Origin of the sequence: Shewanella sp. MBTL60-007, assembly GCF_019654915.1 — a bacterium.
Taxonomy (GTDB): Bacteria; Pseudomonadota; Gammaproteobacteria; order Enterobacterales; family Shewanellaceae; genus Shewanella.
The window spans coordinates 1-104,515 of sequence record NZ_BPET01000010.1 but is presented as its reverse complement, the minus strand read 5'-3'; the positions used below and the strand labels follow the sequence as shown (position 1 = coordinate 104,515).

Annotated in this window: 90 protein-coding genes, 2 tRNA genes, 1 rRNA gene and 1 riboswitch; of the genes, 48 read left to right on the top strand and 45 right to left on the bottom strand. The window is 46.7% G+C overall.

The annotated features are described in order from the left end of the window. Nucleotides 1-6: 6 nt before the first annotated feature. The 5 genes from rrf (at nucleotide 7) to K5Q92_RS05395 (ending at nucleotide 1,820) form a co-directional block, all read left to right on the top strand. Nucleotides 7-122: ribosomal RNA gene (gene rrf, locus K5Q92_RS05415) — 5S ribosomal RNA — on the top strand. Nucleotides 123-222: 100 nt separating this feature from the next. Next, nucleotides 223-299 (top strand) — tRNA-Asp (locus K5Q92_RS05410). 96 nt (nucleotides 300-395) lie between these two features. Then, nucleotides 396-540 (top strand) — tRNA-Asp (locus tag K5Q92_RS05405). 525 nt (nucleotides 541-1,065) lie between these two features. Next, nucleotides 1,066-1,320 (top strand): YkgJ family cysteine cluster protein, encoded by a 255-nt coding sequence (locus K5Q92_RS05400; protein WP_220768029.1) that lies wholly within the window; start codon nucleotides 1,066-1,068, stop codon nucleotides 1,318-1,320. A 50-nt stretch (nucleotides 1,321-1,370) separates the two neighbouring features. After that, nucleotides 1,371-1,820 carry an Rrf2 family transcriptional regulator gene (locus tag K5Q92_RS05395; RefSeq protein WP_220768028.1) on the top strand — a complete coding sequence of 150 codons (450 nt, stop codon included), beginning with the start codon at nucleotides 1,371-1,373 and terminating at the stop codon, nucleotides 1,818-1,820. Here the strand turns inward: K5Q92_RS05395 and K5Q92_RS05390 are convergent. From K5Q92_RS05390 to gpmM, 4 genes are read right to left on the bottom strand one after another with little or no spacing between them, the layout of a single operon-like run. After that, nucleotides 1,806-2,561 carry a divergent polysaccharide deacetylase family protein gene (locus K5Q92_RS05390; RefSeq protein WP_220768027.1) on the bottom strand — a complete coding sequence of 252 codons (756 nt, stop codon included), beginning with the start codon at nucleotides 2,559-2,561 and terminating at the stop codon, nucleotides 1,806-1,808. The two genes, K5Q92_RS05395 and K5Q92_RS05390, sit on opposite strands and share 15 nt — an antisense overlap. A 6-nt stretch (nucleotides 2,562-2,567) precedes the next feature. Beyond that, nucleotides 2,568-3,773 carry a S41 family peptidase gene (locus K5Q92_RS05385; RefSeq protein WP_220768026.1) on the bottom strand — a complete coding sequence of 402 codons (1,206 nt, stop codon included), beginning with the start codon at nucleotides 3,771-3,773 and terminating at the stop codon, nucleotides 2,568-2,570. 34 nt (nucleotides 3,774-3,807) lie between these two features. Continuing rightward, nucleotides 3,808-4,941 carry a murein hydrolase activator EnvC gene (locus K5Q92_RS05380; RefSeq protein WP_220768025.1) on the bottom strand — a complete coding sequence of 378 codons (1,134 nt, stop codon included), beginning with the start codon at nucleotides 4,939-4,941 and terminating at the stop codon, nucleotides 3,808-3,810. A 10-nt stretch (nucleotides 4,942-4,951) separates the two neighbouring features. Continuing rightward, nucleotides 4,952-6,496: a 2,3-bisphosphoglycerate-independent phosphoglycerate mutase gene (gpmM, locus tag K5Q92_RS05375; protein WP_220768024.1), complete on the bottom strand. Its 1,545-nt coding sequence runs from the start codon at nucleotides 6,494-6,496 to the stop codon at nucleotides 4,952-4,954. 238 nt (nucleotides 6,497-6,734) lie between these two features. Between gpmM and K5Q92_RS05370 the strand changes: the two genes are divergently transcribed. The 4 genes from K5Q92_RS05370 to K5Q92_RS05355 all read left to right on the top strand — a co-directional run bounded on the left by K5Q92_RS05370 (nucleotide 6,735) and on the right by K5Q92_RS05355 (nucleotide 10,254). Continuing rightward, complete coding sequence (locus K5Q92_RS05370; RefSeq protein ID WP_220768023.1) at nucleotides 6,735-7,169, top strand: rhodanese-like domain-containing protein; 435 nt, start codon at nucleotides 6,735-6,737, stop codon at nucleotides 7,167-7,169. A gap of 245 nt (nucleotides 7,170-7,414) precedes the next feature. Next, on the top strand, nucleotides 7,415-7,900 hold the full coding sequence (gene secB / locus K5Q92_RS05365) for a protein-export chaperone SecB (protein WP_202723677.1): 486 nt from the start codon (nucleotides 7,415-7,417) through the stop codon (nucleotides 7,898-7,900). Between the two features lie 4 nt (nucleotides 7,901-7,904). Beyond that, entirely contained in the window at nucleotides 7,905-8,924 is a 1,020-nt protein-coding gene (gene gpsA / locus K5Q92_RS05360; protein ID WP_220768022.1) for an NAD(P)H-dependent glycerol-3-phosphate dehydrogenase, read from the top strand. A 145-nt stretch (nucleotides 8,925-9,069) separates the two neighbouring features. Then, nucleotides 9,070-10,254 (top strand): NAD(P)/FAD-dependent oxidoreductase, encoded by a 1,185-nt coding sequence (locus K5Q92_RS05355; protein WP_220768021.1) that lies wholly within the window; start codon nucleotides 9,070-9,072, stop codon nucleotides 10,252-10,254. A gap of 353 nt (nucleotides 10,255-10,607) precedes the next feature. On the opposite strand, the gene K5Q92_RS05350 is transcribed toward K5Q92_RS05355, so the two are convergent. Then, nucleotides 10,608-11,930, bottom strand: a complete 1,323-nt coding sequence (locus K5Q92_RS05350) for a hypothetical protein (RefSeq protein ID WP_220768020.1) — start codon at nucleotides 11,928-11,930, stop codon at nucleotides 10,608-10,610. Between the two features lie 373 nt (nucleotides 11,931-12,303). Between K5Q92_RS05350 and K5Q92_RS05345 the strand changes: the two genes are divergently transcribed. The 3 genes from K5Q92_RS05345 to K5Q92_RS05335 are packed head-to-tail and all read left to right on the top strand — an operon-like array spanning nucleotide 12,304 to nucleotide 15,337. After that, complete coding sequence (locus K5Q92_RS05345; RefSeq protein WP_220768019.1) at nucleotides 12,304-13,254, top strand: HlyD family secretion protein; 951 nt, start codon at nucleotides 12,304-12,306, stop codon at nucleotides 13,252-13,254. Next, a complete protein-coding gene (locus K5Q92_RS05340) occupies nucleotides 13,251-14,195 on the top strand; it encodes an ABC transporter ATP-binding protein (RefSeq protein ID WP_220768018.1) in 945 nt (314 codons plus the stop codon). The genes K5Q92_RS05345 and K5Q92_RS05340 overlap by 4 nt, the downstream gene beginning before the upstream one ends. Further along, on the top strand, nucleotides 14,192-15,337 hold the full coding sequence (locus K5Q92_RS05335; protein WP_220768017.1) for an ABC transporter permease: 1,146 nt from the start codon (nucleotides 14,192-14,194) through the stop codon (nucleotides 15,335-15,337). The genes K5Q92_RS05340 and K5Q92_RS05335 overlap by 4 nt, the downstream gene beginning before the upstream one ends. Nucleotides 15,338-15,476: 139 nt before the next feature. On the opposite strand, the gene K5Q92_RS05330 is transcribed toward K5Q92_RS05335, so the two are convergent. After that, complete coding sequence (locus K5Q92_RS05330) at nucleotides 15,477-15,623, bottom strand: hypothetical protein (RefSeq protein WP_220768016.1); 147 nt, start codon at nucleotides 15,621-15,623, stop codon at nucleotides 15,477-15,479. A 161-nt stretch (nucleotides 15,624-15,784) separates the two neighbouring features. Between K5Q92_RS05330 and K5Q92_RS05325 the strand changes: the two genes are divergently transcribed. Beyond that, complete coding sequence (locus K5Q92_RS05325) at nucleotides 15,785-16,255, top strand: NlpC/P60 family protein (protein ID WP_220768015.1); 471 nt, start codon at nucleotides 15,785-15,787, stop codon at nucleotides 16,253-16,255. 50 nt (nucleotides 16,256-16,305) lie between these two features. On the opposite strand, the gene K5Q92_RS05320 is transcribed toward K5Q92_RS05325, so the two are convergent. Both K5Q92_RS05320 and K5Q92_RS05315 read right to left on the bottom strand, forming a co-directional pair. Then, nucleotides 16,306-17,238 carry a hypothetical protein gene (locus tag K5Q92_RS05320; RefSeq protein ID WP_220768014.1) on the bottom strand — a complete coding sequence of 311 codons (933 nt, stop codon included), beginning with the start codon at nucleotides 17,236-17,238 and terminating at the stop codon, nucleotides 16,306-16,308. A gap of 24 nt (nucleotides 17,239-17,262) precedes the next feature. Further along, nucleotides 17,263-18,540, bottom strand: a complete 1,278-nt coding sequence (locus tag K5Q92_RS05315) for a BamA/TamA family outer membrane protein (RefSeq protein ID WP_220768038.1) — start codon at nucleotides 18,538-18,540, stop codon at nucleotides 17,263-17,265. Nucleotides 18,541-18,939: 399 nt separating this feature from the next. Here K5Q92_RS05315 and mog point away from each other — a divergent pair, with 399 nt between their 5' ends. After that, nucleotides 18,940-19,473, top strand: a complete 534-nt coding sequence (mog, locus tag K5Q92_RS05310) for a molybdopterin adenylyltransferase (protein WP_220768013.1) — start codon at nucleotides 18,940-18,942, stop codon at nucleotides 19,471-19,473. A 143-nt stretch (nucleotides 19,474-19,616) separates the two neighbouring features. On the opposite strand, the gene K5Q92_RS05305 is transcribed toward mog, so the two are convergent. Then, a complete protein-coding gene (locus K5Q92_RS05305; RefSeq protein WP_308443573.1) occupies nucleotides 19,617-19,862 on the bottom strand; it encodes a hypothetical protein in 246 nt (81 codons plus the stop codon). A gap of 127 nt (nucleotides 19,863-19,989) precedes the next feature. Here K5Q92_RS05305 and K5Q92_RS05300 point away from each other — a divergent pair, with 127 nt between their 5' ends. Beyond that, nucleotides 19,990-20,997 carry a GlxA family transcriptional regulator gene (locus K5Q92_RS05300; protein ID WP_220768012.1) on the top strand — a complete coding sequence of 336 codons (1,008 nt, stop codon included), beginning with the start codon at nucleotides 19,990-19,992 and terminating at the stop codon, nucleotides 20,995-20,997. A gap of 63 nt (nucleotides 20,998-21,060) precedes the next feature. Here the strand turns inward: K5Q92_RS05300 and K5Q92_RS05295 are convergent, their stop codons facing one another. The 5 genes from K5Q92_RS05295 to K5Q92_RS05275 form a co-directional block, all read right to left on the bottom strand. After that, nucleotides 21,061-21,291: a hypothetical protein gene (locus K5Q92_RS05295; RefSeq protein WP_220768011.1), complete on the bottom strand. Its 231-nt coding sequence runs from the start codon at nucleotides 21,289-21,291 to the stop codon at nucleotides 21,061-21,063. A 32-nt stretch (nucleotides 21,292-21,323) separates the two neighbouring features. Next, complete coding sequence (locus K5Q92_RS05290) at nucleotides 21,324-21,581, bottom strand: superinfection immunity protein (protein WP_259649502.1); 258 nt, start codon at nucleotides 21,579-21,581, stop codon at nucleotides 21,324-21,326. A 76-nt stretch (nucleotides 21,582-21,657) separates the two neighbouring features. After that, complete coding sequence (locus tag K5Q92_RS05285; RefSeq protein ID WP_220768010.1) at nucleotides 21,658-22,794, bottom strand: ABC transporter permease; 1,137 nt, start codon at nucleotides 22,792-22,794, stop codon at nucleotides 21,658-21,660. A gap of 25 nt (nucleotides 22,795-22,819) precedes the next feature. After that, on the bottom strand, nucleotides 22,820-23,554 hold the full coding sequence (locus tag K5Q92_RS05280; RefSeq protein ID WP_220768009.1) for an ATP-binding cassette domain-containing protein: 735 nt from the start codon (nucleotides 23,552-23,554) through the stop codon (nucleotides 22,820-22,822). A gap of 10 nt (nucleotides 23,555-23,564) precedes the next feature. Continuing rightward, complete coding sequence (locus K5Q92_RS05275; RefSeq protein ID WP_220768008.1) at nucleotides 23,565-25,136, bottom strand: alpha/beta hydrolase; 1,572 nt, start codon at nucleotides 25,134-25,136, stop codon at nucleotides 23,565-23,567. A gap of 90 nt (nucleotides 25,137-25,226) precedes the next feature. On the opposite strand from K5Q92_RS05275, the gene K5Q92_RS05270 reads away from it, so the two are divergent. The 5 genes from K5Q92_RS05270 to K5Q92_RS05250 all read left to right on the top strand — a co-directional run bounded on the left by K5Q92_RS05270 (nucleotide 25,227) and on the right by K5Q92_RS05250 (nucleotide 30,531). Beyond that, nucleotides 25,227-25,601: a GntR family transcriptional regulator gene (locus K5Q92_RS05270; protein ID WP_220768007.1), complete on the top strand. Its 375-nt coding sequence runs from the start codon at nucleotides 25,227-25,229 to the stop codon at nucleotides 25,599-25,601. A 46-nt stretch (nucleotides 25,602-25,647) separates the two neighbouring features. Next, nucleotides 25,648-26,490 carry an ABC transporter ATP-binding protein gene (locus K5Q92_RS05265; RefSeq protein ID WP_220768006.1) on the top strand — a complete coding sequence of 281 codons (843 nt, stop codon included), beginning with the start codon at nucleotides 25,648-25,650 and terminating at the stop codon, nucleotides 26,488-26,490. After that, nucleotides 26,487-27,791 (top strand): hypothetical protein, encoded by a 1,305-nt coding sequence (locus tag K5Q92_RS05260; protein ID WP_220768005.1) that lies wholly within the window; start codon nucleotides 26,487-26,489, stop codon nucleotides 27,789-27,791. The genes K5Q92_RS05265 and K5Q92_RS05260 overlap by 4 nt, the downstream gene beginning before the upstream one ends. Nucleotides 27,792-28,082: 291 nt before the next feature. After that, nucleotides 28,083-29,879 carry a long-chain fatty acid--CoA ligase gene (locus K5Q92_RS05255; protein ID WP_220768004.1) on the top strand — a complete coding sequence of 599 codons (1,797 nt, stop codon included), beginning with the start codon at nucleotides 28,083-28,085 and terminating at the stop codon, nucleotides 29,877-29,879. A gap of 247 nt (nucleotides 29,880-30,126) precedes the next feature. After that, nucleotides 30,127-30,531, top strand: coding sequence for a thioesterase family protein (locus K5Q92_RS05250; RefSeq protein ID WP_220768003.1), 405 nt, complete (start codon nucleotides 30,127-30,129; stop codon nucleotides 30,529-30,531). A gap of 37 nt (nucleotides 30,532-30,568) precedes the next feature. Here K5Q92_RS05250 and K5Q92_RS05245 read toward each other — a convergent pair whose 3' ends face one another. From K5Q92_RS05245 to mtnC, 3 genes are all read right to left on the bottom strand, one after another. Then, nucleotides 30,569-30,844 (bottom strand): GNAT family N-acetyltransferase, encoded by a 276-nt coding sequence (locus tag K5Q92_RS05245; protein ID WP_220768002.1) that lies wholly within the window; start codon nucleotides 30,842-30,844, stop codon nucleotides 30,569-30,571. Nucleotides 30,845-30,865: 21 nt separating this feature from the next. Beyond that, nucleotides 30,866-31,294 (bottom strand): thioesterase family protein, encoded by a 429-nt coding sequence (locus K5Q92_RS05240; RefSeq protein WP_220768001.1) that lies wholly within the window; start codon nucleotides 31,292-31,294, stop codon nucleotides 30,866-30,868. Between the two features lie 182 nt (nucleotides 31,295-31,476). After that, nucleotides 31,477-32,154 (bottom strand): acireductone synthase, encoded by a 678-nt coding sequence (gene mtnC, locus K5Q92_RS05235; RefSeq protein WP_220768000.1) that lies wholly within the window; start codon nucleotides 32,152-32,154, stop codon nucleotides 31,477-31,479. 326 nt (nucleotides 32,155-32,480) lie between these two features. On the opposite strand from mtnC, the gene K5Q92_RS05230 reads away from it, so the two are divergent. After that, entirely contained in the window at nucleotides 32,481-33,689 is a 1,209-nt protein-coding gene (locus K5Q92_RS05230) for an alpha/beta hydrolase-fold protein (RefSeq protein WP_220767999.1), read from the top strand. Between the two features lie 81 nt (nucleotides 33,690-33,770). Here K5Q92_RS05230 and K5Q92_RS05225 read toward each other — a convergent pair whose 3' ends face one another. Next, nucleotides 33,771-34,820, bottom strand: a complete 1,050-nt coding sequence (locus tag K5Q92_RS05225) for a murein transglycosylase domain-containing protein (protein ID WP_220767998.1) — start codon at nucleotides 34,818-34,820, stop codon at nucleotides 33,771-33,773. A 374-nt stretch (nucleotides 34,821-35,194) separates the two neighbouring features. Beyond that, a complete protein-coding gene (locus K5Q92_RS05220; protein WP_220767997.1) occupies nucleotides 35,195-36,985 on the bottom strand; it encodes a flavocytochrome c in 1,791 nt (596 codons plus the stop codon). A 431-nt stretch (nucleotides 36,986-37,416) separates the two neighbouring features. Here K5Q92_RS05220 and K5Q92_RS05215 point away from each other — a divergent pair, with 431 nt between their 5' ends. Both K5Q92_RS05215 and K5Q92_RS05210 read left to right on the top strand, forming a co-directional pair. Continuing rightward, nucleotides 37,417-39,444: an ATP-binding protein gene (locus K5Q92_RS05215; RefSeq protein WP_220767996.1), complete on the top strand. Its 2,028-nt coding sequence runs from the start codon at nucleotides 37,417-37,419 to the stop codon at nucleotides 39,442-39,444. A gap of 104 nt (nucleotides 39,445-39,548) precedes the next feature. Beyond that, nucleotides 39,549-40,931, top strand: a complete 1,383-nt coding sequence (locus K5Q92_RS05210) for a sigma-54 dependent transcriptional regulator (RefSeq protein ID WP_220767995.1) — start codon at nucleotides 39,549-39,551, stop codon at nucleotides 40,929-40,931. Between the two features lie 91 nt (nucleotides 40,932-41,022). On the opposite strand, the gene K5Q92_RS05205 is transcribed toward K5Q92_RS05210, so the two are convergent. The 6 genes from K5Q92_RS05205 to K5Q92_RS05180 form a co-directional block, all read right to left on the bottom strand. Further along, nucleotides 41,023-42,297 (bottom strand): dicarboxylate/amino acid:cation symporter, encoded by a 1,275-nt coding sequence (locus K5Q92_RS05205; RefSeq protein ID WP_220767994.1) that lies wholly within the window; start codon nucleotides 42,295-42,297, stop codon nucleotides 41,023-41,025. A gap of 447 nt (nucleotides 42,298-42,744) precedes the next feature. After that, entirely contained in the window at nucleotides 42,745-43,965 is a 1,221-nt protein-coding gene (locus K5Q92_RS05200) for a phosphoenolpyruvate carboxylase (RefSeq protein WP_220767993.1), read from the bottom strand. A 1-nt stretch (nucleotide 43,966) separates the two neighbouring features. Next, nucleotides 43,967-44,620: a hypothetical protein gene (locus K5Q92_RS05195; RefSeq protein WP_220767992.1), complete on the bottom strand. Its 654-nt coding sequence runs from the start codon at nucleotides 44,618-44,620 to the stop codon at nucleotides 43,967-43,969. Next, entirely contained in the window at nucleotides 44,620-48,294 is a 3,675-nt protein-coding gene (locus K5Q92_RS05190) for an ATP-binding protein (protein ID WP_220767991.1), read from the bottom strand. The genes K5Q92_RS05195 and K5Q92_RS05190 overlap by 1 nt, the downstream gene beginning before the upstream one ends. A 437-nt stretch (nucleotides 48,295-48,731) precedes the next feature. Continuing rightward, nucleotides 48,732-50,102: a sodium:alanine symporter family protein gene (locus K5Q92_RS05185; protein WP_220767990.1), complete on the bottom strand. Its 1,371-nt coding sequence runs from the start codon at nucleotides 50,100-50,102 to the stop codon at nucleotides 48,732-48,734. A gap of 216 nt (nucleotides 50,103-50,318) precedes the next feature. Then, nucleotides 50,319-50,464: riboswitch (glycine riboswitch) on the bottom strand. A gap of 366 nt (nucleotides 50,465-50,830) precedes the next feature. Next, entirely contained in the window at nucleotides 50,831-51,535 is a 705-nt protein-coding gene (locus tag K5Q92_RS05180) for a DUF3581 domain-containing protein (protein WP_220768035.1), read from the bottom strand. Nucleotides 51,536-51,770: 235 nt separating this feature from the next. Here K5Q92_RS05180 and K5Q92_RS05175 point away from each other — a divergent pair, with 235 nt between their 5' ends. The 6 genes from K5Q92_RS05175 (at nucleotide 51,771) to K5Q92_RS05150 (ending at nucleotide 59,981) form a co-directional block, all read left to right on the top strand. Continuing rightward, entirely contained in the window at nucleotides 51,771-53,960 is a 2,190-nt protein-coding gene (locus tag K5Q92_RS05175; protein ID WP_220767989.1) for a TonB-dependent receptor domain-containing protein, read from the top strand. 288 nt (nucleotides 53,961-54,248) lie between these two features. Beyond that, entirely contained in the window at nucleotides 54,249-55,427 is a 1,179-nt protein-coding gene (locus K5Q92_RS05170; RefSeq protein ID WP_220767988.1) for a porin, read from the top strand. Between the two features lie 119 nt (nucleotides 55,428-55,546). Next, nucleotides 55,547-56,071, top strand: coding sequence for an FMN-binding protein (locus K5Q92_RS05165; RefSeq protein WP_220767987.1), 525 nt, complete (start codon nucleotides 55,547-55,549; stop codon nucleotides 56,069-56,071). A gap of 222 nt (nucleotides 56,072-56,293) precedes the next feature. Then, on the top strand, nucleotides 56,294-57,046 hold the full coding sequence (locus tag K5Q92_RS05160) for a hypothetical protein (RefSeq protein ID WP_220767986.1): 753 nt from the start codon (nucleotides 56,294-56,296) through the stop codon (nucleotides 57,044-57,046). A 315-nt stretch (nucleotides 57,047-57,361) separates the two neighbouring features. Further along, nucleotides 57,362-58,159 (top strand): PepSY-associated TM helix domain-containing protein, encoded by a 798-nt coding sequence (locus K5Q92_RS05155; RefSeq protein ID WP_220767985.1) that lies wholly within the window; start codon nucleotides 57,362-57,364, stop codon nucleotides 58,157-58,159. Between the two features lie 646 nt (nucleotides 58,160-58,805). Further along, nucleotides 58,806-59,981 carry a sugar transporter gene (locus K5Q92_RS05150; RefSeq protein WP_220767984.1) on the top strand — a complete coding sequence of 392 codons (1,176 nt, stop codon included), beginning with the start codon at nucleotides 58,806-58,808 and terminating at the stop codon, nucleotides 59,979-59,981. Nucleotides 59,982-60,114: 133 nt separating this feature from the next. Here the strand turns inward: K5Q92_RS05150 and mrcB are convergent, their stop codons facing one another. Continuing rightward, entirely contained in the window at nucleotides 60,115-62,481 is a 2,367-nt protein-coding gene (gene mrcB / locus K5Q92_RS05145) for a penicillin-binding protein 1B (RefSeq protein WP_220767983.1), read from the bottom strand. 24 nt (nucleotides 62,482-62,505) lie between these two features. Continuing rightward, nucleotides 62,506-65,043 (bottom strand): ATP-dependent helicase HrpB, encoded by a 2,538-nt coding sequence (hrpB, locus tag K5Q92_RS05140; protein ID WP_220767982.1) that lies wholly within the window; start codon nucleotides 65,041-65,043, stop codon nucleotides 62,506-62,508. 193 nt (nucleotides 65,044-65,236) lie between these two features. Here hrpB and thpR point away from each other — a divergent pair, with 193 nt between their 5' ends. Together thpR and K5Q92_RS05130 are read left to right on the top strand one after the other, a co-directional pair. Continuing rightward, entirely contained in the window at nucleotides 65,237-65,770 is a 534-nt protein-coding gene (gene thpR, locus K5Q92_RS05135) for an RNA 2',3'-cyclic phosphodiesterase (protein WP_220767981.1), read from the top strand. Between the two features lie 333 nt (nucleotides 65,771-66,103). Continuing rightward, nucleotides 66,104-66,415: a hypothetical protein gene (locus tag K5Q92_RS05130; protein WP_220767980.1), complete on the top strand. Its 312-nt coding sequence runs from the start codon at nucleotides 66,104-66,106 to the stop codon at nucleotides 66,413-66,415. A gap of 249 nt (nucleotides 66,416-66,664) precedes the next feature. On the opposite strand, the gene K5Q92_RS05125 is transcribed toward K5Q92_RS05130, so the two are convergent. Further along, nucleotides 66,665-67,615: a winged helix-turn-helix domain-containing protein gene (locus K5Q92_RS05125; RefSeq protein ID WP_220767979.1), complete on the bottom strand. Its 951-nt coding sequence runs from the start codon at nucleotides 67,613-67,615 to the stop codon at nucleotides 66,665-66,667. Nucleotides 67,616-67,782: 167 nt separating this feature from the next. Then, nucleotides 67,783-69,060 (bottom strand): aminopeptidase PepB, encoded by a 1,278-nt coding sequence (gene pepB, locus K5Q92_RS05120; RefSeq protein WP_220767978.1) that lies wholly within the window; start codon nucleotides 69,058-69,060, stop codon nucleotides 67,783-67,785. Nucleotides 69,061-69,343: 283 nt separating this feature from the next. Here pepB and sfsA point away from each other — a divergent pair, with 283 nt between their 5' ends. The 9 genes from sfsA to K5Q92_RS05075 all read left to right on the top strand — a co-directional run bounded on the left by sfsA (nucleotide 69,344) and on the right by K5Q92_RS05075 (nucleotide 76,682). After that, entirely contained in the window at nucleotides 69,344-70,048 is a 705-nt protein-coding gene (gene sfsA, locus K5Q92_RS05115) for a DNA/RNA nuclease SfsA (RefSeq protein ID WP_220767977.1), read from the top strand. Between the two features lie 159 nt (nucleotides 70,049-70,207). Further along, nucleotides 70,208-70,651, top strand: a complete 444-nt coding sequence (dksA, locus tag K5Q92_RS05110) for an RNA polymerase-binding protein DksA (RefSeq protein ID WP_220767976.1) — start codon at nucleotides 70,208-70,210, stop codon at nucleotides 70,649-70,651. 56 nt (nucleotides 70,652-70,707) lie between these two features. After that, nucleotides 70,708-71,586, top strand: coding sequence for a tRNA glutamyl-Q(34) synthetase GluQRS (gluQRS, locus tag K5Q92_RS05105; RefSeq protein WP_220767975.1), 879 nt, complete (start codon nucleotides 70,708-70,710; stop codon nucleotides 71,584-71,586). A gap of 180 nt (nucleotides 71,587-71,766) precedes the next feature. Then, entirely contained in the window at nucleotides 71,767-73,071 is a 1,305-nt protein-coding gene (gene pcnB, locus K5Q92_RS05100; protein WP_259649501.1) for a polynucleotide adenylyltransferase PcnB, read from the top strand. Next, on the top strand, nucleotides 73,071-73,565 hold the full coding sequence (gene folK / locus K5Q92_RS05095) for a 2-amino-4-hydroxy-6-hydroxymethyldihydropteridine diphosphokinase (RefSeq protein WP_220767974.1): 495 nt from the start codon (nucleotides 73,071-73,073) through the stop codon (nucleotides 73,563-73,565). The genes pcnB and folK overlap by 1 nt, the downstream gene beginning before the upstream one ends. A 134-nt stretch (nucleotides 73,566-73,699) precedes the next feature. Then, nucleotides 73,700-74,494, top strand: coding sequence for a 3-methyl-2-oxobutanoate hydroxymethyltransferase (gene panB, locus K5Q92_RS05090; RefSeq protein ID WP_220767973.1), 795 nt, complete (start codon nucleotides 73,700-73,702; stop codon nucleotides 74,492-74,494). Nucleotides 74,495-74,567: 73 nt separating this feature from the next. After that, the gene (panC, locus tag K5Q92_RS05085; protein WP_220767972.1) at nucleotides 74,568-75,416 is read left to right on the top strand and encodes a pantoate--beta-alanine ligase; all 849 of its coding nucleotides are present in this window, start codon (nucleotides 74,568-74,570) and stop codon (nucleotides 75,414-75,416) included. A gap of 355 nt (nucleotides 75,417-75,771) precedes the next feature. Next, entirely contained in the window at nucleotides 75,772-76,278 is a 507-nt protein-coding gene (locus tag K5Q92_RS05080; protein ID WP_220767971.1) for a DUF4124 domain-containing protein, read from the top strand. Nucleotides 76,279-76,340: 62 nt separating this feature from the next. Beyond that, entirely contained in the window at nucleotides 76,341-76,682 is a 342-nt protein-coding gene (locus tag K5Q92_RS05075; RefSeq protein WP_220767970.1) for a DUF4144 domain-containing protein, read from the top strand. A gap of 106 nt (nucleotides 76,683-76,788) precedes the next feature. On the opposite strand, the gene K5Q92_RS05070 is transcribed toward K5Q92_RS05075, so the two are convergent. The 5 genes from K5Q92_RS05070 to mpl form a co-directional block, all read right to left on the bottom strand. Beyond that, entirely contained in the window at nucleotides 76,789-77,559 is a 771-nt protein-coding gene (locus tag K5Q92_RS05070; RefSeq protein WP_220768033.1) for an ABC transporter permease, read from the bottom strand. Between the two features lie 2 nt (nucleotides 77,560-77,561). Next, on the bottom strand, nucleotides 77,562-78,506 hold the full coding sequence (locus K5Q92_RS05065) for an ABC transporter ATP-binding protein (RefSeq protein WP_220767969.1): 945 nt from the start codon (nucleotides 78,504-78,506) through the stop codon (nucleotides 77,562-77,564). Nucleotides 78,507-78,631: 125 nt separating this feature from the next. Next, nucleotides 78,632-79,165 carry a hypoxanthine phosphoribosyltransferase gene (gene hpt / locus K5Q92_RS05060; protein ID WP_220767968.1) on the bottom strand — a complete coding sequence of 178 codons (534 nt, stop codon included), beginning with the start codon at nucleotides 79,163-79,165 and terminating at the stop codon, nucleotides 78,632-78,634. Between the two features lie 7 nt (nucleotides 79,166-79,172). Next, a complete protein-coding gene (locus K5Q92_RS05055) occupies nucleotides 79,173-79,826 on the bottom strand; it encodes a flavin prenyltransferase UbiX (RefSeq protein ID WP_220767967.1) in 654 nt (217 codons plus the stop codon). A gap of 6 nt (nucleotides 79,827-79,832) precedes the next feature. Further along, complete coding sequence (mpl, locus tag K5Q92_RS05050; RefSeq protein ID WP_220767966.1) at nucleotides 79,833-81,218, bottom strand: UDP-N-acetylmuramate:L-alanyl-gamma-D-glutamyl-meso-diaminopimelate ligase; 1,386 nt, start codon at nucleotides 81,216-81,218, stop codon at nucleotides 79,833-79,835. A 348-nt stretch (nucleotides 81,219-81,566) separates the two neighbouring features. On the opposite strand from mpl, the gene K5Q92_RS05045 reads away from it, so the two are divergent. Then, entirely contained in the window at nucleotides 81,567-82,883 is a 1,317-nt protein-coding gene (locus K5Q92_RS05045) for an anaerobic C4-dicarboxylate transporter (protein ID WP_220767965.1), read from the top strand. Nucleotides 82,884-83,067: 184 nt separating this feature from the next. Next, complete coding sequence (locus K5Q92_RS05040) at nucleotides 83,068-83,778, top strand: oxidative stress defense protein (protein ID WP_220767964.1); 711 nt, start codon at nucleotides 83,068-83,070, stop codon at nucleotides 83,776-83,778. A gap of 80 nt (nucleotides 83,779-83,858) precedes the next feature. Here the strand turns inward: K5Q92_RS05040 and K5Q92_RS05035 are convergent, their stop codons facing one another. The 4 genes from K5Q92_RS05035 to K5Q92_RS05020 form a co-directional block, all read right to left on the bottom strand. After that, nucleotides 83,859-85,025, bottom strand: coding sequence for a porin (locus tag K5Q92_RS05035; RefSeq protein ID WP_220767963.1), 1,167 nt, complete (start codon nucleotides 85,023-85,025; stop codon nucleotides 83,859-83,861). A 245-nt stretch (nucleotides 85,026-85,270) separates the two neighbouring features. After that, nucleotides 85,271-87,160 (bottom strand): GGDEF domain-containing protein, encoded by a 1,890-nt coding sequence (locus K5Q92_RS05030; protein ID WP_259649500.1) that lies wholly within the window; start codon nucleotides 87,158-87,160, stop codon nucleotides 85,271-85,273. Nucleotides 87,161-88,206: 1,046 nt separating this feature from the next. Then, entirely contained in the window at nucleotides 88,207-89,487 is a 1,281-nt protein-coding gene (locus K5Q92_RS05025) for an O-acetylhomoserine aminocarboxypropyltransferase/cysteine synthase family protein (protein WP_220767962.1), read from the bottom strand. Nucleotides 89,488-89,598: 111 nt separating this feature from the next. Next, nucleotides 89,599-90,123 (bottom strand): DUF3087 domain-containing protein, encoded by a 525-nt coding sequence (locus tag K5Q92_RS05020; RefSeq protein WP_220767961.1) that lies wholly within the window; start codon nucleotides 90,121-90,123, stop codon nucleotides 89,599-89,601. Nucleotides 90,124-90,627: 504 nt separating this feature from the next. On the opposite strand from K5Q92_RS05020, the gene K5Q92_RS05015 reads away from it, so the two are divergent. From K5Q92_RS05015 to K5Q92_RS05005, 3 genes are all read left to right on the top strand, one after another. Then, complete coding sequence (locus K5Q92_RS05015) at nucleotides 90,628-91,977, top strand: Na+/H+ antiporter NhaC family protein (protein ID WP_220768031.1); 1,350 nt, start codon at nucleotides 90,628-90,630, stop codon at nucleotides 91,975-91,977. A gap of 116 nt (nucleotides 91,978-92,093) precedes the next feature. Next, nucleotides 92,094-92,807, top strand: coding sequence for a DUF998 domain-containing protein (locus tag K5Q92_RS05010; protein WP_220767960.1), 714 nt, complete (start codon nucleotides 92,094-92,096; stop codon nucleotides 92,805-92,807). A gap of 11 nt (nucleotides 92,808-92,818) precedes the next feature. After that, the gene (locus K5Q92_RS05005) at nucleotides 92,819-93,553 is read left to right on the top strand and encodes an RNA pseudouridine synthase (RefSeq protein WP_220767959.1); all 735 of its coding nucleotides are present in this window, start codon (nucleotides 92,819-92,821) and stop codon (nucleotides 93,551-93,553) included. A gap of 186 nt (nucleotides 93,554-93,739) precedes the next feature. On the opposite strand, the gene K5Q92_RS05000 is transcribed toward K5Q92_RS05005, so the two are convergent. Together K5Q92_RS05000 and K5Q92_RS04995 are read right to left on the bottom strand one after the other, a co-directional pair. Beyond that, entirely contained in the window at nucleotides 93,740-95,896 is a 2,157-nt protein-coding gene (locus K5Q92_RS05000) for a S46 family peptidase (protein ID WP_220767958.1), read from the bottom strand. Between the two features lie 305 nt (nucleotides 95,897-96,201). Beyond that, entirely contained in the window at nucleotides 96,202-97,401 is a 1,200-nt protein-coding gene (locus K5Q92_RS04995) for an aromatic amino acid transport family protein (protein WP_220767957.1), read from the bottom strand. 268 nt (nucleotides 97,402-97,669) lie between these two features. Here K5Q92_RS04995 and K5Q92_RS04990 point away from each other — a divergent pair, with 268 nt between their 5' ends. Beyond that, nucleotides 97,670-97,840, top strand: coding sequence for a hypothetical protein (locus tag K5Q92_RS04990; RefSeq protein ID WP_220767956.1), 171 nt, complete (start codon nucleotides 97,670-97,672; stop codon nucleotides 97,838-97,840). A 236-nt stretch (nucleotides 97,841-98,076) separates the two neighbouring features. Then, nucleotides 98,077-98,631, top strand: coding sequence for a TMEM165/GDT1 family protein (locus K5Q92_RS04985; RefSeq protein WP_202720748.1), 555 nt, complete (start codon nucleotides 98,077-98,079; stop codon nucleotides 98,629-98,631). 156 nt (nucleotides 98,632-98,787) lie between these two features. On the opposite strand, the gene katB is transcribed toward K5Q92_RS04985, so the two are convergent. The 5 genes from katB to K5Q92_RS04960 all read right to left on the bottom strand — a co-directional run bounded on the left by katB (nucleotide 98,788) and on the right by K5Q92_RS04960 (nucleotide 103,853). Continuing rightward, on the bottom strand, nucleotides 98,788-100,251 hold the full coding sequence (gene katB, locus K5Q92_RS04980; RefSeq protein ID WP_220767955.1) for a catalase KatB: 1,464 nt from the start codon (nucleotides 100,249-100,251) through the stop codon (nucleotides 98,788-98,790). Nucleotides 100,252-100,563: 312 nt separating this feature from the next. After that, entirely contained in the window at nucleotides 100,564-100,812 is a 249-nt protein-coding gene (locus K5Q92_RS04975) for a YgjV family protein (RefSeq protein ID WP_220767954.1), read from the bottom strand. A 218-nt stretch (nucleotides 100,813-101,030) separates the two neighbouring features. Further along, a complete protein-coding gene (locus tag K5Q92_RS04970) occupies nucleotides 101,031-101,468 on the bottom strand; it encodes a PaaI family thioesterase (protein ID WP_220767953.1) in 438 nt (145 codons plus the stop codon). Nucleotides 101,469-101,834: 366 nt separating this feature from the next. Further along, nucleotides 101,835-102,548, bottom strand: coding sequence for a purine-nucleoside phosphorylase (gene deoD, locus K5Q92_RS04965; protein WP_220768030.1), 714 nt, complete (start codon nucleotides 102,546-102,548; stop codon nucleotides 101,835-101,837). Nucleotides 102,549-102,626: 78 nt separating this feature from the next. Further along, entirely contained in the window at nucleotides 102,627-103,853 is a 1,227-nt protein-coding gene (locus tag K5Q92_RS04960; protein ID WP_220767952.1) for a NupC/NupG family nucleoside CNT transporter, read from the bottom strand. Here K5Q92_RS04960 and K5Q92_RS04955 point away from each other — a divergent pair. After that, nucleotides 103,825-104,106 (top strand): hypothetical protein, encoded by a 282-nt coding sequence (locus K5Q92_RS04955; protein WP_220767951.1) that lies wholly within the window; start codon nucleotides 103,825-103,827, stop codon nucleotides 104,104-104,106. The genes K5Q92_RS04960 and K5Q92_RS04955 overlap by 29 nt on opposite strands. The last annotated feature ends 409 nt before the right edge of the window (nucleotides 104,107-104,515 follow it).

The following is a 104,515-nucleotide window of genomic DNA, read 5'->3' as shown; positions in this document are numbered from 1 at the left end:
AATTTGTCTGGAAACCATAGAGCTGTGGTCCCACCTGAATCCATTCCGAACTCAGAAGTGAAACACAGTATCGCCGATGGTAGTGTGGGGTCTCCCCATGTGAGAGTAGGTCATTTCCAGGCGCTAAATATTGCTTTACTCATAGAGAAAAGCGAGTCTCCTAGCCCTGACAAGCTAGCGACTTAAAAAGAATTTAGCATTATGCGTAAGCACTTTGCTAAAGGAGCGGTAGTTCAGTTGGTTAGAATACCGGCCTGTCACGCCGGGGGTCGCGGGTTCGAGTCCCGTCCGCTCCGCCAACATTAAGACGAAAGCCTCTGCAGCAATGCAGAGGCTTTTTTCGTATGCGTATTTCAAAGAAAAATCAAAGCGAAATGCGCACGCAGTTTACTAAAGGAGCGGTAGTTCAGTTGGACCGAGATTGTTCCAGACAATCTTCGGCATTCGCTCCATCCATGGAGCTTTTAGACTCTTTTAAAAAGAAAGCGGCCTGTCACGCGTGCCGAAGGCACATGGGTTCGAGTCCCGTCCGCTCCGCCAACATTAAGACGAAAGCCTCTGCAGCAATGCAGAGGCTTTTTTCGTATTCATATTTCAAAGAAAAATCAAAGCGAAATGCGCACGCAGTTTACTAAAGGAGCGGTAGTTCAGTTGGACCGAGATTGTTCCAGACAACCTTCGGCATTCGCTCCATCCATGGAGCTTTTAGACTCTTTTAAAAAGAAAGCGGCCTGTCACGCCGGGGGGGCGCGGGTTCGTCTGTTGATAAGAGTAAGTCCGCCCCAGCTACGCTTCGCTTCGCGCTCGTAAGATCACGGCTATCGCTGTACTCACCCACAAACATTAAGATGAAAGCCTCCGCACCTTTTATTGAAGAGAGTGCAGAGGCTTTTTTCGTTTTGACGGACGTTAGGTCTAGTTTTTGTAAAAAGTTCAATAGAAAGTGGATACACTGATCACGGATCAACAAACTAACTATCAGCTTGCTGTATAGTATGTGATGTTGCACAACCCTCTATGAGCTGATAGAGATATAATGTGCGTTGTACAAATTAAGGTAAGAACATGAATTGTCGTTTAGGCTGTGGTGCTTGTTGTATTGCGCCATCTATCACCACTAGCATCCCCGGGATGCCCGATGGAAAGCCAGCTGGGGTTAGATGTATACAGCTAGATGATAACAACTTGTGTAAACTGTTCGGGCAAGCTGAGCGCCCCGCCGTATGCGGTTTATTTGCGGCTACAGAGGATGTTTGTGGTAAGACTGATACTGAGGCTTTGTGGTTAATTAGCTCTCTAGAAACGGCTACCAGCGCTTGATAATACCTTTAGAGATCTCTTTATATACTTATTTTACGGATTGTTAATCAATGCAGTTAACTCGTTATACAGATTATGGTTTAAGAACGCTAATGTATTTGGCATTGCATTCTGAGCGTGAGTCGCTTTTCCGTATTTCAGAGATCACGGAAGTGTTTGATCTGTCGGCAAACCATATCTCTAAGGTTGTTCATCACTTAGGTAAACTTGGGTATTTGCAAACGATTCGTGGTAAGAGTGGCGGCTTTAGACTCGCGAAGCCTGCAGCTGAAATAAACATTGGCCAAGTCGTGCGTGCTCTAGAAAACTCTTTAGCGCCAATCGATTGTAGTAAGCCTTACTGTTTATTTACACCTGCTTGTAAGCTTAAAGGCGTATTAGGTGATGCAGTTAATGCCTATTTAGCGGTATTAGATGGTTATACCTTAGATATGATCGTGACTAACAAACAAGAGCTTAAGTCGCTGTTGCCTGATCTGTCTATCTCAATCCTGCAGTAACCCCCGCTTAGCCGATATTTTTGCGTTCACGCGTTGCGGTAGCAATTGCGACGTGTGCACCAGTTCAATCTCCTCGTTTGCCAACCTGTGTAAGTTTGCTGTCAGGAAGCTAATTGTTTCAGGATAGGGATGAGCGATCACCACGATATTACTTTTTTCATGTGCTAATGAAATAGCATGTTGAAATTGTTTCTCTAATCCAGCTTGTGAGCGGTCGTTATCTAAAAATATCTCTCTTCTGAGTAATGGTATCCCGACAGTTTCAGCCATGGTGCCCGCTCGGGTGTATTTGGTGGTCATACTATCGATAAAGTAAATATTGTGTTGCTGCAGCGATTCCATTACCCAACGCATCGGATCATCTAACTGCGTCAGTAAACTGCCCATATGATTATTAGCCCCGCTTGCATAGGGAACACTGGTAATGGAGTCGTTTAGCTGCGACTTGAACTCCGCTTCTTCCATTGCATTTGTTAAGGCGCCAGGACCAATAGCTTTACCATTTAGCGCTTGCATCGGCAGATGAACCAATATTTCATTGCCTTGATGATAAGCTTCGGAAGCTAGGCTCTTACCTAAAGGGGTATGTGGTAATATTGAAAGAGTGATATTCGAAGGTAGGCTCAGCACTGCCTTATCAGATTGACGATATCCAATATCGTCAATGATGATGGCTATTTTGCTGGCGAATACACTAGCGCTCGGTAACAGTAGAAAGAGTAGTAATAGGGAATAGCGCACTTGTTATTAGTTTTCAGCCTTAATCCATGCAATCGCTGAGTTGACTAATTTGTCTTGAGCAACCGACTCACGGAGTGAATTTGTTTCGATTATAGGCATACTTTTGCTATCTGATACAGCCTCTAATTCAATTTTTATATCTGGTTCAATACCTTTTGAGTGAATATCGTTACCATTAGGTGTGGTGTATTTGGCGATAGTGAGTTTTATCGCGTTACCATCCATCAGGGTCGGGATAAGACTTTGTATGGTTCCCTTACCAAAGCTGGTTTGCCCAATTAATTGGGCACGGCCATTATCTTGCAATGCTGCAGCAAGGACTTCAGAGGCAGAAGCTGAGCCCTTATTGATTAATACGGTCATGGGGATATTGGTTGCCATGGTTTGTGGCGAGGCGTAATAATCTGAATTTGCGTCGAAGAAGCGTCCTTCTGTCGCCACGATGCGACCTTTATCTAGGAACAGATCGGCGATAGTTATAGCTTGATCCAGCAATCCGCCAGGGTTATTCCTTAAATCGAGTATGATCCCATTCAGTTTTTTGGGTTGCCATCGTGAAAGCTGTTTCACTAGTTCTTGAGTGGAGTTTTCTTGAAAGCTAGAGAGACGGATATAGCCTATGTTGTTATCTAGAATCTCCGCTTCTATAGGGTTGATAGCGATAAGGCTTGGCTTGAGAGTAACGGAGTAATGAATGTCAGAGTTGGCTCTCACCATTTCAAGCTCTATCGGTAGGTTATTTAAACTATGCTGCTTAATCTCATCGAGAATGCTCTCTAGTTTATCTGCTTTAACCCATTGCTTGTTGAGTTTGATGACGCGATCGCCAGGTTTAATGCCAGCCGCCTCTGCTGGTGATTCGGCAAAGGGCGTTACTATGGTTATTTGGTCATTATCGGTAGCGATTTCGACACCAAAACCAAAATACTCGCCATTGTTAATCTCCTGCATGCTGGCGAAGGTTTGTTTATCAAGGAAGCTTGAGTAGGGATCGAGCTTATTGAAGATGCCTTCGATAGCAGCTTCTATAAGCTCATCTTCGGTGAGTTTTTGTACGTAGTAGGTCTCGATGGTGTCGATGATATCGAGAAGCACAGGGTAGCTTAAGTGAGACTTGTACTCTTGGGTATGCTCTTGCCCAGATAGAGTAACCGATAACCCTAATGCTAACCCGGCTGCAAGACAGCAAAAATAGCGAATGCACTGTGACATATTAACCCCTTATATCTTAAAGGGGTTATGGAGTCTAACGTTTGCAATACCTTGCTGGATCGACAGCTTGCCCCTTGTGCCTTACCTCAAAGTATAGGCCAGGCTCTGTCTGTCCACCCGAACGTCCGACCAATGCCACTGGCTCGCCTTTACTCACAGAGTCACCAGCACTCTTAAGTAATGCTTGTGCGTGGCCATATAGGCTCATATATCCTTTACCGTGATCGACGACTAAAACCATACCAAAGCCACGTAGCCAGTCGGCATAAATAACCTTGCCGCCTGCAATTGCGTTAACATTTTGACCTTCTGCGGCTGAAATGATGACACCTTTCCATTTCACCTGCCCTGAACGCTTGCTGCCAAAGGCTGATCTTATGCGTCCGTTAGCTGGCCATTTGAGTTTGTTGCGACTCGATAAACCCTCATATGATGGGTTATTCTTCATTGCCGTCAGCGCTTGTTCGACTACTCGTTTTAGGCTGGCCTCTTCAATTTGAAGCTGCTCTAGCTTAGCACCGCTACTGTTTAATGTTCTTTGTAACTGAGTAAGTGTATTCTGTCTCTGGGACTGTTCTTGGGTTAGCTTTTTAGCTTGCTGCTGCTGTTCAAGCACCAGTTTATTGAGTTGTCTTTGCTGTTCTTGCTGCTTAGCTTGAACTTCATCCAGCTCCTTGAGGGTGGTTTGTAACTGATTAATAGACTCCATGCGGGCGTTATTAAGATACTGGTAATAGGCCAGTAGTCGCTCGATACTGGCAGGAGACTGTTGGTTTAACAGCATCTTGGTGTAATCGTGATTACCTGCCAAATAGGCACTCGCGAGTTGATTCGAGAGAGACTTCTGCTGCGCCGTTTTTAACTTATTTAATTGGACCTGTTTGGCGTCTAACTCAGCAATCAGTTTGTCGGTTTGTGTTAAGTCCTGCCTAGTGCGATTGACTTTTTTTGCGGCTCGAGCAATCGCTTTTTCATCATCTTTCAATAGAGAGATCAATCGCTCCCTCTGTTTATTGGTATTTTTTACAGCCGACTGCTGCTTATTGATTTGAGCCTGAATAGATTTCAGCTCAGACTGGCGACGTTCAAGATCGGTCGCATGTACCAGTAAAGGAAGCGATAGAAAGCCAGCAATAATGCTGGCTTTGATAAAAAATCGAATGTTCAATTGTTTACTATTACTCTTTGAGTTTGATTATCGAGCGACCTGTCATCTCTGCAGGTACGTCTTGTCCCATCAAGGTTAACATAGTTGGCGCTAAATCACTCAAACGTCCACCAGTTTCGATCTCTGCGTCACGTCCAACATAGATTAACGGTACTAGCTCGCTAGTATGAGCAGTATGAGCTTGCCCCGTTTTCTCATCAGTCATCTGCTCGGCATTACCGTGGTCGGCGGTAATCAAGCATTCGCCCCCGACTTTCTCTAGTGCTTCAACGACTCGGCCAATACAGCTATCGACTGCTTCACAGGCTTTAACTGCAGCGTCGAAATTACCGGTATGACCTACCATGTCACCATTAGGATAATTACAGATGATCACGTCATATTCTGTAGACTCAATGGCTGCAACGAGTTTGTCGGTAAGCTCTGTTGAGCTCATCTCAGGCTGAAGGTCGTAGGTTGCTACCTTCGGAGATTGAATCAGAATGCGATCTTCGCCCTTGAATGGCTCTTCTTTGCCGCCGTTGAAAAAGAAAGTTACATGAGCATACTTTTCTGTTTCAGAGATACGTAGCTGTGTCAGATCGCGATTCTGTAAGGTCTCGCCTAAGGTATTAACTAAGTCGCTCGACGGATAAGCAATTGCGGCGTTAATATCGGCAGCATATTCAGTCAACATCACGAAGTTAATCTTTGGTGTTACCGCACGTTCAAAACCATCAAAATCAGCATCGACAAAGCTACGGGTAATTTGACGGGCGCGATCGGCACGGAAGTTCATGAAGATAAGTGCATCGTTATCTTTAAGTTTAGCGATCTGGCCCTGTGCATCAGGAATCGCTGTGCTAGCAACAAACTCATCGTTTTCATCGCGAGCATAAGCGGCTTCGATTGCTTCAACCGCATTGGCTGCTTGGTGTAGGCTCTTACCTTCGGTGATCAGCTCGTAAGCTTGAGAGACGCGATCCCAGCGATTATCGCGATCCATTGCATAGTAACGGCCAATTAACGATGCAATTTGACCAGTACCTAAAGTGTTAAATAGCGCTTCAAAATGAGCCAGTTCAGGCTTTGCACTGCGAGGCGGTGTGTCGCGACCATCTAAAAAGGCATGTAGATACACTTTTTTAGCACCACGCTTTACCGCAAGGCGGCACATGGCTTCGATATGATCTTGGTGACTGTGAACGCCACCTGGTGACAAGAGACCCATGATGTGTACTGCACCATCGGCTTTGATTGCGGCGTCTACCGCAGCGGTCAATGCAGGGTTGTTATCAAACTCTCCGTCGTCGATAGACTTACTGATGCGAGTGAGTTCTTGGTAGACGATACGGCCAGAGCCAATATTGATATGTCCAACCTCAGAGTTACCCATCTGACCATCGGGTAGGCCAACATCGATACCTGAACCTGAAATTAAACTGTTTGGATATGTCGCATTTAACTGATCTAGAACGGGCGTATTGGCATGAAAAACAGCATTTTTCTGAGTGTTTTCACGGTAACCCCAGCCATCGAGGATCAGCAATGCCAACGGGCGTTTGCGTGTCGTCATGGTAGTACCTTTAAGTTTAAAAAAATAAGATTTAAATCGAAATTGGTTAAATATTACTACCAATTATGGTCGGGTATAAAGTTATTTACCCAGATTGCCGTTATCGAATTGCTTGATCGAAGCGCTTTCAAGGCTGCTCTATCTCTCCAAGCGTGACTAACACTCTGTATTCTGCCTGAAGCAATGGTATACTCTGTGCCCTCATTATATTTGGCCCTAAAAATAGTAGGCAGTAACGATGCAAGAATATATGGAATTTTTTAAAGCTAACCCAATGTTAAGCATTGCTTGGGTTGGTTTGTTTATCGGTGTTATCGTCGTAACGATTAAGACAAGCGTTTCTAAAGTGAAAAATGTCAATCATCAAGAAGCGACAATGATGATCAACAAGCAAGACGCTAAAGTAGTCGATGTGCGCGGCAAAGAAGAGTTTAAGAAGGGTCATATCGTTGGCGCTATCAACGTTCCGCTAGCCGATATAAAAAATAATCAGCTTAAAGCCCTTGAAAACTCAAAAGCCAGTCCCATTATAATGGTATGCAACGCTGGCATGACTTCGTCTCAAGCTGCTCAGTTGATGGTTAAGCACGGTTTTGAAAACGTGAGCAACCTGAAAGGTGGTATGGGTGAATGGCAGTCAAATAACTTGCCTGTTTCAAAAAGCAAAAGATAGAAGTGAAAGATTGAAGTGTTAGTGTAGCCATTGCTTTTTTGTTGAGTAATTGATTAGAGTGTTAGCTCTCAACTTATTGTGGTTACCAGCATTGAACTGAGGGCGAGTTCCCTCCTAAAAAGCGTCTGTTGACTAAATAAATTAAAAACCGGGATAGCAAACTAGGTTTCCGTATCAAGCTTGCAAAGCCCTGAGACTGGCTCTTTTGAAGTAGCCTCATTAACATTTTTTTAAGGTAGGATAGTATGTCTGAAGTAGCAAACAACGAACAACAAGGTCCACAATTCAACATTCAACGTGTTTACACAAAAGATATCTCTTTTGAAACACCAAACAGCCCAGCTGTTTTCCAGAAAGAGTGGAACCCAGAAGTTAAGCTTGATCTAGATACTCGCAGCAACAAACTATCTGATGACGTATATGAAGTTGTACTGTCTTTGACTGTTACAGCTAAAAACGGTGAAGAAACTGCTTTCCTATGTGAAGTTCAGCAAGCGGGTATCTTCGCCATTGCTGGTTTAACTGAACAGCAGCTAGCTCACTCTCTAGGTGCATACTGCCCTAACGTTCTTTTCCCATATGCTCGCGAAGCAATTGGCAGCCTAGTAAGCCGTGGTACTTTCCCACAGCTAAACCTAGCGCCAGTTAACTTTGACGCATTATTTGCTCAGTATGTTCAACAGCGTCAAGCTGCAGCAGCTGAAGCTCCAGCAGAAGAAGCTAACGCTTAATAGCATGAAAAACACTGCCGACATTACGGTACTGGGGGCGGGCTCTTACGGGACCGCCCTTGCCATTTCTTTAGCAAGCAATGGCCACAGAACCATGCTTTGGGGCCACGAACCCGAGCACATAGAAAACCTGATAAACGACAAGTCTAACGAAGCGTTTTTACCGGGCATTCCATTACCAGACCTATTAATTCCAGAGGCTGACTTAGCGACGGCATTAGCTGCATCTAACAATGTGCTAGTAGTTGTGCCTAGTCATGTTTTTGGTTTAGTGCTGAACCAAGCCAAACCGTTGCTGCGTAAAGACTCTCGTATTGTTTGGGCGACTAAAGGCTTAGAGCCAGAGACCGGCCGTTTAATACAAGATGTCGCTCGTGAAGTGTTAGGCGATGAGTACCCATTAGCTGTTCTATCGGGGCCCACTTTCGCTAAAGAGCTTGCTGCTGGCATGCCTACAGCGATTTCGATTGCGGGTACCGACCCACAGTTCACTAAAGACCTAGTCGAGTTACTACATAGTCCTAAGCGTTTGCGCGTTTATGCTAACGATGACTTTATTGGTCTGCAACTTGGTGGTGCGGTTAAAAACGTCATTGCGATTGGCGCAGGTCTCTCTGATGGTATCGGTTTTGGTGCTAATGCACGAACTGCACTTATTACCCGTGGTTTGGTTGAATTGACTCGACTCGGTGAAGCTCTTGGTGCTCAAGGCTCAACCTTTATGGGCATGGCCGGTCTTGGCGACTTGGTACTCACTTGTACCGATAACCAGTCGCGTAACCGTCGCTTCGGTTTAGCATTAGGCAAAGGCTGTGATGTTGAAACCGCGCAAGAAGAGATTGGTCAAGTGGTAGAAGGTTATCGCAATACTAAAGAGGTCTACACGCTGGCTAAGCGTTTAGGCGTCGAGATGCCGATCACCGAGCAGGTTTACCAAGTCTTGTATAAAGGCAAGTCACCGGTTGATGCAGCTAAAGAGCTACTTAGCCGTGAGCAGAAGTCTGAGACATCGTCGGCAGAATAGTGTTTTGTGCAAGAATACCACTTCATGCCATCCATGGCGAAGCTGGCATAAGTACTTCCATGTACAAAAAAGGGTGCTAAAATAGCGCCCTTTTTTATGCCTAGCGTTTACTAACGATAGGCACCGTTTATTTAGGGGTTATCGAGTGAAACATCATGACGTCATCATTATTGGTGCTGGAGCCGCTGGGCTGATGTGCGCAGCGACTGCGGGTTACCGTGGCCGTGATGTATTGGTGCTCGATAATGCTAAGCAAGCGGGGCGAAAAATTCTAATCAGTGGCGGCGGCCGCTGTAACTTCACCAATCAGAAAGTTGAGCCGAATAACTTTATCTGTAGCAATAGCCACTTTGTAAAATCGGCGTTGGCACGTTACCGCTCCAGTGACTTTATCGAATTGGTTGAACGTCATGGCATCGAATATCACGAACGCGACCACGGCCAACTGTTCTGCAATGACTCCGCCAAAGAGATCGTCACCATGTTGCTTACCGAATGTGAGTGGGCTGGCGCGCAGATTAAGCTACGCACTGAAATCAGTGAGATCAGTAAAAATGCAGATGGCTTGTTTGAATTGATAACCGACAAAGAACACTACTCTTGTGAGTCTTTAGTGATTGCCACTGGTGGCTTGTCTATGCCAAAGCTGGGGGCATCGCCTTACGGCTACCATATTGCTCAGCAGTTTGGTTTAAAGGTGCTGCCAACCCATGCTGGACTCGTACCATTCACTTGGCACAGCGATCAAAAGCAACGCTTTGAAACCCTATCAGGCATTGCGGTGCCAAGTACTATCACCGCTAAAGATGGCACTCAATTTAGTGAGGCATTGCTATTTACCCATCGTGGTCTTTCAGGGCCTGCTATTTTGCAGATCTCAAATTACTGGAACCCTGGCGAAGCCATTAGCATTAACTTGTTACCGGGTGAGGATGTGCGTGCCAAGTTACAGCAAGCGCTTGAGGCGAGTCCTAAGCAAAGCCTGCGCAATGCGCTATCGCAATGGTTACCTAAGCGTTTAGTCGAAGTGCTATTTGACGAGATGTTGCTCAATAAGGCTTTAAATCAACTGGTACATGCCGAGCGTGAACAACTCGCTGTCGAACTTGAGTCATGGACATTAGTGATGAACGGCACCGAAGGTTACCGCACCGCTGAGGTGACCTTAGGTGGTGTCGATACTGATGAGTTATCGTCTAAGACCATGGAGGCTAAATCTGTTCCAGGCTTATTTTTTGCTGGCGAAGTGATGGATGTTAGCGGTTGGCTGGGAGGCTTTAACTTTCAGTGGGCATGGAGCTCTGGTGTGGCCGCTGGACAAGCTGTATAGGTATATCTATAGCAACAAAAAAGAGCACTTAGGTGCTCTTTTTGCTATCTGCAGTCGCCTAAAGATGGAATCAATAACAGCGAGTACCAGACTTGGTTAGTCGCGAATTAGGCGTACCTTGAGTACTGATTGTTATAAACAGCGCGTTTGCTACACGTAATTAAGGATGGCTATTGTGTGGATCCTGATAATGATTTCTCTGCTGTTTTCGCTTGGTGCATGTGATAGCAGTTCAAAGCATGTGGCGCTGAGAAGCTTAGAGTGAAATAAGTCAGGCATTGGAGCTGAAGTAGTATTGATAATGCAACAAGGCGGCTAAACCACCTTGTTGTTTTATTTAAACTAACTTTTGTTTAAGGTCGGGTGAAGAAGAGGGTTTCATCGACTTTATTATCACCATTCTCATCTACACCTAAGCTTAAAACGTCATCGCTAACCGATAAGAATAGCCCCAGTGTTGGATCAAGTGTGAAATCTGTCAGCCCTGTATCACCGTTTGCATCAAAGGTGATATCTACAGAAACTTTATTGCTAGCAGAATCAATACTGTACTCGCCCCATTCCATACCCGACTTTTCATCTTGGTCACTGAAATCCACTTCTGCGTGGACATAAGTTCCATCGTCATAGAATACAAACATAAGCAGATCGTTTTCATCTGGCTCGCCATCGATATCTCTTATTAACCAAGGCCCTAGTTCTGTGGTGGTTGCTAAGGCTGTAAAGGTAAGAACTTCATCAATGTTGCCGTCAGCATCTTCATCGACATCTAATATCAAATTGCCATCAACTAACTTGGCGAATAACTGTGGGTCTCCCGTTTCTACCCCAAAGTCATTGAGTCCGACACTACCGTTTTTATCGAAGTTTTGCGTGGTAAAAACACGGTTATCGTTATCACGTTGATAAGTTCCCCATTCCATACCTGACTCTTCAGTTGAGTCATCACTATCGACTTCAAATAATACGTAAGTGCCGTCATTAAAAAAGGTGATACTGAGCAGGTCGTTTTCATCGACACTTGCCAGCCAACTGCCAACAATTCCGACTTGAATATTGTTTTTTGTTAACTCATCGGTCAGGTGCGAAAGCGCCGCTTCTTCAGAAATTAGCTCCGAAACGCTGGTATCTTGTCCACCATTTGCAACTGTTGACAGCACTGCGCTGCTTGCTGCGAATTCGCTAACAGCTAAATCAAAGTTTACAGGTTCAGCGCTGTCTATTGCGGTTTGAGTTATCGTGATGCCATTACTTGGATTACTATCTTGATCTAAGGTTTGTAGTAGTCTAGCCATGTTGACGACAGAATCTGTTGTCACGTCCTCTGTGTTAGCAATATCAAGTGGCGTGACTATACCCGACGCTTCAGTGGCTGGAAACTCTAAGTCGCCGATATGAAAAGTAACGGTCTCTCCCTCAATATAATCATATCTACCTTCAGTATCCGTTATTCCTTCAAGGGTTTGGGTATGATAACCGATGCCAATTACAGGACTATCAAGGAACAGACCTGATATTGGGGTAGGGGCCACAACCGTTGGGGGCTCTTGTGGCACAGGTGTATTGTCCTCGTCATCACCGCCGCTACAGGCCGTTAGGGTGTAGGTGAGTAATAGTGTTGGAAGCAGTGAGAAATATTGATGTTTATTGGCTGCTCTAAGTGGATTTTTACGCATGTTAAGCTCCATGTTATTTGTTTCCTTGTTTATCGATTTATTTGCTTATAACTCATTTTTTTTAGCTAAATTTTTGCTCCGTTTAAAACCGTTGAATGTCTAAAAACAAAATAAACACAAAGAAGCGTTAACAGCTGTGAATTGTTATTAATTCTATTTATTTCAACAATTCAAAGGATTTCAAAAAAATTCAAAATACTCTTAAACCCGCAGGGAAATAGTCAATGACTTAACTATTATTTATACCTATCAGTATGAGAGGTTGGTCTACTCCGAACTGCGCAAATTTTGCTGAGCGATTCGCCCTTTATACTGATTAATATTAAGAGTATGGTGAGTGAAGAAAACGTAGGCTTGCTACCAGTAATTAAGGATGGTTATTGTGCGCATACTGTTAATTATATCTCTGCTCTTAACGCTTATTGGCTGTGATAGCGGCTCAAAACCTATGGCATTGGGTAGCCTTGAGCGTCAACGTATTGCGCTGACGGCAACTACCAATGAGGTGGTGGTCGCCTTGCCTGTGGCACAAGGGAGTATCGTCACCAAAGGCACAGTGCTGGTGCAACTCGATGATACCCAGCAAAGAGCACATGTTGCTAAGGCGTTAGCCGATGTGGCTCAAGCCACGGCTAATTATGAAAAGTTACTCAAGGGGGCTCGCGAAGAGGAGATAGCCTCTGCCAGAGCAACGGTCGCCGGAGCCCAAGCACGGCTGCAAGAAAGTGAAGCAAATTACCGTCGAATTGCCAGTATGGCCAAGGACAATCTTGCCAGTAAAGCCGATCTCGACCGAGCCTTAGCAAGTCGAGACGCCGATAGCGCCAGCCTTGAGAGTGCGCGGGAAAACCTAAGGGAGCTTGTCAGTGGCTCCCGTGAAGAGGACATTCGTTTCGCCTTGGCAAACCTGCAGGCCAGTGAGGCTGTGTTATTGGGAGAGCAGAAGAAACTCGACGACTTAACTATTCGCGCTACTCGCGACGGCATTCTCGATAATTTGCCCTGGAACTTAGGTGAACGCGTGACTCAAGGAAGCCCGTTGGCGGTGTTGTTGGCGGGGAAGGCGCCTTTTGCGCGAATCTATGTACCTGAGCCATATCGAGTGAGGATAAGCATTGGTGATGCGCTATTAGTGCATGTGGATGGTATCGACAACCCCATAGAAGGCAAGGTCAGCTGGATAGCCAATGAGCCAGCTTTCACGCCCTATTATGCGCTAAATCAAGAGGAGCGATCGCGACTGATGTATCTCGCCGAAGTGCAACTTCCCGATAGTTCCGCTTCACTGCCCAGTGGCGTACCCGCTCAGGTAGAGATGCCATGACGTCATCGGTCATCAAAAGTAGCCAATCGGTCATCAAAACTAAGCTTCTATGCCGAGACTTTGGTAGTTTAAAGGCAATTCAGAACCTCGACTTTGAGGTTGAGAAGGGGCAGATCTATGGTTTTTTAGGCCCTAATGGTTGCGGTAAGACTACAGCGATTCGCATGTTAACTGGCCTATTGCTGCCGACTTCCGGTGAGATAGAAGTATTAGGGCTCACCTTACCAAGAGATGCCGAAAAGCTACGCCTTAAAATCGGCTACATGACGCAAAAGTTTTCCCTATATGACGACTTAACCGTTAAAGAAAACCTGAAGTTTATTGCCAAAATCTACGGTTTGTCTCGTAAAGAGCAAACTGCGCGCATAGAAGAGTTGCTGTATACCTACGGATTAGACCAAAAGGCCGATCAGCTTGCAGGTAGTATGAGTGGTGGTCAGAAGCAACGCCTAGGCTTGGCGGCTGCGACCATGCATAAGCCTGAGTTACTGTTTTTAGATGAGCCAACTTCAGCGGTGGACCCTGAGAATCGCCGCGATTTTTGGGAAAAATTATTCGATCTATGCGAACAGGGCACCACTATCTTGGTGTCGACTCACTATATGGATGAGGCAGAGCGCTGCCATAAGCTGGCCATATTAGAGGCTGGGGTTAAGCGAGCAGATGGCTCGCCCGATGAGCTGATGCAAAACATGGGAGCGCAGGTGGTTGAGGTCGAATCCACAAACTTAAGACGCCTTAAGCAAGAGTTGCTGGTGCTTCCAGAGGTGATAAGCGCCGCACAGCTAGGTTCTAGGTTACGGGTCTTAGTCAAAAGTCATTGCATTGATCCAGTTGGTTTTTTAAGTGAAAAGCAATCCTTGCCGCTGGATGGGTTAACATTGGTGAGGCCGAGCCTTGAGGATGTATTCGTCACTTGTACGGGGAAGGGGCGTCAATGAAAACGCTTTATCGGTTACAGGCGATAGTGGTTAAGGAGTTGACTCAGCTTAAGCGCGATCGAATGACCTTTGGTATGGTGATAATGATCCCGCTGATCCAGCTGATGTTATTTGGCTTTGCGATTAACACCAATATTCGAGATATCCCTGTCGGTGTGGTGGATCAGAGCCAAACGGGCCTAAGTCGAGTATTAATCCAAACTGTAAGAGCTACTCAGGTGGTGGCGTTCACCGAGCATTTTGTTGATGTCGAATCGGCTCATGCAGCGATAGTAAGAGGTGAAGTGCGCGCAGTGTTAGTGATCCCCAAAGATGTCAGTCAACGTTTAGTGCGCCACAAAACGGTGGGGCTAGGTACACCGCCCTCCAGTGATGAGGAGACTAGCCGCCCTGTGGCTCAGTGGATTGTGGATGGCTCCGATACTATGGTGGCCGCTGCCATCAAAGGCCTGCGTGCCATGCCCTTAACTGAGTTACTCGGAATGCCAGCTAATCGAACCACCCCCACATTTGAGGTGGCGTTATTTTATAATCCTGAGCAGCGTACAGCGGTGAATATCGTACCTGGGCTGGTGGGGGTTATTCTCACCATGACCATGATTATGTTCACCTCGGCGGCCATTGTGCGTGAACGTGAGCGCGGTAACTTAGAGATGCTGATCACCACCCCGATCCGCTCTATTGAGCTGATGTTAGGCAAGATCATCCCCTACATGTTTATTGGTATCGTGCAGGTGAGCATCATTCTTGGTTTGGGTTATAGCGTCTTTAATGTGCCGATAAACGGCAGTTTATTGCAACTGGCGGGGGCGACCTTACTGTTTATTATGGCGAGCTTAACCTTGGGCTTAGTGATCTCGACTATAGCCAAAAGCCAGCTACAGTCGATGCAGATGACCATTTTCGTGCTGCTACCTTCTATATTGTTATCGGGATTTATGTTTCCCTACGAAGGCATGCCACTAGAGGCGCAGTACATTGCCGAGGCGCTGCCTGCGACTCATTTTATGCGGCTTATCCGTGGTGTGGTGCTGCGAGATGTTGAAATTATCGATATGACCTATGATGTGACTTGGTTGGCGGTATTTACGGTGATCGGGCTGGTTGTGGCATCGATGCGTTTTAAAAAGAATTTAGGCTAGCTGAGTTAATAGCAGATGCAGCTTCATCATTCGCTATCGTTAATAAACTCGCTCTAAGTTGAGAGGTCGTGCTGATAAAAAATAAGCCGCGCCAATGGGGAGAGCATTAGTCGCGGCTGAATATTTATATCATCAGCCATTAGTTATAACCTCGGATGTAGCTAGGCGTTTCATCCTCTCGCTCTTCTGCCTGAGCATGTTTCTCTTTTAGCTCAGACTCATTATCTGGGACTTTACATAGAGCGAAGTCGCTCTGGTTATAGACACTAAAAAAGTAGTTTTCCATATAAGCATTCCATTGATTAGCTAGTCTGTTTAATTATGTATAGTTTAAAAAATAGCTTTGATCGCATAATGGGAAAATTTATTTACTGTTTGCTGTTATTTAATCTTATTTTTAGCTCTGAACGGTAAGTTTTAAATACATGTTTTAATATTTGGGTGAAAATGAGAGTCCTCATCGTTTTAATTTTTGTCGCGCTATTAAGTGCTTGCTCTAGCGCGCCATCTCAGAGTCTTTCCTCGGGGAAAAGTCCCTCTTTGTCGGATACTTCAGAGACAAAAAAACAGTTATTACAGATGCACCGTGAATGGAAGGGAGTGCCTTATCGCTTAGGCGGTATGAGTAAAAAGGGGATAGATTGCTCAGGGTTTGTGTTGCTGACCTTTCAAAGCCGCTTTGGTCGGCAACTACCTAGAACCACGGCGCAGCAAAGAGAGTTGGGCAAGAGTGTTAGTAAGAGTCAGCTACGCGCCGGCGATCTGGTGTTTTTCAAAACTGGCTGGAGCACCCGTCATGTGGGAATTTATATCTCTGACTCGCAATTCTTGCATGCCTCGACTAGCCAAGGGGTAATGATCTCTAGCTTAAATAATAGCTATTGGAAGCAAAAATACTGGTTATCGAGAAGGCTGTAAGCGTCAAGGTGCGAGCATTAGCTTGCACCCTGAGACTATAATCGTGGCTGTTAGAAACGGCGTCCCACAGAGAGTAGCAGCTGATCCCAGTTTAAGAAGCCGTATTCGAGAAACACGTTCCATTCATTCTTAGGGCCGAAATCATACACCATACTCACAGACATATTGTGGCTCTCAGAGCTAACTAGGTGGACGTCATAGTCGATGGCTATCCCGCCAGGTCTTCCGAGTAGTGGAATGTTGAAGTCATAACTACCACCAATTTTCTGATTGATCATCTGGTAGTTATAACCCAACAAGAAGGCCAGTTTATCACCGCCAACATCATATCTTTGCCCCATACGGATTGAGCCAATATAGGTTTGAATCGTGCTGTCAGTTGTGGTGGTCCATGAGTTAGTAAATGCCGCGACACCAGTAAAAATGAACGGATGCATCCCCGGAATAACTTCTGCTTGACCAGCAAGTACCGCACCCAAACCTAAGTTGTACGCTGTGTACTCGATAGGGATAGGTAGCACCATATTGATGCCATTAGGGCCTAAGCCTTCAGCATTACTAAGGTCTGCCAGAATATCTTTATGGCCTTTGGTATAGCCTGCAAGGCCATAGATATTCAGGAAGGGCAGCACCCAAGCATCGGCTCTTAGCTGAATACTTTCATCTTCACCGGTAATGATCACGTCATCAGCAGGGATCACCACATTGGCATTAATATTATTTAGCCAACCGCTACCGGTTAATCCTAGATTGAAGTTATCTTTTGCATCATAAGCTACAGACTGTTTGTTGTAGTAAATATTAAGACCAACAGGGATAGGTAGCTCATAGCCAAGCTCGCGAGCCTTATCGCCCCAAATAGGCAGGTGACTCCAGTGGGCAGGTTGTTGGCGCTCAATATCTACCGTGTCGCTATTGTCGTTGGCCCACACATTAAAAGTGATAGTACTCAGTAGCATCACAATAACTAGGTGTTTGTTCATTTATCTCGATCTCTGGATTTAAATTTAAAATGCTTCGGTAAAGGTGAGGTAGAAACCGCTGTCGCCGTCACTAAAGCCAAGATCAACGCGTACGTTCATCCTAGGTTGTAACTCATAGCGGTAGCCTAAGCCGTAGCTGTATAGCAGTGTTTGGTAAAGGCTTGTGTCAGTGCCCGCAATAGAGCCGACACCAGCCCACACGGTTGCTCCGTGAGCCGATAGTTCACCGTTATCACGCAAGAAGGTGTGACGATATTCCAAGGTGTGTTCAATCGCTTCATTATCGCGGTAACGACCCTGATAGAGGCCGCGCAGTGATGACTGGCCGCCTAGGGTTGGCAGATCGTAATAAGGGACTTCGCCTTCACTCCACTGATAAGCGTTATAGAACGCAAGTACGCGGCCTAAAGCTAACGTGAGGTAATAGCGATGGTCGACAAGGGCTTTTTGGTAACGGTTATCACTGCCAAAGCTTGGGTTATAGTTGATGTACTCGAAGTTCAGGTATTGCCCTTGCCAAGCGTTAACCGTGACGTCGCGACTGTCGTAATTGATAGAGAACCCCAAGCCCACTGATAGCGGCTTATCTTTAAACTGCTGAAAGTTCTCGTCCTCAATTGCTGTCGGTGGCAGGCTGGTTTGGTCAGGTTTGAAGTAGTTTAGGCGCAATGCCGGACCAAAATAGAAACCATAGTCGCTCTTAAAGTCTAAGTTAGCGTGATAAGTCAGCGAGGTCTTATTCAGTAAGGTGTCGTCAGATGCAGGTTGCTTTTTACCCGCGTCATAACCCACACCCCAGAAGTTTTCACTCTGATCGGCTAATACAAACAAGCCGCTATAGCGGATATCATCATTATCAAAAAATAAATTCTGCCTCGAACGCAGGCTGTAACCCACATCCCCCTCGCCTTTATTGACTATGCCAAACAGAGACACGCTTGAACGTTGCAGTTCAGTTTGTTCGCGCTCTGTTTTAAAGGAATACAGGCCGCCTAGTGCCATCATCAGGCCGTTTTCCGGTGTGAACGCTGGGCCACCTAGAATATCGAACATGGCTAGACCATTTTTGTCGATATGGTTGCGCTTGGCGTACTCAAGATCCGTGATTGCTTTACTTAGCTCATCACAGGCTTGCTCTGTGCTGCAGTCGTCTTCTTGGTTGTCGAGAGTATCGATAGCATCATCGTAAGCTTGGCTACGCTCTTCGGCTTGCTGTTGGCTGCTGAAGAATGGCTGTTCGCTACTCTTTGTCGGCAAAGTTTGCTGGATTTGCTCGGCATAGAGAAGGTGAGAAAAAAGCATAGTTGCTAACGCTAAACTAACGCGCAATAAGCCCTGAGTGCTGTTCAAAGATTGTCCCTCGACATGGTATGAATTCGGCTGAATTCGAGTAGGCGCAAGAGTACGGTAGAATTTGTCGAAAACAAGTGTTGCCAGAGGCTGGGATATCAAAAATTGTGCGAGCTATATCTCGTTTGCGGTAAATGTATTCAATTGTGGTTGTATTTTGAGCGGGTGTGGCCTGTTGAACAGCGAATAACCAATAAATCATTGGGGGCAGTTTTTAATATTTAATGCCAGATTTATTGGGTCTAATTCGTTAACTTTGTGCTACTTTAACGCCACACTATAGAGACGCTAACGTTCACGATAAACTTTCAAATAAGCAGTTTATCCATGAGCAGATTGAAGGAATAGACAATGAGCAAAGCTAGAATCGGTATTGTGACAGTAAGTGATAGAGCCAGTGCGGGTATTTATGAAGATATCTCAGGTAAGGCGATTATCGATGTACTGAATGAATACCTGACGTCTGAGTGGGAGCCTATCTATGAGGTGATCCCTGATGAGCAGGATGTGATTTCTGCAACCTTGATTAAGATGGCCGATGAGCAAAACTGTAGCCTTATCGTGACCACTGGTGGTACAGGCCCAGCTAAGCGTGATGTGACGCCTGAAGCGACTGAAGCGGTATGTGACCGCATGATGCCAGGTTTTGGCGAGCTGATGCGCGCCGAATCGTTGAAGTTTGTACCAACGGCCATTCTGTCGCGCCAAACTGCGGGCCTACGTGGCGACTCTCTCATCGTTAACCTTCCGGGCAAGCCAAAGTCTATTCGTGAGTGTCTTGATGCTGTGTTCCCAGCAATCCCTTACTGTATCGACCTAATGGACGGTCCATTCTTGGAATGTGATGAGTCGGTTATCAAGCCATTCAGACCTAAGGCCAAGTAAGTCTTTTGGATTGATAGAATACGTTTTTACTAATAGATGTATTCTCAATTTAAGCCCAGCATATGCTGGGCTTTTTCATAAAGCTTGCAAAGCTTTAAGTGAGTGCACTTGAGTATAGGAACTGACCCTATTAAGTTGTTTGTTCAACCACCTTTTCGAGCAATCAGATGAGCACTGTAGCCAGTTAATAGCAGTAGGTTAGGGATAGCGATAAAGTGAGCAAACAGCTGCGGCTCTATGTTGAAATTGAGCCACAATAACAAGCCCCAGCATGGGAGCAGATAGCTAAGGCTTAGTAGTTTATAGCGTGCTCTGATGTTGAGCGCCTTACCTATGCTGCGACCAGATTTCTGCTCAATATCCATACTCATGCTTTTGTTCATATTCATGCCCATAGCTGGACTCCTATACCTAAACCTTCAATAACCATCAGTATAAAAACTAGACAAACGGCTTTTAAGTGTCATTATTGACAAAATAAAGGCGATAAGTGACAACAGAAAAGGGCGGTTAATTATGAAGCGAATCGTAGTTCTAGCGGCCGATAACGCAGTGGCTGGTGGCATTCTTAGCTTTATGGATGTATTTAGCTTCAGTAATACTTACTGGAAAGAGACTCATCCCGATGCCGATGAGGCGCTATTTGAGTGTGCGATTATTTCGCCTCATGGAGAGCCGATCAAGAGTGACCATAATGTCCAGCTTCCTGTTATTGCCCATGATAAAGCTGAGCATTATCTTAGCCATGCAGATGCCTTAGTCGTTGCCTCGGCGACCATTACTAATCGAGCACAATTTAATGCCTACCTAGATGATTTTAAACCGCATATAGCAAGCTTGCGCCAATTTGCTAGTACGGGAAAACCGATAGCGGCTTATTGTTCGGGTACCTTAATGCTAGCGGCAACAGGGCTACTCGATCACAAGAAAGCTACCTGTGTGTGGTGGTTAGCCGAATTGTTTAGGCTGAGCTTTCCTCTGGTTAACCTGTGTAGTGAGCATGTGGTGATGAATGACGGTCAGTACTATACGGCAGGGGCTACTAGCGCTAACTTGAGTTTGGCGTTGCAGCTGGTGCAGAAACTTGCGGGGGAGCAGATTGCGATGCAGATGGCCAAGGTGCTGCTTATCGATCCGAATCGTACCTCACAACAAGCCTTTATGACTTTAGATGCTGAACCGCGGCACAAGGATGAACTGGTGGCTCGCATTCAAGACTGGATGCAATTGCACCTAAATAGAAGTCTACAGTTAGATGATATTGCCGATAAATTTGCCCTAGGTAAGCGTACCTTGATCCGTCGCTTTAAGAAGGCAATAAATGAAACGCCAGCTAGTTATATACAGCGGATTAGGGTCGATGAGGCTAAGCGATTACTAGAAACGACGGAACTGGCTATAGAGCAGATAGTTGAGAAGGTCGGCTATGAGGATGTGAGTTCATTTAGAAAGTTGTTCATTCAAACCACGAGCTTGTCGCCGCGGGCTTATCGGCAAAAATTTAATACCCATGACTGCTGTTAATGTTTTCTACGTTAGTTGTCGAAGTCATTAATCTATGGGTAAAAACAGCCTCTTTACTGTGGCTTACAGTGCGTTGATCTTAGATTTTAAATCATAACTGCTATCAGTAACGATTTTTTCAAGCACTTCCACCCGTTGCTCTAAATGTCGATTTTGCTTACGCAGTAGTTCAAGCTCGTTGTTAGTGAGCTCTGAGCTAGTGATCTTTCGCGACTTAAGGTAGTGCTTAAACGCCTCTCCTGCGGTGGCAATTGCAACGATAGCGACAATTAATACGATCATGGGGATATCCATAGTGGTACTCCTTATTCAGTTATCTATGTCTTTTAGCTTTGAGCATTAGCTCGACTTGCATACTTATCAACGGCCTTACCTGTGATAGCCCAAACCATCACGCCACCCCATGCAATCAGTGAAAAACCAGCAGGGATACAGGCGAGTAAAATCAGTTTGAAGTGTTTGCGATTAAACACTAGTGCCAACATGGCAGGTAGAAACCAGATAACTACTACCGCTACGGCAAGTATTGCCATAAAAGCATAGTTATCACTTGCTAAGATTTTATCGAAAAATTCCATTTCCATATTCCTAATCCTTTAAAGGGCTATCAAATGAATGGCGTTATCGAGGGAGTATTTCCCCCGATAGCCCACTCTCTTTTTACAGGCCAAACACAATCTTCTCGCTCTTCAGCGACTTTTGCATGCCAATGGCAAGACCAAGTGCAATTGCCAGTGTTGCTGCCGATGATACGGTTAACTGCATCATGGGGATTTCGCGACCCTTAATAAACTCAATCAAGGCTTGAAGTTGTCCCGATACTGGCAACCACTGAATGGTTTCTGGCGCGATGTTGTAGCTAGCGGCCATGGCGAGCATCATAGGCACCATTAACACGATAGTGATGTATGACTGTGCCTCCTTAAAGCTCTTGGCCATAAAGGAGACAAACAGTTGCAAACAGGCGGCCATAATCGCCACAGGGGCACCGACAATCAGCATCATCAACATAAAATTAGTGTTAACGCTGACGGCAAATCCAAGCTCCTGCCAAGGGACAAAGGCGTAGGCGAATTTGGAGACGATGAGTGTCAGCACGAGTCCCACCATGGCAAAAATGGTGACCGCAGTAATCTTAGCGATAACAATTTCCCAGGTAGAAACCGGATGGCTCAACAGTAGTGCCAGTGAGTTACGCTCGCGCTCACCTGCACTGGTATCGATGGCCAAGTTCATGCCTGAGATAAACACTGCGTAGATCATGGTCATGGTTGCTAAGCCCAAGATCATGCCAGCCTTAGAATCTGGGGTGGCCTTATCTTCGACATTGAGCTTAATCGCTTGCATCACTCGTGGGTCGATACCGCGAGCGATTAGGCGCAGGCTGCCCATCTCGCCACTGTATTCCTGCAGGCTCTTTTCGAGACGACGAATCGAGATCTGTAGCTTCTCATCTGAGGCATCGGCAATCACAGTGACCTCGGCGCTAAGACCCTTTGCCATATTGGCTGCGTAGTCATCGCTGATCACTAACTGAATGTCTTTTGTGTCTTCACCATCGCCTTGGGATATGCCGCGGCTAGAGAGAAACTTCACCAGATCCGGTGCGCCTTTGGCGTTATCTATCTCAATATTGAGATCTTCAGGGCTGGTTAGCTGGCCGATTAGCAGAAAGAACATGCCGCACATCAGCAGTGGTGCGCCGACTGCGTAGTAGAGGCCCGCCATTACCGAGCGTTTATCACGAGCGGCGTCGATCAGCTCTTTGCGGATCATAGAAATTATTTTATTACTCATTTTGAAATCCTTTTAACGCCACGTATTAGGCTGCAATGCCTTCGTCGGTACCAATTAGTTGGATAAAGGCATCTTCGAGAGAGGCTTTACCCGTCTGCTGACAGAGTGCGTCAGGGCTACCTACCGCAACGACTCGGCCCTCGGCCATTACGATCACCTGATCACACAGAGCGGCAACCTCTTGCATCACATGGCTAGAGAACAACACACAGTGGCCCTGACTCTTTAGATCTCGCAAGATGTCTCGTAGGACGCGGGTGCTCATTACATCAAGGCCACGGGTAGGCTCATCGAGAATGATATTGGTGGGCTGGTGGACAATCGCCTGCGCTAGCGCCGTCTTCATTCTTTGTCCCTGTGAGAAGCCTTTACACTGTCTATCGGCGATATCGGCGAGATGCAGTTTGTCGATCACCTTACTGGTTGCCAGCTTCGCTTCTTTGCGGGATAGACCATTTAACTCGGCGAAGTAGCTGATGTACTCCCGCGGCGTTAGGCGCTCGTATAGTCCGAATGGGTCGGGAAACAAGCCTAACTGCTGCTTGGCGGCAACGGGGGATTTGGCGATATCGATACCATCGATCTCGGCTATACCATTATCGGGCTTAAGCAGGCCAAACACAGTGCGTAAGCAGGTGGTCTTGCCTGCGCCATTGGGCCCGAGCAGACCGGTGATCTGGCCATCGAGGGCTGAAAAACTTAAATCGTTCAGCGCCTGCACATCTCCGATGCGTTTCGATAAATTTGATACTTGTATCATGGCTGTGTCCTTACTTGTTCAGGGCTGTCTGTTCGTTTAATTTTACGGGAGTATCGCTTGGAATTGCTTCAACTGTGCTGGCGTTAAGATAGAAGTTACGGCGAATGTCCTCATTGAGGCACTCGGCATCAAGTTCGGCTACCGACCCTTGCTCTACCAGCTGTGCGATTAAATCATTCCCGCAGGACTGATAAGCCACCCCATGAGTCGCATAAGGGGCGATAAAGTGTTTGGCATTGCTAAGCTTTTCCATGGCCAATTCGCCCCAGCTTGGTGGGGTGGCAGGATCAAGCTCGCCTGATAACAAGAGTGTCGGAATATCGCTGCTAATTGGCTCGCTAAAGCTGGCATCGACCGCAGGCATGTTCCACACCGCACAGGACTCGGCAAAAGTTTTTAGCATCTCTTTGCCAAAGTAGCTCTCGCTGGTTTTCGCACGAAGTTCGGGTGTCAGCCGCTGCCAATCTTCACCACACACCACAGAGGCGTGCATCCCCATGGCGATACCTGCGTTGTCGATCCCCATTGCATAGAGGCCCGTGATAGGTTGATAGTTGCCCTTGGCAGCTTGGTGAATCGCATGGGGCATAAGCGAACGCGTACTTGGAGAATACAGCGCCATGCGTAGTGCACCCTTAAACTTGCTGCGGGTCAGAGTCAGTTGGGTCATTTCACCGGTAAGCGGGTCGGGCACTTGGCTAATCTTTGGCCCTTGAGTCAGCTCGGCATCGACCTTTTCTAGATCGGATCTAAGCTGCGGAAATTGACCATGACAAAGGCGGTTATTGGTGCAATCTTCAATGAGTAGATCGAATGCGCGGGCGATGGCATTACCTATGGCTAGCACGCTCTGCTGCATAGGTACCACGCCATCTAAGGTGACGGTTACTAGGCTTTGTGGATAGTGACGCATATACAGCTGCGCCATGCGTGTGCCATAGGATACACCGTAGAGGTGTAGCTTCTGGTAGCCTAAATGCTGTCTTACCGTCTCGAAATCTTTAAGGGCGCTGAGGCTGCCGTATTGGGTGACGTCTGCATCGAGTGTGTCGAGGCATTTTTGAGTCTCCAACCGGGTATCAAAATCACTTTCATTAACCGCCAGCGCACTGTCGAAACCATCACCGATACATTGTAATTGGTTTGATTGACCTGTACCTCGCTGGTCGATAAGAATCACATCTTGGGTTTGGCGAACTTTAGAGAGCATGCGATCGAAGCCTTGAGCATTTTCGATGGCTGATTGCCCTGGGCCACCCGCAATGGCGAGTAGGGCTTCAACTTTGTCGCTAGGTTTAATCGCGGGCATCACCACATAGTGGATCTCAATCTGCTTGCCGTCTGGCTTGGCATAATTTTCAGGAACCAAGATAAAGCCACACTGCATCTGCTCTGATAGACCGTCGACATAACAGGCTTGCTGATTGTTGGGTTTAGCGTGAGTCGGATTGGCAGAAGTGTCCGCTTGAGCAGAAGGAATGAGTAGCCCAGCGCTGAGTATGAACGCCGTGGCTAGCGGTTTTTTACGCCATAGCGCAGGGGCCACTCGAGCGCGTAATTGAGAGTACATTCCATGAAGCATGATACTGATTCCTTATTGCAATTTAGCGTATCTATGTTAACTTTGTACTGTATCGGTGTATCAATGTATTAATACAGTAACCAAAGGCTAATGTTAGAACAACTAAATGTCAACCCCAGTAGTGGTGAACCCATTTATCGACAATTGAGCGAGCAGATCGTGCGCTTGATTGTGGGTGGCCAACTGCAGAGTGAGCAGGTCTTGCCGTCTGTACGTCAAATGGCCGAACACCTTACCGTTAACCCCATGACGGTATCCCGTGCGATTCAGCAACTTGTCGAACAAGGCTGGTTGGAGCGTCGCCGTGGTCAGCCCACTCGTGTGGCTCAAAGAGAGCAAAATGAAGCCAATAACAGCGATAAACTCATCTTTCCTCAAGTCGATGCACTCATTAAGCAAGCGCAGCAGTTGGGGATCGAGCTAGAAGGATTACAAACCTTGCTGGGAGAACGCTGGCAAAAATAGCACCGAGCTATATAAATGATTTAGCAGGACTTAAGGACTATTTTCGATGGAAATGAAGCAAACGCCGACTTTAGCATTTACGCAGGTAAATAAAGACTTCGACGGACAGAGTGCCTTGAAGTCATTGAGTTTAAAGCTCTACCCAGGCATGGTCGTTGGACTGCTTGGGCAAAATGGCGCGGGTAAGTCGACCTTGATGCGTTGTGCATTAGGGATTATGGAACCTTGCTCAGGCGAGGTAAGCGTCCTCGGTGCCTCAGTAGCAGAGCTCAGCTCTGAGCTAAAAATGCAAATTGGCTATGTACCGCAGCAGCCTTTTGGCTACGAAGGCTTTAGTGTGGCAAAAGCACTCGATCTACACCGCAGCTTCTATCCCGATTGGGATATGGCATTAGAGGCTGAGTGGCTCAAACGCTTCGATCTCGATCCTAAACAGCAAGTTCAGCGCCTGTCTGTGGGGCAACGCCAATCCTTGGCTTTGATTATGGCCATGTCTTATCGCCCCAAACTACTTATCTTAGATGAACCTGTTGCGAGTTTAGACCCGATTGCACGACGCAAATTTATGGCCGATTTGTTCGAACTTGCCATCGAATCAGGCTCCTGTGTGTTGTTTTCCTCCCATATCACCTCTGATCTCGAGCGTGTCGCCAGCCATCTAGCATTGATTAAAAGAGGCGAACTGGTGCTGTTTAAAGAGATCGATGAACTGCGTGAACAGGTAAAGTTGTTGAGCCTTGAGGATAAAGCGGAGTTACCTGCAGAGCTTACGGTGTTGAATCGCCGAGGTTGCAAGGTGCTGGTGGATAACTATCAACACAGTTTTGAAGGGCTGGTAACTGCTGACACCCTTAACCTTGAGCAACTATTTATGGAGTTGCACTCATGAACTGGGCGTTGATCCGCTCAGGAAGGTGGGTAAAGGGATGGACGCGCTTATGGCTGTTTGATTTAGGCTGTGCCAGTTTTCTAGGGGTCGCGATGCTCGGGTTGGTCATGGCGTTGGGTTTACCGCTTTTATTGCCCGATAACGCAGAGCGCAAAGTTGATACGCTAGTCCTATTGATGAATATGTTTGTCGCTTCGACTTGTGTGGCGATTGCTTGGCAGCTTAACCGTTTATCGGCAACCGAGTGGGCAACATTAGTCCCTCAATATCGTCAAAATGTGTTACTACAGGCCTTGAGCTTATTGCTGACCACCATTATTACTGCGGTAGTTTTTTTGTTGGCCCACGATGCGTTAGATAAAACAGCAGAGTTGCTGCTGACCTTGCTATTCAGCTTCGGTTTTCTCTATCTGAGTTTGACAACGAGTAATGCTTTTTACCTATCGTTTTTACTCTATATCTCGCTACCTATATATCCCTATTTGGTTGGCTTATTACCCCAAGGTGCTAGCTTGCTATTACTGTTTGCGGTCTTAGTCTTAGCGGTAATCCTGTGGCAAAAACTGACGCGGTTAGGCTGGAATAGTAGGGCGCGCAGCGTTTACTTAAATGGACTCGAGATGGGCTGGTTCTGGTTACCGTCACCACAATCATTTAAGTTATTGAACAGACTCGAACTTAGCCTACACCCGGCTAATTATTTTATCGGCCCGGTATTTAGCATCATGTTGTTTGCCATGCCGTTATTTACCCTGAGCTTAGCCCTCATCGCTCACTATATGGGTTACCAAGTGCCTGTATTGAGTTTACTGGTGCAGTTTAATTGTATCTTGTGTGGCATGTTGCACTGGAGCCGTATTCAGCGTTGGCGCGCGGTTGAGAGCCTATTCGTTCTGCCAGGATTTGATGGTAAGCAGGGGATGATAGAAGCCTTTATGAAGGCGCAGTATCGCCTGTTGGCCATATTAACCATCAGCATGGTGATCACTGCTAGCCTAGTTAGTCTGCTCAATCCAGCCATTAACCTCTCTATCTGGTTACATATCGTATTAACTACGCTGTTCGGTTGTGGGATAACTCTTGGCTTGGGATCCATGTGCCGCACGTCGCTGCAGATCTCTGGGTTGATTTTCCTCATTGGCATATTGTCTGGCTGGGTATCAGCGGGGCTAGCTAGTGTTGAAAGCGGTGAACAAGTCTGGCACATGGTTAGATGGGATCTGCTATTTACATTACTCTCTTTTGTGGCGCTTTGGTTTGCGAAACGGCGTTTGTGGCGAGGAGATCTGCTGCGCCTATAGCAGTAAAATTGCAATTAGTTAGTGTAAACCTCGGCAGATGGTTAAAGTTTAATCTTTATTTTGTCGCAGAAATCGCAGGAAATACGTACACATGTTAACGAAATATTTCTGTTTTAATTAAGATACTTAGCTTAAGATAGTTCTTGTTAAATAAAGGCTGTTCCCTAATCAGAGCAGTCTTTTTTTGTGTCTGAGTTAACAGAAATAGAGCAAAAACTCTTAGTGTTTAGAGTATCTTCGAGTAAACTTGCGTCAAAGCGGAACACTTGTAAGCTAAAAGGTAGCTATTTTATGTCGCTCGAGCAATATCACGTAGTACGATTAATACAGCAACAGAGCCAAGCACTTGGCGATGCGACTGCACTCGAAGGCTTCGAAACTGCAGCGCCTTGGCATCAAGTGAGCTGGACTCAATTTGACACCATCACCTCAAACATTGCACGAGTGTTGATTCAGTTTGGTATTGAGTCACAAGACCGCGCAATCATTTTGTCGCAGAACTGTCCGCAGTGGACCTGTGCCGATTTAGGCCTATTGAAGGCAAAAGCCGTTGTTGTGCCTATCTATCCGACTAGCACAATTGAACAAGCTGCTTACATAGTTAACGATGCTGAAGCAAAGTTGATCTTCGTTGGCGATAAAGAGCAATACACGATGGCGTGTGAGCTCGTCGCCCAGTGTGACAGCCTGACGCGTATCGTAGTATTCGACAAGTCTGTTGAACTGCAAGATCTAGAAAACCACTTTTATCTAGACGACCTGTTAGCGCGTGAAGTCGATAGTGCGGCAGATTCTGAGCTTGAGAAGCGCTTAAACGATAAGGATCTTGATGATCTGCTTACGCTTATCTACACCTCGGGCACCACAGGTGATCCTAAAGGTGTAATGTTGGATTATCGCAACATTGCGTCTATGGTGCGTCAGCACGACAACTTCTTACCTTTCACGCCGGGTGATGTGTCATTGGCATTCTTGCCTTTGAGTCACGTATTTGAGCGTGGTTGGAGCTTCTACGTTTTATCCCGTGGTGGCCATAACGTTTACTTGTCTAACCCAATGGCGGTTAAAGAGGCGATTGTTCAGGTTCGTCCTCATACGTTGTGTGTTGTGCCACGCTTCCTAGAGAAGGTATATAGTGCAGTACAAGACAAGGTGATCAAGGCGCCAGAGATGCGCCAAAAGATGTTTACCTGGGCGATGTCTGTCGGCCACAAGCAGTCTGAAGTGGGTCAAGGTCGTCATAAGGCGTCTTTGGGCCTAAGCTTACAGTGGAAATTAGCCGACAAGCTGGTTTTTAGTAAGTTAAAGCAGGTTCTAGGTGGACGTCTTAAATTTATGCCTTGTGGTGGCGCAGCACTCGATCCCAATGTAAGTGCGTTCTTCCAAAGCATCGACGTGCCAGTACTGTGTGGTTACGGCATGACTGAAACCACGGCGACTGCGACCTGTAACACCTTAGCTAACCGTGTACCAGGCTCTAATGGTCAGGCGATCCCAGAAGTGGAGATCAAGTTAGGTAAAGACAACGAAATTATGGTTCGCGGCGATACCGTGATGCGCGGTTACTTCAATCGTCCAGAAGAAACGGCTGAAACTTTCGAAGATGGTTGGTTGAAGACTGGCGATGCTGGCCGTATCGATGAAAATGGTAACCTGTTTATTACCGACCGTATTAAAGAGCTGATGAAGACCTCAAACGGTAAGTATATCGCGCCGCAACGTGTCGAAGGTAAAGTGGGTTGTTGCCCGTTCATCGAGCAGGTAGCGATTATTGCCGATGCACGTAATTATGTGACGGCTTTGATTGTACCGGCTTTCGAATCATTAGAAGCTTGGGCAAAAGAGAAGGGCGTACACTACGAAACACAGCTGGATTTATTGCGTCACACTCACGTAGTAGAGCACTTTGAGCAACGTCTTAAGACCTTACAAAGCGAGCTCGCAGGCTTTGAGAAGATTAAGAAGTTTACCTTGTTACCGGATGCGTTCTCGATGGAGGCGGGTCTAATCACCCCGACGATGAAGTTGCGTCGTAAGGTGATTTACAACAAGTACGCTCGTGAAATCGATAAAATGTACAGCCGCTAAGCGAGCTTCAAATCGATATTATAAAGGCACGCATTAGCGTGCCTTTTTTGTTTTTCTGCCTTAAACCACCTTCTTCATATGGTGGATTCTATATTTATTGGTATTCCCATCATCACTGGCGGTCAGAAAAGTTATGCCGGCAGCGTTAGTATCAATTGTATTGCAGCTCTTCTAAGCCTGCTATTTATCGGTACAATGGTGCCGATAAACTCCCATAACGAAAGCAATAACAATAAGGAAGTCTAGCGTGCAAGAGACTGCATTTAGCTTAACCCTACAGCCACGATTTTGTGAAACCGACGCCCTAGGTCATATCAATAATACGGTGATCCCAGTATGGTTCGAGGCGGCCCGTGAGCCGATTTTTAAGATTTTTAACCCCACGCAAGATCTCTCTAAGTGGAACCTGATTGTGGCGGGTTTCACTATCGCCTTTAATGCGCCAACCTATTTTGCCAGCGATATCACGGTCAAGACTTGGGTTAGTCGTATTGGTAATAGTAGCTTTGAGTTAACCCAAAGCTGCTGGCAGAACGGCAAGAAGACCGCCGAAGCGCAGACGACTATGGTGCATTATGATTACGCTACCGAAAAGAGTCAGCCATTGAGCGAGAGTATTCGAGCGCAATTGGCACTGCTTACTGGTGAGTAGCTACTGGTGAATAACCAATATGCCATCGTATGAGCTGTTAGGTGTTGCTTAAAAACTTCTGCACATACCAGCAGCTCGCTTCAATTTCAAAGCCCTCAGTTTTGGCCCATTTGAGGCCATGACGGACTAACTGTTCTGCTAACCCTTTTCCCCGAAGCTTAGGTGGCACATAGGTGTTATTAAAGTTACAGCGCCGATTCGATGAGGTCGCGATAGCCTGTTCGTCATAAAGCTCATAGGACAGAACAGCTTGGGTGTCATCCAGATTAATTACAAAACGGCATTCATCGCTTAGATGAATCACTTCATTCATAAACCTCCGCTCCATTGTTACTTAGGCCTGCTCATAAGTTTTTAGTGCGTCGATTAACGCTGGTGTTAGCTTAGCTTTTTGCCCTGTTTTAAAGTTAAACATCACCACTTGCGACGAGCCTAAAGTGGTCACCGCCTGCTGAGCTTGGCTATAGACGCTGTAATGCATCATAAACCGGTCATCTTTAATGTCACTAATGCTGACGCCTACCGTTAGGGTGTCGGGAAAGGTAACGGGGCGCTTATAGCGCGCTTGGTTTTCGCTTATAACCGGGCCAACAGCCGTGGTTTGCAGCTCGTCGAGTAAGTTAATTTGATTGAAAAAATCGATACGGGCGGTTTCAAAGTAACGGAAATAAACCACATTGTTGACGTGTTGTAGGGCATCCATTTCGCCCCAAGCCACGACTATTTGGGTGTTGATGGGGTATTGCTCGAGAAACTTGTCCATAATGATCTCTACTTGATTGATGTGGTTATTTAAACGAGTGTTTAACTTTTGCTCAGCATAACAGCATGCCGTAGCAGCAACAAGTGAGAGTATTATGGTGAGGAGGTTGCTATGCCTATTGCAGCGGCGATGGATACAAAAAAGGCATTCAAATGAATGCCTTTTTTACCCTCAGCAGCAGCTTAAATACTTAATTCTGCGAAGCTGCTGATGGTCTTAAAGTCGCCTGTACGCTGGTTGTTATCACGAACCATCTGTACCACGTTTAAGCCTGCCTCACTGGCCGCCTTCAACTCTTCTAGCACGTCAGAAACGAACAGGATTTGCTTAGGGCTTAAGCTGATGGTGTTAACGATATTGCAGTAAGCTTGCTTGAAAAGCTTGTTGCCAGTGCGAGTATCAAAGTGGCCATTAAACTTATCATTTAAATCGCCTGCATCACTGTGGCTAAACAATAGCTTTTGCGCTTCTACTGAACCTGATGAGAAGCTATAAACTCGTAAGCCTTGCTGCTTGTAACCATCTAATGCTTCGATAAAGTCAGGGAAGATATGCCCCTTAAACTCACCGTTAGCGTAACCCTGCTTCCAGATCAAACCTTGAATGGTTTTCAGTGGCGTGGCTTTACGATCTTCTTTAATCCACTGCAGTAAAATTTCAGTGACACGAGCAAGATCGGCATCAGGCTCGAGTGCGATATCTTGCACATCGCAAATACAGTTCTCTACGAGTACATTATGTTGATTTTCTTCTAGAAAAGCGGGTAAGGCCTTAGCTGAATAAGGAAAGAGAATATCCTCAATAAAGTTAAGGTCGGTAGTCGTACCGGCTGTATCAACGACGATGGCTCTGATACCCATAATGTTTAGTTACTCCGCAATGTGTATAACATGTAGTCGAGATCGGTTTATTGCTCAGATCCTAAGCTGAATTGGCTGCTTTGGCTAGTCTAATCGCGCTAGTGTTCGTACTAAATTTTCAGTTTTATCGTTTTTTGGATGCTTTGGCCTCGATAATAACTCGTTGATTAACTGCAGTACCTAGTTAAAGGCAGCGTTGAGCGCCTATAAAGTTGTTCTATTTATACTCAGCTGTTAAGTTCATCACTCACTTAACTAATCGATGCCTATATCTAGGGACATGGATTGGCTCAAGGGTTAAAAGGATAACGTTCAGGGAGAGACAGATGATTAGAATACTCGCGATGGCTTGCTTGCTCTTAAGCGTGAACTTAGGCTTGGCTAGCGGTTATGTCAACGCAAAAGAGACCGATAAGCTCGATGCCAAAACAGATGCCAAGGCAAATGTTATGGGCTTAACGTTAGAGTCATTAACCGTCACCTCAGATTCGATAGCGCCTGCTGAGTTTAAGGTGACACTGCCAGCCAGCTACGGCAAAAAACCAAATAAACAATATGTGGTTCTTGTTGGGTTACACCCAAGAAGCCAAGCCTTGCTGGCAGGTATGCATGACTGGATGAGCCATAACGGTGAATGGCCCTGGTTAGAAACCATTATTGTCACTGCGCCAGATGGGCACCAAGGCTTAGGTGAACTAAAAACCTTGGCCATTGAGCAGCGGGGCAATCAAAAGCTGCTAGATTATTTTGAACAAGATCTGCTGCCTGCTATCGATAAAAAGTATCGCACTAATGGCTTTCGCATCTTAAACGGCTTCGTGGGAGATGCTGGCCTTGGGCTCTATACCCTGATTAATCGCCCCAGCCTGTTCAACGCTTACTTTGTGGCAAGCCCTGTACTCAGCAAAGACTTTGCTTATGTCATAAAAGACGCCCCCAAAAAGCTTGCTGCTATGCAGGGCAAACAGCGATTCTTGTTTATGAGTACCAGTGACAGCGGCTATGAGCAACGCCAACTCGAATCCTTTTCACAGATGGAGGCCATAATCAAAGCCAACGCCAACGAGACGTTAGACTATCGAATTAAGCGTTTTGACGGTAGCTACTATATGACCCAACCCCTGCTTGCCGCGGCTTATGGTATTGAAGCGCTGTTTGATGATTACCATCAGGTGTTAGCGGCAGACTCGGAGATTTCAAAGCAAGGACCCGAGGCGATTTTGGCCCATTATCAGTTTTTATCTGAGCAAAAATATGGTTTTAAAGTGCCTGCGACCAGCTCATTGCTAAAGCTAGGCGATTCTTATCTTGAAACTGAGCCAAGTAAGGCTGTCGAGGTTTATAAGGTGGCGATTAGCGACGATCCCAAAGCTTATATAGCCTATGACGCAGTTGCTAACGCTTATGCCAAGCTGGGGGAAATAGAGTTAGCAATAAAATATCAGGCTTTGGCGCTAGATATTACCGATCACCCTTTTTATCAAAATAAGTACACTAACAAGTTGGCCAAGTATAAAGAGCAGAGCAAGCTTTAACGGCTTACTTGCTGACGCTATAGAAATTACTAACAAAAACGATAGCCTTGTGGCTATCGTTTTACATTAAGTTAAGCCGGGTTACAGATACTTCTTCTGTCGACTACTGACTTTTTTCAAGTAGTTACGGGTTTCTTCCCGGTTATGGCGATTAGTTAGAAACCAATAAAACTCGCTCACCGTCATCTTATTAATTCGCGCTAAGGCCTTGGTGCGATTGCCTCGTGGGTCTAGGCTTTTCCAGAGATTCCCCGCGCCGCCGTTATAGCTTGAGATCACTGCATACTCACGTTTCTTAGGGTGGGTGATCCCCTTAAGGTAGCGGCTTGAAAGGATCTTTAAGTAACCGGTACCTACCTCAATATTTTTAGCCGGATCATAAAGATATGCCGATGAAGGTGTGTGTTTATAGCCCTGAATGATACTGAAATAATCGCGGCCAGCGGTATTTGCCTTAATTTGCATTAACCCAAGCGCATTAGAGCGCGAGCGCGCCAATGGGTTAAATGAGCTTTCTGTCTCGATAATCGCCATGATCAAATCAGTGCTAATACCATGTTTACGACTCGCATTGCGGGCGTAATTAATATACTTATTACCAGCAATGGTGGTGTGCTCTTTCACCATGTGGATCGCCACTTGAAAGCGCGAGTTGCTGCGTTTGCTCTTACTGACTAAGTAATCGGCATAGCGTGATGCGCGCCATTCAAATTCAATCGCTTTACCGTCTCTATCGAGTACTTGTCCCCAGAAGAACGGCTTTTTCTTTTTGCTGATTAAGCCAAAGTCCTCAGCGGTTTGCGCGTCGATAACCGTAGGGTCGATCTGGGTTAACAGCACTTGCACCACAGCCTCTTTAAGCTGCGCTTTAGTGCGGGTTTCTACTAAGATCAAACCTCGTTTAAAGTCGACATAAGTGGAGGCTTGTTCAGTGTCTTTATACACCAAAACCGATGGCACGATTGGTCTTGAGTAAGAGTCTTGCCCCTGATATTCCAGTAGCAATGCCGCGACATCGGCATCGTAGTCACTCAGGTCTAATTCACTACTGTTAGCTTTGGCGCCGCTCGCAAGTGTTATTGCGATTACGCTGCAGAAAATGATAACGAGTTGGCAGAGGTATTTAGACATTTATCAGTGGGTTAGGTTTGGTATGTTTTGATTATACAATGGTAATTGCTTGCGTGTTAGCTGATGGCTAAATTTTCATTTTAATGATCAAACTTTGTTTGATCATAATTTATGGGCTTCGCCCACCTGTAAGCAATCAAGCTCCGCTTGATTGCTTAGCCCTCGAGTGTGGACGAAGCGCCACGACTTTTCTCGGTCGATAGACCGTAGCTGTATGAGCTGGAAGCTCACAACTTTAGTTATTAGACGAAGTCTAACTAAACACAAAAGTTGCAGATACAAAAAAGCCTTTATCCGAAGATAAAGGCTTTTGCTTTTTTTTAGTCTGAGGCTGAAACTTAACTCAAATCCCAACCCCAACTAACAATCTAAGATTAATGCTTCTTAGCGTATTCAGCTGCGTTCTCACCAGCCATTCTACCGAAGGTGACGATATCAGAGATAGCGTTACCACCTAGACGGTTAGCACCGTGAACACCACCAGTCACTTCACCCGCGCCGTATAGACCTGGGATAACCTGCTGCTTCGCGTTCATGATTTCAGCTTTAGAGTCAATCTTCACGCCGCCCATAGTGTGGTGAACACCTGGAGTCACTTCGATTGCGTAGTAATTACCTTCGTTAAGGGCACGAGGTAGGTTTGGACGACCAAAGTCAGTGTCCTTACCGCTCTTAAGTTGGCTGTTGTAGCGCGCAACAGCTTCAGTTAAGTTCTTACCATCAATACCAGTCTTCTCACCTAGTTTAACTAGCGAGTCAGCACTTGGAACAACACCTAGACCGATGTACTTATCAATCTTGCTTAGAGACTTACGTACAGAGTCATCAAAGATTAGGAACGCAGACTTACCTGTTTGCTTCAGAATCGCTGCAGAAGCCTTATCACGTGTCGTGATTTCGTTGACGAAGCGCTTACCTTCACGGTTAACCAAGATTGCACCGTTACCACGTACCGCTTCAGTTACCATCACACCACCTTTAACAGATAGCGTTGGGTGAGCCTGGATGTACTGTAGATCTGTCATCGCTGCACCAGCATTACCTGCTACGTCGATACCATCACCCGTTGCACCTGGTTGGTTAGTAGAAATAAAGCCTTTTAGCTTAGGATCAAGCTTAGAAACACGTTCATTGTTCTTAGCAAAACCACCTGTTGCTAGGATAACTGCGTCAGCTTTAATCCAGTAGTAACCCTTGTACATGCCTTTAACGAGTAGGCCTTTAACGTTGCCTTTGTCGTCTTTAAGGATTTCGATACCACGAGTGTTCATGCGCATATCGATATCGCGCTTAACTGCGTTATCGTAAAGAACTTGAATTACATGAGCACCTACACCCGCACCACCTGTTGGACGGTGTGAACGGTTAGCAGAAGCACCACCCATACGACCTACGTCGTTAAGGTCTGCGCCCATTGCAGTTAACCAATCTACCGAACCTTTAGAGTGAGAAGTCAATACTTCTACTAGCTCTGGCTCGTTTAAGTCACGACCACCTTTCATGGTGTCTTTGTACATAGACTCAACGCTGTCTTTGATACCTTTGGCTTTTTGCTGATCGGTCCAAGCTGCGTTCATACCACCTGCTGCTAACTTAGCGTTACCACCAATAACAGGCTCTTTCTCAATTAGAATCACTTTAGCGCCGTGATCAAAAGCAGATACCGCAGCAGAGAAACCTGCACCACCAGAACCAACAACCACTACGTCAACAGTGTCGCGTGGCTCTGCAGCTAGTGCCGCTTGGCGGTCTGACTTGTCTTTTAGTAACTCATCGATGCTTGGCTCATGACGTTCCCACTTCTTAGTGTAAGGCATGTCAAAGTCGAAGCTGTGGCAAGAGTCACAGTAAACCATAGATTTTTCGTGAGCGCTGTGACAAGAAGTACAAGCCACATCGCCAGGGAAATGAGATTCATGGGCATTGTAGTGCTCATGCTTAGTTTCTTCTGCAACTTCAGCAAGTGTGCCGTGGCAAGATACGCACTGAGCGTTCTCGTAAGTTAGGCTGTCGTTAGATAGCTCACCGTCTGGCATATGGCAGCTATCACACTCTTGGTTTTCACCATGGAATTCTGCCAAGTTATCAGCAGCAATTGCGTTAGACATAAAGCCTGCTGAGCCAAGAAGTGTTGCGATACACACTGCTTTTTTAAAGTTTTTCATCTCATTTCCTCACTTTTTTATGGCTGCCTCGGCAGCGGCAAAAAGCTATCACGGTTAGATTTGACGGTCATTAACGCCGTCTTAAATACTCAATTCGAGGTAATTTTCTGCCTGAAAACGTACTTGTTCAACAACATCACTGGAATGAGCCAAGAAACTGAACACTCGATCACAGCTTGCAAACTGCGTCATGCAAAGATGCATAACCTCATTGGCCGTTATGCAAAAATGCATAGCCCTGAGTTAACAAGATCACATATCTTAATAACAGCCCACAGCGGGCCACATAGCGGTGCTTAATAGTGACACTAAGCACTGCTAGAGCAATGGCTTAACCACTTTTCCCGCACTGCTCATGAGCTCACTAATTCCTTGGTAAATCGAGAAATCCCGCACAGTTATCTTGTATAAGCTCATGCTAAGATTCCGTTATGAAAATATTTGTTAACTTAGTTTGCGCGATCTGTACTCTTTTTGGGGCTGCCCTAGCGGGGTTATCTGCGCCCTCTTATGCAGCCGAGGACTATGAAAGTCATAGTATAATCTTCGGCGTTCACTCTAAAACAGCTCCCCTTGAATGGCGTAACAACGGTGTCGACCAAGGCTTTAATCTTGAGTTGATGGACCGCATCGGCCAGCTTATGGGCAAGCGCATCGTTATCCGCCGTAAAAGCTTTCAGCAACTTTTAAAAGACGTGCATGACCGCGACTCACTTATTGATGTCATCGCCGTGGTCAGCCCGATTACTATCGATAGAGAGTTGAGCCAATCGGATCCCATCTACGCAACCCATGCCAAGGCCTATACCTTACAAGGTAAGTCCTTTATCAACGGCTGGAACGATCTGGCTGGCAAACGCGTGGCCATCAAGAAAGGCGCCTTTGTTGATGTCTATATTTCAGGTAAAGAGCAAGATTTCACCCGTGTAGATGTCGACTTGTATGAGACTGGCTTTCAACTGCTTATAAAAGGTGAAGTTGATGTGGTGATCGCCGAAAACTTCGTTGCCAGACGACTCATGCCCTTATATCCATCGATTCGTAGCTCCAGCGACCCGCTGATTTACGGGGCATTTAACTTTGTCAGCAACTATAAGAATGCTGAAATGATGGCGCAGATCAACGATGCCCTAAGACAACTGAAGCTCTCGGGTGAATATGACCGTCTGGTCAATAAGTGGTTTGGTACTGGCCGCGAAAAAGTCGACCTGAACTCGGCGCAGAAGAAGATGCTATCGCTAGCCATTTTTGTCAGCCTGCTCTCTGCTGTGGGCATGCTGCTAACCGGCTTTATCAGCCTCAGTCTACGTAAGCGCTCTAAAGCGCTAAAAATTGAGTTAGCCCAGCGTAAGAAAGCAGAATTGGCGATATCTAGCCTATCTCAACAGTTCCAGTCAGTACTCGATGGTATTCCCCACGGTGTCACCCTATTTAATCAGGAGGGTGAGTGCCTTTGGAGCAACGACAATAATAATGACTTACTCATTGATCCCGACTTTCACTATATTGATGGCGAAACCTTTAACTTAAGTAATGCGCTCAATGATGCGCTAGTCAAGCAAAAGTCACAAACCGCCGATATGCAGATCAATAACCAATATTGGCAGCTCCAGCTACACCCAATTAGTAAGCAGCAGGTGGTCATTTTGCTTGAGGAAGCCACCGAGCAGCATAGGTTACGTCAAGCCAACGACGAAGCCAGCCGCCTTGCGTCACTAGGTGAACTGTCGGCTGGCATTGCTCACGAGATCAATAATCCCACTGGGATCATCATTCACTCGATAGCCTTTATTAGCGATGCTCTTAGGGATCTGTCGGAAGCAGGCAATCAGTACCAGAAGCAGAACCCATTTTGGACAGTGGCAGGGCTACCACCAAACCAAGCCATGGAAGAGTTGGATTTAAGTAGCCACTCCATTGAAGAGGGGGCTCAGCGTATTGGTCGCATCGTCAACGACCTTAAACGCTATGCCCTGCCAACATTAGCCAATGAGTATCAAGCGATTAGTCTCAATGAAGTGGTTGAAGTGTCGCTGCGCCTCACAGCCAACCAAACTAAGATATTTAATGTCACAACTGATCTACTAACCCCAAGCCCTGTTGTGATGGGCGATGCCCAGCAATTGCATCAGGTACTGATTAATCTCATCCAAAACGCCTGTCATGCCATCAGACAAGATGCCGACTGCTATGAGTGCAATGAACACATCAATATCAAGACCTGCGTGGAAGATAAACATATCTGCCTTATCGTGAGCGATAAAGGTTCAGGAATGGATAGCACCACACTGCAGCGCATTACCGAGCCATTCTTTACCACCCGCCGCTCAAGCGGTGGCAGTGGTTTAGGGCTTTCCGTGTGTAGCCGCATCATTAAAGAGCACAAGGCTGATATGCAGATCACCTCACGCCTAGGCAAAGGCACTGTGATAAAAATTCGCTTTCCGTTGGAGTACTAATTCCGTGGCTAAAAAGCGAATTAACATTGACTCACCATTGTGCCTTGAGATGAACAGCCTGAGAGGCTCTGAACAGAACAGATATTTTATAGGACTGGTATCACATGAAACTTGCTAGAAATATTCTCCTAGTTGACGATGAAGCGTCATGGCTTAGAACGCTTTCAATTACGCTTAATCGCCTTGTGCCTGAAGCGACTATTGATACCTGTGTCGACAGTCGCCAAGTGATGAGCCGGCTACAGACTGGGGATTACGCTTTAGTACTACTGGATCTCACTATGCCGTTTCACTCCGGTGAAGACTTACTTGAGATGATCCGTAAAGAGTTCCCTAAGACTCGCGTCATCATAGTTACCGGCGTCAATGAGGTTGATACTGCGGTGCGCTGCATCAAAAATGGCGCCTATGACTACTTTATTAAAACAGACAACGTTGACGATCTAGCCCGTACCGTTCGTAGAGCATTGGAAGTAGTCGGTCTCGAACGCAACTATCTGCGCATTAAAGAGAGCTTCTTAAGCCGCACCCTAAATCGCCCTGATGTGTTTAATAATATCCTCACCTGCGAGCCTGCACTACTGGATCAATTTCGCTATTTAGAAGCCGTAGCCTTAAGCCCCGAGCCCATTCTTATTCAAGGTGAAAGCGGCACGGGTAAAGATGAGTTTGCCAAATCTTGCCATCAGCTTATCTGCGCCGATGCGCCCTTTATTAACGTCAACCTAGCGGGGATCAGCACCTCCGCATTCGAGCTACAGCTTTTTGGGCAACTGCACACAGGTGAAGACGGCCAGATCAGCGCTCAGGCTGGCGTGCTGCATCAAGTCCAATCGGGGCTACTCTATCTCAATGAAATTGGCGACCTGCCAATTGAAGCCCAAGCCAAGCTTGTGGATGTAATTGAGCATAAGCAGTACTACCCAATTGGTAGCGATAGAGCTTACCCCGTGCTGTGCAAGATCATCACCTCGACTCAACACGACTTACTAGCACTTAACCAAGCGGGCAAGTTCAGAAGCGATCTACTTTACCGTTTACGCTCACACACCATCAAGCTACCACCGCTACGACAGCGTAAACTGGATTTGGCTATGCTGATCAACCACTTCATTAGCTTAGCCGCGAAAGAGATGGGACTGAGTGAGCCACAGCAACCGACCTCTCTTGCCCAGCAATTAGCAGAATATGACTTCCCCGGCAATTTGCACGAACTGAAGGGGATGGTGTTTGACGCCGTGAGTCGCAGTGACGGTATTGCGCTCAATATCACCCCTTTTATGGAGGCGATTAACTTAAGTAAACCTGCCAATCATATAGAGAGTGATCAGCTGATTTTTCCTAAAGTGTTACCAACTCTTGCGCAGATGAGTGACGCTCTTATTCAGGAAGCGATGAACCGCACCGCCAATAACCAAACGGCAGCGGCGCAGATGCTAGGCATAAGCCAGAGTGCCTTGAGCCGACGAATCACTAAAGAAAAATAATACCAAGGTAAGAAACAACAAATAGAAAACAAAAATGCCAGCAAGTTGCTGGCATTTTTATCTTCGGACAGTCAGTGCTAGTCTGCTGGTGTTAAGCCTGAGCTTGTGCTTGCACTTGTGTTTGAGCTGGTGCCAACTTAGCGTCAGCATCCTTTTCGGTTTCATTCACTATGGTCAACACTGCAGTATCGCCCACTACGTTACAAGAGGTCAGCACCATATCGATTAGACGGTCTAGGGCTGCAACAATTGCGAATGCCTCTACAGGTAAACCCATCTGATGGATAAGCACACCAATCATCACCATGCCGCCGCCTGGTACACCACCTGCGCCAACTGACAATAGGAAGATACTAAATAGCAATGCGGGTAGCTGCTCCATCGAAATTGGCGCGCCAAATGCGTTAGCAACGAAGAAGATAGCGATAGTGATATAAATTGATACGCCGCCCATGTTCATGGTCGCGCCGAGCGGTACACCAAAGCCAGCTACTGAGCGATTAACCCCAAGCTTTTCGGTTAGGGTACGCATAGTCACCGGAATAGTCGCATTGGAACTCGCCGTCGACAGTGAAAATAAAATCTGTTCGCGGGTCTTAGCGCGGAACTCTTTTGCCGAAACCTGAGTAAATAGACCAACCGCAAACGGATAGACTACAAAAATCCATAACAGTAATAGGCCGACGATCAGCGCTAGGTATTCGACCACACTGCCAAAGATAGCCGCTTCCAATGTTGCACCTAGCTTTAGCATCAAGGCAAACACACCGATAGGCGCTAACTGCATCACCACGCTAATCAGCTTCATCATGATCTTATTTGCCACTTGGAAGCCATTTACCGCGCTTTGCGCCGCTTCACCAAGAGACTTAATCACGCCACCAAGCAGCAGCGCCATAAAGATAACTTGTAACATGTTACCCGAACCAAAGGCGGTTATCGGGTTGCTCGGTACGATACTGACAATCAAATCGACTAGGTTAGGTAGCTCTGTTGCCACAATATCAACGCCGCCACCGCTAGACATATCCACGCCCTTGCCTGGAGCAAGCAGCAGTGCCACGCCTAATGCTGCGAAGATAGCCACTAAGGTGTTGATGATATAGAAGCCGAATGTCTTGCCGCCTAATCGGCCGAAACTATTGAGATCTTTAAGCTCGCACACGCCACAAACGATACTAACGAAGACCAGCGGTACCACTAACATCATGATCATATTAACGAACATGGTGCCAGCGCCTGAGGCTAGCTCGACGATTGTGCCAGAGAAGAAGCTGATATCAGCGAGAAAGTATTGGATGATAGAGCCAAAAATGAGCCCTGAAAACAGACCAATAAAGATCCGGGTCGAAAGTGATTTAGTCATTTGCTTGCCTTATTGGGACATGTCTTAGCGCATGCCTTCTATTGCCTTCAATCTTGATGAAAACTTGATTTCCATCTCATTGTGCAGGGATAGTGAAACATGCTGGCAAGAATTTCAATCTAAAAGGGCAAAATAGTTTTTGAAACAGCTTGGTAACCCCACCAAAAACAACCGCATAACCACTTGATATAAAACAACTTAATATAGATACAAATACAAACCACCTAGACGCAACTTTTACACCAGCAACATTTTTGCATCATTTTAAGCACGAAAACTTAAAAACAGCACAGTTTAAAGCACTACCGCGACGGCGCGTGACAGAATTAAAAACCATGCAGGGCACCGCAAAAAGTACATATCGTTACGCATCAGCAAATACACCGATTAATGCTCATAAAAAAAGCACCTTTAAAAGGTGCTTTTTGTTAAGCGATTATCGCCCGTTTACGCCAGCCACAACTCGACATCTTTAATGATGAAATTACCGCTATAAACTGGGTCTGGTTCGCCGATATGTTCAAGCTCGAAGTAACTACGATGCTCTTCTGGCAAACCTTCATAGCCGCAAATAACCTGATACAGCCAGGATTCTCTGTCCCAAGGGAGCTGCTGTTCGTCAAGATATTCCAGCGCTGACTGGCTCTTACCTGAGTCGATAACTGCACAGAAATAGCCATCAACTGCTAGCTTAAGCGGATTATCGGGAATATCAAAGTCTTCCGCTTGGGTAAGATCAACCGAGACATCTTGCTCGCGCACTGCGCCCACATCATTTAAGCGATCGATACGCTTAATGTTAGAGACAATCTCAAGTAGCTCTGGCTCTAAGCTATGGTTATGCACATCAACAGATGCTGGTGCCAGCAGCGGCTCAGCAATATTAAACAGTGCCGGGAGTTGCTTATGACTCACATGATCGGCAGGTTTGTAGTCTGGGTGCAGATCGGTATACAGCAACCAACCTTTTAGCAAACGAGTACGACCGCGAATTTGACGGAATCGACCCAGTAGCTCAAGCAGACGTGCCTGCACCACACTTAGCTCCTGAGTACAGTCACTCAAGGTCTCCTGCAAAGTGGTCACCAGCAGTTTTCGCAGCTCGCGAATATCGCCGGCTATCTCACCGAGTTCGCTAAACTGGAACATCTCAAGGCCATTCAGCAACTCGGAGACTTGGCTCTGTGCCAACTCATTTTCACGGATTTTTGCGTTGATACTGCCCACATAACCAAACTCGTTGTTAATACGGCTCCACAACACACGAATCGAGTAACGCAGACCATCGGCGAAGCTATAAACATGCTCACTTAAATCGGCAAGGTAAGCCTCAGAGGCACTGAAATCCACATTATGGCGTGCCTCTTTATAGTGGTCGGCCAAGGTTTTGATGGTGGCCAGTGACGAGCCCACATTAGAGTCGATTTGACGATTACGCTCATCACTCAAGGCTTCCTCAAGCAAAGCTCGAACCGAACGCTTAAGGCGCAGTTCTTGCTCAGGCTCTGGTCGCCACAGAATGTCGCTCTTTTGCAGTTTATCGATGGCTTGAGCGTTACTCTCATCGACCGAGACAGAGCCAGATAAGTAAACGTCCATCACCAGCTCTGCATGGCGTCCAAGCTGTTTTAGCAGCTTAACACCGGCTTGGTGTAAGTTACTGCTCATATTAGATTAGATCCCTTTGAGTGGCAGTTTCAGCTTGGGCTTCAAGGCTTAAGCCTTCTGTCTCATCGATAAAGCGGATCACCTCATAAAGGTAATCGAGCTTACCCGTGGCGATATAGATCTGCTTTTCACTATTCGGGCGAGTCAGGTAGCCAAGCTCTACCAAGCGCTTAAACACCAGCTTGATTTGCGCATCAACATTGGTACTGGTTGAGCCAAATAGGCGGTAATGACTGATCTTAGCTAACTGCTCACGAAACGCTGGCGTGTCTTCGATACGGGTCTGCAGCTCGGTTAAGCGTACCGCGACCCCTTCAGATAGCGGCGCATCTTGGCCACTGCCCTCTTGCACCAGTACCAGCCACTCCACCAGCGGAATAAGCGCATTACAGATATCTTTAAACTGCGATGAAATGACCTTACGCTCACCATCACCTAGCTGCTGATAGCCACAGAAGAACACCTCTCCTTCACCAGCCGATCCTATAGTGCGATTGATTTGATTCAGATACTGCTCAACATAGTCACGAGTCGATGGGCTTTTCAATGCGCGCCAGCCGTCTTCATCGGTAGTACGACAGATAAACTGACCTTTAAGTAAACGTTCAATAAGGGCGCTAGTGCCAACGATGGTGGTTTCGGTTGCTTGGCTCATTACACGGCCTCCTGAGTACGTCGCTGATTGAGTTTCTCGGCGATCGGATTAACTTGAGGCTTAACCACCTGCAGTTTCTTGGTTTGTTTGTTGATGATGTAACGGTTCGAGAACAGGTTCAGTACCTCAGACTCAGGGTTCGGGAACGCCCCCAATACTGAGATATTGTTATTCTCACAGGCATCGAAGATCTTCTTCACGTTACCGTGGTGCAAGGTACCTAATTCATCGATTGGCCAGTGAATGGTCACTTCAGCTCGGCCACGTAGTAGACGGGTAAAGGCAAGCAGGAACTTACATAAGATCAGGTAAGCCATACCGTGACTAGATGACTCATTTAGCTGTCTGTCGGTGCGGATAACTAAGTCGCTATTGCCCTCTTTCAGGCGCAGCTCAATCTCAAGCAGCTTAGCGATACCACCAGACAGTGCAGCGCGGCCGATAATGTCTAACGCGCGGCGCATGCTATTGGTGTAATCCTCACCCGGCAAGTCGTTAAAGCCATCGGCCTTCCAGCGTTTAAATGCCTTAACAAATAGCTCTAGCTCAGGCCAGAACTCTAGTTCACTAATGCGCGAACGAATTTTAACCGCAGATTCTGATACGCCATCGAGGAACAGCTCTTCACCCACTTCACGGGTAATACGTGCGCTTTGGGAGGCAATGCGGCGGTCAATATCAGCCAGTACATCGTAGAAAGCTGTTAAATCGACACCAAAAATACGCCCTTGCTCACGTAGCGCCATAATCGACTGTGGCACCATGACGTTAAGTAACTGCTCAAGCTGTGGCACTAACTTGCGGTAATCAAGAATACGGATGCCTTTGTCGTTAACAAAGCTTGATTCTTCACGGGCACGTTCCCAGGTCTCAGATAGACCTGAGCCTGATTTGCTAGCTATCACTGAGTCGAAGTGCTCAACATATTGCTTAACCGAGCCCATTAATGAGTCGCGTTTCAGTAACTGCTCTTCACCTTGACGTAGGCGTTCTGACAAGCTGCCCTGAGCATCATCATTGCTCCCTGGTAGCTTAAGCTCACTGAGTTTACGCATCACGCTGCGCAGCTTAGTTAAGTTTTCTGAGGCTTCAATTTGCACCGCATCGGATTGCTTACGCTCGCCATCTAGCTCGTTACGCTTAGCCTTAACTTCGTTAGCCTTGCTCTTAAGTTGCTGCTCAAGGTCGAGACTCGCGTGCTTCACCTTGCTTAGCTCAGACTGCAGCTTAGGCTTACGCTTAAGCCAAGTGTGCTGATACCAGTCGTCATAACGTAGCACTTCGCTGCGGCGCTGCTCCGCCTTACTGATATTGCTCTCAAGGGTACGAATTTCTGCCTTAAGGGCGACAATTTTCGCTTCGTCGACACCACGAGACTTAAGCTCATTTTTGTACCACTGCTCACAAGCCTTCTGCTCACTTGCTGCGTGCTCACGGCGGCTTTGAATATTGCTCTTAACTTGATTTAGCTGAGTCTCTAACGCGCCAACTACTTCTTGCCAGTAGGCATTCTTTTCCATGCGCGCTTCAAGTGCCTGCTCTTTTTGCTCTTCGAGCCACTCTTGTTGCTGAGCCTGAAGCTGTTTAATGTCACTGTCGATGCGAGCTAGCTGCTTCTGTGATGCGGCCTTACGCTCGTTTAGTGCAAGATTTATCTTCTCCTGCTCTGCGCGCTTGTCATCAAACAGGCGACGTAGATCGTCACGACTATTCTTATAAGCCGTACGAGCAAAAGTCAGCTCACGCAGTAACTTATCTAGCTCGGTATTGCTGGCAACTAAGATATCTTCCGCTTCGGCTTGCAGTTCTTTGGCGCTAGATAACGCCTCTTCTGCGGCGGCATGCTTCACTCTTAACTCTTGCTCTGAGGCGGCATATTCTGGCGCGTCGATCGCTTTTAAGTCCAGCGCGATACCATATAGCGATTCAAGGTTTTCACTGCTAATGCTTGGGTGCAGATCGCTGCGGTGCAGCAGTTCTGAATTAATCACCTTACCGAGCGTGTTTTCCCAGCCAGCCGCCTCTTTACGTAAAAACTCCAGCAAAGTATGCGACTGTGGGAACAGCATATGAGTCAGCTCTTCCAGCTCACTCTGGCGTTCTGTTACGCGAATACCGGCCACACGTAGACTCTCGTTGGCCTGATCACGCTTGGCTCGAAGCTTGCGCTCTTCACTCGATAGACGGTCCACTTTGGCATTACAAGCTTCTTGCTCTTCATCGGCGCGAGAGATGCGCTCATCGAATACCGCAAGGGCAAGCTTTTCCTCTTCGGAGTAGGTCACGCTGTCGACACGTACTTTTAGCTCTGCTGCATTGACCTTTAACTGATAGGCTTGCTCGCTAAATTGCGCCTGACCTTTCTCTGTGGACTCGCGCCACTGCGCCTCTAGCTCAGCAAGCTCGCTACGGCCAATCTCTCTTTGTTTGTCACGGGATTCACGCAGGCTATCTTGTTCTTGATGTAGGTTTTCTAACTCGCGGTTAAGACCTTCACCAATCTTGCTGCGGCGGGCATTGTAGGCCGCTTCAATATCTTGATGCTTCTCGGTTTGCAGCTTATGACGCTCGCTTAGGTTCTCTAAGCTGCCGCGCCAACTTGGAAGCTGCTCTAAATCTGATTTAGCCTGTTCAATATCAGCATCTTGAAAACTTGCATGCTGATCTTCAATGGAGTCCAGCTCATGCTCGCACTTAGCCACATCGCCTTTGGCGGCAGATAGATCAAGGTTTAACTCATCGCGCTGCTCTTTCCACTCGTCATCAAGCTGACGCAACTGAGCGTTTAACGCCTTAGACAAGTCTTGATGATGCTCTTGGCGCTCGATTTCGGTGGTTTCATCTTTACTGTAACCACGACGCAGACTGGCAAGACGCTGCTCAGTGCTAAGCAGTTGGTCAAACTCCTGCTCGAGTTTTTCAAACTCTGGGCGAATTTGCTCGAAGCCTTGGATTAGCTGACTCTCACGGATCCACGCCTCAACACGTTGTGGATTTAAGCGCGAGCTTGGCGGGTTAACCCCGTCCTCTTCCAAGATGGCGGCAATCATCGACTTGATTGTTTCCATCTTGCCCTCTTTCGAGTGCACCGCTTTAGCCAGTTTTTCGATATGGCGCAGTGAATGCTCTGCTTCACACAAAGAGAACTGACGCGCGTAGTTACGCAACTCATTGCGGTTACTACCCGTGCTCAATAGCGCACGGTCATTTTGGATAATGGCTCTAAATTCACGGGTATTAAGCAGGTTGGTGACCGCCACACCGGCGCGCTTCATCTCACGGCCTAGCTCTGCCATGGTGAAGCATTGAATGCTATCGCCCTGCTTAGTCTTGATGTAATCCTCAAGCTCGAAGCCTTTGGCAATAAAGCGGTAGTTAACGCCCTTGCCGTCGCCAGCAGATGCCAATACCGCTTGATAAGCTAAGCCATCAGACTTGATATATTCATAGATGATAAAGCTTGAATCATGGGGCAGGTACCAACGCTCGAAACTGTCACGGGTTGATGGCACCACTCGACTCGGGTATTCACCATAAAAAACCGGAACCAGACGCTGCAGTGTGGTTTTACCCGATGCGTTAGTACCACAAATATTGGTGTGGCCATCCAGGGCCAGTTCTACCACACCTGGTAGATGAGTATCGATAAGTATGATGCGATTTAAGCTTGGCATTGCATTCCTTAATCCAAACAGAGCCGTAACGGTAAGCGCTGTGGGCTTACATTAAGCTAAAAATGTCAGGTCTAATATTAGGTCTAGTGTTAGGGCTAATATTAGAGCTATAAAAAGTTTTGATGGTCACTAAATTAAAGGAAAGCGCCACACTTGGCAATTATGCCTAAGCGACTACAGCAGCGGTTTCGATGACCAGATCACAGAAGCGAGATCATACGCCATTTTTAGGCTTTTTGATGCTCAATCAATCGGCAGTTAACAGGCGACATTGCTAATATAAAACTAAAACCGTCTCCAAATAAAAAAGCCCATCTCACTTATGATGAGATGGGCTGACTTTCAGGCATAAACTCATTAACTTAACTTGTCGACTTTTAGCCACCTTTGAGCAGATAGCCCTAACCGTTCAAGACGCTCACGGGGATCCGCGAGCCTTAAGCTAATGAACTTTGGGTCGCTAGTGCTTGTTGCTTGGCAAAATATTTGCGGGTCTCTTTTAAGATCACATGCCTTAAACCAATCAGTGCAATCAAATTAGGTATAGCCATCAAGCCGTTTACGGTATCAGCCAGCATCCAGATAAGATCTAAGTGAATGAAGGCGCCACCGGCAATTAAACCTAAAAAGGTAAATTGGTAGATCTTAATACCGTTATCACCAAGGCGGCTGCCCGTTAGGTAATACCAGCAACGCTCGCCGTAATAATGCCAACCGAGAATAGTAGTAAAGGCAAAACACACCAGTGCGATGGTAACCACATACTGACCAACCACTTCTGAACCACTGGCGGCAAATGCGGCGCTCGTCATGGCAGCACCGGCTGCATCACCGCTCCACACACCAGTAATGATCAATACTAGGCCTGTCATGGTACAGATTAAAATCGTATCGAAAAAGGTTCCCGTCATACTCACAAGACCTTGCTCTACCGGCTCATTAGTTTTAGCTGCCGCCGCAGCAATAGGCGCGCTACCAAGGCCCGACTCATTTGAGAATACCCCGCGTGCAATACCAATCTGCAGCGCCTGAGCAACCGTTGCGCCTAAGAATCCGCCCGCGGCTGAAATAGGGGTAAAGGCCGAGTGCAGTACTAACTCAAAGGCAGGAATGATCTGATCGCTAAAGGTAAACAGTACCCACATACAAGCCAACACATAACCGAGCGCCATGGTTGGTACCAGCTTTTGCGCCACATTAGCGATGCGCTTCACGCCGCCCAGTGTCACTGCGGCTACCATTAAGGTCAAGATAACGGCTGTCACCCAAGCAGGCACCTCAAAGGCAATTGTCATGGCATCACTGATCGCATTAACCTGAGCAAAGGTACCGATGCCGAAGAACGCTACGCCAACACCGAAGATGGCAAAGATCTTTGCCAGCCACTTAAGCCCTAGACCGCGCTCGATATAGTACATAGGGCCACCAGCAATATTACCCTTGGCATCAGTGGTGCGATACTTTACTGCCAGCATACATTCGGCGTATTTTGTTGCCATACCGAAAAAAGCCGCTAGCCACATCCAAAACAGGGCGCCGGGACCACCGATTTTAATCGCGGTTGCCACACCGACAATATTACCAGTACCGATAGTTGCAGACAGCGCAGTACATAACGCAGCAAAAGAGGATAGATCGCCCTTACCGTTTGCAGGTTTAAACAGTAAACCTAAGGCCATAGGTAATTTAAAGACTTGTAAAAGCTTGAGTCTAACAGTTAGATAAAGGCCGGTTCCGACCAATAAGCACAGGGTGATAGGTCCCCAGACAATGGCATTGATTTCGGCTAAAAGCGCGTGAAAATTCATGGTATTCCTCGAGTATTAAACAGCAAAACTCTCTAAATAAGAGTTATTAATAATCGGAGGAGGAAAAGAAATGGCTGTTGCAGATCACCGACGGATGCAACAGCGATAGTGTCGACCTAACTTCACTTAAGTGTAAGCTAGGCTGAAAAAGGCGCAGCGACAAACGACAGTGACTTTTTGTAGCTAATAATTGACTTAATTAAAGCTAGCACAGTCATCCTCTCCTCTGTCCTTTTGCCTGAGCGTTTCGCGTTAACTCATAGCTGGGTTTAATAGCTGAGCTAACACTTTCGCCTTCGGCGCTGTGTGACAATCAAGCTTACGAACACTTAACTGCTCACAGTCTCTCCAGAGGCTCGTCCAGTAACAGTCCTCACCACAATGTGGCACCTGAAAGAGTGCTTTGTTTAGCTTAAAGCCTAACAAAGTTGCCTCGTCGGTGTGGGGTTACTCCCCACTCTCCTGCTACCTTCATCCGAACGGATCCCCAATCCTTGTCTAACCATTAGGGCCAGCAAGCGATAGGGACAGATAGAATGCTCCCTCATCGCATTTGCAGCAAGTGAGCTTAGTCACATTTTTAATCTTAATCGTTCATTTGCGCGTTTTTGATACGAATCGATGTTATTTCGCGCTAAAGCCTAGACTAAAAACCAAAAAGCCACTCAAGCAAAATTGCGTTAAGTGGCTTTAAATAGGTTCTAAGATGAGCTGAGGCTTATAAACGGTTAACCGAAGGCGACTCTACGGCTCTCGTATGCGTCACACATCTGCTGCGCCGCTTCCTCTTCATATGGGCGCAGACCGCTCATAACCAAAGTTTTTACGCCGCTACCCACCACAGTATCACCACTGAGTAGCTCAAAGGTCAGTGTCACATCGCCACGCTTACCTTCAATCTGTAAGTCTTGCTTAACCAGCTTTAAGCTAACTTCGGTAAAGTCTAAGGTGGTTAAGTCAAACGACATGCTTTCGTAGATCACAAGTGGGCGCGCTGGGTTAATCATCATCTGATGCTGCTTCATCATTGGCACTAATATATGCATGAAGTTAAGACCAGAGAACGCCACATACTTGCGAATAAACGACTCAATTTGCGTCTCACAGTGACGCACATCGCCGCTGCGATGCACTTCGAGATAGCACTTATCTTTATCATCTCGAATATCAAAGTCTTCTGCTACCGCGTCAGGAAACTGCAGTTTAACCCCATCGCCGACCATACCAGCGAAGTTAAAGGTCATCTTCTGGCTTAAACCATACTCGTTGAGTACCAAGGCAAAAAGCAGATCCCCAGGCACACAAAAACGCTTAGCCGCAACATCATGGATAGGATTGAAGTCTTGTGCGACGCCTTTGGCAAAATCACTCGCCTGAGCAGGAGTGATAGATACAGATTGATTTTCTTTTTTAAAATAAGAACTTAAAAACATATTCACTCGAACATCTTGTTAGCCATAAAAATGACTCGACAGTTTATACCATGATTGAGTTTTCACTCACCCGATGACTTGCGACGCATAAATCGTGTCCAGCATGTTAACAAATGTAAAGAGTGTCAACTTTAAGTTAATTTTAATAAAGTCAACATAGGATCCACGCAAATGATAATCAATCCCATTAACATTTAGTCAGAGATTTAATATCTCTATCCTATACGGAGCTCCTATGTCACACCGTAATACGCGATCTTTAAGTTTGATTTCAACTGCGTTACTCGCTGCCCTCTCACCTCAAATCATGGCACAGGAGTCTGACTCCCAGCCGACCATGGAACAGATCAGTATTTTTGGAACACACAATCCACTTAATACCGTTCCTGGCAGCGCACACCTCATCACTCAAGCCGAGCTAGATACCTTCAAATACACAGATATCATGCGCACACTCGCGAGTATTCCTGGGGTCTATATTCAAGAGGAAGATGGTTACGGTTTACGACCAAACATAGGTATGCGAGGCACCGGACAAAATCGCTCAGAAAAAATCACCATCATGGAGGACGGTGTTCTTGCAGCGCCAGCTCCCTACGCATCACCTGCGGCCTATTACTTCCCCACACCAGGCAGAATGGAGTCTGTTGAGATCCTAAAAGGAAGCTCAACCGTAAAATACGGACCAAGAACCACAGGCGGCGTGATCAATATGCTATCTCGCCAGATCCCCGAAGAGGAGCTAGCGGGTAAACTCGATGTTGCAGCGGGTCAAGATGGTTTTGGTAAAATCCACGCCTATGCCGGTGGACAGGGAGAACGAGTAGGTGCCGTAGTGGATCTCTATCGTTATCAAGCCGATGGCTTTAAAGATATCAACGGAGTGGGTGGCAACACAGGTTTTGAAAAGAATGATGCGCTGGCAAAAGTAAGCATTCGCTCTGCTGAAGATGCTAAATATGCGCAGGTGGTGGAGTTTAAGCTGAAATACTCAGATGAAGTCTCAAATGAAACCTATATGGGCTTAACCGATGCCGATTATGAAACGACACCCTATGCTCGCTACTCGGCCTCACAAAAAGATGTGATGAATACTGAACATAAACAGCTGCAAATCAATCATATTATCGACTTTAGCGATAACCTTACCTTAGGCACAACCGCCTACTATAACGACTTTGCGCGCAACTGGTATAAAGCCGATAAAGTAAATGACCTTAAACTCAGCCAAGGTGGGGTTGAGGCCGCCTCTGCATTTGATAAAGACCCATCCATGGCGCCTATGGATGTAAGAGTTAAAGCAAACAATCGGAGCTATATCTCACAAGGTGTTCAAACTGAGCTTAACTGGTATTTAGATAATCATGATCTCGCTTTCGGCGCTCGCTACCATGAAGATGAGATGGATCGATTCCAATGGGCCGATCACTATACGCTGGACTCAAATCAGGTGATGACCTTGAGTGAAAGTGGTATTCCAGGCACCGACTCTAACCGTATCGACAGTGCCAAGGCCATAGCCCTTTATGTTCAAGATAAGATCCAGTTAGGCGACTTCAACATTACCGCAGGCCTTCGCTACGAAGATGTGAAGACAAACCGCACCGATTGGGGCAAAGAAAATCCAGGACGTGATGGTCAGCCAAGTAAAGATATCGACAACAGTTTCTCGGCAACTTTACCTTCACTCTCGGCAACCTATCAGGTAAACAGCGACTTCTTAGTACTCGCCGGGGTTCAGAAAGGCTTTGCCCCTGCCTCTCCTGGCAATGCAGATAAAAAAGAGGAGCAGAGCTGGAACTATGAGGCTGGCGCCCGTTACAACAGTGGTGAATTTAGCTCAGAGGCTATCTTCTTCTACAGTGATTACAGCAACATGCACGGTGAATGTACCGCTTCAAAAGGCTGCGATGATGACAATATTGGTGATCAGTACAATGGTGGCGAAGTGGATGTTAAGGGACTTGAATTAAGCCTAGGCTACAGCTTTAACACTGAAAATGATTTCAGCTTCCCAGTGAAACTGGCCTACACCTACACAGATGCCCAGTTTGCTAACAGCTTCGAGTCTGATTTCGACCCATGGGGTGATGTTACTAAGGGAGATAAACTTCCCTATATTGCTGAAAATATGCTGTTCGCATCGGCTGGCGTAAAGGCTGATAGCTGGGAACTGACTGTCGCAGCCCGTTACACCGATGATATTCGCACCCAAGCTGGCCAAGGTGAAATTGCAGCAGATAATCTAATCAAGGCTAAAACCATCGTCGATCTATCGGGCCGCTATTTCATCAGTGAGTCCCAAGAGCTTTACCTCACCGCAGAGAACTTATTCGATAAAAAATATGTTACCTCTCGAGTCTATGGTTCCAACTTTGTCGGCAAACCTATGACGGTAACAGTAGGCTATTCGTATAAATTTTAAGCAAACCAAGTATTTCCCCATAAACAAAGCTTAAAATTAAATTAATTTTTTTTCTTGTACAAAGGTGAGCATTAAGCTCACCTTTTTTTATGTCAAAAAAAATCTTTCCCATTAAAAACAAAAACCTAACAACAGCAACACTGGCAACACCGAGCAATAAATAAATTTACACTTAATTTACAAACCTTGATCTTTGTCAAAAAAGGTAATGATAACGATTTGCATTACCGAAATCAGTTGTTAGAATTCAGCCAAATTTAGCAACCCTTAAATAACAACAGGGAAAGAATGATGATGAAAAAAACCTTACTTGCCACTGCGCTAGTTGGCATGTTCGCGTCGCAAGCTGCTGTCGCGGCTGATGATTCTGCAGAGCTTCGTAAAATTATCGAACAACAGCAGAAAGTACTTCAAGATCTTGAAAAGCGTCTTGATGAAACTGAGATGCGCGTTGAGAAAACCGCCGATGTTGTAGAGGCATCTGCAAGCGAGTCTAAGAGTGCAACGACTATCGGTGGTTATGGTGAACTTCACTACAACAACATCACTGATAACAAGTCAGGTAAAGACAAGAAAGCTATCGACTTCCACCGCTTTGTGCTGTTCTTTGGTCATGAGTTTACTGAAAACACCCGTTTCTTCTCAGAGCTGGAAATCGAGCACGCGCTTTCTGGTGACGATAAGCCAGGCGAAGTTGAGCTAGAGCAAGCGTATATCGAGCATGACTTCAACGAGATGTTTACTGGTAAAGCGGGTCTATTCCTCGTCCCAGTTGGTATTATTAACGAAACTCATGAGCCACCAACTTTCTACGGTGTTGAGCGTAACCCAGTTGAGAAAAACATCTTGCCAGCAACTTGGTGGGAAGCGGGTGCGGCACTGAATGTTAAAGCCGCTCCTGGTCTAGCGTTCGACGGTGCTATCACTTCTGGCCTGAAGGTTGATGATACTTATAACATCCGTGGCGGTCGTCAAAAAGTAGCTAAAGCCGATGCCTCAGATCTTGCCTATACTGCTCGTGTTAAATACACAGGCGTAACAGGTCTAGAGCTAGCCGCAACAGCCCAGTACCAGTCAGATCTAACTCAAAGCAAAGCAGGTGTTGATACGGCTTCAGCAACCTTGCTAACGGCTCACGCTATCTATTCGATTAAAGGTTTCACTGTTAAGGCGCTATACGCTCAGTGGGATATCGATGGCAAAGAAGCAGAAGCGCTAGGTCGTGATGAGCAAAACGGTTGGTATATCGAACCATCTTACCGTATCAATGAAAGCTTTGGTGTATTTGCCCGCTATAACGAGTACAACAACAATGCTGGTAACAGCGAAGACACTAAAGTTGAGCAAACCAATGTAGGTATCAACTACTGGTTGCACGAGAACGTGGTCTTTAAAGCCGACTACGAAAAAGTCGGTGGTGCTAAAGACGCTGACGGCTTTAACTTAGGTGTTGGTTACCAGTTCTAAGTTGAACCAAGCTTAAGCAACTGTACTTGAGCAGTAGAGTGAGTGCCCAGTTTGGGCACTCACTTATCTCCCGAGCCAACAGGCTCTACTTATAACATTACCCCGATGAAGCTACCGCTATGAAGTTATCCTTTACCATCATGACTCTCCTTACTTCGTTGCTATTGACTAGCGTGGCGAATGCTCGCGGAACCTATCAAACTCCTGAAGATTTTATCTCTCAAGCCTTTAATGGCACACCTCCGAAATCCAAAGTCCTTTGGATTGATGATGAAACTAAGTCCGTTATCGAGTCGATCCTCGCCCACAGTTTTAGAAAAATGCGTCTACGTTACTGGCAGCAAGATAATCAAAGCGTGTGGATCATGGACGAGATAGGTAAAGAGGCCCCAATTACAGTAGGCATTCACGTCAAAGATAATGCAATCTCCCAAACTAAAGTGTTGGTTTACAGAGAGAGTCGGGGCGATGAGGTTAGACACGAGTTCTTCACTGATCAGTTCAAGTCAGCCCAGTTAACTAGTGATTTAAAACTCGATACTCATATCGACGGCATTACAGGGGCAACTCTGTCCGTTAGAGCACTGACAAAACTGTCGCGTATTGCTCTTTATTTAGATGAGCAACTCACCGCTAACAATTAAGCAATCCTAGGGGCTTAGCGGGCTTATTGCGTATAGTGACTTTTGTGACTGCTGGTCGACATGTATAACCAACTGAAGAGCCCAACTCCTTGGGACTGACCTCTGTGAAAGTTTAAGCTTCACAACCGTCATTACAGGGAGGAAAAATCGCTATTCCCCACAATCAAAATAATGCTAGATTGTTGTTACCGTTTGTTATATCCGTATCAGAGTAGTCGATTAATGAATGCAAAAATAAAAATGCTAGCGGCAGGTTTGTTATGCCTCAATCTCAGTGGCTGTGAATATATCGAGAATATTTTACATCCAGATGACGACGATGAAGTGATCGTTGACGATAACTTCAGAACTCAGGCTCTACAACTTGGATTATCAGATGAAACCATAATCCGTTTATGTGCGGCAACAGATGAGATCAGTACACGCTGCATTAGCAAATTTAACGATACAACAAATCAACAAGAAGTGAGAGTTGAATATACTTTCAATGATGTGATCCACAAAAATAACTACGCAAAAAGCACCGCTGCAAGCCGAGTTATTTTTCAGTTACCGGCAGATGGTGCGACAGCAAGTATTACGTTTGAAAACAGCCGAATTTATCAGTTTAACGACGGCTATCAGTACACTTGGCAAGAGCCCACTGACTTTAAAACGGCTAAGATTGCTAAAAGTACACAAGAAACCATTGCCGAACTCGTCAATGTAGCTGTCACTACTCGCTTGTCAGACTCCAAATTATCCAATGTCTCAAGTGCAACCATGAGCAATAGTGACTACTCATTAACTGAAGCACAAGATGCCATTAATGCTGCCAACACAATGTTATTCCCCGAGTTAATTGTCAATGTTACCAGCAATGTTCTAACTGAACCTACTGATGCATCATTTGCGATGTTTACTGCTGGTCATAGCGCTATTTTTGCCAATTACTCTGCAACTTTGGCTACTGCGATTGAACAAAGTTGGTTTTAACTACCAAGCCTAGCACTGGGTATGAAGCAATACTCAGTGCCTTACAATCGTGCCCTTCACTAATAATAGTGAAGAGGCGCAGCAACAAGGTCACCAATACAGTGAGCTTGTTCTAAATGATGACAGTCCATTTTTCCATGTAGCTATCTACCTAGGCTAAAAACTAAACAAGCCCATTAGGATTACCATTTAACGGTTTTGTCGTAGCATTTGTTGTTGTAAAGTAAATAGCTTGTATTCGCATTTGAGGCGCCACTATGATGATTTTAAATTTGGCGTTAAAACAATAATAATCGGTCAATAGGCCCAATAAAAATGACCCGAAAACATCCAAGCCTCAAAGTTAAACTGCTGCGTCAACTTCGCCCTTGGCACCGCCGCATAGGGATTGTCTCCACCCTATTGGTGGTATTCATCGCCATAACGGGCATATTAATTAATCATAGCAACCACCTCTCTCTCGATACTGCTCAAGTCAAGCAAGGCTGGCTGTTGGATTACTACGGCATTAAAGCGCCTACCGATGTAGTCCTGTATCAAGCCAGCCCACAACAGTTAATCAGCTCCGAGGCTCAGCTTTGGCTAGAGGATAAGCTTATTCTAGAGGCTAGCGGCCAAATCTTAGGCGCTGCTGTCCACGGCGAGATGATCGTCGCCATCGACCGCAGTCATCTCTACCTTCTCTCTCCTCAAGGAGAGCTATTTGAGACCCAAAGCCTAGCAACGGGCTTACCGAAAAACATTGAGGCACTCGGCCAAAGTGAAGAACTATGGCTCAAAACCGCTACAGGCCTATATATGGCTGATACCGATCTTATCGAGTGGACACAGGCTCAGCCCTTCGCCGCTATCGACTGGGTTAAGCCAATTGATAGCCCTGAAACTGTCGAGTTTGCTCAGCAAATAAGATCGAGCCACCTTAGCTGGGAGCGGGTACTACTTGATCTTCACAGCGGCCGCTTCTTCGGCACTCTTGGCCCTTGGATAATGGATTTGGTTGCCTTAAGCATGCTTATCATGGCGTTTACCGGTTTCTATATTTGGCTGCAACACAAGCCACCAAGAAAGAAGGTTTTAAAGAAGGCTCTAGGAAAAGCAGGTTCTAGGTTTTAGGAAAAGACGGGAAAGATCGGCCAAGCAAGGACGGTAAAAACAGAGACGAATAAAGCCGGAAGGGCAAAAGCGAAAAGAGACATAGATTTTATAAGCTGGCATTTATGACGTCGTCATTGATGGGCGAAAGCCCAACCTACATTAGAAACACCATACACGCCTTTGACTGTATAGCAGGACGTAGTCCGCTCTAGCAGCGAAGCGTTCTAGAATCTAGGTTCCAGAGACAGGCTGAGACAGTAAGAGCCGAACGGCCTGCGGCCTAGAGAACGTGACTGCGTCACTTACCAAGCGCTGCGCTTAGAGAAAGCGGAAAAGCGGCAAAAGTAGTGATTTTTTTGTTTTTTCTTTTGTTTTTTCTTTTGTTTTTTCTTTTGTTTTTTCTTTTGTTTTTTCTTTTGTTTTTTCTTTTGTTTTTTCTTTTGTTTTTTCTTTTGCTTTTCTTTTTGCTTTTCCTAGCAGGGCGTAGCCCGTCCTCGAAGCGAAGCGCTCTAGACTCTAGGTTCTAGATTCTAGCCCCTTCTTTTAAAACTACTGCCCTGCTCACAAATCAAACATTTTGCATTCTGGCAATCACTTCCCCCCTCGCCAAAAATTCGATTTGAGCGTAGACTTGCCGCCCTTTCAATTTTGGATGTTAAACGCGATGAAACAGCGCCTTGTCGCTTGGGCACCTGTGTGGCTACTGGCTCTTACCGCCTTCGTTTTTGTCTCTACTGAGTTTGTACCAGTAGGGCTCTTAGCGGCCCTTGGCCAAAGTTTTGATATGAGTGCAGTGGCTATCGGCCCCATGCTGACAGTGTATGCCGCGGTGGTCGCACTTGCTTCTTTGCCAGCTGTGCTGCTGTTTGCCCGTTTTGAACGCAAAAAGCTGCTACTTGGATTAATGTCTGTTTTCATTATCAGCCACGGGCTCTGCGTTTGGTCGCCAACTTATGAGATCTTACTCGCAGGCCGCACCGGTATCGCTTTAACTCACGCGCTGTTTTGGGCTATCGCTCCGGCATTAGTGGTGCGCTTAGCGCCTAACGGTCAAGGCGCAAAAGCTTTGAGTATATTCGCCACGGGCTGTGTACTGGCCTTAGTCTTAGGTATTCCTCTGGGACGCGTTATTGGGCAATTAATCGGTTGGCGCAGCATTTTTGCCTTAATAGGCCTACTCACATTGGCGATGATGTTGTTACTATGGCGCGGTTTACCAAACTTACCTGCAACCCATGGCGGTAGCTGGCGAAGCCTACCTGCACTTGCAGGTAACAAAGCGCTACTCTGGCTATATCTACTGACAATGACACTCGTAACTGCACATTACAGTGTTTACACTTATCTTGAGCCACTACTGCAGGAGCATTTTGGCTATTCCGCCAATATCACCACTATGATCTTACTGATTTTTGGTGCTGCAGGATTAATTGGCAGTGCATTATTTAGCCGCTATCAAGCGCGCTTTGCACAGCCTTTGCTGATGCTAGCAATAGCGACGCTTGGCACTTGCATGGCAATACTGCCTTTTATCGCTAGCCACATTTGGCTACTGCTGCCCCTGTGTATTTTCTGGGGGACGGGTATGATGTTGATGTGTTTGTCTTTGCAATCCAAAGCACTCAAATTGGCACCAGAAGCAACTGACGTGGCTATGGCAATCTATTCAGGCTTGTTTAACGTGGGAATTGGTAGCGGTGCGCTGCTTGGGAGTGTTGTTGCAGCGCAATATGGCGTTGAACAAAATGGCAGCTGGGCAAGCCTATTAATACTGCTCGCTTTAGTGCCTTTGTTCTTTTTACTTCAAGCACGCCGAACCGCACTGGCTGTTCACTCATAGCATTGAGCCACGATTGACTATGCTAAAGTGCATTAAGCTATGTTAGCTCAAAGACTCGCAATCAGCAGCTTCACGCCGATATCGACACCATAAAAAACGCGAGAACAAAATACTATCTGCTCTCGCATTTCAATTAACCACCAATCAGCTTTTTCCACCAAGGCAGCGGCTCGCCGCAATTTTCCACTGGCTGATAGCTCTCGGCTAAGGCGGGCACCTTAACCACATTGGCACATTGCGGCTCCTCCGCTTTACCGGTATCTCGCTCAAAATAGCCTTGTACTACACCATCGACAGGCGCCATACGTAGGCTCAACGGCGCACGATTGTTGAGGAAGGCTTGGTACACAGCCATCGCCCCGCTACTGCCATATAGCCCAGTCTTACCATTATCGTCTCGACCAACCCAGACAGCAGCCACGTTTCGCTCATCGAACCCAGCAAACCATGAGTCTCGCGAATCGTTACTTGTGCCCGTCTTACCCGCCAGTGTCACATAGGGGAAGGCATTGCCTAGGCGTTTTGCCGTTCCTGAGTCCACCACCTGAGTCATGGCATATTTAACCAAATAGTTACTGGCCGCAGGTAACGCTTGTTTCGCTTGAGGGCGAGATGCAACAAGCGGCTGATTATTAGCATCCAGTACCGTGGTCACCGAGTTCAAATGACGATAGCGACCATCATCGGCAATAGTTTGGAACACCTGCGCCACCATTAAAGGCGAGCCGTTTACTGCACCGAGCAGCATGGATGGATACTCTGGGATTTTTTCCCGCCAACCCGCCTTATCTAAGGTGGTTGCCACGCTACTCACCCCTATCGCCATACCTAAATTCACCGTTGGCACGTTCATCGACTTTTTAAAGGCGGTTAATAGCGGCACCTGGCCACGGAACTGCTTGTCCACATTCTGTGGCGACCAGGTCTTGCCTTGATCATTCTTAAGGGTAATCGGCTCATCTTTTAGTGGTGACACTAAATTGTAGGTATTACCTTGGCTCAACGCAGTGGCATATACAAACGGCTTAATCAAAGAGCCTATGGGTCTGCGGATCTCCACTGCACGGTTAAAGCCCTGATAGCTTGGTACCTTATCACCAACCATAGCGGCAATGCCGGCAGAGTATTTATCGGTGAGCACCATGCCTACCTGTAGACTCTTATCGTTTTTACCTAGCTGCTTTAAGGTCTGCTCAACAGCCTTTTCGGCTGCCTCTTGGGCCATAGGATCTAGCGTGGTATAGACCTTCACTCCTGATTGCTGTAACAAGGCGTCACCATAGCGGCTAGCAAGCTCATGTTTTACCACGGAGAAGAATGCCGGCAACTTTTGATGCACAGACTTATTAGCTTTACGTAGGCCTAGCGGTGACTCGACGGCGGCCTGATACTGCGCCACATTCAGATCGCCCGCTTCCATCAATAGGCGCAAGACTAAGTCACGTCGCTCTTGAGCACGCTCAGGATAGCGCCATGGGTTGTAGTATGACGGTCCCTTGATCACCGCAACCAAAAATGCCTGCTGCGGCACGGTTAACTCGGCTATAGGTCGGCCAAAATAGAACTGCGAAGCCAAGCCCATGCCGTGTACACCACGGGCCTTATCCTGTCCCATATACACTTCGTTGAGGTAAGCCTCTAAGATCTCGTCTTTCTCGTAACGAAAATCGATAATGATAGCCATCAGGGCTTCACGCAGCTTACGGGTTATCGAGCGTTCACTGGAGAGGAAGAAGTTCTTCGCAAGCTGCTGGGTCAAGGTTGAACCCCCTTGCACCGTACGCCCTGCGCTGATGTTGACCATTGCGGCACGCAAGATCGCAAACGGGTTAACCCCGTGATGCTCATAGAAGGTGCGATCTTCAACCAAGATCAGCGCATTGACGATCGACTTTGGCATCTCCTCTGTCGGTACAAACAGTCGATCTTCACCATCACCCGTGATGATTCTATCTAGCAGTACTGGCTCAAGGTGGAACACGGCTAACTGTCGCTTATCGCTGTTACGGGCGACAGAAACCACGCCGTTGCTGTCGAAGGTAATCATCACCCTCTGCTCAAGCTGATCCCCTTGAGGATGGAGGAATGGACGGCGCCAGAGGTCGATCTTGGTCTTAGAAGCGGAAAACTCCCCCACTTGACGAGGATTCGCCACCTTACGATAACCAAGTAACTTAAGCTCAGACATTAATTGAGCGTGACTCACCGCCGCTCCAGGATAAAGCGCCATAGAGCGACTGAATACTTGCGCCGGAAGGTGCCATTTTTGCCCTTCAAACTTACGAGCGATGATCTGATCCAGATAGATCCCATAAGAGGCAATGGCCACGGCTAAAATAAGGCCAAGCTTCCAGCTGATAGACCAGATCTTCTTACCCCAACTTGAGCCCGCTTTCTTTGGAGCAGACTTTTTTGCTCTGGGTTTTCTGGTTGTGGTTCGTTTCTTAGCTGGCGCTTTCTTAGGAGCCGCTTTAGGTTTTGGTGTCGCTTTATCTGTCATTGTACTTCCGAGACGCGCTCAAGCTTATTGCGAGCTAAGCGTCTTCTTTTTAGTGAATTTGGTCGGTTGTGTATTGGCGGGATCATCTGGCCATAAATGCTTTGGATACCTTCCCTTCATCTCTTTCTTCACATGCTCATAGGGACCTTGCCAAAAACTCTCAAGATCTGCGGTTAACGCCAGCGGCCTATGGGCGGGAGACAATAGCTCCATGGTGACCACGAGTTTCCCTTGAGCAAGCTTAGGGCTGTGGGGCATACCCAGCGCTTCCTGTAATCTCACACTTAACAGTGCTCGCCCCGTAGCATCATACTCGATTTTGACACTTGAGCCTGTTGCCATTGGCCACTTTCGTGGAAATAGCGCGTCTAGTTGCTGCTGTAACTCCCAAGGCAACAAATTAAGCAGCAGAGTATAACAATCTAATTGCTGCAATTGTGCGAGACTACGCACCTCATCTAAATAAGGTGCGAGCCAATCATCAAGCTCACTCAACAAACTATCATCGTCTAGGCTTGGCCAGTCATGCTCTGGGCAGTACTGGTTAGCTAATGCCACTCGTCGCTGTAGCTGCTGACAGGCATCATTAAAGTTCATTAATGCCAGCCCCTTGAACCTAATTTGCTCAAGGAGAGCCTGCTTGATTAGGTGCTTATCCACTTTATTAATCGGTGCTTTAGACAATAAGATCTCACCGATTTTTTGCTGTTTCTCGGCAAAGAAACGTCCCTTGGTTTCATCCCAACCAGCGTATTCTTGAGTGACAACTAACTCGGCTAACTCACTATCAAATAACCCTGAGTCTAGCTGCGCTGCCAGATAGATCTTCCCCTGACTGCGGCCCTCGCTTTCTTGAAAGTCAGCAACCACTAACCAGGGGGAGCCTGACAATTGGTCATCATTGGGCAGCTCGACACCGCTGCCGTTTGCCAGCTGGTAACCAGTTACGCCGCGCGCCTTAGCGATGCGGTCGGGATAGGCGAACGCCAGCAACATAGCGATATCACGGCTAGTCGCATGGCGAGCAACCTCGGCTAAATCAAGCTTGCCAAGGGAGGAAAGCGCCAGTGTATTAACCCAGTTACGGATCTGTTTTTGCGACTCTCCCTGCAGCGCTTCGCTCAGATAGCGGCTGATATCCGCCCCCTGTCTACTGCGGCTGCGGGCTTCTAATGTGCCAGCCAATATACAAGCTAACAAAGCGAGGTTTACATCTTGATCCTCTATCGCCTTTTTCTTTGCCATCAACAGCATATGCGCTAGCCTAGGATTACAACCTAGCTTGTGTGCCTCGCGGCCATGTGGGGTGATTAAGCGGGACTCATTCACCATTTCCATAAGCTGAAGTAAGTGCCAACTTACCTCCTCATTAGCTGCTGAAGGCTCAGTGAGCATAGGCAACTCATTGAGGGATTTCACCCCCCAATAGGCTCCATCTAGTACCATGGACAAAAGATCGCTGTGCACTATTTCTGGCTCATCGGCTTTGAGCAAACGTCCATGCTCCTCTTTGCTCCAAAGACGAGTGCAGAACCCTGCCATTAAGCGCCCTGCACGACCCGCTCGCTGCGCCGCAGATGCTTGGCTAATTCGCTTGAGCGACAAACGGGTCACGCCTGTTCTAGGGTTGAATCGTGCTTGGCGTTTATAACCCGAGTCAATAACTTGAGTAATGCCTTCGATGGTCAAACTCGACTCGGCAACGTTAGTTGCGAGCACCACCTTACGCACGCCCTTTGGCGCCGGGGAAATAGCCAGGTCCTGCGCCTTGGCACTCAAGCTGCCATAGAGTGGGCAGATCATATAATTGTTTGATTCAAGACGAGCACTCAAGATGCCGTGTAATTTGTTGATCTCCCCCTGCCCCGGCAGAAACGCTAGTAGCGATCCTTGAGCATGTTCGCTCAGGCTAGCTACTATCACCTTAGCCATATGTTCTAACCAGTGGCTCTGATTGGGAACGGCGCTATAACTGTGCTCAACAGGAAAGCTGCGTCCTTCACTCTGTAACAACTTAGCTTCTGGCATTAACTCACTCAGAGGCAAACCCGATAAAGTGGCGGACATAGCGAGGATCTTTAAGTCCTCACGAAAGCTCGCTTGGATCTCCAGCGCTAAAGCCAGACCAAGATCTGTGGTAAGGTGCCGCTCATGAATTTCATCGAAAATCACCATATCGATCCCTGTTAGCTCAGGGTCTTGCTGGATCATTCGGGTTAACACCCCTTCGGTGACAATCTCTAGCCGCGTATTAGCCGACACCCGCGTATCACCTTTGACGCGATAACCCACCTCAGCTCCCAGTTCACAGCCACGCTGCTTGGCAATAAACTGCGCCACATTACGAGCCGCAACTCTACGTGGCTCCAGCATCAAAATTTTACCGCCGATCTCCGGCCAGTTCAGCATATCCAATGGTAGGGCGGTCGATTTACCCGCCCCCGTTGGTGCTTCGAGGATCACCTGCTGGCAACACATAAAAGTGTCACGCAGCGGCTGTAGCAATGCATGTATAGGTAGCGATGTCACGAGTGGCTCTATTACCCTTATGTTCGAGTTCATGGTGCGATGATAAATTTAATAAAACTGGGTTATAGTCAGCTTTTTAGTCAAGGTTGGTTTTAATCGACTTATGCTTTAGTCAAAAAGAGCAACACAATTGAGCAGGTTCTCATTGCCGCCTAGTGTACTCTAAAAGGGGCTATAGACTAAACTGCTAGTATTATCACAGCATTAAATACTCAGGAAATCTTGAATGCCTAACAACACAAACAGCCAAATTAAGCGTGTATTCTTAGGCTTCTCTCTCGATAGTAAACAAACCCAAACTATCGCCGCGATTCAAGCTCAGCTCCCCAGTAGTGTTCGCTTAGTGCCTAGCGCCAACCTACATATGACGCTGGCTTTCTTAGGGGCAGCAACACCTGAGCAATTAACGGCACTCATCGATAACGTTAACCAACTGAGCAAGCCCAAATTTAGCGTCACCCTAGATACCTTAAGTCATTGGGCAAAGCCAAAAATCCTCTGCCTTAGAGGCGAGGCCGAAGATAAACCTCTACTGCAACTCGCCAAAGAAACCCAGAGCCTTGCTGCCGAGCTGGGTTTACATTGTAGTGAACACAGCTTCAATCCCCATATCACCCTTTCACGCAAGGCAAAATCACCAGTCAACGGGATCCGATACCAACCAATCAGCTTACAACCAGAACAGTTGCACCTATTTGAGTCTTATCCCGGTGCCGATGGGGTCGAATATCCAACACTTCATTCATGGGATCTGGTTTAAGCCTTTATCAGCGATTTAATCTGAGCTTTAACCCTAGCAACCCTAGCACCATTACAATTTCAGCTGTTTGAGTCCTATGCCGGCTCTAGTGGGGTCGAATATCCTCAGCAAATCATGCCACTCATGGGATCTGGTTTAAGCCTTTATCAGCGATTTAATCTGAGCTTTAACCCTAGCAACCCTAGCACCATTACAATTTCAGCTGTTTGAGTCCTATGCCAGCCCTAGTGGGGTCGAATATCCTCAACAAATCATGCCACTCATGAAAACTAGGTGCTTTATAGAATCTAAGCTACCCTATGCACCATTAAGTTCTAGCTATTTGAGATAATCATGGAAACAACAGAAATTACCAAAGCACAGCTGCTTGCCCTACTAACCTCTTGGAAACTTGGCGAGATTGATGCCGAAGCACTGCAAAACTGGATGATTACCCATTACGATCCACCAGAAGTTAAAATCGGTAGCGGTGAGCCAGAATGGACTCAAGAAGCGATGAATATCGTGATGAATGAATATGAGATTGCAAAAATTGAAAAGTTTAGACTCGATAACGCCCAGTACGCCATCGACTTCGTAAACTGTAGCGAAAGCAATTTTAACCAAACTAAGCATCTATTTATTCAAGATGGCTTTAGCGATTAATCACTGCTAGCCGCTCGATGATGATCAGCGAAACACAGACAAAAAAAGGCCACCTCTGTGTAGGTGGCTAATCGAAGAACATTAGTAACAATTAAGCACTCTCCTAATCAAGCGCTCTGTCCACTCGCGGTATCGCTAACCAGCAAGCCAACAATCTGTTAGTTCTATTGATATCACAAGCGTTTAAAATTACCCACTAACAAGATTTGAAATTATTTGAAAAGTTTTGAATTTTAAAGATTTAGCCATTTATTGCTGTTCAAACTGACTCAATACCAACTTATAGAGCGACTCTGCATCAAGCACCACAGCCTGACCACCGCTTTCATAAATCGCATCCACAAGCCCAGGTGACTCCACATAGGTATAGAGGAAAAACGGCGTGTCATTTCCCTTGGCACGAATGGCCTGCAGTAGCTTTAATCCAGCCAGTGAATCGCCGTGTCGCCCCATATCGGAGATCACCGCTTGATAGTTGTACATAGACAATAACATCAGTGCTTCCTGCGAGGTCACAGTATTATAGACACCGATATTTTTCTGCTCGAAATAAGCTTTCTCTACCAAATTATTTTCCGGATGATCATCAACCCAGAGTATGCGGCCAATCGAGTCTTTAGGCTCACTATAGTTTAGCGATGTCGCAGCAGGTTTATTATGCTCAGAGCTTGTGACATGCCAAATCTGAAAAGCTAAGCCTATGGTCAATAGCAGTAGGATCAATACCTTCGCAAAGTTCTCCCAATTAGAAAACCAATTGGTTGCACTCATTTTTTGGCTAGCGGTAGGCGTCGGTGGCTGGTCACTATTGATGGGCTTTACGGCTCCCTGCTGAGGCCTAGCTTTTTCTTGGCTTTCGCTTTGGTTTTGCGACTGAACCTGCGCGATAACTTGCTTACCCAGCACATGCTCTAAACGATAACCACGACCATGCACCGTCTGAATAAGTGGGCCTTGGTAACCAGCCTTACTGAAGAGTTTACGCGTGTCGGACACCAACTTTGACAGTGACATATCTGAGACCACAGTCTCTTGCCAGATAAGATCTAAGCACTCCTGCTTACTACAGTGCTCAGGGTAACGCTGCGCCAATATCGATAGCAGAGCAACATTGCGCTCATCGATTGCAACGCTTTGATCGCCAACATGTAACTCAAAAGTTTCGCTGTCGATAGAGAATTCACTAAAAGTGAGCTTCATATGCACAAGAGCCTTTGCTAGTAATAACCAAGAGCGATGTAACAATAGTGCAACATTAAGAAGGTTTTAGCAAAGACAGATTTCAAGATGGGCTCATCAACAAGCCTCTTTGGCTAAAAAAAAAGCCCTGCATTTTTCAGGGCTTTAAGTGATTCAAACTAAAGCGCTTAGTCTTCTAGCAGCCCCGCTATGGTTAGCACACCGTGGGTCGTGGCGCCCGCAGACCAAAGGTGATCACCTGTATCCGAAAACGCCGAGGCTAAATCGATATGCAACCAGTTGGCCTCAGGTGCAACAAAGCGCCATAAAAAGCCAGCCGCATTCGAGGCACCGCCAGCACCACCGCCCTTCATAGGACGACTGTTTGCAGTATCTGCATAGGCACTTGGGCAGTTATCTTTATGCCAAGGGTCTAGCGGTAGCGGCCAAACGCGCTCACCAACTGCTAGCGCTTTTTGTTGTGCCAGCGCTAGCATCTCAGCCTTCGGCGAGAAGATGGCATTATAGTTAGTGCCAACCGCCATAACAGCTGCGCCCGTTAGAGTCGCCGCATCAATGATCACTGGCGCGCCAGTTTCAGATGCCGCTTGTAAACCGTCGGCGAGTACTAAACGGCCTTCGGCATCGGTGTTGACCACCTCAACCGTGACACCATTCTTATATTTAAGAATGTCACCCAGCTTGTAGGCATGGCCACTGATCAAGTTTTCAGCGCAACACAAGAACAACTTAACGCGTTTATTAAGCCCTGATTTCATCGCAAGGCCTAAGGCTGCGGTAACGGTCGCAGCACCGCCCATATCACACTTCATTCCGAGCATCCCCTCGGAGCCTTTAATGCTATAGCCGCCGGAGTCGAAGGTAATACCTTTACCCACAAGCGCTACAGAGACTGGGGCATCATCGGCTAGTGGATTAAAGTCCAGTTCGAGTAGCGCTGGAGGACGCTCACTACCACGGCCAACTGCGTGAATGCCTATCCACTGCTCCTCCAGTAGCGCTTCGCCTTCGATGATGCGATAGCTCACCTTGTCACCACCGATAGCACTGAGCCAAGTGGCCGCCTGCGTCGCCAGTGCCATCGGCGATAGGTTTTCAGGAGTTTCGTTGATCAGGTGGCGAGCAAATGTCGCGCTCTCTAGACGGCTAGTTAGTAGCGCCTGAGTTGCATCATCGCCTGTCCACTGGATAATGGGCATAGTCAGCGCAGTGGCAAAGCCTTGGGCAAATGCCCACTGTAGATCGACTGTCCACAACTCTCCCGTAAGGGCAACTTTAGTCACGCCTTGAAGCTCTAACTTGCGTGCCGCCTGCTGAACATGCAGCAGGGCATCTCCCTCGATTAGGTGAATAGAAGCAACATCCCCCTGAAAAGTTACATCTGCCTTGCCCCAATGGGCAGCTGCACTTTCACGAGTCAGAGTCACTTTCATAAAATCCGTCATACTAGGTCCTTATTATATAAATCGATGTTCCAACACTCATCAATTGCGCTTGAGCTATCGGTAACCAGCCTATTTTTAGTGCAAGCAGTCTACTGGATCCCTAATGATATCTAAAGGCTGCCACCGCAAGTGAATGACTATTATAGTGGCAGCATTTTGAAACAGAGGGTTAGCCTCACTCTCCTAATACCAATAAATCAAAGTAAAGCGACAACTATCTGTTGCCACAGCCCCGCCAAATTTTGCTAACCTAGCCCAAAATCGATTAACAGAAGATGACTCAATGGAATTTAGCCCCGCTTTTGAAAGTGGCGTATTACTCAAACGCTATAAACGCTTCTTAACCGATATCACCTTAGACGATGGTGAACAGGTTACCATTCATTGCCCTAATACAGGCTCGATGAAAAATTGCTTGTTTCCCGGTGAAAAAGTTTGGTTCTCAGTGTCAGATAATCCGAAACGCAAATACAGCCGCACTTGGGAGTTAGCCCAAACGCCTGAAGGGCACGTGATTGGCATCAATACCGGCCGTGCTAATGCGTTGGCAGAGGAGGCCATTACCTCAGGCGTCATCACTGAGCTACAAGGCTATGAATCATTACGCCGCGAAGTTAAATACGGTAGCGAAAACAGTCGTATCGACATCCTCCTCGAAGACGCCAGCAAAGCTAACTGCTACATAGAAGTCAAAAGTTGTACGCTATTAGAGCAGGGGCAGGGATACTTCCCCGATGCGGTGACCACTCGCGGCCAGAAACACCTACGTGAGCTAATGGAGATGATCCAGCAGGGACATCGCGCCGTATTGCTATTTGTTGTTCAGCATTCGGGCATAAACAGCGTCGCGGCCGCCGCTCATATAGATGCCGACTATGCAAAATTATTGGCTGAAGCGCATCAAGCGGGAGTCGAGGTTTTGGCCTACAGCGCCGACTTATCGCCCACACAGACCCGTTTGGTCAAATCCTGTCCGGTTAGGCTTTAATTCTGAATATAGAGTTGAAATTGTTCTTAATAGCGGACATAGTCAAAGAATAGAAGCGATTTAATATAAATTATTTGCCTAGTTCAAAGCTTTCTGATATAGATAGCGGCCGTTATTAAAAGACGCCCTACAACGCAAATGATTAACAGGAGATGCGTTATGCCTGAAGGCACTAAAAAACTTGGCGTGCTCGCTATTGCAGGTGTAGATCCTTACCAGGAAAAGCCAGGTGAGGAGTACATGAACGACGCTCAATTGGGTCACTTCAAGACAATTCTTGGAGCATGGCGTAACCAATTGCGTGAAGAAGTTGACCGCACTCTGAATCACATGCAAGACGAAGCTGCTAATTTCCCAGATCCTGTCGATCGCGCAGCTCAGGAAGAAGAGTTCAGCTTAGAGTTACGTGCTCGCGACAGAGAGCGTAAGCTGATTAAGAAGATCGAAAAGACAATGCAAAAGATTGAAGATGACGATTTCGGCTTCTGTGAATCTTGTGGCATCGAAATCGGTATTCGCCGCTTAGAAGCGCGCCCAACAGCCGACCAGTGTATCGACTGTAAAACGCTTGCTGAGATCAAAGAAAAACAGATGGCAGGCTAAATGCTATCTTAAGGTGCGGAGCTTATGGCTCCGCTCTTTTATTTTGACGTCAGTAAATGATTAACGTGACTCCCTATATCGGCCGTTTTGCGCCTTCTCCATCTGGTCCCCTGCATTTTGGTTCATTAATTGCTGCCCTCGGCAGTTATCTGCGTGCCCGCTCTATGTGCGGTAAATGGTTGGTTCGTATAGAAGATATCGACCCCCCACGTGAAATTCCTGGCGCAAGCAGTGAAATTCTAAGAACCCTCGAAGCCTATGGTTTTGAATGGGATGACAGCGTCCTTTATCAAAGTCAGCGTCTCGATGTTTACCAAGATAAAATTGAGCAACTGCTACAAGATGATCTGGCTTACTACTGCCAATGTACTCGTAAGCAGATCCAAGCTATGGGTGGCAGTTACGATGGCCGTTGTGGCAGGCTAATCCAGCCTCTGACACAAGGGGCAATCAGGGTGAGAAACCCCTATGCTATCGAGCAGTTTGTCGATCAACATATGGGACTTGTCTCGGTAGATAAACGTTTTGCATCGGAAGATTTTATTATCAAGCGCAGCGACGGCTTATATGCCTACCAATTGGCGGTAGTGCTCGATGATATTCATCAGAAAATTAGTGAGGTTGTCAGAGGTTGCGATCTACTGGAGCCCACCTGTCGTCAAGAAAGCTTATACAGACTACTCAAATCACCTGCGCCTAAATGGTTACATCTGCCTTTAGCTTGTGCAGAGAAAGGTCGGAAACTGTCTAAGCAAAACCATGCACCAGCGATAGATAATCTCCATCCCCAGGCCAGTATTAATGCCGCTTTAGCCTTTTTAGGCCAGAGCGCCGTAGCAACAGAATCTCAAGCGGGTAAGATGATTGAGCAGGCCGTGAGTCAATTTGATCTCACTAAGGTGCCTAAACAATCGGAAATACTCCTTGATACGTGAGCTTAATCGTATACTCATTAAGCTTTAATTGAGTTATCATAGCCCACTTGTTTTTACCCCAATTAAGATCCAAATCAGAGGTGTCCCATTTTTCGCCGTATTAGCCAATTCTGTAAACAGCTATTTGAAGACAATTCAAAAGTTGAAGAAAACACGCAGACAGGTCTTAGTTTAGAGGTCGTGCCTAGAAATGAGCACGCAATTTCTCGTAGACAGATCAGTGAAAATGCGATCAAAGTACTCTATAGACTACACAAGTCTGGCTTTAAAGCTTACTTGGTAGGCGGCGGTGTACGCGATATTTTATTGGGCATGCAACCAAAAGATTTTGACGTTGTCACCAATGCGACTCCCGAAGAGATTAAACGCCTGTTTCGTAACTGCCGTCTAGTCGGCCGCCGCTTCCGCCTCGCCCATATCGTTTTTGGACGCGATGTCATTGAAGTGGCGACCCTACGTGGACACCATGTCGATAGCGGAGAGAAGATCTCAAAAACCAACGAATCGGGTCGCCTGCTACGGGATAACGTCTATGGCAGTATCGATGAAGACGCCGAACGCCGCGATTTCACAGTCAATGCCCTCTATTATGATATCAGTGATTTCTCGATTCACAGCTACGGTGGTGGCTTAGAAGATCTTGAGTCACGTACAATCCGCTTAATTGGCGATCCTGAGACACGCTATCGTGAAGATCCGGTACGTATGCTACGTGCCGTGCGTTTCGCCACTAAGCTAGATATGAGCATTGAGGACAAGACTGCCCAGCCAATCAAAGCCTTAGCGGGTCTGCTGAAAGATATTCCTGCCGCACGTATGTATGAAGAAGTACTCAAGCTATTTTTCGCTGGAAGAGCGCTTGAAAACTACCATATGATGCGTGAGTTTGGCTTATTTGAACCACTATTCCCTCTCGTTGAAGCCCAGCTTAAAGAAACACCAAATGGTGCTATCGCTAAGTTGATGCAAGAGATGATGACCAACACCGACGAGCGTGTCGAACAAGATAAGCCGATAACCCCCGCATTTTTCTATGCTGCGCTGCTTTGGTACCCACTAAGCCAACGCGCCGACGATATCGCTTTAGAAAGTGGTTTGACAATGTACGATGCCTATAATGCTGCCATGGGCGATATTATGGAGCAGCAGTGCCGCTCTATTAGCATTCCACGCAGATTCAGCACAGTCACCAAAGATATCTGGCAACTACAACTGAGATTCGAGCGTAACCGAGGCACTAAGGCGTTTAGATTTATCGAACATCCTAAGTTCAGAGCAGCTTACGATCTACTTCTACTGCGTGCTCATGCAGAAGGTGGTGTGATTGCTAAGAATGCCGCTTGGTGGAAGAGCTTTGTTGAGGGCAGCGAAGATCAACGCAATGTGATTGCTCGCTCAGCCAATAAAGGCGGACGCAACCGCAGCTCTAACCAACGCCGTCGCCGCAAGCCAAGTGCTAAATCGGCGCCAAAATCGGCAGAATAATGGCACAAGTCTATGTCGCATTGGGTGCTAACTTAGCGGACCCAATCAGCCAGCTCAATAATGCCTGTGAGGCCTTATTGAGCTTGGCCGCTCCCCAGTCATTTTCAGTCTCCCCCTATTATCGCTCCGCCCCAATGGGGGACGTTGAGCAGCCTGACTACGTTAATGCGGTAGCGGGTTTTAACACCGAACTGACGCCTATCGAGTTACTCGATGCATTGCAAAATATTGAGAACCAGCAGGGCCGCTTAAGAGAGCTGCGTTGGGGGCCAAGAACCCTAGATTTAGATCTACTGCTCTATGATAGTCAATACATCAACACCCCTCGCCTAACGGTCCCCCATTATGGGATGCGCGAGCGCAGTTTTGTGTTGGTGCCACTATTCGATATCGCTCCAGCGCTTACCTTGCCAGACAACACCAAGCTGGCTAGCTTAATCAGCGATTCACTGAGAGCCGAGTTAGTATTAGCACAAGATTTCACAGGCGAATAAGTGACATGCGCAATGGGAGTATTTCCTGCTAGTATGACGCCTATTCGTTAACACAAAAATTTGATACCGAGATCATTGAAGTTGTGCCTTTATTGGCATATAACGACTTCACAATTGGGTTAAAAGTTACCATTATGTCCAAAATTACAAGTTCTACACTGCGTACCTTCAAGCAAGAAGGTAAGAAGTTCACTGCATTAACCGCCTATGATGCCAGCTTTGCCGGCGCGTTCGATAGCGAAGGTATTGACGTGCTATTGGTCGGTGATTCAATGGGAATGGTACTGCAAGGACATAGCGACACCCTGCCAGTCACGGTTGAAGATATTGCCTATCACACGCGTTGCGTACGTCGTGGCATCGAACGCTCTCTGCTTATCGCCGATATGCCGTTTATGAGCTACGCCACCCCAGAGCAGACTATGACCAACGCCACTAAGCTGATGCAGGCGGGTGCAAGCATGGTTAAGGTGGAAGGCGGTAAATGGCTACTCGAGAGCGTGTCTATGCTCACCGAACGCGGTATTCCTGTGTGTGCTCACCTAGGGCTAACGCCACAATCTGTGCATGTCTTTGGTGGTTTTAAGGTTCAGGGCCGCGATGCAGATAACGCGCAGCGTATTCTCGATGAAGCGAAAGCGTTAGAAGCTGCCGGTGCGCAGTTGTTAGTGCTTGAGTGTATCCCCGCTTCTTTAGCAAAAACTATCACCGAAGCGTTAACCATTCCTGTGATTGGCATCGGTGCAGGTAAAGATACCGATGGTCAGATCTTAGTGATGCATGACGTGCTTGGGATCTCTAGTGGTTACATCCCGCGTTTTTCTAAAAACTACCTCAAGCAGACTGGCGAAATTCGCGCCGCCGTTCGCGCCTATATTGATGAGGTTGCCGAGGGTGTTTTCCCTGGTGACGAGCATACATTTAACTAATTAGTCTAATCACTCGCTCTCAGCCTCTGGGCTGAGAGCCAATCTTTAAATTGCGTACCAGAGCAGTAAAATCATGATCACGACTCAATCTATCGCCGATATCCGTGCCCAAGTTAAAGCATGGAAACAGAAGGGCGAGACAGTTGCATTTGTTCCTACTATGGGCAACTTGCACTTAGGTCACATCACTTTAATCAAAGAAGCTAAGACGCGAGCGGACCATGTGGTCGCCTCCATTTTTGTTAACCCAATGCAGTTTGGGCAAAATGAAGATCTCGATGCTTATCCTAGAACCTTAGCCGATGATCAAGCTGCACTCGTTGAGGCGGGCGCTGAGCTGCTGTTCACACCGACACCTGAAATCATCTATCCCAAAGGCATGGATGCACAGACTTTTGTCGAGGTGCCAGGGATCTCTGATGTGCTTTGTGGCGCGAGTCGCCCAGGGCACTTTAGAGGCGTAGCTACCATCGTCTGTAAGCTATTTAATATCGTACAACCTGACATCGCCCTGTTTGGTCAGAAAGACTTTCAACAGCTATTAGTGATCCGCACTATGGTAGAAGACCTATCTCTGCCTGTTGAAGTCGTTGGTGTTGAAACTATACGTGAAGACTCGGGTCTTGCCATGAGTTCACGCAACGGTTATCTCAGTGCAGAACAGAAGGCTCAGGCCGCACAGATAAAGCGCACCTTAGACAAGATGGCCTGTTCACTTAAAACTGGTGAAAGCATCGATGCCGTTATTGCTCAGGGACAAGTAGAACTAGCAAACGCTGGTTTTAAAAATGATTACCTCGCTATTCGACATGCAATCAGCTTTGCCATTGCCGCAGCCGAAGATAAAGAGTTAGTGATTTTAGTGGCGGCCTATATGGGCTCTACTCGCCTTATCGATAATCTCGTCGTCAAGCTTGCTTAAGCTGCGATAAGCAAAAAGACAAACGGCTTAAAACTGGGTTTTAAGCCGTTTTTGTATTAAAGAAGCTGCAATTGCCATTACCACAGGCTTGCGTTATCAGCCCTCTCTAACCGCGCCGACTTCTCCAAAAACACTAAAGCTTAAGTGCTCAACCTTTAGTACGCTTCACGACCATCAAAGCTCAATCCTCTACTATCACACATCAAAACACTAGCGTTATGATCCAACTTACGCCATAGTATGGCCTAATGTTAAATAGTTAACTTCTTTGTTAATAAAAACAGTGTAATCACTGTAAACATATGCGTTTTCAGTATCTAACTAAGCACCAAGCTCGATAAGGATATTTAGCCGGATGGCGAAAGTTATTTTTACCATTATCTGTTTTATGCTATCTAGTGCCGCACAGGCGAGTAGTATTTTTAAGTGTATCAAAGACGACAAGATCGTCTTTAGCCAGCACTCGTGCCCAAAAGAGTTTCGTCAACACAAGATTGAGTATCAGTATGGTATCACCACCGAAACCGACTCAGATGCGCGCATAAAGACGCAAGATCCACTGCAGGCATTACTAAATAAGAAAACCATCTCTAAGGCGCGCTTACTACAGCTATTAGACAGCGAAGTTTATCGCCTGAATCAAGAAAACAGCTATTATGAAATCCTCAGAGCCAGTGAGCTGCAAAAGCTTGAGCGCAACCGTTATTGGCAAAAGAAACAACCAAGCGATCCCGAATACCAAGCATCAGTCAAAGAGTTGACCCAACATTTCGACCAACTTGTAAAGGTTAACACCAGCGCGATAGAGCTGCTCAAAATAAGAAAGCTGCAGATAGAAAAAGAAACCACTGAGATCCGCTAAGCCTAGTTTGCCTATACCTCATAGAGTAATAGAGCACTGCTTCCAGACCTAAGGAGCTCCCCTTGAATATCCAGTCACTTAGTTGGCCTGTTGTGCTTAAGCTGCCACAACAAGATGAACTTATCTACCTCGAGTCTATGGAGTGTTATCAAGCGCAATTAGGCTTACTCGGGAAGCTTGACTCGGGCATAGTTATCGACAGACACGGCACGAGTTATCAAATTAACAACCCAGACAAGGCTCAATTTCTTCAGCGGTGCACACCACAGATCCCACTCAACACTCTCTTAGATTGGACCCGTCAACATGCAAGCCTGGCAGGCCAGTGTTGCGTCAGCAAGCTCAAGGCAAACAATATCCAGTCACTATTTGAGATCATTGAGTTTATCGAGCAAGAGCGCTAAACCGAGCAACTCACTAATAGAAGAGCCAAACAAATCCAATAAAAAAGCCAACTGCAGTGCAGTTGGCTTTGCTCATGTTTACGCCATGGCTATTATATTGAGGCTATTAACTTCTCAAGCCAATACCACGAGAGATAAGATAGTAAGCAATACTCCACAAGCCAACACAGAAGCCCACCATCACGGCGATAGATAGCGGCACGCTCATATCCGCATAGCCCAAGAAGCCGTAGCGGAACACGTTAATCATATAGACCACTGGGTTGAGTGCCGATACTCCCTGCCAAAAATCTGGGAGTAGAGAGAGCGAGTAGAACACACCACCAAGGTAGGTCAGCGGGGTTAACACAAAAGTAGGCACGATGCTGATATCATCGTAACTCTTGGCAAATACCGCATTAATCAAGCCGCCCAAGGCGAACAAAATCGCCGTAAGCAATACGGTCACCGCCACTAAGCCCACATGGTGCAAGCTGATATCGACGAAAAACATCGCCACTAGGGTAACGATAGTGCCCACACATAGACCACGGGCAACACCGCCGCCAACATAACCTGCAATAATCACATAATGGGGCACAGGTGCGACAATGAGCTCTTCAAGGTTGCGCTGAAACTTAGCGCTGAAAAATGACGAAGCCACATTTGAATAGGAGCTGGTAATGACCGCCATCATGATCAGGCCCGGTGCGATAAACTCCATATAAGAGACGCCGCCCATCTCACCGATGCGCTTGCCGACCAAGTTACCAAAAATCAAGAAATACAAAGTCATAGAGATAGCCGGTGGCACCAAGGTTTGCACCCAAATGCGGGTAAAGCGGTTGATCTCTTTGGTTAGGATACTTTTAAAAGCTGTGAAATACAGTGCTTTCATATTCATTTCACACCCCCGCCATTTTTCCCTTTCTCTACCAGCTCTACAAACAATTCTTCCAAACGGTTTGCCTTGTTTCGCATAGATAATACCTGAATACCCAACTCATTTAGCTGAACAAATACGCTGTTTAAGCCCTGCTCCTTGGCGACATCGACTTCTAGAGTATGGCTGTCGCTCAGGCGACACTGCACACCACTAAGCTCTGGCACTGAATTAAGATCATCTTTCAGATCAAGAATAAAGGTTTCCATATTCAAGCGGCTCAGCAAAGACTTCATGCTAGTGCACTCCACCAGCACACCTTTGTCGATAATACCGATATTACGACACAGCATTTCCGCTTCTTCTAAGTAGTGGGTAGTCAGAATGATCGTCACCCCTTGAGCGTTAAGCTCAGTCAGGAAACTCCACATCGAGCGACGCAACTCAATATCGACACCTGCGGTTGGCTCATCGAGAATAAGCAGTTTTGGCTCATGCATCAACGCGCGGGCGATCATCAAACGGCGTTTCATGCCGCCAGATAACTCACGAGCAGCACTATTGCGCTTATCCCACAGATCTAACTGGCTTAGGTATTTCTCGGCGCGTTGTAATGCAACATCGCGTTTTACACCGTAATAACCCGCCTGATTGACCACAATCTGCTGAACGGTTTCAAATTGATTGAAATTGAACTCCTGTGGCACAAGCCCAATACACAATTTTGCCAATTCAAGCTCGGTATCTATGTCATGTTCAAACACACTGACCTTACCCGAACTCTTTTGTACCAGCGAGCTGATAACGCCAATCGTGGTCGATTTACCTGCGCCATTGGGTCCTAAAAGCGCAAAGAAATCGCCCTTATTCACGGTTAAGCTGATCCCCTTAACTGCTTCGACTCCGCCTTTGTAGGTCTTCTTCAGAGAGTCGATAACGAGGGCGGCTTGAGAATTTGCCATGGTTATTTCAATCCATTTGAAAAATAAATAAAAACTCCCGCAATTGCGGGAGTCGGTCTTCTAATTACGTCCCTAATCACAGCGCTACGCGTTAACACTTTCAGCGCTGATATTTGGGCTGAAATTTAGTCTTCTAGTGGTACAACTTTAGCGATATACGGCAGGTTACGATACTGCTCCGCATAGTCGATACCATAGCCAACGATAAACTCGTCAGGGATAGTAAAGCCAATAAAATCAACTGGAACGTCAACTTCACGGCGCTCAGGCTTATCCAGTAGCGTACAAAGCGCAAGGCTCTTTGGCTCACGGATCATCAGCATTTCGCGTACCTTGTTCAAGGTATTGCCTGAGTCAATTAGATCTTCAACGATCAATACGTCACGCCCCTGAATTTCAGACTGTACGTCTTTAAGGATTTTTACGTCACGGCTGCTGGTCATTTCGTTGCCATAGCTTGATACCGACATAAAGTCGATCTCAACATGCCCCTTAATGCGTCTACAAAGATCTGCCATAAAGACAACAGAACCTTTCAGTAGACCGACCATCAATAGGCGATCGCTGTCGGCATAATGGGCATTGATCTGCTCAGCCAGAATATCCAATTTTTGATTGATCTCTTCAGCAGTGATCATCACTTCAGTGGTGTGTTTCATATAACTCTCAATAGTCGATGTCGCTAACGTTATGCTTGTCATAACCCCAACGATTCGTTAGTGCATGGTTAACGCCCAGATGGTCAAGAATTCGAGCGACCATGAAGTCTACCAGATCTTCAACCGATTTGGGATTATGATAAAAGCCCGGTGCGGCTGGCATGATGGTCGCCCCTAGCTTAGATAGCGATAGCATATGCTCTAAGTGTATGGCACTAAAAGGAGTTTCTCGCGGAACTAATATTAATTGACCGCGCTCTTTTATTACCACATCCGCCGCTCTTTCGAGTAAATTATTACTCATTCCAGTGGCTACGGCTGCTAATGTGCCAGTACTGCAGGGACAAATCACCATCTGCTTAGGCGCCGCTGAACCCGATGCCGGTGGAGAAAACCATTCCTCTTTTCCTAAAACGACTAACTCGCCTGCGACTTCGCCAAACTGAGCCAATAATTGCGCCTTAGCCTTTTCACCATTAGCACTGAGCTGCAATCCCTGCTCTGTTGCCAATACGACTCGAGCGGCGGAAGAGATCATCAAGAACACCTGATAATCACTCTTCAATAAACACTCCAACAGCCTAAGACCATAGGGGGCTCCAGATGCGCCGGTCCATGCCAAACTGATAGACTTCTCTGCTTTACGGTATGTCACACTCATGGCTAATTATTTACCTGTTTTACTACGAAGTTTAGCCAACAGCTTTTGATGTAAGCCACCAAAGCCGCCGTTACTCATAACAATAATAGTATCAGAGCTCTGAGCTTGGGACGCGACTTGCTCAACGATATCGTCAATCTCATATAATACCTTAACTGGGATCGAGGCTGAGCTCATCGCCGATGCGATATCCCAATCGATATTACCCGCCTGATAGAGAAACGCGTTGCTCGCCAAATCTAATGAACTGGCTAAGGTGTCTTTATGCACACCGCTCTTCATGGTGTTAGATCTAGGCTCTAAAATCACGGTGATCTTGCCATCGCCCACACGAGCACGCATCCCCTTGAGTGAGGTCGCGATTGCCGTTGGATGGTGAGCAAAATCATCATAGACCTCAATACCATCGACATCGGCTAACAACTCCATGCGACGTTTTGGCGGGGCAAACTTTGCAAGCGCAGCAATCGCCGCATCGGGCCTAACGCCCACATGTCTCGCCGCCGCTATCGCCATCACCGCATTTTCGATGTTGTGTTGACCGATCAACTGCCAGTCGAGAACTCCTTGAGAGTCACCATTGAAGTACACCTCAAATTTATGGCCATCTTCAGTTAAGTTGACTGCATACCAGCCCTGCTTATTCGCGGCTATGTGATAGGTTTCTTGCTCACTCCAGCAGCCCATCTCGATCACCTGTTGCACACTCTTAACGTCTGCAGGCCAGATAACCTTGCCCTCACCGGGAACCGTACGTATGACATGATTAAACTGGCGTTGAATCGCCTTTAGATCGTCAAAAATATCCGCATGATCGAACTCTAAATTGTTAATCACTAAGGTACGCGGCTGGTAGTGTACGAACTTGGAACGCTTATCAAAAAAGGCGCTATCATACTCATCGGCTTCTACAACGAAGAAAGGCGAGCCACCGAGACGAGCCGATACACCGAAGTTTTGCGGCACGCCGCCGATCAAGAACCCCGGCTCATAGCCACAATCCTCTAAGATCCATGCCAACATGCTCGATGTCGATGTCTTACCATGGGTACCTGATACCGCTAATACCCACCGCTGAGGCAAGATATGTTCGGCAAGAAACTGCGGACCCGAGGTATATTTAAGACCACGGTTTAATACCGCCTCGACACAAGGATTGCCTCGACTCATGGCATTACCTATTACCACCAGATCCGGTGCATCATCCTCATTCGTCCCCAATTGAGATGGATCGAAGCCTTGAATAAGCTCGATACCTTGCTCTTCAAGCTGGGTGCTCATAGGAGGATAAACGTTGGCATCGCTACCCGTTACCTTGTGCCCTTCTGCTCTAGCCAACAAGGCTAAGCCGCCCATGAAAGTGCCACAAATTCCTAAAATATGTACGTGCATACCATCACTCTGGTGGATGAAAAATCTGTCTCATTCTACCCAATTGCGACAAACTTTGTCAGTTAACTCGCGTTTAAATCGACACGATTGCGATAGACAGCCTATTCCCAAAACTTATAAAGCTTAAGTAAGCCGCAAGGCTCAAATCTTCTCATTAGTTTTAGTTCACACTTTCTGCAAAAAGTTGATCAAATCAATGCGTGTTATCACCTTGCTGAAGCCCTGCTATTTAAGCAATCGGTCACATACGGTATAACAGCGCGTAAATGGCCGTTGTAATGGACACTCTCTACGCTCACGGCTATTAAGTTACTCTTGATTACGACCGATTCTTAAAGGAACCCTGCTATGTTTTTCATACATATGCTCTTGCTGTTAACTGTTATCTTTGTGGGGATCCGCCACGGTGGTGTGGCCTTTGGTCTGCTCGGTGGTTTAGGGGTATCGATATTAGCGTTTGCATTTGGCATCGCACCTGGTACGCCGCCAATCAACGTCATGTTGATTATTCTGGCTGTGGTCGCCGCATCGGCAACCTTAGAAGCCACAGGCGGTCTTAAACTACTGGTGCGTTACGCCGAAAAGCTGCTGCGTAAGCACCCGAGTCAAATTGTGTTTCTTGGCCCACTCTGTACCTACTCCTTGACGGTATTAGTCGGTACAGGACACTCGGTCTATCCCCTACTGCCAGTTATCTATGATGTTGCCTACAAGAAAGGCATTCGCCCCGAGCGTCCGCTTGCCATCGCAACCGTTGCCTCACAGATGGGGATTACCGCCAGCCCAATCGCTGCCGCGGCGGCCGTGGTTATCGCCACCTCGATGGAGAATAATCTCGATATCAGCCTAGTGGATGTGTTACTGGTAACCATTCCATCGACATTAATCGGTGTGTTAGTGGCAGCAGCGTGGAGCCTAAAGCGCGGTAAAGATCTCGATAAAGACCCTGAGTTTCAGGCTCGGTTGCAGGATGAAGAGTTCAGAAATAGCCTACTAGATAGTGAGGTGGAGTCAAACGACTCGAATCACGACGAAAGCACCGCGAAGAAGGGCCTAAGCATTTTCTTACTAGGGATCTTGTCCGTTATCGCTCTGGCAATGTTTAGCGATCAGCTCCTGCCTGAAGGCGTTAAGATGTCGGTAGCGATCCAGTTTATGATGCTATCGGTTGGCGCAGTGATTTTACTGGCGACCAAAATTGATCCGAAGAAAATTGTTCACAGTAATGTTTTTATCGCAGGCATGACGGCGGTGATCATCATCTTCGGTATCGCATGGCTTAGTGACACCATCATAGGTCATCACAAGAGCTACTTAATCGAGTCGGTCAGCGATATCGTACATGCACATCCGTGGTCATTTGCTATCGCCATGTTTACTGCCTCGGTATTCCTTAAGAGCCAGGCAGCGACCTTAACGATTATGCTGCCACTCGGCTTCTCTTTAGGGATCCCAGCCCCTGTGCTTATCGGTGTCTTACCAGCGTGTTACGCCTATTTCTTCTTCCCATTCTACCCAAGCGATCTGGCGGCCATCAGCTTCGACAGAACTGGTACCACCCATATTGGTAAGTATATCGTCAACCACAGCTTTATCATGCCGGGCTTTATCGGAGTGGTTACGGCAACCGTTGTTGGCTACTTTATCTCTATCATGATCAACTAGCACGAGCCGCTGTCGCTCTCCTTAAAACGAATTATAAGGCGCCTCATTGGGCGCCTTTTTTATAGCAATGCCGAAAAACTGCGAACAATAAAAATAATTTAAAAAAGATAACCCTTTTCAAAAATGACTACGTTTATAGCTAACAAGATAACCAATCCTTATTCGTTCAATTTTCGGAGTCATTATGAAATCATCAATTATCGCCGCGCTTATCTCAGGCCTTATCGCTTCAACTAGCATGGTCGCCACGGCTCAAGCTGCCGATGTCGACTTCCCGACTCTAAACACTGTTGGCAGCAGCCAACTCAACGTTAAGGCCGATATGGCCGAGGTGAATGTCGAAGTAGTAGTAAAAGCCAAAACAGCCAAAGAGGCAAAAAGCGAGTCCGATAAAGCGGTTGCTAACTTTTTAGCTCGTCTTGAGAAGGCTGGCGTCGATAGAGAGCTTATTCAAAGCGCCAATATCAACCTACAGCCGCAATATCACTATGAAAAGAACAAGCCTAACCAGCTTATCGGTTACAGCGCGAATCGCCGCATCAAGGTAACAGTACTTAAGCTTAGCGAGCTCAATAACATTCTCGACTCCGCGCTCGAGCAAGGGATGAACCGTATCAATAGCATCGCACTTAAATCGAGCAAAGAGGCAGAATATCTAGAGCAGGCAAGAATGGCGGCCATTAAAGATGCCCAACAAAAAGCCAAGATGTTGGCCGAAGGCTTTGGCGAAAAGCTCGATGGCGTATGGCGCATCAGCTACTTTGAGCAGCGTCCGGTGCAACCTGTGATGCTCAGAATGAACTCTGAGGCTAAGGGCTTCGATGCTGGCCCGAGTTACCAACAGGGTCAGGTAACCATTCAAGACAGAGTCGAAGTGACCTACCGTTTGAAGTAAACTCGATTCTATTCGTAAAGGACAAAGGCTTACCCATGGGGTAAGCCTTTTTTGTGTGCCAGAGTGCAGAGTTCTAGCCGTTACAGGGTATAACGAACCCCAATAGCAACACCATCGTCTTCCGATAGTTCCTGAGCGGCCTGTTTTTCAGGATCAGAGCTTGAGAAATCACTAAAGTCTTTCCGCCCCTCTAGATAAAAGACCACACTGTTATCCCAAATATAATGCACCCCGGCAAAGGCAAACTGACGCTTAAACACATCGCCATTATGGGCGGCTTCATACTTATCTCCCGCCTCTAAAATATTGTAAGAAGCCAAGATCTTCACGTTATTATCAAATAGATAAGATGCAATTGACTCTAGACCGATGGCCTCTTGTAGAAATCGCCCTAGGTTATCGGTATCGTGAAACTCATTGGCATTCACATTGGCAGCCATATAGAGGCCATAACTGTCCCAATTACCCCAAGTCACTCCCGCACCATAGATATAATCGGTTTCTGAGATCACATCCCCCTGGATAGTCGTGCCTTCTGGCTCACCAATATTTCCCCCAGCCGTTAGAGTCAACATATCGGTCGCCGCATAGGTAAGCCCTATGCCATAGGTGTTGTCGTATTCTGTCATCACCAAGCGATTGGGATTATTTGAGCCATCATCTTCGATATCTGAGACGCTATTTTTTAGCTGCATCTGAATCGCCATGCTAAAGTCACCGAAGCTATTGCGGTATTGGATGACTTTGTCACCGCGGCCGACACCGTTGATGGCACCATCTGATTTGTTGTAGGTATAGGTCCCCGATGCGTTACCGTCCCAAACATAACCATAGTTAGTGTTGTACACCACGTCATACCAAGCGCCCCACTGCTTACCGATCGTGAGAGAACCATAATCGTCGTGGCTAAGGCCGACATAGCCTAGGCGGTTATTGAGAAAGTCACCACTCTGGGTTTCGAAGTTACTCTCACTGCTATAGGAGATGGTACTGTTACCGAAAGGGTTTACCCCCCACTCCAGTTTTACGTAGGTTTTCCAGTCATTAGACATGTCTCGGGTAAAGCCAAAATTAATCCTTGAGCTACCGTTGACCACTTCTGTTACCCCTTGCGTATCAATGACTCGAGCATCGACAAAACCACCGATTTCCACGGCATTCTTATCATCTTTAAAGACTTCTGTAGCTGAGCATGTTGGCGCAAAAGCCAAAGCGGTGATGGGGAGTATTGCTAGCGCTTTTCTCATGGGATCTCCAATATCATATGAATGCATCAATCCGTGCAGCGAACATCCTAACAGGCTTAGTGTCGCGCTCTCATGCGACACTAAGCCTGCACTCGCTATACAAAAAACATAGCAAACAAATGACTTAATACAAGTTGGAGTCCCAGTTATTCTGCCCACGGTAAGGCGCTATAACAGCTCTACAAAAAACAATATCGGCTAAAATGAAAAGCTGCCCAGAGCTAACTGGGCAGTAGAGAGAGAATTTAAGCACACTGCTCAACAAAGTAGACTCGATTCTTACCTGAAAATTTTGCCTTATACAGCCCCCGATCCGCTCGATTAATCAGTTCGGTCAAACTGGTTTTAGGTGTATTCAGTGCCGCTAGGCCAAGGCTTACGGTCAATTCGATCACCTGCTCATCGAACTGAAATGGCTGGGCAGCGATCCCTTCTCGCAACCGCTCAGAGATATCCATCGCTTCCACCTCTGTGACATCGGGCAAGACAATCAAAAACTCCTCACCGCCTATTCGTCCAATCAAATCACAATCTCGAAGCCAGCGTTCTGCCCGTCTCGCGACCGCTTTTATTGCCAGATCACCGACATGGTGACCATAACGATCGTTAATCGACTTAAAGTTATCAATATCGAAGATGATCACCGCCAAAGAGCGCTGCTTCTTTATCGCCCTGTCGAGCATTCGCTGACCTTGTTTAAAGGCATGACCACGGTTGGCTATACCGGTTAAGAAATCGGTTTGAGCACTATGCTTAAAGGCCTTACGGGAATGCCATAGGAACATGATAGCAATCACCAGAACCATGGCCACCAAGAAGAAAATACTTAACCTAAGATCGTAGATCCGCTCTTTATCCTCCACCGCCGCTAAGCTTAACTCATTGATCGCCAATTGATTAGCCAAGAGCTGATTCTCGAACTCGGCAAGTTTTGCGTTATGTTCTAATGCTGAATCGATAACCTCATTATCGATAATCTGTTTATTCTTATCCCGCTCCTTATCTATCACCTCGAGCAAGGCGTGCATTGCGCTCAGATATTGCTGCTCATCAAGCGCGATGATGGCATTGGCGGTTAACGCCATACTAGTCATATTCTTGGGGAATTGGTTGTTTTGCTTAAAGATACGCGCCATATCGGCCGCCTTTTTCACTTCACCAGTTCGTAGATATGCCTGCGCCAAGAACAGATAACTTCCTGTGACGAAGTACTGTTCCTGGGTGGTATCTTTTAACAAGATAGCTTGCTTTAAGTGCTCGATGGCATCGCTGTAATTATGGGTTGCCAGCTCCACACGTCCAGCATTGAGGTGGGCGAAAAAGCGAAAGTCGATAAACTCTGGCGCCGATAGCGCCAAGGAAAACTGCCGGGCAATATTACTGCGGGCTTTGTCCCAGTCCCCTAGCTTAACCGCTTCGCTAATCATATTATGCAGCATATTAAACATGTCTTGGGTATCGTCTATCTCGCTCCAAGTTTGATAGGCCTTGTTGAAATTGACATAACCGCGCTTATGCAGCCCCACGGTGCGATATAGAGAGCCCGTCGCGTTATAAATCATCGCCTTGCGGTTGTAATCGGTATTGCCTTCAGTATCGATAAGCAACATGGCCTCATCTAGTAGGGCAATCCCTTGATGAACGTTTGTCACCTTGTTATAGCAAAACGCTTTCTGGGTTAAGCTCTTAGCCAATAGCGTCTTATTGTTATACAACCTAGCCAGTGTCAGCGCCTTATCTCTGTCACCGCAGTAGACCTCGGGATCATTGGTCTTTAAGTAGAGTACAAAGGAGCGCTCCAGATGAGAGTTAATGAGCAGATCTGATACCGCTAGAGCATTAGTGAGTGCGATCGCCTTATCATAGCTGGCTATTGCTTTATCAAGTTCGCGACTGCGTTGGTACTGCATGCCGTATAGAAAGTGTAACTTGGCTTTATCGTAACTGCTGGCACTGATAGGCTCGAGTCGAAACTCATCCAGCAGTGTTAGGGCTTTGGCCGCAGGTACTTGGGAAAGTTGTTGTTCTAGCTCTTGAAGTGGCTCGGCAGCCCCCACCCATAAGCTCATCACAGCAGCAAAACTTGCCGTCATGTATAGGCCTACGCTCTTTAGCCACTTTTTTGCAATGTACACCTAAAGTCCAAATTATTTACAATAAACCTCACGCAGCTTAACACAGCAAAATAGTATATTTATAGAGCGGATTTCACAGACCCGATTTGATAAAGAAATTCAATTAAAAAGCAGCGACTTATCATGGGAAATTTGGGTAATAGCACACAATAGGCTAAAGGTTTAAAGAAGGTGTTAGGTCCTAGGGAAAGCAGGTTCTAGGAAAAGATAAAGCGGAAAAGGCCGGAAAGGCCGGAAAGGCAGAGACGGTAAGAGCAGAGACGGATAAAGCCGGTAAAGATAAAGCGGAAAATCAAAAGATCACAACTTGATGCTGTTGGCTTTTGCTTTTCCTAGCAGGGCGCAGCCCGCTCTAGCCGCGAAGCGCTCTAGAATCTAGATTTTATAGCAATAGAAGGTCCTAGGTGCTAGGGAAAGCAGGTTCTAGGAAAAGATAAAGCGGGAAAGCTAAAGATAACAGCGTGGTGCTTTTGGCTTTTGCTTTTCCTAGCAGGGCTTCAGCCCGTCCTCGAAGCGCAGCGTCCTAGGCCCTTTTTTTAATGTAGGTCGGCATTTATGCCGTCAGCTTAGAAGTGTTTAGCAGTAAAGCTGATGGGCTAAAGCCCAACCTACATCAGAAACACCATACACGCCTTTGACTGTATAGCAGGACGTAGTCCGCTCTAGCCGCGAAGCGTTCTAGAATCTAGATTTTATAGCAATAGAAGGTCCTAGGTTTTAGAAATAGAAGGTCCTAGGTGCTAGGGAAAGCAGGTTCTAGGTAAAGATAAAGCGAGAAAGCTAAAGGTCACAGCGTGGTGCTATTGGCTTTTGCCCTTCCTAGCAGGGCTTTAGCCCGCTCTCGTAGCGCAGCGCCCTAGAACCTAGAACCTAGGACCTGATGGGCTAAAGCCCAACCTACATCAGCAACACCATACACGCCTTTGACTGTATAGCAGGACGAAGTCCGCTCTAGCCGCGAAGCGCTCTAGATTCTAGGGAAAGCTGGAGCCAATGCAGCCAAACCAAGTTCTCGGTTTGGCTGCATCGTATAAACTTCGCGAGGCTTAAACCGCTTTCTCCAGCGCCTGCGCCACATCGGCAATGATGTCATCGATATGCTCTATCCCCACCGAAATTCGCACTAAGTCTTCGCTCACTCCAGCTTTGGCCAGCTCTTTGGCATCCAACTGCCTATGGGTAGTCGATGCAGGGTGACAGGCCAGCGACTTGGCATCACCGATATTAACCAGACGCAGTATCATCTGCAGGGCATCGATAAAGCGGCCACCAGCTACCTTGCCATCATCGGATTTTATGCCGAAGCTGATGATCCCCGATGCCTTGCCGCCAGTAATTTTATGGCAGTTATCTTGGAAAGGACTGTTTTCCAATGCACCATAGTTAACCCAACTCACCTTAGGGTGTGACTCAAGGTACTGAGCAAGCGCTAAGGCGTTGTCACAATGGCGCTCCATCCGCAGTGCCAGTGTCTCTAACCCCTGTAGCAGTAAGAACGCACTCTGGGGCGACAACGCAGCACCGGTATTACGTAGCGGCACCACGCGGCAGCGGCCAATAAAAGCCGCAGGCCCAAAGGCCTGGGTATAAACCACGCCATGATAAGAAGGATCCGGCTCATTGAGCAGTGCAAAGCGTTTTGGCTGCGCCGCCCAGTCGAACTTACCACTATCAATAATCACGCCGCCAATAGTCGTGCCATGGCCACCGATATATTTAGTTAACGAATGAATAACGATATCGGCGCCATGTTCAAATGGCTTACACAAAACTGGCGTGGCCACCGTATTATCGACAATTAACGGCACGCCATGTTTATGGGCGATTTCTGCTAGGCGCTGCAAATCGACGATATTGCCCGCTGGGTTACCGATAGACTCACAAAACAGCGCCTTAGTGTTATCGTCAATCAAGGCTTCTAGCTGCTCGAAATCATCGAATGCCGCCATACGTACTTCAACGCCTTGGCGCGGTAAGGTATGGGCAAATAGATTATAGGTGCCACCATAGAGCTGACTGGTGCTAACAATATTGTCACCGACTTGAGTCAGAGCCTGAATCGCATAGGTGATTGCTGCCATACCAGAAGCCAGCGCCAAGGCTCCGATGCCTCCCTCTATCGCCGCAAGACGCTGCTCCAGTACATCTGTGGTGGGATTCATGATACGGGTGTAGATATTACCCGGCACTTTCAGATCGAATAGATCGGCACCGTGCTGAGTATCATCAAAGGTATATGAAGTGGTCTGATAAATAGGAACGGCTGCAGCCTTAGTAGTCGATTCCGATTCATATCCGTGGTGCAGCGCTAAAGATTCGAGTTTCATCGCGTCATATCCTATTTCATTGATTGAAATAGCAACATAACAGTTAGCCATCTAGAAGTCTAAGCAAAAGTTACTGTCTCCCTCGATGGCCGAATAAGGCGTTAATTGAGTTTAGATCTGCTCTAACATCCGTGGTTCAAACTGCTCTGGTGTGATGGTTAATCCCAACGCCGCGATCTTGTCATTTAACTGCGCGAGATCCTTTTCCACCGTAGATATGGTGAGCGTGTTGTCATCAAGGCTGTAGACCTGCTTTAGACTGGCAAAATAGAAGCTCAAGATGATAAAGGCGTTCACCTCTTCATTGTCGGCAGCCTGTTTGATCTTAGCTAACTTGCGATAGATCTGATTATGTAGCTGCTTTAAGCGCCAAACGTAATACACCTCTCGCATAAAGGGCTTCTGCTTTTGGCTATTGAGTACACCTCCACAGGTGAACATCGCGAGGATGACGCCAATCAGATTCAGGTGGAAGTTACCGGTAGACTCACCGCTCACCGTCTCTGTGGCGCCAAAAAAGTGGATCAGCACACTGCCGTATACTAGCGCCAATATCGCCAGACTCGCCACAAAGCCCATAATTACTAAGTTAGTATTTTTACGGTATGTCTGCTTATCAATATCCATCAACTGCATGATTAATCTCTTTTATTTCTAGTTTGAACTTCTGACTTAGCGCTCTGAAAAAGCCTACTCTCATTCAGTGTAAGCTGATTAAGTACACTCGCGCACTCGCGGCGCCGATTATCTGTAGGAGCTTAACATTGAAAGCTAAAGCCTAAATGAATTATCGTTAAATTTAATCACTATAGCCCAGCGATCACTTCAATTTATAACCACTGCCTATGTTCGTTAAAGTGAAAAGGTTGTGTTTCCCTACCAAAATTGGCAACTTAAGCCATTAATTAAGAATTGACTTAAATAGTGATAACTAACCCAACCGAGTTCACAACTTTCGCCAAAGTCACTATTAGCAGTAAAAACATCTAGACGTCTAAATTGACAGACGTCTTTCGATCTCATATCCTCTCATCCATTGAGATGTACCATTCTATAAATTAGCCTAGGCTAATAAGTAGTTTGTTCCAGCTAGGAGGGCAATGGGAACAATGGTTCGAAGACAGGTTTAAGATAAGAGAGATAACATTGACGACTTCCAATAATGCCCAAAATGCTGCAGCAAGCTCTGCACCATCGTTTTTAGCCCTAACGCCACTATTTCTGTTCCTAGCACTTTTTATCGGTGCAGGCGTTTACTTTCAAAGCCAAGGCGTAGACTTTGCCTTCTATCAACTGCCGAGCGTAGTGGCGATTCTACCTGCCATTATTTTCGCCATTCTGATCTCAAAGCAGAAGCTTAACCAGTCAATCGAAACCTTTTTAGGCGGTATTGGCCACTCAAATATCATCGCCATGTGTATGATCTATTTGTTGGCAGGCGCTTTTGCTGCAGTAGCTAAAGCGACTGGCGGTGTCGATGCGACTGTCGCACTGGGTCTATCTTTAGTGCCTTCAAACCTACTGTTACCAGGCTTTTTTGTAATAGCTGCCTTTATCGCAACGGCCATGGGTACCTCTATGGGCACCATCGCTGCGGTAGCCCCCATTGCACTAGGCGTTGCCAATGAAGCACAAATCGATCTAGCGATTATGGCGGGCGCGGTGATCTCTGGCGCGCTATTTGGTGACAACCTATCTATCATCTCTGACACCACGATTGCGGCGACCCGTACTCAGGGCTGTCATATGAAAGACAAGTTTAAAGAAAACCTGATTTTCGCGATTCCAGCCTCTATCATCACCTTGGTGCTATTTACCCTAGCAGGTCAGGGACAGGCTGATGTTGCCCCACAAGATGTTGACATCATTAAGGTCATTCCTTACCTAACGATTCTATTTTTAGCGGTCGCAGGTCTTAACGTATTTATCGTATTGACCATAGGTATTTTACTGGCTGGTATTACAGGCATCGCCACCATGGATTATGGCGTCATTCAGTTTGGCCAAGATATCTACGCAGGTTTTGGGAGCATGCAGGAGATCTTTATCCTGTCGATGTTAGTCGGTGGTCTAGCGGCGCTGATGCAGCAGCAAGGTGGCCTAGCGTTTGTAAACCAGCAGATTGAAAAACTAATCGCCCGTTTCTCAAAGGCGAAAGGTGAAGCGTCGTGCCGCGCATCAGAGCTAGGTATGGCGGCGATTGTGGCAGCAACCAACACATGTGTCGCTAACAACACTGTATCGATTGTCGTAACCGGTGATATTGCCAAAGAGCTCGCCCAGAAGCACGGTGTAACACCAAAGCGTGCAGCAAGCGTACTAGATATCTTCTCCTGTATTGTTCAGGGTCTTATCCCTTACGGCGCACAGGCACTCTTGGTTGCCTCTACATTTAGCCTGTCACCACTCGATGTTGTGACTCACGCTTGGTACTGCATGATCTTAGCCGTAGTGGCAGTCGCGATAGTTAGCTTGCGTAAACGCAAATAATCAGGCAACTTATAGGGTAGTTTTACAAGAACATATTCGAATCGATAGAGGAGTACATGGATATGTACTCCTTTTTTTGTGGCTCACGCTAACAAAAACACCCAACATGGATCAATATGGACGACAACATACAGCGCCAGTCAATGCAATACGATCTTCACCGTCTTGTGGTGCTCAGTATTTTCATTGGTGCGCTCATCGCCGCAGCCGGTGTTTTCTCCTCCGTCTGGTTTGAATATCAACACTCAGGCCTCAAAGTACTCAACACCCGCCCGGATCAACTCGGGGACTATACCTACACGCCCCTCGCCTTTGTCTATAACATCTCTTTAATGGTAGCGGGGCTGTGCATCATGCTATCCATGCTCGGTCTCTACCTGTTAAAGCTTGGTAACTTTAGCCATTACCTATCCGTTACTGGCGCATGGGTCGGTCTGGCGGTGATCTTAATGGGCATGTTTCCGATTAACTATATTGAGCTACATAGGTTCGTCTCCACCTGCTACCTAATCGGCACTGTGGTGATGTTTTTCCTTTGTATCAGCGACAAGTTCAACCATCACTCGATATGTAGCTGGCCAGTGTTCTTTTTCAGTATTTTAGGTTTTATTGCAGCATCGGTACTGATATTTCAGTTAAACTGGCGAATCTTGGATTTCCCCCCCTGTGAGAATCACAGTTATAAACAGCCCTATTGCTGGGTCGCGATCACCATGTGGCTGCTGACTAATATCATTATGCTGTGGTGTCTTTCGTTTGCATGGAATATCCGTAACATAGCCATTAAAAGCTATCTAGCTCTGTCACAAAGCTACTTAGCAGGTGATTAGTAATAGACCCCATGAGACTCGCAAAATACCTTGCCTTAACCGGCTGCTGTTCCCGCCGCGCCGCGACCCGTTTAATAAGGGATGGCCAAGTTCGTATCGATGATCGCTTAGCCAATCATGTTGACAGTGTAACCCTTATCGACACGCCTGAAGGAAAGCGCTGCATTGAGCAGATCTATGTTAACGATAAAGCCGTTCGCCCCGTCGAAGCCAAAGCCTATTGGTTATTTAATAAAGCCGTTGGCACCGACAGCCGACTGCTCGACCATCTTCCCAACAGCTTAATACACCTGTTGCCTGAGTCACCACGACTCTACCCCATCGGCCGCCTCGATAAAGACAGCCGTGGCTTACTGATCTTAACCAACGATGGCGAGCTGACCCACAAGCTGATGCACCCCGACTTTGGCCACGCTAAGACCTACCATGTGCAGCTCGACCGCGATTTCGATGATGTCTTTCTTACCAGCATGGCTGCAGGAGTGAGTTATAAAGATGTCACCACCTTGCCTTGTATCATGCAGCGTTTAGCTGCTGATAAGTATCAGATCACTTTAACTCAGGGGCTGAATCGCCAAATACGCCGTATGTCTCAGGCATTGGGGTTTAAAGTTATCGACCTTAAACGAGTATCGATTCAAAGTTTGCATCTTGGGGATTTACCTGAAGGGTCGATGCGCCCTTTATCTTCCGATGAGCTAACGGATTTGCTGGATTCTGTTGGCTCAGCTGAAAGTTCGAGTTAACCATTAAGCTTATTCTTACTCAGCTGCGCTTGATAAAAGTCGTGGCCTTGCCACATATCAGGCTACGCCTGATGCATTAGCTATATGGCGAAGCCACAACATAATCCACCAAAGATCAAAAAAGCCGAAACACTTTCATGTTTCGGCTTTTGCATCCAAAAGGCTACCTAATCATAGCCAATATGATTAATGAACAATTTCCATCTCTTCTAGCAGGTTATCGGCATTATCTAAGTACTTCATAACCCAAAGCATATAACGGCTATCCACTTGGATAGAACGGTTAGTCTGTGGATCGTAACCCCAGTCACCGATAATGCTCTCGTAAACACCATCAAATAGCAGACCCACAAGCTCGGCGCGGCCATTTAACGTAGGTGAACCTGAGTTGCCACCTGTGGTGTCGAGAGTCGACAAGAAGTTAACTGGCACTGAGTCCAATGACTTCACGTAGTAATCACCGTACTGCTTGTTCGCGATAAGCTCTAACTCTTTAGCTGGTGCATTAAACGGCTCAACACCTGTGTCTTTTGCCAAAATACCTTCAAGGCGAGTAAATGGCTCAGCGTAAAGGCCATCTTCTGGCGAGTAACCTTTCACATGACCCACTGTGACACGTAGGCTTGAGTTAGCATCGGCGTAAACAGGCTTACCGAGCTCGCGGTTATAGGCGATGATGGCATCCATATACATAGGACGTACCTTCATTAGCTCACCCGCTAACTGCTTCTTCTCTTTCTCACGCTTCATGTTTTCATCATAGGTCGCTACCGCGTACTGGATGAAGGGATCTTTTGACTTCTTGAACTCAGCAACAGACTTATCCATCCACGCTAGGCGCACTTCTTTGTCTGAAAGGCTTGTATTGGCATACATCTTATCAAGAGTCTTGTTGAGTTTTGCCGCATCAAGGTTGTTGGTGATGCCAAAGGCCTTATCAAAAGCGGGTAGACGTTGCTCTTGTGGCAGAGCAGCATAACGAATAAGTAGATCCGCTAGCATGGCTTTATCCACACTAGCCGCATAACGGCGCTCGATACGCTCCATACCTGAGGTAAAGCGCGTCATATCACGGTCTTGATAACCAGGCTCACGTTCCATATCTGGCAGCGCTTTTTCATTAGCTAAACGATACAAACGATTCGCCGTACTCATCATGGTGCTGTAACCCATGTAACCTAGCAGCAGATCACGCTCTTGACCTTGCTGGCTCTTGGCAATTAACTTATCAAGCTCGGCTAATACTTTGCCGTATTGCTGCTTACGCTTGCTGTCTGCGTTAATCCAGTTAGCCAGCTTTTGCTCTAGCGCCTTTCGATCATCAAGCATGGTTGATTTACCGTAAAACTCGATCATCGAGGTGAAGTTTTTAGCGTAGTTAGCTAAACCTGCAATTGAGCTTTCATACTTGATGCGCTCATCGCTACCCTCTGGTGCAGTTTCTTTAATGATCTCGATTAGGCGCTCACGCAAAATCTTGCCTTCTGGATACGCCCACTCAAACTGGTTTTCCACTTCGTTAGCGGTACGGTAACGGTTAGTGCGGCCAGGGTAGCCTGCCACCATGACGAAATCGCCTTCACTGACGCCTTTAGCGGATACTTTCAAGAAACTCTTCGGCTCAAAAGGTACGTTATCTTTACTAAAATCTGCTGGCTTGCCATCTTTCGATACATAGGCGCGGTAGAATGAGTAGTCGCCTGTGTGGCGTGGCCACATCCAGTTATCGACATCGCCGCCGTACTTACCCACGCTTGCCGCTGGGTTATATACGAGGCGCACATCGCGGATCTCTAGCTGCTTAACGAGATAATATTCCAGACCACCGTGGAAGCTATATACCTTACAACGGTAGCCGTCCTCTTTCTCACACTCGGCCACTAAGCCTTTCTCTTTTTGCTCTACGCCTTTGTAAAACGCATTACCGGTTTTGTCGTCAAGACCATCTTTGACCTTGTCAGTCACATCGACAACGCTTTCTGTCACGTATACGCGCGAGCCTGGGGTTGCTGGCAGTTCATCTGCAAATGTCTTAGCTAGGAAGCCGTCACGCAGCAGGTTGTTCTCTGGTGTCGAGTTGTATTGGATTGAGCCGTAAGCGCAGTGATGGTTAGTCACCACCAGCCCTTTTGGAGAAACGAACGATGCAGTACAGCCACCTAGGCTGATCACGGCATTCATTGGAAATTCAGTGAGTTTTGAAATCGAGTTAACATCGATCTCTAACCCTTTCGCCTTAAGTTCATCAGCCATAGCTGGCAGCTGATAAGGCTGCCACATACCTTCGTCAGCTACTGCGCCAAATGAGGTCGCGATAGCCGCTGTCAAAAGCCATTTTTTCATTTTATAAGTCCATTTTTTATTTATTAAAATTTTTGTTGATTGCTTGTCTCTCGATATTCAATTAATAGCGCTTGGCTTAGCCTAAACCAAGCAAAGTCTGCGCTATTCTTGGGCCGTAAAAAGCAAAAAAGCCGAGCCCAATATTTTCATATTCGTGCTCGACTTTATCATAATTGGCTGCATTGATAACAGCTTCTGAATTAATCTCTTACAAAGCTATTACCAAGTAGCTAAATTGCCTTACATCTGTCGACATAGAGAAGGCCTATACCACCTGATACCATCGTTTATTGCAGCCCAATAACTTACAGTGCAACCCAAAGCTGAGCCAAAATAATGGTTAAACCTGCAATAGCAGCTAAGCCCAGTGCCGCGTTGCCACCCGATACCTGATAACCACCTAGGTTTTGTTTACGCAGACCCAATGCCATAGCAATCGGTAGGAAGATAATCATCACAACCAGCGGGATCGCCGCAAAGCCTAACACTTTGAAGAAACCATCTGGATAGTAAAGCGCACAAAGTAGCGGTGGAATGAAGGTCAATAACCAAGTCTGTGCACGCCCTTTCCAGCTCTCTTTCGCGCGAGTCAGCTCGGCAACATAATCAAACAGGCTCATGGTTACGCCAAGGAACGAAGTTACCAGTGCTAGGTTGGCAAATAGATCGATGAAATGCTTCAAGATTGAAGACTCGGCAACACCTTGTAGTGCCGTCACAAGCAATGGCAGCGAACCATCAAACTCATGGACGGTTTTGCCGCCTAAGGTGCCTAGGGTCACCACTAACCAGAGGATATAACACACAAGCGGAATAGTTGAGCCGATAATCAATACCTTACGCAGCGACATAGCATCGCCGTCTAAGTAACGCACAATAGTCGCGATACAGACATGAAAACCGAAAGAGGTGAAGACGATTGGAATTGCAGCCAACCATAGATTTGTTAGATCACGCCCGTCGAGTAAGCCCTCTGTGGTATTTGTCATCATCATGCCCATATCGACCTCAGGCATTAAATAAGCGACAACAACAACCAGCAGTGCGATCATGGTGCTGAACAACACCCGTGAGACTTTATCGATCCAACCGACACCGACGGCAATAAAGCCACCAAAAATCGCCGTGAATAGTAAAACGGCATACTGGTTATCCATCTTCATGCCAACCAGTTCCATCTTAGACTCAAGCAGTGAAGAACCGCCCATTAGGTAGACCATGGTAAGTGCGAACAACAAGCTTAAGAATGAGCCGCCTTGAATAAGCTGGCCTAGCTTACCTAAAGTTTTCCCCGTGATGCTATGCAGGTTTAAGCCCACACCGACACGTAGGTTAATTTCAAGCATTAATAGGGAGGTATAAATAGATACGCCCCAGATAGCGATAAGTAAAAGCAGTGCGGGGATGGTACCTAATGAAGCAGTAGCCAGTGGTAATGCCAACATGCCACCACCAATTGCCGTGCCGGCAACAATGGCAATAGAGCCAAGTATTTTTGAGTTCACAAAATTGTCCTGTTAAATTTTATTTTTTATTTAGATAGGTCAGATTTAGAACGACTTTGAGGGAGAGGATTTTGCAAGCTAACAATATCATTAACAGCCCCCAATCGAATCTGGTCAAAATCAACCTTAGCGATTCCAATTGGCCCCAACGGCTAGTTAAATAATACGTGTATTCACCTTATCAACTTAGCCACTGAGGCTGGATAAATCGTGGAAAATACAGATTGAATTGCTTCATTACGGCTCTTTCTCTAAAAAATGACTGTGAGTGACATTAACAGCTGTATTCCCTGCTAGCAAGCCATCTAGAGCAGTTAAAATCAACTTAGCACGAGTTGGCAACATCAATGTAAAACTTAAGCAGCAGTTACATTACGTTTTGCTTGTTTTGCCGAAAAATTTGCGCGCCATCCTAGTCGGCGTTGATAAAAAAAAGTAAGTCGCTATAATGTCGCCTCCGCTTCAGGGGAGTAGCTATCGGTGCATGACTCAAGGATAACTTAAGTCTACTACCGAGTATGTATCAACATAATTGGCCTCATGCCATGGTACATACAGCCATTAATGCCATTCGCATTCAATGTGCCCAGCAAGACCTGAGCACCGCACCTCTTAATTTGGGGAAGAGTTGCTGTGCTTAGAGTTTGCTATTTGTCCCCATTATAGGATTGAACCTTGGAAGCTCTGCTCGCCTCTACACTTACCGTTGCCATCGCCGAAATCGGTGATAAGACTCAGCTATTAGCACTTATCTTAGCCGCTCGCTTTAAAAACAAGACCGCCATTATTCTCGGCATATTTCTGTCTACTTTAGTTAATCACTTTGCCGCCGCTTGGCTTGGTCAATGGGCCATATCATGGATCAGCCCCGAAATGGGACGCTACTTAGTTGCAGGTTCTTTCTTTGCCATCGCACTATGGGTATTAATTCCCGACAAAGTCGATGCCGAAGAAAGCCGCTTCTATGCTATGGGACCATTTATAGCCACCTTTATTCTATTCTTTATCGCCGAAATGGGCGATAAGACCCAAATTGCTACCGTGGTGCTATCGGCCAAATACGACGCCTTAGCCATGGTGGTGATGGGTACCACCTTGGGTATGCTAATTGCCAACGTTCCTGTGGTCATAGCTGGGCACTTTAGTGCAGAGAAGCTTCCTATGAGCTGGATCCATCGCGGCTGTGCCGTCCTTTTTGCACTGCTCGGTGTGGCGACCTTAGTTTTTTAAAGAAGGGTTCTAGGTTCTAGGTTCTAGGTTCTAGCACAAACAAAATACAAAAAGGCAAAACAGCATCCACTGTTTTGCCTTTAGCTTTTCAGATCTTAGCTCCTGCTTTTCCTAGGACCTAGAGCCTGCTTTCACCTAGAACCTTTCTTAGCCTGATTAACCCTTTAACGCTTCTTTTACTCGCAGACCGTAATCACTGTCTGCGGCGCTAAAGTGCTCAACCATCTTATTCTGAGTCGCTTCGCTCACTACACTTAGTGTGCTGACAATGTTAGCAACCAATCTCGCCTTCTCATCTTCAGGCAATAAGCGATATAGGTCGCCCGCTTGACTGAAATCATCTTGGTCATAACGGCTGTAGCGGTCCGCTTCACCATCTAAACGCAGCGGTGGCTCGGCAAACTGCGCCTGATCTTGCAGACCATCGTGACTGTTTGGGCCGTAGTTACGACTCGCATCACCACCTGTCTGACTGCCAGAGAATGGACACTGTGTTCCCGCCATCGCGCCGCCACGCTGATGATGATTCGCCGTTGTAGCATGAGGACAGTTAACCGGTAACTGATTGTAGTTAGCACCAATACGGTAACGCTGAGCATCCGCGTAGGCAAACAAGCGTGCTTGTAGCATCTTATCTGGCGATGCCCCCACACCTGGCACTAAGTTGCTTGGTGCTAACGCCACTTGCTCAACTTCTGCAAAGTAGTTATTAGGCATGCGATTTAGCTCAAGCTCACCAATTTCAATCAATGGGTAATCGGCGTGCGGCCATACCTTAGTCAGGTCAAACGGGTTGATATGGTAAGTATTGGCGTCTGCCTCAGGCATGATCTGCACTTTAACAGCCCACTTAGGGAAGTTACCGTCGGTGATAGCGGCAACCATGTCGCGCTGTGATGAGTCAGGATCGATACCTTTTAAAATATCTGCCTGCTCAGCCGTTAAGTTGGCGATGCCCTGCTTAGTCTTAAAGTGGAACTTAACCCAGAAACGCTCCCCTTTTGCATTCCAGAACGAAAAGGTGTGAGAGCCAAAGCCGTGCATCTGACGGTAGTTTGCAGGGATACCGCGATCAGACATTAATACAGTCACCTGATGCATTGCTTCAGGGTTTAGCGCCCAGAAGTCCCACATCGCATGGGGATCTTTAAGGTTTGTCTGTGGGTTACGCTTTTGCGTATGGATAAAGTCTGGAAACTTGATGCCATCACGCAGGAAGAAAGTCGGCGTGTTGTTACCCACGATATCGTGGTTACCCCGTGTGGTATAGAAACGCAAACCAAAACCGCGAGGGTCACGCTCAGCATCGGCTGACCCCATCTCACCACCCACAGTTGAGAAACGCACGAAGGTTTCAGTCTGCTTACCAACACCGCTGAAGTGATCGGCGATGGTGTAATCACTCATGTCACGAGTCAGCGTAAATGTGCCGTACACTCCAGTTCCTTTAGCATGGACGATACGCTCTGGAATACGCTCACGGTTAAAGTGAGCAAGCTTCTCGATAAGGTGCCAATCTTGAAGTAAAAGAGGCCCACGTTCACCCGCTGAAAGTGAATTTTGATCATCGCTGATTGGTGCGCCATTTTGTGCGGTAAGAACTCGGTTTTGCTGACTCATACATTACTCCTTAATCTTGGCGTGATTCCAGCCAAGTTTCGATTAAATCAAAAATAGTGGCCATGGCTTATCTCCTGCGTACAAACGCTATAACGGATTGGCCTTAAGTGTTGAGTTAATACTAGTCAGTAATTAATAATTTATAAAACGATTAAAGCAGATGACCCTAAACTAAAATTCAGATTAGAATAAATTAGGAAAATCGGTTGGGCAAAACGGATTCGGAAGATTGGTTAGATAGAATTGAAAAGTTGTGTAAGGCGGGAAAACAGCGACTGAGTATCACGGCTGCTCTCCCTATTGCTATTGCGCCTATGTTTGACTCTTTAATTTGGTTTCAGCCTTATAGAGTTTTACTAAGTAATAAGCATCGATAAGTACAATAAAAAAATTAACCAGCGCCACAGGAATCGCGTTGATAGCGAGTCCGTAGGCAACGAATAGTGCTGCTCCGACTAGGTTCCACCAACGTAATTTTTTGATGTTAGACATCATCAAAGATATTGCGACAACGACTGACGCTAGATATCCGACCCACTCCCATATTGTTGCGTTATCCATGCGCACTCCTAACTATCGATATTCGGCCTAAGTAGCACCTAAGCATAATAAAAGTGATGGAATAAGTATGAGCAAAAATTAGCCATTAAAACAGGCCTTAGCCAAATAAAATTACTCACACTTGCATGGAAGTTAATCGCTGGGAAATCGCACACTGGTAACGATTAACCGAGTCACTTTACGCCTTAACCACTGCGGCCGTCATAGAGGGCTAAACTTTAGCGCTTAACCACTGCGGCAGTCATGCGCGAGATACAGCACAGCTCACCAGCACTGTTATGGATAAGCACTTCCCAAACCGAGCTACGCTTTCCTAGGTGCACCGCTTTTGCCGTGGCGGTAAGTATACCGTTGCGGGAGGCTTTGAGGTGATTGGCGTTAATCTCTTGGCCGACACAGTAATAGTTTTCAAAATCGACCGCGAAATTAGCCGCGTAACTTGCAACGGTTTCTGCCAGTGCCACATTGGCACCGCCATGAACGATGCCGAGGGGGTTATGCACAGCGGGAGTAGCAGGCATAGTTGCCTTCATATAGTCATCACCAATCTCGGTAATGGTGATCCCAAGCGTCTGCATCAGGGTACCTTTACCATGCATACCCGCATCCATTTGCGCGCATACTTCAAGGGTTACAGGTTTAAACCAAATCGACATATTTAACTTCCACTCATGTTATTGTTGACAGTTATTGATTCTCAATATTGAGCACAGTCTACTTTGTCAGGCAAGATCTTGAAACAGCTAATAGAGCCAAGGGCATGAATTGACTCATAGCACTAACCTAATAATTCGATAACTTAAGATCGGTACAAGTTGGGCTTTATGCTAAAGAGGCCGTAAGGGGAAATCGATAGGGTAAAACAGAGATGGTCCGCGAGAATACTTAATATTTTTTGTCGATTACGCTAAAGAGCCGTCCAACTTAGTGTGCATAATCGCGGACCAGAGGGTAAAGAGATAAGCCGAACTATATTCTTTTTAAAGAGTCGCGCAGCCTATCTTGCCAAGCTTAATTCTTTATTAAAGAAGATCTTCAACAGCATCTAACGTGAGCTTGATCATGTCGTTCAGTGTCTGCTGACGCTCTTCTGCCGTTAGGTGCAGGCCTTGGCGAAGGTGATCGGTTACCGTCATCATCGCCAGTGCATTAGCACCAAACTCGGTTGCAACGCCGTAAAGGCCAGCCGCTTCCATCTCGACACCTAAGATGCCGTACTTTTCCATGAAGTCATAACGAGTCTCGTCTGCACAGTAGAACAAGTCTGAAGAGTACAAGTTACCTACATGGTAGCTAGCACCTAACTTTTCAGCCGAGTCAGCCGCACGCTTCAACAAATTAAAGTCGGCGATCATAGCAAAATCGGTGTTCGCAAAACGGGTTCTGTTTACCGCAGAGTCAGTGCTTGCACCCATTGCCATAACCACATCCATCAACTTGATCTTGTCGCTAACCGCGCCACAAGAACCGATACGAATGATGTTCTCAACACCGTACTCGGTGATGAGCTCTTTAGCGTAGATAGAGATAGATGGAATGCCCATACCTGAGCCCATCACAGAGATTTTCTTGCCTTTATATTCGCCGGTATAACCCAACATATTACGTACGTCGGTCACTAGCACGGCATTTTCTAAGAAGTTATCGGCAATGTATTTCGCTCTTAGTGGATCGCCTGGCATTAATACAGTTTTAGCAAATGCACCGTTTTCGGCATTGATATGTGGAGTCATGATACTTTCCTTACAAAAATAAGATGCTTGTTTGCGCTATAAACAAGCATCGTTTACTAAATATTGTTTTTTCTTAAATGCTTAGCCCGCTAAGCTATAGAGTAAACCCGCGATGGTACCACTCATTAAGTTCGCAAGAGCAGCGGCAATCAAGGCCTTCATACCTAGAGCACTTAAGTCATGGCGACGCTCAGGGCAAAGTGCCGCTAAACCACCGATTACCATGGCCAGTGAGCCGATGTTAGCAAAACCACACAGAGCAAAACTGATGATGATTTGAGTCTTTTCTGATAGCTGATCGGCCACTTTTAAGAAGTCGATGTAGGCGACGAACTCGTTAATCACCATCTTTTGACCGATAAATGATGCCGCTTGTGTCGCTTCACTCCAAGGTACACCCATCACCCACGCTAGTGGCGCTAGTAGGTAACCTAAGATAGCTTGCATGGTTAAGTCTTCAACACCAAACCAACCGCCAATGCCGCCTAGCATGCCGTTAACCATAGCGATAAGTGCTACAAAGGCTAACAACAGTGCCGATACAGAAAGCACTTGCTGCATACCCATTGCTGCACCGCCTGCGGCTGCATCGAGTACGTTGGCAGGCTTGTCTTCTACATCGTCCATCACTTTCTTGATGTCGTTTTGTGGCGTTTCTGTTTCAGGCCACATCAACTTAGCAAATAGCAGACCCGCTGGCGCTGTCATAAAGGCAGCAGTCAGTACATATTTAACGTCAACACCCATCTGGATATAACCAATCATGGTGCCACCGGCGACTGAAGCTAAACCACCTGTCATCACTGCAAATAACTCAGAACGAGTCATGTGCTTAACGAAAGGTCTCACCATAGAAGGTGCTTCGATTGGGCCAACAAAGATGTTTGCTGTTGCCGATAAAGATTCTGCACGGCTTGAGCCTAAAAGCTTAGATAATCCGCCACCAATTAATCCAATAACCAGCTGCATGATGCCAAGATAATAAAGTACGGCGATCAATGAGCTGATGAAGACCACAACAAACAGCACGTTAATCACAAAAATGAAGCCAACACCGAATTTAGCTAGGTCACCAAATAGGAATGCTAAACCTTCGTTGGCATAGCCGATAACGTGCATCACACCATTTGATGCACCATCAAGCACTGCCTGCCCAACAGGCACATACATAACAAAGGCACCAAAGGCGACTTGAAACGCCAGCGCACCCAGCACGGTTCTAGGGTTAATTGCTTTTCTATTTTCTGATAATGCAACCGCTAAGCCCATAAGACAAAGCATGCCGAACAAACTGATGAAAACTTCCATACATTTATTACCATTTAAATATCAATATGACGGCAGTGTATACAGACGGAATTTTGCTGCAAGGAAATTGCTCGAGTTTGGCGAAGATAAACGAAGGTTTTATCGGCTTGCACAACAAACCCAGAAAAAATGGGCGAAATACAAAGAAAAAATAATAAACAAAAAACAGAAAGACAACCGCGACCTTACAGAATACTCACCCGAACAGATGAATCTCAACATAAGGGCTAAAATTAAGGCAGCTTATAAATAATGATATTTGACTTTTGAACGCCAAAATTTAGATCGAATAACTACAAAACTGAAAGTTTACAACCTCAAAAATAACAAAAACTAGCCAAGTTAGGGCTTATCTCACAACTGAATGGGAACCAAGCTCAATCCTTTGCCCCATTATTAGCTGACAGAGCTTAAACCGAGATTAACACGTATATTAAAAGAAGGGTTCTAGAACGCTTCGCTTCGAGGACGGGCTGAAGCCCTGCTAGGAAAAGCAAAAGCCAAAAGCACCACGCTGTTATCTTTAGCTTTCCCGCTTTATCTTTTCCTAGAACCTGCTTTCCCTAGCACCTAGGACCTTCTATTGCTATAAAATCTAGATTCTAGAGCGCTTCGCGGCTAGAGCGGGCTGCGCCCTGCTAGGAAAAGCAAAAGCCAACAGC

Bases quoted from the DNA above. Each gene is read 5' to 3' on its own strand.
- K5Q92_RS05270 (WP_220768007.1), top strand. From the start codon at position 25,227: ATGTTAGAACAACTAAATGTCAACCCCAGTAGTGGTGAACCCATTTAT.
- K5Q92_RS05080 (WP_220767971.1), top strand. From the start codon at position 75,772: ATGGCGAAAGTTATTTTTACCATTATCTGTTTTATGCTATCTAGTGCC.
- K5Q92_RS05240 (WP_220768001.1), bottom strand. From the start codon at position 31,294: ATGGACAAGTTTCTCGAGCAATACCCCATCAACACCCAAATAGTCGTG.
- K5Q92_RS05185 (WP_220767990.1), bottom strand. From the start codon at position 50,102: ATGAATTTTCACGCGCTTTTAGCCGAAATCAATGCCATTGTCTGGGGA.
- K5Q92_RS05130 (WP_220767980.1), top strand. From the start codon at position 66,104: ATGGAAACAACAGAAATTACCAAAGCACAGCTGCTTGCCCTACTAACC.
- K5Q92_RS05320 (WP_220768014.1), bottom strand. From the start codon at position 17,238: ATGAACAAACACCTAGTTATTGTGATGCTACTGAGTACTATCACTTTT.
- hrpB (WP_220767982.1), bottom strand. From the start codon at position 65,043: ATGAACTCGAACATAAGGGTAATAGAGCCACTCGTGACATCGCTACCT.
- K5Q92_RS05290 (WP_259649502.1), bottom strand. From the start codon at position 21,581: ATGGAAATGGAATTTTTCGATAAAATCTTAGCAAGTGATAACTATGCT.
- K5Q92_RS05010 (WP_220767960.1), top strand. From the start codon at position 92,094: ATGGACGACAACATACAGCGCCAGTCAATGCAATACGATCTTCACCGT.
- K5Q92_RS05045 (WP_220767965.1), top strand. From the start codon at position 81,567: ATGTTTTTCATACATATGCTCTTGCTGTTAACTGTTATCTTTGTGGGG.
- K5Q92_RS05245 (WP_220768002.1), bottom strand. From the start codon at position 30,844: ATGAATGAAGTGATTCATCTAAGCGATGAATGCCGTTTTGTAATTAAT.
- K5Q92_RS05300 (WP_220768012.1), top strand. From the start codon at position 19,990: ATGAAGCGAATCGTAGTTCTAGCGGCCGATAACGCAGTGGCTGGTGGC.
- K5Q92_RS05215 (WP_220767996.1), top strand. From the start codon at position 37,417: ATGAAAATATTTGTTAACTTAGTTTGCGCGATCTGTACTCTTTTTGGG.
- K5Q92_RS05195 (WP_220767992.1), bottom strand. From the start codon at position 44,620: ATGAGCCAAGCAACCGAAACCACCATCGTTGGCACTAGCGCCCTTATT.
- dksA (WP_220767976.1), top strand. From the start codon at position 70,208: ATGCCTGAAGGCACTAAAAAACTTGGCGTGCTCGCTATTGCAGGTGTA.
- K5Q92_RS05040 (WP_220767964.1), top strand. From the start codon at position 83,068: ATGAAATCATCAATTATCGCCGCGCTTATCTCAGGCCTTATCGCTTCA.
- K5Q92_RS05220 (WP_220767997.1), bottom strand. From the start codon at position 36,985: ATGAAAAACTTTAAAAAAGCAGTGTGTATCGCAACACTTCTTGGCTCA.
- sfsA (WP_220767977.1), top strand. From the start codon at position 69,344: ATGGAATTTAGCCCCGCTTTTGAAAGTGGCGTATTACTCAAACGCTAT.
- mrcB (WP_220767983.1), bottom strand. From the start codon at position 62,481: ATGACAGATAAAGCGACACCAAAACCTAAAGCGGCTCCTAAGAAAGCG.
- K5Q92_RS04975 (WP_220767954.1), bottom strand. From the start codon at position 100,812: ATGGATAACGCAACAATATGGGAGTGGGTCGGATATCTAGCGTCAGTC.
- folK (WP_220767974.1), top strand. From the start codon at position 73,071: ATGGCACAAGTCTATGTCGCATTGGGTGCTAACTTAGCGGACCCAATC.
- K5Q92_RS05285 (WP_220768010.1), bottom strand. From the start codon at position 22,794: ATGAGTAATAAAATAATTTCTATGATCCGCAAAGAGCTGATCGACGCC.
- K5Q92_RS05025 (WP_220767962.1), bottom strand. From the start codon at position 89,487: ATGAAACTCGAATCTTTAGCGCTGCACCACGGATATGAATCGGAATCG.
- K5Q92_RS05345 (WP_220768019.1), top strand. From the start codon at position 12,304: ATGGTTATTGTGCGCATACTGTTAATTATATCTCTGCTCTTAACGCTT.
- K5Q92_RS05165 (WP_220767987.1), top strand. From the start codon at position 55,547: ATGAAGTTATCCTTTACCATCATGACTCTCCTTACTTCGTTGCTATTG.
- katB (WP_220767955.1), bottom strand. From the start codon at position 100,251: ATGAGTCAGCAAAACCGAGTTCTTACCGCACAAAATGGCGCACCAATC.
- K5Q92_RS05065 (WP_220767969.1), bottom strand. From the start codon at position 78,506: ATGGCAAATTCTCAAGCCGCCCTCGTTATCGACTCTCTGAAGAAGACC.
- K5Q92_RS05265 (WP_220768006.1), top strand. From the start codon at position 25,648: ATGGAAATGAAGCAAACGCCGACTTTAGCATTTACGCAGGTAAATAAA.
- K5Q92_RS05070 (WP_220768033.1), bottom strand. From the start codon at position 77,559: ATGAAAGCACTGTATTTCACAGCTTTTAAAAGTATCCTAACCAAAGAG.
- K5Q92_RS04970 (WP_220767953.1), bottom strand. From the start codon at position 101,468: ATGTCGATTTGGTTTAAACCTGTAACCCTTGAAGTATGCGCGCAAATG.
- K5Q92_RS05035 (WP_220767963.1), bottom strand. From the start codon at position 85,025: ATGAGAAAAGCGCTAGCAATACTCCCCATCACCGCTTTGGCTTTTGCG.
- hpt (WP_220767968.1), bottom strand. From the start codon at position 79,165: ATGAAACACACCACTGAAGTGATGATCACTGCTGAAGAGATCAATCAA.
- K5Q92_RS05295 (WP_220768011.1), bottom strand. From the start codon at position 21,291: ATGGATATCCCCATGATCGTATTAATTGTCGCTATCGTTGCAATTGCC.
- mtnC (WP_220768000.1), bottom strand. From the start codon at position 32,154: ATGGGTATCAGAGCCATCGTCGTTGATACAGCCGGTACGACTACCGAC.
- panC (WP_220767972.1), top strand. From the start codon at position 74,568: ATGATCACGACTCAATCTATCGCCGATATCCGTGCCCAAGTTAAAGCA.
- K5Q92_RS05260 (WP_220768005.1), top strand. From the start codon at position 26,487: ATGAACTGGGCGTTGATCCGCTCAGGAAGGTGGGTAAAGGGATGGACG.
- panB (WP_220767973.1), top strand. From the start codon at position 73,700: ATGTCCAAAATTACAAGTTCTACACTGCGTACCTTCAAGCAAGAAGGT.
- K5Q92_RS05395 (WP_220768028.1), top strand. From the start codon at position 1,371: ATGCAGTTAACTCGTTATACAGATTATGGTTTAAGAACGCTAATGTAT.
- K5Q92_RS05385 (WP_220768026.1), bottom strand. From the start codon at position 3,773: ATGTCACAGTGCATTCGCTATTTTTGCTGTCTTGCAGCCGGGTTAGCA.
- K5Q92_RS05330 (WP_220768016.1), bottom strand. From the start codon at position 15,623: ATGGAAAACTACTTTTTTAGTGTCTATAACCAGAGCGACTTCGCTCTA.
- mpl (WP_220767966.1), bottom strand. From the start codon at position 81,218: ATGCACGTACATATTTTAGGAATTTGTGGCACTTTCATGGGCGGCTTA.
- K5Q92_RS05125 (WP_220767979.1), bottom strand. From the start codon at position 67,615: ATGAAGCTCACTTTTAGTGAATTCTCTATCGACAGCGAAACTTTTGAG.
- K5Q92_RS05150 (WP_220767984.1), top strand. From the start codon at position 58,806: ATGAAACAGCGCCTTGTCGCTTGGGCACCTGTGTGGCTACTGGCTCTT.
- K5Q92_RS05225 (WP_220767998.1), bottom strand. From the start codon at position 34,820: ATGTCTAAATACCTCTGCCAACTCGTTATCATTTTCTGCAGCGTAATC.
- K5Q92_RS05005 (WP_220767959.1), top strand. From the start codon at position 92,819: ATGAGACTCGCAAAATACCTTGCCTTAACCGGCTGCTGTTCCCGCCGC.
- mog (WP_220768013.1), top strand. From the start codon at position 18,940: ATGAGCAAAGCTAGAATCGGTATTGTGACAGTAAGTGATAGAGCCAGT.
- K5Q92_RS05340 (WP_220768018.1), top strand. From the start codon at position 13,251: ATGACGTCATCGGTCATCAAAAGTAGCCAATCGGTCATCAAAACTAAG.
- K5Q92_RS05255 (WP_220768004.1), top strand. From the start codon at position 28,083: ATGTCGCTCGAGCAATATCACGTAGTACGATTAATACAGCAACAGAGC.
- K5Q92_RS05020 (WP_220767961.1), bottom strand. From the start codon at position 90,123: ATGCAGTTGATGGATATTGATAAGCAGACATACCGTAAAAATACTAAC.
- K5Q92_RS04960 (WP_220767952.1), bottom strand. From the start codon at position 103,853: ATGGAAGTTTTCATCAGTTTGTTCGGCATGCTTTGTCTTATGGGCTTA.
- K5Q92_RS04955 (WP_220767951.1), top strand. From the start codon at position 103,825: ATGCCGAACAAACTGATGAAAACTTCCATACATTTATTACCATTTAAA.
- secB (WP_202723677.1), top strand. From the start codon at position 7,415: ATGTCTGAAGTAGCAAACAACGAACAACAAGGTCCACAATTCAACATT.
- gpmM (WP_220768024.1), bottom strand. From the start codon at position 6,496: ATGACGACACGCAAACGCCCGTTGGCATTGCTGATCCTCGATGGCTGG.
- K5Q92_RS05325 (WP_220768015.1), top strand. From the start codon at position 15,785: ATGAGAGTCCTCATCGTTTTAATTTTTGTCGCGCTATTAAGTGCTTGC.
- K5Q92_RS05160 (WP_220767986.1), top strand. From the start codon at position 56,294: ATGAATGCAAAAATAAAAATGCTAGCGGCAGGTTTGTTATGCCTCAAT.
- K5Q92_RS05305 (WP_308443573.1), bottom strand. From the start codon at position 19,862: ATGAATATGAACAAAAGCATGAGTATGGATATTGAGCAGAAATCTGGT.
- K5Q92_RS05190 (WP_220767991.1), bottom strand. From the start codon at position 48,294: ATGCCAAGCTTAAATCGCATCATACTTATCGATACTCATCTACCAGGT.
- K5Q92_RS05400 (WP_220768029.1), top strand. From the start codon at position 1,066: ATGAATTGTCGTTTAGGCTGTGGTGCTTGTTGTATTGCGCCATCTATC.
- K5Q92_RS05170 (WP_220767988.1), top strand. From the start codon at position 54,249: ATGATGATGAAAAAAACCTTACTTGCCACTGCGCTAGTTGGCATGTTC.
- K5Q92_RS05275 (WP_220768008.1), bottom strand. From the start codon at position 25,136: ATGCTTCATGGAATGTACTCTCAATTACGCGCTCGAGTGGCCCCTGCG.
- K5Q92_RS05205 (WP_220767994.1), bottom strand. From the start codon at position 42,297: ATGACTAAATCACTTTCGACCCGGATCTTTATTGGTCTGTTTTCAGGG.
- K5Q92_RS05200 (WP_220767993.1), bottom strand. From the start codon at position 43,965: ATGAGCAGTAACTTACACCAAGCCGGTGTTAAGCTGCTAAAACAGCTT.
- K5Q92_RS05370 (WP_220768023.1), top strand. From the start codon at position 6,735: ATGCAAGAATATATGGAATTTTTTAAAGCTAACCCAATGTTAAGCATT.
- K5Q92_RS05175 (WP_220767989.1), top strand. From the start codon at position 51,771: ATGTCACACCGTAATACGCGATCTTTAAGTTTGATTTCAACTGCGTTA.
- K5Q92_RS05055 (WP_220767967.1), bottom strand. From the start codon at position 79,826: ATGAGTGTGACATACCGTAAAGCAGAGAAGTCTATCAGTTTGGCATGG.
- K5Q92_RS05350 (WP_220768020.1), bottom strand. From the start codon at position 11,930: ATGCGTAAAAATCCACTTAGAGCAGCCAATAAACATCAATATTTCTCA.
- K5Q92_RS05210 (WP_220767995.1), top strand. From the start codon at position 39,549: ATGAAACTTGCTAGAAATATTCTCCTAGTTGACGATGAAGCGTCATGG.
- K5Q92_RS05335 (WP_220768017.1), top strand. From the start codon at position 14,192: ATGAAAACGCTTTATCGGTTACAGGCGATAGTGGTTAAGGAGTTGACT.
- gpsA (WP_220768022.1), top strand. From the start codon at position 7,905: ATGAAAAACACTGCCGACATTACGGTACTGGGGGCGGGCTCTTACGGG.
- K5Q92_RS05000 (WP_220767958.1), bottom strand. From the start codon at position 95,896: ATGAAAAAATGGCTTTTGACAGCGGCTATCGCGACCTCATTTGGCGCA.
- gluQRS (WP_220767975.1), top strand. From the start codon at position 70,708: ATGATTAACGTGACTCCCTATATCGGCCGTTTTGCGCCTTCTCCATCT.
- K5Q92_RS05280 (WP_220768009.1), bottom strand. From the start codon at position 23,554: ATGATACAAGTATCAAATTTATCGAAACGCATCGGAGATGTGCAGGCG.
- K5Q92_RS05180 (WP_220768035.1), bottom strand. From the start codon at position 51,535: ATGTTTTTAAGTTCTTATTTTAAAAAAGAAAATCAATCTGTATCTATC.
- K5Q92_RS05230 (WP_220767999.1), top strand. From the start codon at position 32,481: ATGATTAGAATACTCGCGATGGCTTGCTTGCTCTTAAGCGTGAACTTA.
- pepB (WP_220767978.1), bottom strand. From the start codon at position 69,060: ATGACGGATTTTATGAAAGTGACTCTGACTCGTGAAAGTGCAGCTGCC.
- K5Q92_RS05155 (WP_220767985.1), top strand. From the start codon at position 57,362: ATGACCCGAAAACATCCAAGCCTCAAAGTTAAACTGCTGCGTCAACTT.
- K5Q92_RS05315 (WP_220768038.1), bottom strand. From the start codon at position 18,540: ATGCTTTTTTCTCACCTTCTCTATGCCGAGCAAATCCAGCAAACTTTG.
- thpR (WP_220767981.1), top strand. From the start codon at position 65,237: ATGCCTAACAACACAAACAGCCAAATTAAGCGTGTATTCTTAGGCTTC.